The sequence below is a fragment of the Planctomicrobium aquicomposti genome, assembly GCF_051466325.1.
Lineage (GTDB): Bacteria > Planctomycetota > Planctomycetia > Planctomycetales > Planctomycetaceae > Planctomicrobium.
On the sequence record NZ_CP195792.1, the window covers coordinates 403700 to 519042 of the forward strand.

Consider the following 115343-nt stretch of genomic DNA (forward strand, 5'->3'; position numbering starts at 1 on the left):
GTCGAGCGCGCAACGTCTCCCATTCTTCGTGACGTGAAGCGCGCACTCGCGTCGATTTCGACGTTCAAACTCAGCGTGGAGACGTAAAAATTTTGGTCGTTCCAAAAAAAAATCTGAGCAAGTTTGCAACGCCCTGCTCAGCAGCGCGCGGTTGCTGACATCATCTGTGAGGAGAGAGGTGATGTCGGTGTCGGATGTCGATCGGTTGGTTCATGCAGAGATTGAAACCGGCCTCGTGATGGGTCTCTCCATGTCCTGCGGAAGCTCGTTCTGCAGTGTCATTGAATGCGACTCATCTCGAGCTTTCGAGAACGCCCCCGATCGAAGCGAGGATCCGAAGAATGACACTTCATGCACTTCTTCCCGCATGCTATCACGACTGCCGGTTTCACTGAAACCGCATGTTTTCTGCGGTGAAATGAGTGTCGACGGTTGGGGTGCCGCTCACGAATTCAAGCCGCGTGCCGTCGACGTCAGCTGTCAACGAGCTCTGCTTTCGAAACCGCAGCAGAGCTCGACAACGTCAATCAGAAGATGACAATGCACCGCGCTCACTGACTTGTCGCGTGGCGAGCGCGTCGGCTGCGCAGCGGCGATGACAGAGACGGGCATCGTGTTTCAGTTGCCTGCAGAGACCGTGTTGAAATGAGCGCACTGACGCGCGCTGACGCGTGTCGAACTGACTCAAAAAGTCGATCGATGTGATTGAAACAGCGGAAATTTGGGTTGCATCTGTTAGTGGTTTTCGTACTATTTGCCGCAAGTTGTTGCTGGAGTTGAAACTGAGTGGGTCGACTCGAAATGAATCGCGAAACGCAGCCTTCAACATCAGCAAGCCGCTCACCACGGTTGGTGAAGTCGGAAAGGATTCGGCGTTTGCAGGCGTCTTCCATTTTGCCCGGTAGCATCGGAATGGCGTCGCAAGTGTGAGGGACTCTTGGAAGGAGGAGTTTCTAATGGCTAAGAAGAAAGCAACCAAGAAGGCAGTGAAGAAGGCAGCCCCCAAGAAGGCTGCAAAGAAGAAGGCTGCCAAGAAGAAGGCTACGAAGAAGAAGGCGTAACTCTCTCACGAGCGTTACCTTATTCTCAAGACGGGCGAGTCAGGAATTCCTGACCCGCCCGTTTGCTTTTAAGGGACCTCGCTTCGCTCGAATGGCTGCAGGCTCCGCGCAGAAGAAAAGCCCTGCGGCGGAAGCAGTCCATCACAGGGCCCGAGTCATTTTGATTCACCACGGACGAACGGCTAGAGCATCTTCGCCTTGGATCAACCCGTTCTCGTCACGCGGATTCTTCAGTTCACACGCCCGCTGCTCGGGCACAGGCAAGAGCAGCCTGCTCTATCGAATCAGAACGACCTTGGTTCCCAGCCGGACCAGCAGCTCATCCCCTTCTCCCTGCTGACTCAGCAAATCGTTCTCCGCCTTGGAGTTTTGCTGAATGATCGCAAAATATTCCGGCGAGAAACGCTGCACCACCTGATACTTCTCCCGGTCCTTGTCCAGATCGATCGATGCGGTTTCCGGCGTCATCAGCAGCTTGCCGCGGCGGTACATCGTCTGGGTTCCGACATGGAAGACCCGCGCCTTCGCTGGTGCCGGAGAAGCGTCCTGCTGGAACACGGCTCCCGGACGACGTGGCTGCGGGCCACCGCCGAGACCGGGGGGACTGAAGGCCCCATCCCCCGAGTAGGCCTGATTGGCCCCTTTGAACATCGACTTCATGCTCCGCTGCTCGAATCCGGACTGACCGCTCGCTTCATTGAGCTGGGTCGTGCTTTGAGTGGCCCGCGCCTGATTCGCCGTCGAAGCCATCTCGGGACGAACGTTGTCATCCGCCAGAAATGAGGTGTAAGGGGTTAGAATGCCGTGCTTTGTCGAGAGCTCGACCAGTTCCGCAATCAGCTCCGGGTTCCGGCCATTCAGATCGATCTCATCGATGATCTCACCAATGCGGCGGGTCGCCCACAGCTTCTCGATGAATGAATTTGTGCGATCCGCGCTGGTCCCTGCGAAGCTTCCTGTGAATTCGTAGTCGCGCGGTTCGCCGCTCACCTGTCCACGCAGGCGGATGCGGGTTTCCCCACTCTGTTTGTACCGTCCCACAACGACCAGTTGCTCTCCTGCGAACAGGTCGAGAGCCCCCGACGGATAGACGCGATTGACCGGCGACTCGGTTCCGGCGATTTCGAACCGCACCGTGGCGTCAGTCAGAATCGGGGAGCCGATCCGCTGAAAGACACGGGCCACAACCGCTTCCAGATCCTCATCCGGTCGGACATATTCCGAGATCCCACGGTTCTCGCGCGACAGCCGGTCGAGGAGCCGGCTGTTGACGTCGTAGCCCACGCCAAACACCAGCAGCCGGGCCCCGATCGTGTTCGCCTTGCGGACCGCTGCGGCGATCTGGCTTTCGTTGGTGACCGAAGCCGTCGGGACGCCATCGGTCAGAAAGAGCACGAAGTTGGGACGTTTGTCATCCTTCAGCTGCCCCAGGGCCTGCAGGGCGGCATCATGGATATTGGTCGAGCCTCCCGCGAAGAGCGACTCCACAAATCCTTCCGCTGCCTTGCGGGATTCCTCGTTGAAGGATTCCAGCTCCGGTCGGAAGGAGGTGACCTGGGCGTCGTAGGAGAGGATGTTGAAGAGGTCCCGTTCGCGCAGATTCCGCAGCACAAATTTGGCCGCCTCCCGCACCTGTTCGATTTTTTTGCCGGACATGCTACCCGATTTATCAATGACAAAACTGATCGTCTTCGACTGTGGCTCCGTCCGGGTCGCCTGCACATCGGGAGTTGCCAGCAGCAGAAAATAGCCGTGGTCTTCTCCCTGCGGATGGTACGTGAGCAGGGTCGCGTTCACCGTTCCGGAACGGGCATCGAAGAGCAACCGGAAATCCTCTTTCGGGACACTGTTCTGTTTTTCGTAGGTGATGACCGCCCGCTGTTCGCCGTCCCGTTTGATGTCGACAGGGTGGGTTGGACTGTAGATGTTTTTGAGCGGGGTCTGGCTGTCGAGTGTCAGTCGGAACTTCAGCTGCTCAATCGGCTTGGATGTGAATTTGGCGGTACTGAGCGGAAACAGAAAATCGGTCAGAGACTGATTGCGGCGCAGCAGTTGGCTGTAGTGAATGGTGACGGTCCGTTTTTCCCCCGCCGGAATCGGGAAAACGCTCGTCTGGAACATGCCTGTGCCGATCCATTCGAGGAGTGCGGGGTCCCGCTGGGAACGGACGATCGCTTCGTACCGTTCGCGGGCTTCGCTGGCCTTAAGCAGCTTTGCGGGGTACTCCTTGCCATTCACCATGAGGGTCAGCTGATCAATCGCGCCATCGTAAGGGAGCGGAAACACCAGCTGCGCTTCGATGGTCCCTTTGCCGGAATTCACGAAGGTCTGCGAGACCTGAACGCTGGCGACTTGCTCGCGGATGGCGGCGTCGACGGTCAGGCTCTCGATGTGATACGTCTGTTCGGGGGGACGCGGAACAGGTCGAGGGAGTGGGATGGGGTGATTTGGGAGAATCAGAATCGATTGTGCCCAGAGAGCGCCGGGGTTGAGCGCGAACACAAGCAGCGACCAGTACAGACCTTTCACAGGCAGACTCCTCGACAGAAGATCGAATGCCGGCATGGCGGCAGTCAGAAAGACAGATGCAGACGGGTGAACTCCACTGACAATGGACGGAGCCGAAACCGGTTCTGTTCCCGGAAAGGCCGGTGTCCAACGAAATTGAGGGGAAATACCGGACTCGATTTCTTCCCGTTTTTGCCCCTGCGGCGATCTGGAGCAGGGAGGGCCATCCTCCCTGTGCTTCGCTCCCCAATGCAGAATTGAAGTTTCCTGCAGTGCGGCGAGAACGGGGCAATCAATTTTCGAAGAACACGATTCCTGCGGACTTTGCGACGACTCCCCCCCTCTCGCTCTCGCGCGATTCGCAGGCTCAGAATTCGCGCCGGGAGCAGCCCGATCGAAACTCATCTGGCTCCGAATCTCCTTTGCCGGTACAAAACCGCCCCCATCCGAAGTTCCTTCCGTGGTTTTGACCCCGTGCTGACCCCTGTTCCCAGACTGATTCTGCCGGTCCTGCTGCTCTGCACCGCAGCCGGGAGTGGCTGTATCAACTCGACGAACACGATCATGCCTCGTCTTGGTTGTCAGCCCGCGGAATACCAGCGACGACAGGCCCAGGCCTTCGATCCGTTTCCGGATACCAAGATGGGCCCCGATGTCGGCTTTCGTCCGCTCGAGTTCCAGCAGCAGCGGCCCGAACCGATCCTTGCCAAGGACAACTTCGCCATCGGTTCGCTCAGTTCGCGGATGCGACTGGTTCCACAGACAGCTCCGCAGCCGGCTCCCACACTTGGTCCTTCTGCTCCGTTGCCCGCACCGACCGGATACCTCCCGCCGGGTCAGGCTTCACTACCGCCGCAGCATTACCCGGTCAGTCACGGTTATCCGCAGCAGCTCCCCCCCGCGGGAAGCCCCTACTACTCGGTCCCCGCTCAATACCCGGCGCCGGGCTATCCGGCGACTCGGTATCCTGCTGCTTCCTATCCCGCTGCACCGTATCCGGCAACGCAGTATCCGGCAACGCAGTATCCGTCGGCCCAGTTCCAGCCGATGCCCTACCGTTAGGGCCTTTTGACTTTAGATTGCCCGTCCTCATGCCGGATACGGTTCGATCGAAAATCAAAATGCTCTAGAATAGGTCCGGCGATGGAGGCTCTCCGTCGTTTGAAGACGGAGCTGACAGTGACGGCAGTTCCCCCTGAACGCCTGGCACTGCAACGCTCGACCAGCGACGGATTCGTGATGAAACTTCTCGTGTGCATCCCCACTCTGGACCGCTCGGGGGCGGAAAAACAGTTCGCACTCCTTGCCTCGCAACTCCCCCATGAGCAGTTTTCCGTCCGCGTTGTCGCGTTGACGCGCGGAGGCCCCTACGAAGAACTCCTGCACGAGCATGACGTTCCCGTCACCATTCTGAACAAACGCTGGCGGCTCGACCCGGCCACGATTCTCAAACTGCGGGAGATCATCCGAGAGTGGCAGCCGGACGTCCTGCTGTCCGGACTGTTCGCCGCCAACGCCACCACCCGGCTTGCCACTTGGGGAATGAAAGACCCTCCGCTGACCGTCATTTCGGAACGCTGTGTCGACTCCTGGAAGTCGGGCTGGCAAATGTGGCTCGACCGGAGACTGATCGGTCGCACCGATCAGCTGGTCGGCAATTCTCAAAGCGTGGCCGACTTTTATTCCGGACTCGGGTTCCCGCGAGACCGCATCACGGTGATTCCCAACGGCGTCGAAGTCCCTCCCGCTCCAACGATGTCGAAAGAGGAACTCTGTCGGCAGCTGCAATTACCCTCCGATGCGCAGCTGATCATGTACGTCGGTCGTCTGGCGCGGCAGAAGCGGATCCGGAATCTGCTCTGGGCGACACAGTTGCTCCGTCAGGTCAACGACCAGGCCTACTTCCTGCTGATCGGCGACGGCCCGGAGCGGGCGGAGCTGGAGTTGTATGCCGAAGATGTCGAGGCCCGCTCCCATGTCCGCTTTCTGGGACATCGCCCCGATGCCTCCTCGCTGCTGCATCACTGCGATGTGTTCTGGCTGGGAAGTGAATTCGAAGGGATGTCCAACAGCCTGATGGAAGCGATGGCCTGTGGTAAACCGGTCGTTGTCAGCGACATTCCTCCCAATCGCGAGCTGGTGACCCACGGCGAGCAGGGCTGGATCGCCAATCTGGGAGACAGCGTCGGCTTTTCGCAGTTCACGCTGCAGCTGCTGAATGACCCGCAGCTCGCCGACCAGATGGGCCAGTCGGGCCGGCAGCGGATGACATCGGAATTTTCGATCTCGCGGATGGTTGAACGCTATGCCGTGATGCTGCAACAGCTTCAGTCCGCGTCACGAGGACGGCTCTGAGGAATGTCCCGGGGGTGCCTTATTTCGAGAATCGGCCCCGATCGGTTTTAAACCTCGCAGTTGACGCGTTTTCCAGTCTCGCCTAGAACGCATGATTGCGGTTCCGGATGCAGGCGTTGCCATTCGTATCGGCGGCCATGCGGAACCTGAATTGAGTCTGTCGCGTCCTGCTGCCCAGGCAGTCTTCCCGACACGACACTGAATATCGAAGATTTTGATTTCCATGAACATTCTGCTCCCGGACGGAACTGTCAAAGAGTACCCCGCTGGCACCTCGGCTCTCGATATTGCACGCTCGATTGGCGAGCGGCTGGCCAACGCGACCATTGCCGCGGAAGTCGACGGACAGATCGTCGACGCCGTCCGTCCACTCGATGAAGCGTCCCCGGCCGATCCGATCCCCTTGCGGCTGCTGACCACCAAGGACGCCGCCGCTCTCGGCGTGCTGCGGCACTCCTGCGCCCACGTGATGGCCCGCGCGGTCATGCGACTGTTCGATGGTGTTGGTCTGGCATTCGGGCCGACCACCGGCAACGGGTACTACTACGATTTCGATCTGGCCACTCCGATCAGCGAAGAAGATTTCCCGCGCATCGAAGCGGAGATGGAAGCGATCGTGAAAGCGGGCGAGCCGTTCGAGCGGTTCTCGCTGAGCCGTGAGGAAGCGATCAAGTTTGTGGGTGAGCTGAATCAGGAACTGAAGACCGAACACATTCAGACCGGTCTGGCAGAGCATCCGACACTCAGCTTCTATCGGCAGGGAGAGTTCGTCGATCTGTGCCGGGGCCCCCACATTCCCGATGCCGGACGGATCAAGGCTTTCAAACTGCTCAGCGTCGCCGGCTCGTACTGGAAGGGGGACGCCAAAAACAAGCATCTGCAGCGACTGTACGGCACCGCGTTCTTCGACAAGAAGGACCTGCAGTCCTATCTCGATCAGGTGGAAGAGGCCAAACGCCGCGATCATCGCGTGCTCGGTAAACAGCACGGGTTGTTTACCATTACCAATGATGTCGGCCCCGGCCTTTGTCTCTGGCTGCCGAAAGGGGCCACGATTCGCGCCCTGCTCGAAGACTTCATCAAGCGGGAACTGCTGCGGCGGGGTTACCAGCCGGTCTATTCACCGCATATCGGCCGGGTCGAAATGTACGAGACCAGCGGCCATTTCCCCTACTACCGGGATTCGCAGTTCGCTCCGATCTTCAACCATCCGGCCGGTCAGCTGGTGGACTACTGGAAGCAGTCGCTGACCGGAAACGAGCTGTCTGAAAAGGCGGAAGCCGACTTTCTCGCTGCGGCGCAGGACATCGGTTGCCCGTTCCACGACTATCCCCGATCCAGCAACGACGACAAGGTTGCTTACCTGAACAAATGGGAAAAGCAACAGGAGCGGTATCTGCTCAAGCCAATGAACTGCCCGCACCACATTCAGATGTACAAGGCAGAGCCTCGCTCGTATCGTGATCTGCCGGTGCGGCTGGCCGAGTTCGGAACGGTTTACCGCTATGAACAGTCTGGCGAGCTGAACGGCATGCTCCGCGTGCGGGGCCTGACGCAGGACGATGCGCACCTCTTCTGCACTCCCGAGCAGGTGGAGCAGGAGTTCAAGGAGACCCTCGAACTGGTGAAGTTCGTGCTCTCCAGCGTCGGACTGGAAGACTATCGGGTCCAGCTGTCGCTGCGGGACCCGGCATCGGACAAGTATGTCGGTTCGACCGAACTGTGGGATCGTGCCGAGGGGACGCTGCGCAAGGTGCTGCAGGAATCAGGACTGAATTTCACGGAGCAGCCGGGGGACGCCGCGTTTTACGGACCCAAGGCGGACTTCATGGTCCGCGACGCCATCGGCCGGGAATGGCAGCTGGGAACCGTGCAGCTCGACTACAACTTGCCGGAACGGTTCAAGCTGGAATATGTCGGTGCGGACAACACTACCCACCGCCCCGTGATGATTCACCGGGCCCCGTTCGGGTCGATGGAACGCTTTGTCGGGATGCTGATCGAACACTTCGCAGCAGCCTTCCCCTTGTGGCTCGCTCCGGAACAGGTCCGCGTGCTCGGACTCAACGATGACATGCTGCCGTACTGCGAAGAGATCCAGCAGAAGTTTCGCGCAGCCGGTTTCCGGGTTTCGATCGATCGCCAGTCGGCCAACGTCAAGAAGAAGATCCGCGACGCGCAGCTGGACCTGATCCCCTATATGCTTGTCGTCGGAGCCAAGGATCGGGACCAGGGTGGTGTCTCGGTACGGGACCGGATCGATGGCGATCTCGGCTTCATGACGATCGACGCCGCGCTCAACAAGCTGGTGGCGGAGCGGGATGGACTGGTGATTCGCCAGGTCGTCAAGCGGACTTTCGGCGGGTTTGCCTCCGGCGGTGACGACGCTGGCAATGAGTACTGAGAGACTGGCCGCGAGCCAACAAAAAAAGCCCTCTGGCCACGAAGACCGGAGGGCTTTTTCTTTTGATGACAGATTCGGCTTACAGCCTGTCGAGTGAGAAGATTCCACTGAATCCGAACATGTTCAGGGCACCGTTCACAACAGCTTCGGTCGGCTTGAAGTTCAGCATGACAATGTCGTCCGGCTGAATGAGAATCCGCTCTTTCGGGTCCTCGACGGCTCGGGCCAGATCGACACGGATCGGCAGTTGGGAACCATCGGGCATCTTTCTCAGAATCAACACCCGGCTCGGCTTGATGATCCAGCCCGGGCCGCCGTTCGTCAAAGCGGCTCCCGATTGTCCCAGGGGACCGCCAACAGATCCGGTTACAAGAGCAATCGCTTCCACCACATCCAGGTCGCGGTCAACGGGGAGCGGGATCTGAGCCCCTCTCAGCAGTCCGCCGACATAGAACTGATCCTGATGGCGGGGGATGTAGACCACGTCGCCATCGTCGAGCACAACATCCTGCGGACGGAAGGGAAGCATCTCACAGGGATTCATGAACAGCGGAATCCGGATGACCGACGGGCCGCAGTTGGCGTCACGATCAGCGAGCATTTTCTGCAGCTCTTCGGCGTTGACGGCGGAGCGGCCTTTGACGGCACAGTTCCGCATCACCCAGATTTCGCGGGCAGCATCAGTGCCGGGCAAACCGCCCGTTACCGAGAGGGCATGCAGCACATCGTTTTCATACACCGGCAGGTCCAGCACCTGGGCTGAACCCCGGTGGATGTGATCCACCTGTCCGGGAGGGAGCATGACGACGGGTTCCGCCGGTGTGTCCTGACGCAGAATCACCACGCGTTTGACCCGGGGAATAATCAGCGAAACGGAGACCCGTTCACGACCAGGCTGCAACACCTGAATTTCGCGGTAGGCTTCACGAATTTTGTCGGAAACTTCGGCCAGTGTCAGACCATCGACGTCCAGCGCTCCCACCAGCGGCAATTCCAGGAGTCCTCCCGGTTTGACCGTCAAGGGCAGACCGGTCGTCGGAGCGACTGGAGTTCCATAGGGGGGGTAATAACGCTGCTGCAGCGACTGATACTGTTGCAGCACGGGCGTTTCATCGGTTTGTGAGGGGACCACCCCGAACACAAACACTGCCAGAGTGTCCCCGGCTCCCACGACGTGGGCTTCCGGTTTATCCTGCCCCAGCGAGGTAAACAGGATTGGGACCTGTCCTTCTTTGCAGGACGGGAAGAGACTCGGATCAAGCCGACTCGCCGGTACCGCGTGACAGGCTTTTGTGACGAAGTGGCAGCCTGAGGAGACGAGCGATGTGAACATCGCTCCGCAGAGGCTCCACAGTTTCAGCTGTTTCCAGCATGATTTCAGACACATGATAGACGTCCTTGTCCCGTAGATGATCGGTGATCGGGCCGAGGCGAAATTGCGACGTGGAAAACCAGTTTGCAGGACGGCAGACGCCGCCGAGAGCAGGTTGCTCTGTCCAGTGCCCGGGCAACACGATTTTCGCTCAGTAAAAAGCAGAACTCCGCGCGGCGAATAACGGGCTCAGCAAAACTCGGAAGGCATTATCTGTGGGAGAGTCCGACAGAGTTCTGCTGGGGAGTTTTTGTCTTCAGCGATTCCTGCGGCGGGAAATAGAATCCATCGGCAGGATTGTCAGGCTTCTTGTCCGTTGCCGGTGGCATCGGTGGAATCGGCAACCCGTCCGGATCGGTCATGGGCTCCGCTCCAGGAATCTGGTTGTCGACTTTGCCGGGTGTGACCGGAGTCGGGTTCTGTTGCAGATCGGGTGTGAATGTGGTCTCGGCTGGATCGAACGGCAGATAGGTCGGCAGTTCGCAGAGCGGAATCGGCTGGCAGCTCGGCGGATTCCACACATTGATATAGTGCGAGTTCGGCCGGAGAGAAGCCATCAGGGCCCCTTCCTCCCAGCCGCTGTACCATTCCAGGCGGCGGGTATCACACGGGTCGCCGACGATTCCGGGCTTCCAGTAATGATGCGGCGGCACCATCGGGGCTTTCCCGGTTCCCCCTGTCACGACATCCAGGTATCCCGCTTTCCAGCCGCGGGCAAAATCGCTCCCTGCATTCTCTTCCAGGCACGCTTTGTAGCGCCACCAGGCAATGTGTGTTTTGAGTTGCTGGGTATGTTCATAGTGCGAATCCTGAAACGTCGCACATCCCACTAATGATAGCACTGCACCGGTCAGCAGCCGCTGTAGGGACAGCCGGAGTGTCAGTCGTTGAGATGGCATTCACGGACTCCTCAGTAATCAAGGGATCTCGATCACTTCAATCGGTACGACCTTGAATTCGCAATTAACTCGCTCGATTCGGAGAACGTGTTTTTTGCTGTCATTTATGGGTGAATCGTTGCAGGTGGAATATCCGGCAGTCTCTTTGCAGCTTGCCTATTCTGTTGCTCAAGGATTGATCACCCCGAATGCTTTACTTCGCTCCAAGTTTTGACAGGCCAATAGGTTGGAACATGCTGGAATTGCCGTTCCCACGGCGGGCGGCGTGGTTCTCCGGCAGAAATCGCCTCGGCTCGGTTGGCGCTGCTCTGGTCTGCAACGGTTTGATTCGTGACGGCACAAGCGCGCCAGGTGGAAGAGCCGCCAGGATGCTCGTCTCTCGCAGAAGTGGTACGTCCGGCGGTGGCTCCACTTTGATCCGGAGAGTGGTCCGCGAACCGGACGCGACGAACCTGAGACCGTTTCACCGGACGGGCGGGCCTGCGGATCTTCCACGTTCCTTGAGTCGGAAGTTGTCAGGCGGGTAGCATGCAGTGAGTGCGAACGAGGAACTCTTCTCTACCAGACAGGGGGAACGCGATGCGATTTTCAGCCTTTGTCACCGCCACCATGCTTGGGATCGCGGGGATCGGAAGCGTGGGCGAAGCTGCCGACATGTACGGCATGAGCACCGGCCATCCTGACCTGCAGCAGATTGGCCCCATGGCGATGGGACCCGCGGGGATCCTGTTTATCGGAGATCCCAAGGGGGCGCAGATTTTCGCCGTAAAAACAGGCGATGAAAACGGGGCTGCGAAGACAGCAAAACTCGAATTGGAAGATGTGGCAGCCAGTCTGGCCGCCGTGTTGAATACCGATGCCAAGTCCATCTCGTTGCTTGAACTCGTGGTCAATCCGGAAACCGGCAACGCGTTTCTGGGTGTGGGGATCAAGAACCGGGCGCCTCGGATCGTCAAGCTGGATGGCGCAGGGAATCTGACAGAGCTGGTGCTGGACAACATTCCGTTTTCCCGCGCCGCCCTTCCGAATGCAGCGGAAGACAAAGAGGTGCAGGCCGGAAATCGCCGTCGCAATAATCGCGAAAGCTCCATCACCGATCTGGCGTTTGTCGAGGGACAGGTTCTCGTCTCGGGATTGAGCAGCGACAAAGCCGCTTCCAACGTCTGGTCTTTGGCATTTCCGTTTTCCAAGGTCGATCAGGGAACCAATCTCGAGATCTATCATGCGGCCCACGGCCGTTCCGAGGACTATGCTCCGATCCGGACCTTTGTCCCGTTCATCGTGGATGGTGAACCGAGTCTGCTCGCCGGCTTCGTCTGCACGCCACTGGTGAAATTCCCGTTGAAGCAGCTGAGCTCCAGCGACAGTTCCAAGGTGCGCGGGACGACGATCGCAGAACTCGGAAACCGCAACCAACCGCTCGACATGATCGCCTACAAAAAAGGGGACCAGAACTATCTGCTGCTGGCAAACAGTGCGCGGGGCGTGATGAAAGTGAGCGCTGAGAAAATCTCCGAGAACGCCGGACTCACGGAACCGGTTCCGGGAGGCGGCACTGCTGGCCAGCCGTTCGAGCAGATCACCGAACTGGAAGGAACCGTCCAGCTCGACAGTCTCGACGATCGACAGGCTGTCGTGGTGGTCAAGAAGGGGGACGAGCTGACGTTGAAAACCGTTCCGCTTCCTTAAACGGTACGGATCTTCAATGACAGTTGCTCACCGGGGAGAGCTTGGAGAATCCCCGGGAAACTCAGCATCTGCGATGTGGCCGCTCCCTCCGGAGCGGCTTTTTTTATGGATTTGGCAATCTGGGCAAGGGGCTGTTCGCCAAAGTCGCGCTGACAGGGTCGGACGAAGGTGCTATCACCCCAAAGAATTGGAACCGCAGAACATGTGTGGAGTGGCAGCTCCATGCAGCAGATTGATTGATCCTCAGCCGCTGGAGCCATTGTCAAATGGGTGTCCCCCTCTCCCAGATGTGGAGCGTCGCCTCCTATGTCTTGAAGCAGAAGCTCCGCGGCCGCAAGCGTTATCCGCTCGTCCTCATGCTCGAGCCGTTGTTCCGCTGCAACCTCGCCTGCGGAGGTTGTGGAAAGATCCAGTTTCCGGCTGCCATCCTGAAGCGACAGGTTTCCGTTGAAGATTGCCTGAAAGCGGTCGACGAGTGCGGCGCTCCCGTCGTCTCCATTCCGGGGGGAGAGCCGTTACTGCATCCCCAGATCGAACAGATCGTCGAGGGAATTACTGCCCGCGGCAAATACGTTTACCTCTGCACGAACGCCATTCTTCTCGAAAAACATCTGTCCCGCTTCAAGCCTTCCAAATATCTCTCGTTCTCGGTCCATCTGGATGGGCCCCGCGCTGACCACGATGCGGCGGTCTGCCGCGAAGGGGTGTACGATGTCGCCATCGCCGCCATCCGGACCGCGATCCAGAAAGGCTTCCGGGTCACGACCAATACGACAGTCTTCAACAACACTCAGCCCGAGCATCTGCACGAACTGTTCGACACATTGATGCAGATGGGGGTCGAGGGAATGATGATCTCACCCGGCTACCAGTACGAAAAGGCTCCCGATCAGGAGCACTTCCTCAATCGGCATCAGACCGTGCAGCTGTTCCGGCGGGTTCTCGGCAAGCAGAAGCGCTCGTGGAAATTCAATCAGTCGCCGCTGTTCATCGAGTTCCTGAAAGGGAACTGGCAACTCGAATGTACGCCGTGGGGGAATCCGACTTACAACCTCTTCGGCTGGCAGAAGCCCTGTTACCTGTTGCAGGAGGGCTATGCCAGCTCATTTGACGAGCTGATGAACACCACCGACTGGGAGGCCTATGGGCGGTCCAGCGGCAACGCCAAGTGTCAGGACTGCATGGTCCACTGCGGATATGAACCCTCCGCCGTCGACATGACATTCGGTTCACTCAAAGGGCTGGCGATGTCGGCCTGGAGAACGATTGCCGGTCCCAGTCGACACCGGGAGTCAGCCGACCTGCCGTTGCCGTCACCAGTTCCGGCTCCGCATTTCGTCACGCTGGAGACATCGCTTCGTTCCGAACGAGTTCCGGCGCTCAGCGAGTGCGTCGAGGTCTCCTGAGCCGTCCGTCGCGTTCTGCACTTATGGTGCGGCCTCGTCGTCGTTGCTGACAGGCTGTGGCACGGCAACGGGATTGGCTGTTGCGGGTTGAGCAGTCGCCAACGGTTGATACTCTGCACAGAGCGAACCAATCGGACCGCTGACCCGATGGACCAGATAAGATCCGGAGCGGAAGACCACCGGCTCGGAAAAGGGGAACTCTGACAGACGCTCGGCCGGAAAGCAGCGGGGCAACAATGTCTGCGGGTCTGTTTCATCCGCAATCGCTGCGGCAGACATTCCCGCTTCGCGCAGGCAGCTGACCACGAACTTCTGTGGCGACTGCTCGACCGCCTCCCGAATGGTTGCGAGCCGACTGGGAAAGAGACGGCAGAGGGCATCGAGAAAGACGTACCGGGTTGAGGGCTTGAGATTCAGCTCCGGATAGAGGTGTACCAGACCGACCTGGTAAGCGGTCAGTTCGCCGTCCTTGAGGTTCTGTTGCTTCAGAAACTCGAGAACCGGACCCAGCGTCTCCCAATCGGGGCGAGGTTCGTACTGCACCCGGGAACGCACTTCGAGTGTGGGACCTTCGCGCAGGCAGGCTCCCCAGGCGGTCAATCGTCGCAGCTGGAGCATGGGAGACATCATCAAGGCCAGTCCGGCGAACGCGACCAGGGCCAGTCGTCCCGTCGGCTGCAATCCGCGAGGCCAGACAATCAGAGCGGTCAGGGCGATCGCGAGGACCACACCCGGCATCTGCACATACGCAAAGGGATGCTGCAGCAGCACGATCTGCATCATCCATCCCACATAAAGGGCGCTCAGCAGGATTCGGGAGACCTCAAAACGCGTGAGGTCTCCGTTGAGAGCGTCACTCTCTTCGACCGGACGATGCGACCGCTGGCGCAAGCAACGTTGCAGGGTGAAGCCGACAACGCCGATCGCGATCACATGCAGCCAGCTGAACGGAAGAAAGCTCTCCCAGAGTGACGCATAGCGCTGCCAGCTTTTGCGGGCCTGCCCCGACTGCAGATATTCCGGATTCCACTCCAGCTGCATCTCCCAGAATGGTTCCCAGCAGTGATGGGCGACCATCCAGAGGCTGCCGATTCCACCGGCCAGCAGTCCGCCGCAGAAGACTCCGGCGAGATCCCGCAACGCGGGACGGTTCAGTCCGGTGATCCAGGCCGATGCCAGCAGCACGGACAACGCCGGAAATGCGATATGCGGCTTCAACCAGAAGGCGGTCCCCCACAACATTCCTTCTGCCAGCGAAGACCACCACGACCGTTGAGGAGCAGAGAGCAGCAGCTGTCGTCGGCGGACGGCAACCGCTGCCAGGCAGGGGAGCAGCATCCACAGGTCTCGCTGGCAATGACACCATTCCGATTGCGAAAAATGGAGTCCGAAAACTCCGAGAGCGATCAGGCCTGTCTTCGCCGTCCAGAATGACTCCTGACGCGCACGCGCCAAGTGCGAGATAAATCCGGCGATCGCGCAGACCATCAGCAGATCGAACGCCCGCAGGGTGACCCAGGACCATCCACCCACCTGCCGTACGAGCAGATGAATCCAGACAGCGCCGGGAAAGTTCGGTTCGATGAGATCCTGATACAGGATGCCCCCTTCCGAAGCGCAGCGGGCCTGCAGGTCATAAATGACGGCATCTGCGGTCAGGTGCTGGCAAAGAAACAACGGCACATTCAAGATCAACAGAGCGACCAGCGCGGTCCAGACGATCCAGTGAAAGAGCGGGGACCGATCATTGGCAGATGCAGGGATCATGAGGTTTGAGGCACTAGAGAAATGACGCGCGACGGACGTCATCACATTTTCTTCAGGATTCGAAGCAGTGATTTCGGCCTCAAGAGTGGGCGATTGTCGACTGGATTAAGAGTAGGTTCTGACTGCGGTGCGGCTTTCAATTGCTCAATCCGATTGTCTGAGCGGGGGCATGTTGATGTTTGTCAACTTGCAATCTCGTCACGACCGTCACCTTCCCTACAGCTTCTCCCGCGAGCGTTGCCAAATTGCAACCTGCTCGAATCCGCCCGACTTTTCTTGCGCCAGTGAGATAGATTGAGTTGGTGTTCCGGACTGTCTCCGGGCAGCTTGTAACCCGACCGTCGACAACAGATCCCCGACGCGATGGGTCGGGTCCGTCCTCCTCTTCAGGTCAGTTTCTACGATGCAGGTTGAACATCTCGAAGAACTGATCCGTCTGGAAGAATCGTATTGGTGGCACGTCGCCAAGCGCGAGCTGGTGGTGTCGCTGCTTGAGAAATATTGTCCCGCACCGGGCAAGCTGGTGGAGGGGGGCATTGGTTCCGCACGGAATCTCCTGACGTTTCGCGAAATGGGTTATGACGTTGAAGGCTTTGACGTCATGCCGGGAGCGGTGGAGGCGGCGGAACGCCGCGGACTCCCCGCGCGCCTGCACGATCTTTCGCAGCCCTGGCCGGTTCCTGAGAACTCGTTACGGGCGGTCGTCCTGCTGGATGTGATTGAGCATATCGAAGATCCGGTTGCGGTTCTCTCGCAGGTCCGACAGGCACTCGGCCCGGAGGGGAGTGTCATTGTGACGGTGCCGGCCTATCAATGGCTCTACGGGGACTGGGACGAAGCGCTCGGTCATTACCGTCGTTACACCTGCAGCCTGCTCAGGGAGCAGGCCACCCAGGCAGGACTGAAAATCAAACGTTTAACACACTGGAATGCCTTCACACTGCCGGCTGCGATGGCGGTGCGGAGCTGTCAGAAACTTTTTCCCGGTTCAGACCGCAAGCGGGCAGAGTTTCCACGAGTCGCTCCGTGGACGAACCGGTTATTGCGGGGATGTGCCGCTGTGGAGCGCTGGATGCTGAATCGCATGCCGGTCTGCTGTGGCCTGTCGGTAGTGGGAGTGCTACACAAATGATTGCAGCGCCTTCATCGAGCTTGGAACACCGTCGCCGGACTGACGTGATCATCTCGGTCGTGCTGCCGGTGTATAATGAGTCGGCGGTTCTGCTGGAACTTCATGAGCGCGTGGCAGGGGTCCTGAACTCCTGCGGCTGCCGCTTTGAAATCATCTTTGTCAACGATGGATCATGGGACGACAGCGACATGATCCTCGACACGCTGGCGATGCAAGTCCCCCATGTGCGGGTGGTGCATTTCTCGCGGAACTTCGGACATCAGGCGGCCGTGCAGGCGGGGATTTCGTACGCCCGGGGTGACGCCGTCATCATTATGGATTCCGACCTGCAGGATGATCCGCTGGCGATCTCGGACTTCATGGACATGTGGCGACAGGGTTTTGATGTCGTCTATGCCATCCGTTATGCCCGCAAGGAAAGCCCGGCCAAACGGTTTCTGTTCGATGCCTTTTATCGCGTGCTGAATAAAATCTCGCAGACTCCCATGCCGCAGCATGCCGGAAACTTCTGCCTGCTGGATCGCGTGGTAGTCAACGAGATTACCAAGCTGCCGGACCGGGATCGTTATTTCCCGGGCCTCCGCAGCTGGGTCGGTTTCCGTCAACTCGGAATCCCCGTGGAGCGCGGTCGCCGTTACGACGACAACCCCCGCGTTTCGATGCGGGGACTGTTTGCGCTCGCGAAGACCGCGATTTTTTCCTTCTCTGCGTTCCCGCTGACCGCTTTCTATGTCATTGCGTTTCTGTCGTTCGTCGCCTGTGTGGGGACAGTCGGTTTTTCACTGTATCACAAGCTGGTGACCGGACTGGCCATTCCCGGCTGGGCATCGCTCACAATTGTTTCTTCCCTGTTTGGTGCCCTGAACGCGATGGGAATTGGCATTCTCGGTGAGTATGCCATCCGCATCTATGATCAGGTGCGGGCTCGTCCCTCCTTCATCGTCGCCCGGGCTGTGAACTTCAATCGTGACGCAGTCGGCACGACGGAAGAGATGCTGTTGAACCTGCTTGCCGATCAATGGCGTGACCTGCCGGAAGATGCTCCCCAGCGGACCGAACTCGCTTCTCTCCGCAGCCGGGAAAGTTCGCTCGCTGATACCCACTGATGCGGTAGCCGCTCCACTTGGGAGGGCATCGCCAGTGAGCCGCCCGACCCGCACGTTCAGGTGGTGCGGGCGTTCATCGTTGGTGTTGTGTTATCGTCCGAAGCGAAAGATTGCGGTGTCGGTGTTGTTCCGCTTGAGTACCAGATCGAGCAGGATACGTGCGGCGATCACTCCGAACGAAATGCCGTTCCCCCCGAACCCCAGGGCGAACAGCGACGACGGGATCTCCGGACTGCGGCCGATGTAAGCCAGGCCGTCCCGGGTCTCGCCGAACGTTCCTCCCCAGGCATGCTCGATTTCAATCTCGGCGTGGGGTAGCAGCCGGGATAATCGCTCCTGAAGGCGAACTGCCTTGACGCCGATCCGGGCATCGCGCCTCATCGGGCTGCAGTAGGGGTCATCTTCTCCCCCCACAATCAGTCGGCCATCTGCGGTCTTTCGGAAGTAGAGGTACGGACGGGCGGTCTCCCAGTAGAGGGTTTCGTGCGGCCATGCGCCGGGGCTGAGCAATGGTTGGGTGGCAATCGCGTAAGTGCTTTTCAGATTGACGATTTTCTCCCTCAGCAATCCCGCTGCCTCGAAACCGGTGGCATGAATGACCTCCCGGGCGAAGATCATCGACGCCCGGTTCGTCGTCAGGGTGACACCGTGCTCCGTGGCATGGGTGCTGGTGATTTCAGTCCGGTCAAAAATGCGTGCTCCCCGCGTGCGTGCGTTGCTGAGCAGTCCATGCGCCAGACGATACGCATCACAGACAGCTGCCTCGTGTGACAGGATGGCGGCAGGCTGTTCGATTCCGAATCGCTCTCGCAGTTCATCCGCTGGCAGATACTCGACATCAATTCCACAGGCGTTGCGGGCGTCAAATTCCTTTCGGAGCGGTAGGAGGTCTTCCGGCCGGCTGGCGACATACAGGCTTTGCTGTCGCAGAAATCCACAGTCGACGGGAGACTCGTCCGCCAGTTGCTGCAAATCATGAACAGCGTTGACGCATAGCTGATAAGCCCGCCGCGCAGGCTGTTCACCGCGCATCATCATGAGATCATGCAGGTGAACATCAATCTCATACTGCAGCAGACCCGTCGTGGCGGAGGTGCTTCCCTGACCGACATCACGACGATCGACGACCACGACGTCGAGTCCCGCTTTGGAGAGCCGATCCGAGATCAGTGCCCCGGTAATTCCCGCACCGAGTACGACGACGTCGCAGCGGATGTCCTCATCCAGCGCGGGATAGGTGGCGATCAGCCCATTTTGCACCAGCCAGAATGGCTGCGGCGAAACAAGTTCCACGAGTTGACTCCGCTGGGGGCAACCTGCATGGCCCGAAACTAACGGAGCTCGTGCAGGGCGCCCATTGCAGTCCCCGCGCAGCAAACGTTACACGTAATGTCGTGCTCATTTTCGCGTGACGAGAACGGGTACATCAGCAGCGAACAAGATCTCGCAGCCGAGTTGCTCGAACCCCAGGACAGCTGCAAAGCAGAATCTATGCCAGAGACCGGCGGCGGGACGCTCCCCGTGTCAGTGTCTCTGTCCGCCTTCGAGCAGGCAGGGCTGCCGGGAGAGGACCGGACGATCGGGCGTTCCATTCATTCAGCGGTCCCAGGGGAGTTTCATGGTCGGCGGATTCACATAGCGCTGCATGCCAAACGTCAGCATCTCTCCCGCTCCCGGAGCCAGTTTTACCCGCAGCTGATTCCCGGACAGGGGCTGGCTGCCGCCAGCGTGCTGGACAGAGGAGAACTGGTGTTCGCCATAGCCGCCGGCCTGCACGATGAGTTCGCGAGGGTGGACCGGATTGGTATTCACGAGCGTGACCCGCACCGTCTCCGCTGTCAGTTGATCGACCAGCGCAGCCACATCCGCGGGAAGACCGGGTCGACGATCGACCGGATCGAAATAACGCAGACGGCAGTGCAACGCCGAAGCCTTCCGGGTGACATGAATTCCACCCAGCATGAGCTGGACCAAGGGCCCGACCCGTGCCGGGTTCGATCGCATCGGATTGTCCGCCAGTCGGGTGTCGGGAGTCGAGGTGTCCTGCCGGACCCGTTCCATGCGTTTGCGAACTTCATTAAATGAGTCCCTCAGTGCCTGCACCGGATACTCCGGATTCCTCCCTTCCAGAAAATCGAGCCACGCACTTTCACTGACGCGTGCCCTGTCTTCAGGCTTCATCGACAGGTAGTACATCTCCAGCGCATTTTTGTTGTAAGGTCCGGGAACCCAGGCATACCACCCCTGATCGTTGTACATCGTCGGCGTGCAGCTCACGCCATCGAAGAGTCGAGCCTGGGCGTTGATCGCAGCCTGCTGGTCGCGCCACACCTGCAGATAGCGGTCATTCCCGGTCAGCAGGTAGGCGTTCATGAAGCCGACGAACGAGCGGGATTGCCGATTCCGGTGATCAATCTCGCCGTTCTGGGGAATGACCTGTGAGAAGCTCCATCCGTAGACGCCGGCATACCACTTTCCTTCCGGTCCGCCGATCCGGCCATCGAGTCCGATCTTGGAAGGCATGATGCCGCCGTTGGCCTGCATCCTGTCGCACCAGGCATCGACATACTCCACAATCCAGTCCCGGTATTTGGGATCTCCGTTGATCATGAAGGCGTTGAGTGGCAGGCAGGTGGCGAGCAGGTTCAGCGGATGGTCACCGACGATATCGTTGTAATTCTGGAAATGTTCAACCATCTGCGCATAGCTGGTTTCGCCATGATGGAGTTGCAGCCGATGCTCGACTTCAACGGGATCGCCGGCCCAGTCCAAGCCGGTCGTCTCCCGCAGCAGCGGACCTCGGCTGCCGTTGAAAAGACTTCTGATGATCCTGTGCCGCGGGTCGTAATTGGGGGCCTGCGGATCTTCATTAAGATAGAAGCCTGCGAAGCGCTGGCTGCGCTGGTGATAGAGTCGGTTCGTCGGATCGGACAGCGCGTGCAGAATGAACACTCCCAGCCCTTCCGCATTATGCTGCCAGTCGAACTGGGTGATGAATTCCTTGTAGTACATGCCGTCGCGGGCTAGCGGTGTCTCGACGGTCTTCGCCAGCGTGTACTGCCGGAAGTGTCCTTCGAGCGCTTTGTTCGTCAGTTCGCGGATGCTGTGGTCTCCTCCCAGAGCGTGAAGAATGGGCCAGTCGTTGCAGTTTTCGATAGCGTCGTCCGGTCCATCGTCGCCCCCCCAGCGCTCCACACAGAGCAGAAACCCGCGCTCATCAAAATACCGGGCGAAGAACTCCTGGCAGGCTTCGGATTCTGCCTGCAGCAGAGCCCGCTCCAGCAATGCCCACTCGGGAGGAGGCATGGGCGCATCGATCTCGATTGGAGGTTCCCCCGCCCACAGGCAGTTCCCACACAGCAGCCAGCACAGTGCCAGGGAGAGCAGTCGGAACGTCCGGATGGACGGTGGAAGATCGGCGATGCCCCGATGGTTGTGAGGAGCAGCGGAGGCTGCAGTCTCATTCGGGGAGGGGAGCGGGGGCTGTGACGTGGGGGACGGTCGACGGTGGAATAAGCCAGCGCTGAAAGCAGACATTGTCACTCCCCGTCGACAGGCGGTCCTCGCCCGGAAGCATCTCTCAGAACCGCATCTGAAGTGTTATATATGATTCTGTCAACAGTTGGCTCACGCGAAATGTTTTCGCGCGGCGGATTTCGAGGGCCGGAAAGAGTGTCCCCGGCGGCGTGCATCAGATGAGAGAGTGCACGTCCCGTCGCGGCGTGCAGAGGGATCGGTTTCGCACCTCGCGAGACCAGATCAGGTCAATGCGACCACGTCACGCATCGCACTCAGACGCAACTGCCCGCAGGCGGCGTCGATGTCCGCCCCCTTCCGTTTGCGGACGGTCACATTCGTCCCCGCAGCCCGGAGGATCTCGACAAACTGCTGCGTGCGCGGATTTCCCGGAGCCTCCAGTGCGATTGTCGAAACTGAATTCATCGGGATCAGATTCACATGGGCGTTACGGTGGCGGAGCAACTGCCCCAGCTCGCGGGCATGCTGATCCTGATCATTCACTCCCGACAGCAACACGTATTCGTAAGTGACCCGCCGTCCGGTGGCAGTGAAGTAATCTTCCGCGGCTGTGAGAATTTCCTGCAGGCCGATATTCTTGTTCACCGGGACGATGCGCGTCCTCAGTTCATCATTGGGAGCGTGCAGCGAGATCGCCAGATTGAACTGCAGGTCGAGCTTGGCCAGCTCACGGATCTTGTCCGGCAGACCGACCGTCGAGACCGTGACCCGCCGTGCTCCCAGTCCCATTCCCCCCTTCTCGTTGAGAGTGAGGAGCGCAGGGATCAGTTGCCGCAGATTGGCCAGCGGCTCACCCATGCCCATCACCACGACATTGGTGATCCGTTCACTTTCCGGAAGAAGGCGATCGACACGGAGCAACTGTTCGAGAATTTCTCCTGTGGAAAGATTCCGTTTCACTCCCAGCAATCCGCTGGCGCAGAAGACGCAGCCCATCGCGCAGCCGACCTGGGTGCTGATACAGACCGTGCGGCGGTCGTCCTCGCGCATCAGTACGCATTCCGTCTGCTCGCCATCCCGATACTGCAGCAGCAGCTTTTCGGTTCCATCGCGCGAGACCTGATGCCGCACGACGTCACTGGCGAACAGGTCGAACTGGGCTGTCAGTTCGTTCCGCAAGGCCAGTGGGACATCATGCATCAGATCGTAGCTGGAGACCCGCTTGCCGAAGATCCAGCGGCGAATCTGATCAGCGCGGTAGCTGCCTCCCAGCGGAGTACACCACTCCGCGAGTTCATCACGCGAGAGGTCGGTTAACAATCGGCGGGAGGGGGCATCAGTAGACATTGCATCATTCTAACAAGTGGCCAGCAGAGGGCGAATCGACCCCGCCGAGACTGATGCAAAGTGACTCGTGCTTTATGCTGCATTTTCCCGTGGGGTGATCCCGGGCAATTCGATGCAGTTCGGCGCCTCTTCTTCGGGCAGTTCGTCGAGGAGTCTTTTTTCGAGGTCGACCAGATCCTGAAACTCCCGGCGAATGTATTCCCTCATTTTTTCATGAAACGGGGTTCCGTCGTCCGCAAACAGCGGGTCAAACTCGGGCGTCGGGATGATCATGAGGGGACCTTCGCAGGGGACGTTCGTCAGCCAGGAATGGGAGAGCGTGCAGAGGCCGGTTGAGACTTCCGGGCAGTCTTCCCGCGCTGATCCGTCAGAGTTGCGACGTGCAATTGCGAATTCTTAGAATCTGGCAAGAAACTCGCATCGCGGGAGCTGTCGGAGCGTTTACTCTTTCTGCAGATGAACAACGCTGCGGACAAGTTCTGTAAATCGGATGCGGAAGTGCCAGGAATGACGCAGTTAGGGCAGGTCACGCACATTGCTTCCCGCACGCTGCTGAAGGTTCGGCTCGGCGGGAAGCTGCACGCAATTCCGATCGAAGAGATTGAAGAGGTGCTGCCAGCGTTGCCCGTTGAGCCGATTGCTCAATCCTCCCCCTGGTTGAGGGGAGTGGTCTTTGTTCGGGGGCATCTGATTCCGGTCCTCGACGGTGTCCGGCGGCTCGGTTTTCCCGTGCAGCACCGCACGAACGATCCGCACATTGTCTGCCTCCGCTGGCAGAACCAGCTGCTCGGGCTGGAAGTCGAAGAGGCGCTCGATCTGATCGAGTTGCCCGAACATCCTGATCTGACGTCGGCCACGCTGGGCGTGGCAGACCGTTTTGTCAGTGGAGTCGTGGATCTCGAGGGAGAAATCATCCGCGTGCTGAATGTCCGCGAGCTTTCACCGGGCCACGATGTGGCTGAACTCGCGAAGGTAGGACACCCATGACAGTCGCCGCGGGAGAACGGAACGATCTGCCGACGGCCGGTGAATGGGACGCCCTGCGCGAGATCATGGAAGTTGAAACCGGCATGGATCTCGCCGAACCGCGTTTCGGCCGGCTGAAAAATGCGGTCCTGCGAGTGGCGGGGCAGCGGAACTTTGCCCGCCTCCTGGAGCAGCCTGCGGAGAAAGTCAAATTCCTCGAGCAGCTGACGACTGAGCTGACGGTGGGGGAATCGTTCTTTCTGCGGAACGAATATCATTTTCAGGCGCTGCGGGAAGAAGTTCTTCCGCGGATCCTCACCGAGAACGCCCAGAGACAGGATGTGCGCGTCTGGAGTGCGGGGTGTGCGACCGGCGAAGAACCCTATTCACTGGCGATTCTGCTCGACCAGCTGCTGTGTGAACGGCCCGGATGGCGGTACTCGATTCTGGGGACCGATCTCAACGTCCGTTTTCTGGAGCGAGCCCGCGAAGGGTTTTATCGTCCCTGGTCTTTTCGTCGAACCCGGGTTCACGACGACATCCGCTTCTTCCAGAAAAAGGGGGACGGCTACCAGCTTCACGAGCGAGTGCGGAAGCAGGTCCGATTTGCGTATCTGAATCTGGTCAAGGATGTCTTCCCCTCATTCCTGACCGGCACAGTGGGGCTCGATCTCATTCTCTTTCGCAACGTGGCCATCTATCTGAAGGCAGAGGTCACCGCAGCGATCCTGCAGCGGTTCTGTCAGGCCCTGCGTCCGGGAGGCTGGTTGCTGCTGGGAGAGACAGAAATCAATCTCGCCCCGACCGCCGGGTTCTCCGTCTACCGGTGTGCGAATTCAACGTTCCTTAAAAAACTGGATGATGGTTCACCTCAGGCGTTCGCGCCGACACCGATTGCGATTTCGACGCCGGTCATGGCTGATGTCGGCCAGTGGATTTCCGATTTCACATTCGCTGTCCCCAAGATTCCGCAATGGGTTCCGCTCCCCTATGTCGAGCGGACAGCCGCTGCGAGCAGCGGACTCAACACGCTGGCTGTGCTCCCTCCGGAGCCCCGTTTTCAACAGGCGTTACAAGAGGGAGACTTCGCCGCCGCCGTGCGGGGGTTGCTCTCGTTTGACGATGTCAGTGCCCGCTCCGTGGCCCGGCTGCTGCTGGTGCGAAAGCTGCTCGATCATGCACAGTGCGCCTTCGCCCGTGAACAACTGCAGCTCTGCCTGAAAGAAAATCCCTTGCTGCTGGAGGCACATCTGCTGCAGGCGAGCCTGTCCGAGGAAGAGGGGAAGACCGAGCGGGCTGTCGAAGCTTACCGCCGGGCTCTTTATCTGGATCGAAACTGCTGCATCGCCCACTTCCATCTGGCGCTCCTGCAGCGGGCGACCGGTGACTACGACGGTGCCGGGAAGAGTTATCAGACTGTTCTGAAATTGTGTGACAGTCAGGATGGTCATGCGATCGTCGAGTTCGGCGACGGCGTCTGTTACGGGCGTCTCCGCGAACTGGCCGTCACGCTGTTCGGAGAGGAGGCCGTATGACGACCGACAGCACCATCTGGGAACGGCTGCGCGACAAGCTGAACCGGCTGCACGACGAAATGGCTCTGGGGGCCACGCGACCGGAAGTCCTGAGCGACAAATTGTCGCGCCGGGCACAGGCGTTTCGTCAGCGCAGTCGGGAAACGGAAGACCACGGGGCCTTGCTTTCCGGTGTCGCATTCACACAAGGGAGCTCCCGTTATCTGCTTCCGGTTCAGAATGTCCGGGAAGTGGCTCCCCTGGAACAGATCAGCCCGGTCCCTGGGAGTCCGAAGTGGATTCGGGGAGTGGTGCAGTGCCGTGGCGAAATTCTGGCGCTGCTCGATCTCGGCCGTCTGTTTCAGGTGCCGGAAACAGGTCTGGCGGACCTGCATATGGGACTTGTCGTTCAGGCTGCCGACAGGGTGGTCGCGGTGGCCGCGACGACGATCGAAGATGTGATCAATGTTCCTTCCCGGCAGCTCGCGGCACCGCCGGAGTTTGGCGAGCGATTTCCTGCGAACTGGATTGCCGGCGTGTATCACGGCGACCGGCTGGTCCTGCGGATTGAAGAGATCCTGAGCGATGAACGACTGACGAACTGGATTGACGACTGACCGGCATGTATTCCGGGCCCTCATACGAATTGAACTGGTAGCATTATGCGTTGGACGATTGGAAGAAAACTGGGGTTCGGTTTTGGCAGCCTGCTGCTCCTGATGGGCATCAACAGCCTGATCATCTACAGGGCGCTGGATCGCATGAGTGATGCGGCAGAGGCCATGTCGAACGAGGCGGTCCCGGCCTTGCGGGCTTGCGACGACATGATGATCTCCCTGAACCGCGCCACATCCGCCACGCGGGGCTACCTCGTGCTCAGTGAAGATCCTTCTGCGGGAAGTTACTTCGAAACGGAGTTCACGACCGCCATCAACGATGTCGATGTCGCCCTGCAGGATCTGGAACGCTGCTATGGCCAATCCCAAGTGCCTGCGGAGCAGGCCAGGTTTGCCGAGATTCGTGAGGGAGTTCCTGTGTTTCAGGCCACCCAGACGGAACTCCGTGACGCTGCCCGCCGACTGGGAAAGGGAGCGGACCGCGATCTCACGGATGCGGTCTCAGTGATGCAGACGCGGTCGCTTCCTAAGGCCCAGGAAATCCGTGTGGCGGCCCGGGCTTTACGGGATCTGGCCAGTGAGCGCGTGACCGCTGAACGGGCTTTGCTCGACACCGCGGGGAAGGCAGCCCGCTGGACATTGTTGGTGACGGCGAGCCTGGGCATCGGAATCGGCTGTCTCGTGGCCTTCCTGCTCAGCCATCGAATTGTGCAGGCGACCCAGTCGCTGTTGGCGGGCGTGAAGGCGGTCGCCAGCGGAGATCTGACTCTGCGGGAGATCGCCACCAATTCCAAAGATGAGATCGGGGACCTCACTACCGGCTTCAATTCGATGGTGGCCTCGCTGCGCAGCATCCTTTCGGAAACCGCCTCGACGACTGGTGAGGTCGCCGTCGCCAGTCAGCAGATTGCCGCCGGAGCCCAGCAGCAACTGTCGAGTCTGAATCAGACCGCGTCGTCTTTGAACCAGATCACGACAACCGCCGAAGAATTCAAAGCGACGATGCAGGAATTCGCCGACCGGACCAAGGCGGTGCACGAGGCGGCTGACGAAACCGCGAAGCGGGCCAGTGAAGGTCGCGGCCTCACCCTGGAGTCGTCCAGCCGGATCGAGCAGGTCCGCGCCAACGCAGTGACCGCAGGCGAGAGCGTGCTGAATCTGGCAGATCAGATGCAGCGGATCGGTGAGATCACCGCTTCCGTCAACGAGATCGCCGAGCAGACGAAGCTGCTGGCGCTCAACGCTTCGATTGAAGCCGCCCGGGCCGGAGAAGAGGGACGAGGTTTCGCCGTGGTGGCGATGCAGGTCCGCGAACTGGCCAATCAGTCCAAGGAAGCGGCCGGAAGAATCGAAGGGCTGATTACACAGACGCAACGGTCCATGCACATCGTGGTGCAGAAAATTGAAGAGGGGGGACGGCTCTCCGATGACTCCCGGCAGATGGTGCAGCGGGTCAGTCACGCCTTTGAAGAAATTGTCCGTGCCATCGAGCAGACCCGCGAAGCGATGTCGCAGATCAATACCGGTGCCCGGCAGCAGGAACTCGGTTTGACCGAGCTGGTCGCCAGCATCACCGAAATTGACGGCGCTTCCAAGGAATCACTCGCAGCCGCTGAACAGACGCAAAAGTCGATTGTATCGATCGATCAGCGGATCCGGCTGCTGAATCACACGATTTCACGCTTCACGACCTGATCTCCGGGTCTGACGTCTATCCCGAACCGAGAGCCGATCCCCAGCGCCAGTGTGACAGAAATATGGTTGATCCCATCCTCCAGATCTTTCAGGAAGAAACCACCGAGCACATCCGTGCGCTCGAAAACGGTTTCCTCGATCTGGAATCGGCTCCCGATCTGGAAAGTCGACGGCTGCTGATTGATGGCCTGTTTCGACATGCGCACAGCCTGAAAGGGGACGCCCGGGTCATCGGGCTGGAAGAATTGCAGCAGGTCTCGCAGCGGCTGGAAGACCTCCTCGATGCACTCCGTCGGCAGCCCGCCAAGCTGACCTCTGTAGAGATTGACAGCGGCCTGAAGCAACTGGACGAGATACGACGGGCTTACCAAACCTGGACGCAGTCGCATGCCGCACCGTTCACCGAACGGCAACCCGATCCCTCCGGTGTGGTGCTCACTGCGGATCCGCCTCCTTCAACAGGAGACGCCGAGGAAATTTTCGCCGTTCGTGTTCCGTCCGACCGTCTGGATCGGATGCTGAACCTCGCGGGTGAGGCGAGAATCGCCCAGCGTTCCAGCAGTGCATCGGCAGGTCAGCTGAATGAACTGCAGCAACACCTCGATCAGCTCCGGCAGGAGGTCGCCGGTCCACCCTGCAAGACAATTGAAATGATTCTGGATGCGGTCCGACGCCTTGCCTCCGGATTGCGGAACTGCCATCTGCGTGAACAGCTGCTGGTAGAAGAACTCGAAAAAGATATCCAGCAGGCACGACTGCTGCCGCTGTCCCGACTCGCTGAATCGATGCGACGAGCGCTGCGGGATCTGGCGCAGACCTTGAACAAGCAGATCCGTTACGAGATTCAGGTCGGCTCGATTCTTCTCGACAAAGCCGTGATCGAAGCACTCAAGGCGCCGATGCTGCACCTGCTGCGCAATGCCTCGGATCATGGAATCGAGTCCGAAGCGGAGCGGATTGCCGCGGGAAAGCCGGCGGAAGGGACCATCGCCATTACGGCCCGGGAGCGGGGTGACACGGTTCAGATTCGGATTTCAGATGATGGTGGAGGACTCAACTTCGGCCGGATTCGCGAGCAGGTGCTCCTGCGCTCCGGGATGTCCCCGGACGAATTCGATGAACTCAACTGGCAGCAACAGGCAGCGCATCTCTTTCAGCCCGGCTTTACGACTGCACCGGTCGGAGCGGTCTCCGGTCGAGGAGTCGGACTGGATGTCGTCCGTGATACGTTGCAGCGTCTGCATGGCAAGGTAGAGCTGGAAGCGAGTTCCGCTGCAGGGACGACGTTTCTGCTGACGGTTCCCATCTCGATCTCCACAATGCGGATCGTCACGTTCTGGAACGGTGGGCATGCTTATGGCATCCCGAGCTCCAGTGTGATCCGGTCAGGACGGGTCCGGACTTCGGAGATTCGTGAACTGGAGGGTCAGCGGGTCGTGTTTCTGGAAGGAGGAGTTCCGGTTCGCTGGGTCGGCATGCGGGACTTTCTCGGAATTGCGGGGAACTCGCGGGCCCCTTCGCAGGAGTATGAGTCCTATTTGCTGATCCTGAGAGATGGTCAGCAGGTCGCCATCTCCGTTGATGAGCTGGATGAAGAGCGGGAGGTCCTGCTGAAGCCGTTAGGATTTCCTGTGACAGGCATGCCGGGGATCCTGGGGGGCACGATTCGTCCCGATGGTGCGGTGCAGGTGGTCCTCAATCTTGAGGACGTTCGTTTCCGGGGATTCGAAAGCCAGACGGTCCCGCGAGTCTCCCGCGAACAGATTCCACGGATTCTGGTGGTGGATGATTCTCCCACGACTCGCACCATTCTGCGCAACATTTTTTCGGCGGAAGGCTATCAGGTGGTCGTGGCCGCCGATGGCATGGATGCACTCGAAAAACTCCGTCGCAGCACCTTTCAACTGGTGGTCAGCGACTTTGAGATGCCACGTCTGAACGGAGTCGACCTGACCCGTCAGGTCAAGGCCCGATACGGTCTGCCGGTCATCCTGGTGACAGGCCGCGAGCGGGAAGAGTACCGCCGTGAAGGGCTTGAGGCGGGGGCGGACGCCTACGTCGTCAAATCCACATTCGAAGGGGCGGGGCTGCTGGAAGTTGTTCGACAATTTGTGTGAATCCGGTCCCATCGACCGTGAAAGTCGATTAAACTGCGAAAGCAAGTTTTTCCGCGACCTGAAAACCCGCAATGAGCGAGGTGGAGTATTTCGGCCTCGAGACCGACCCCTGTTTCTCCGATACTGCGTGTGCTTCTCGTCGATGACTCGGTCACACAACGGGAGATATTGCGTCGGTTACTCATCAGTCAGGGTGAGTTCACGGTGATTGCTGAAGCCCGAAACGGTCGTGAGGCCGTGGCCCTGGCCATCAAACATCGCCCTGATCTTGTGCTGATGGACCTGCACATGCCGGACATGGATGGGGTTGCGGCCACTCATGAAATCATGCGGCGGTCTCCGACCCCGATCGTCATCGCCAGTTCGAGCCTGAAGCGTCAGGATGTCGACGTCGGCCTGCAGGCACTTCGCGCCGGGGCCGTTTCAGTGATCGAAAAACCGGCCGGCCCGGTTCTGCTGCATCTCGAAAAAATTGCCCCTTCGCTGCGGACGGAGCTGCTCGCGGCGTCGAAGGCCCGCATCTCGCGCATCATTCTGTCGCCCGCTCCTCATCCGTTGCCGAAGGTCGGTGCCTATACCTCGATGTTCGACATCGATGTCGTCGGGATCTGCGCCTCGACCGGTGGTCCGCCGGTGCTGCTGGACCTGATCTCGCGGCTCCCTGAGAACTACCCCATCCCCATTCTGCTCGTGCAGCATATCGCGACCGCGTTTGTGGAAGGCTTTGCCCGCTGGCTCAAAGAACAGACCCGTCGGCCCGTGAACATTGCCATGCCCGGACAGCGACTGTTGCCGGGCATCTGGCTCTCCCCGGGGGGCAAACACCTGACACTGGGAGCGGACAACCGGATTCATCTTCCGGAAGGGCACCCTCAGGAACTGCACTGCCCCTCGGGCGATGCCCTGTTCCATTCTCTGGCGAAACATGCCGGCAAACGGAGTCTGGGGATACTGCTGACAGGCATGGGGAGCGATGGTGCCGATGGCCTGCTCGAAATCCGCGCAGCAGGGGGACGCACGATTGCCCAGAATGAAGCGACCAGTCTGATCTATGGAATGCCGAAGGTCGCTGCCGAACGGGGAGCGGTGGAACACCTCCTCACGCCGACAGAAATTCTGGCGACCCTGCTGGAGATCGGACAATCGAAAGCGGACGCTCTGGCTGCAGCTCCTCCTGAATAGACCGGAACCTGAAACCATGCAGAACTCGCGAGATCGACTTCCAGAATCATGAGTGAAATTCTTCTGATCGAAGACAGCCGCACCCAGGCGCTCACCTACCAGCGATTGCTGGAGCAGGCCGGGCATGAAGTGCGGCATGCCTCTTCCGCGGAGGAAGCGTTTCGATACTGCCTGGCGGAGACGCCCGATCTCGTCATTCTCGATCAGTTTCTGGGGGACAAGTCCGGACTGGAAATCTGCCGGCGACTGAAGACCGAACCCTCGCTGCAGATGATTCCTCTGCTGGTGCTTACCGGCAGTCAACGCGAAGATGATCATATTGCCGCGTTGGAAGCGGGGGCCGACGGGTTTCTGTCGAAAGACCATCCGCACCGGGAATTGCTGGCAGTCGTCGAAAGGCTGCTGCAGTCCGCTCTGCCCGCAGTGGAAGTTCAGGACGACCTGCGTGATCCCCGCATGCGCGGAACGCGGTTGCTGGCGATCGACGACAATCATGCGTTTCTGAAATCGCTGACCAGCCAACTCAGCCAGAACGGCTTTCAGGTCAGTACCGCGACCTCCGGACGCGAAGGGCTCGACCTGCTGGAACGGGACCACTTTCATGTGGCGGTCGTCGATGTCGTCATGCCGGACATGAATGGCTTTGAAGTCTGCCGGAAGGCCCGCCGCTGGGCGGAAGCGAATCAGCGGCCGCTCGGTCTGCTGATGCTCTCCGGGCAGGAAAACCGTGAAAATCTGCTCGAAGCGCTGAAGTCCGGAGCGGATGACTTCGTCAGTAAGCAGCAGGAAAACGATGTCATTCTGGCGCACATCACGTCGTTGGTGCGGCGGGTCAGGATGATGCGGCATGTCCAGAGTATGAATGCCCGCGCCCATGCGCAGGATCTGGCGCTGCGGGAGGCCGAGTGGCAGCGGCAGCAGGCTGAAGAACGGGCCCGCCACGCCGAACTGCGGGCCGCGCTGTTTGAAGAGCTGGAGAAGATCGCCAGCGAGTTGAAAGCGTCGAAAGACGAACTGGAAATCGCCAAGGAAATGGCCGAGGCAGCCAATTCCGCGAAGAGTGAGTTTCTGGCCAACATGAGCCACGAAATCCGCACGCCGATGAACGGGATCATTGGCATGCTCGAGCTGATGCTCAACTCGCGGCTTTCGGAACAGCAGAAAGACTATCTCGATATGGCCAAGCAGTCCGCGCAATCTCTGCTGCGGCTGCTGAATGACATTCTCGATTTCTCCAAGATCGAAGCGGGAAAACTGGAACTGGAACAAGCTCCGTTCAGCCTGCAGGAGTGTGTCGGCAAAAGCGTGCGCATGCTGGCCCTGCGCGCCGAAGAAAAAGGATTGCAGCTGAGCTGCCGGATCGCGCCCGGTGTCCCTGATCGATTGACGGGAGATGCGGGTCGGCTGCGCCAGGTGATTGTGAATCTGGTGGGCAACGCCATCAAGTTTACCTCCTCCGGCGGAGTGAAAGTCAACGTGGAAGCGGAGCCGGTCGGGGAGGGAATGCTCCTTGCCCGCTTCAGTGTCACCGACACCGGGATCGGAATTCCCGAACCGCACCGCCGCAAGGTTTTCGAAGCCTTTTCTCAGGCCGATGCCTCGACCACCCGTCGGTTCGGAGGAACCGGCCTCGGTCTGGCGATCTCCGCCCGGCTGGTGTCGATGATGCAGGGACAGATCTGGATTGACCAGCACGAAGGACCGGGAACGACCTTCCATTTTACATCGGAACTGGGAGTGATCCGGCAGGAGGATGAACTCCGCTTCGGGCAGCTGGAAGCGTTGCGGGGTTCGCGGGTGCTCATTGCGGTTCGCGATGCCGGACAACGGGAGATTCTCGAGGAACATCTCCGGTACTGGAAAGTGGAGCCGGTCCTGGCGGCGACGGCCAGTGACGCGATTCTGCAGATCCGGCTCTCACAGGAGATGGGGCAGCCGATTGAACACGCTGTGCTCGATGATCGTCTGGCGGATCAGCAGGGGTTATCGGTCTCGCAGATCCTCACGGCGTCCCGGACGGATCACAGACTCTCTGTGATCTCGCTCTCTTCCCGTCCCAGCGATTTCAGCCCGGAACAATTGAGGTCGCTGGGGATCAAACGGGTTCTTCATCAACCCGTCATGCCGGGAGAACTGCTGGACGCACTCCTGTTCATGCAGGGGCAAGCTCCGCAACCGGAGAAACCGGAACCGGAGGCCCCGCCTCCGATGGCTCCCCTGCGGATTCTGCTGGCGGAAGACAGCCCGATCAATCAGCGGGTCGCGGTCGGTTTTCTCGAGGCCTGGGGGCATGAAGTCGTCGTGGTCGATACCGGCTGGCGGGCGGTGATCAGCGCGGGGCGTGAAGCATTCGACGTGCTGCTGATGGACCTGCAGATGCCCGAAATGGGGGGACTCGAAGCGACCGCGGCCATCCGCAATCGCGAACAAGCCGCACAGACTCCCCCGCTGCCGATCATCGCCATGACAGCCGAAGCGATGAAAGGGGATCGGGAACGATGTCTGGATGCAGGGATGAACGCGTATATTTCCAAGCCGATTGATCCTGCACTGCTCTACGAAGTGCTGGCGGCGATCCCCCCCCGGGTACTCGCCGACGCTCCCCGGCAGACAGCGACCCCAAGTCCCGCGAGTCCGACTCCTCCGGCGGATTCGTCACTGATCCGCTGGCAGGTGATGTCGGACATGCTGGGAGGGGATGGATGCCTGATGGCCGACCTGAGCCAGCTGCTGTCCGAGCAGTGCCCCAGTCTGATGGCTGAGCTCAGCCAGGCGATCGAGTCGCAGGACTTCCCCCTGCTACACCGCAGTGCCCACACGCTGCGCAGCTCGGTCGGTTACTTCGGAATTCCCTCCCTGATCGACATGTGTCGGCAGCTGGAACAGATGGGAAGCGAACGACGGCTGGCAGGGGCACAGGCGGTCTGGCAGCAACTCGATGTGCTGATGCAACAGGTCATGGCCGAGCTTGTCGAGTTCCAGACATCTCCTCAAGAGGGCTGACACCGAGCCGGTCGCCCCTTCCCACGGCGACGCAGCCCGGTTTCTCCTTCAGCGCTTCCGGAATCAGGTCAGCGAATCCGCACCGGCCAGGATGTCGAGAACTTCCGTTTCGGTCGTTGCCCGGAGCAGCCGCTCGCGCGATTCTTCTGTCGCTGCGACCCGCGCCAGTTGTGCCAGCAGAGTCAGATGCACATCGAGCTGGTCGAGCGGTGTGACGAACAAGAAGACCAGGGGAACACAGCGGGCGGTTTCCGGTGAAAACAGCACCCCGTCTTCGGAACGGCCGAAGACCACCAGCGGTGCCGCCAGGTTGGCGACCCGGGCGTGCGGTGCGGCAATGCCGACTCCCAGATCGGTCGAACCCTGACCCTCGCGAGAGATGGCCAGTTCGGCGACATCCGTCCCCGCCGGTAGTCGCGACGGGGGAATGACCGCCGCCAGTTCGCGAATCACTTCCTCCGGGGTATGTCCCTGCAGATGCAGGACCACCCCACCCGCTTCCACGGCATCGTGCAGTGTCAGCACCCGTTCCTCATGCGGATATTCATCTTCAATCCGCCCCACGACCTGTTCCAGAATATCTTCCAGCGTGATGACGCCGACGGGAGCTCCGCGGTCTTCCACCATGCACAGCGTCACCCCTTCCACCTGCATCTGTTGCAACGTGGAGGCGATGTCGCTGTCGGGGCTGACTGCGCGCACCGGACGGACGAGATGAGTCCATTCGCCATCGGCAGCCCCTTCGGCGATCAGGTCTTTCGCCAACAGGTAGCCAATCACCTTGCCGGTGGTTGAATCGGTCACGGGCCAGCGGGAGAAGTGCTGCTCACCCACTTTGCGAAGCACATCCTGCCGGCCGTCGAGGGTGGAGAGTCGATGCACCCGCCGCCACGGCGCCATGACGTCGCGGACTTTCTGGGTATGAATGTTGGACATGTTCTCGAGAATCAGCTGCAGACGCAGATCGAGAACCTTGCGCTCGACCGCTTCACGATTCTCACCCGTTCCGGCGAGCACGAGCCGCGCCAGGGCGACTGCGGCTTCGGCTTCCTCGAAGACGGCGGCGGTAGCACCGGCATCTTCAAGCAGTTCCCGCTCGCTCAGGTAGTGGGCACGCACGAGAATCCGGGCGTCTTCATTGAGGTTTCGGGCGGCAGTGACCACCGGAATCCGTGAGGATGAATGCGGCAACGTCAGCACCAGGTGAGTGGCGTGCTTCATCCCCGCCTGTTCGAGAATGCCTTCGTGAGTCGCATCACCGAAAATGGCGGACTGTCCCTTCTCCTTCAGCTCGTTGATCGTGTTCATGTTCATGTCGATCACGACGGTCGACAGGCCGGCATCGGTCAGCAGGCGATGGACGGAGCGCCCCACCGGTCCGAAGCCGACGACGATGGCCAGCTTTTCGCCCCCGGTGATCTTCCAGGCGATCTCATGCTGCGATTCGATATTGAGTTGCTGTACCCGGCTTTCAGCACGGCCATTGACAATCTTCCAGAGCAGGGGATGACGTCGCAGCCAGTTTTCGATCGGCACCAGGCAGCGGAAAAGAATCGGATTCAGGGTGATCGAGATAATGGCCGACGCCACCAGCACGTTGTGTCCGTCGTCGGGCATCAGGTGATTCTTGCGTGCCAGATCCGAAAGGATGAATGAGAATTCCCCGATCTGGGCGAGTGCCAGTGCCACTGTCAACGCGGTTCGCACGGGATATCCCAGGACCGCGACAATCAGCAGTGCCGCCAGCGGCTTGATCAACAGGATGATCACCAGCGCGACAAAGATCATCAGCGGCTGCTGGATCAGAAAGGCGGGGTCAAAGACCATCCCCACCGAGACGAAGAACATCACCGCAAAGGCATCACGCATTGGCAAGGCGTCTGCAGCCGCCTGATGGCTCACTGGAGACTGAGCCACGACCATGCCGGCCAGAAACGCTCCCAGTGCCATCGAGGCTCCGAAGAAGTAGTACGAACCGGCTGCAATCGCCACGGAGAAAACGAGCACCGTCAGGGTGAACAGTTCTCGGGACCGCAGACGAGCCACCTGCACCAGCACCCACGGCACGACCCGCGCTCCACCGACCATGACGATGAGGACAAGGATTCCCAGCTTGAGAAACGCCATTCCCAGTGGGATCCACAGTCCCTGCGAAGCCGCCTCCGGCACTGTCGGATCGGTTCCGAGAACCGGAATCAGCACCAGCACGATCACGGTCAGAATGTCCTCGACCAGCAGCCAGCCGACCGCCACGTGCCCCTGCGGGGAGTTCATGACGTCGGCATCCATCAGGACCCGCATCAGCACGACGGTACTGGCGACTGCCATCGCCATGCCGATGACAATGCTCGCCGTGTGGGGCAGCCCCATCGCAGTAAAGGCGAACAGCCCGCAGAGGGTGGCCACGGCACTTTGCCCCAGTGCCCCGGGGATCGCGACCCATTTGACCGCCAGCAGATCCTTCAGATGGAAGTGCAGACCGACCCCGAACATCAGCAGAATCACCCCGATTTCTGCCAGCTGATGGGCGATATCGAGGTCGGCTTTAATGAACGGTGTGTGAGGGCCGACCGCAATCCCGGCCAGCAGATAGCCGACGATCGGGGACAGGCCGAACTTCTGGGTCAGAAGTCCCAGCACCCATGCGGCCGTAAAGCCGCACGCCACAGTTGTAATTAGTGGCAGATCATCCATTCCCGTGCCCGAAGCCAAAGAGAAAAACCACGGGAAATGATGCATGCCCAACCTCGACAATCCATGTACAGAAAGTGCAGAAACTTCGGAGCGACCGTGCCCGAAAGTGGCCTGGGCGAAGAGCGAAAATCAATGCTGACTTCCGCAACCCGGACGAACCACGGTGCATAATAGCCCTTGTGACAGGACGACAAGACATCCGCCCCGGTGTTCACCGATTTTTTTGACAATTGGAAAGGACTTTGGAAAGGTGAAGTCTTTCCTGTCAGGCGGGGGACTCATTTCGTCGCGCCATCGGCTCAATGCTGTGAGCTTCAGGAGGATCCCTGGGGGAAGGGGGCTTGCGGTTGTGTGCCGAGTCGGGGTGGTCACTTCGTCAGCCGGTGCGTGCGGCCGCGCCGATGAAAGGGCAGAGGTGACATCTGACACTATTTCGAGGTGTCAGCCGTGTTGTTCCCCTCCCCGTTCCGGACAATCCAGCCATGCCAGTCCGCTTCGATCTGCTTGAGCGATGCCGATGCCAGCCGGGAGGAGAGGGCGGCGTCACAGCCATTTCGCTGGATGCGTTCGACCAGTTCCAGAATGTCGTTCTCCGGAATTCCCCGTTCGTGAATGAGGTAGTCCACGAACGACCCGGACTGTGCGTAGAGCAATTCCGATTGCAATCGGTCGGCGGGAAACCGGCTCAAGGTGAGCAGGCTGCGCAGTGAACAGGTCCGTCCCCGTTGTACTTCCCGGCAGAGGCTTTGTTGCAGCTGCTGGTGCCGGGCGGGGGGCTCCGACAGAAGGGCGATCCCCTCATCTACCCAGCGGGGAATGCGTGACTGGCAGAAGCGATCGGCGAGAACAACGTGGGTCAGCTCGTGCTGGAGAATCGCTTCACACCGTTCTTTGTCATCGGTTCGGAGTTTGATTCCCCGCAGCCAGACCCGACCATCGCCGACATCGAGGTCCGCGAAGCCCCACTGTTCCGGGTCATGACCGGTTCGCTGACGAAATTCGCTCGCTGTGGAGCAGAGGTCGACCTCGCATTTCGGGTTCCAGGAGTGGCTCGCGGTTTTTCCCAGCCAGCGTAATTGCAGTTCGGCCCGGGTTTCTTCGCAGAGGCGAGCGATCGCCGGCAGATCAGGGGGAGCGTTCCGGTATCGAAGGCGGAAGTTGCTGGATTCGGCCACCGTCAGGCTGCCTGAGCGGGAGTATTTCAGGCAGTGGCAGACGGAGCCGTCGCAACAGGTCCGGTCAGCCCCTCGCGTCGTGACCGCCATCGGGGCGCTGAAACAGGTTGTCAGAACGAGAAAAACAGGCAGAACAGTGCGGCAGAAAGACATGGGACCTCGCGAGCTGAATTCCGAACGTGCCCCGCAATTCGGCTGCTACGCAAAGTCAATTCCCGTGTCGTTTTCTGGAGTGTTGTGTGTTTGTTAAGCTATTGTGTGGTAATGTGTTGTGTGTTTTGTGCAGGTTCTGGGCTGCCGTCGGATTGCCTCTTGGAATGGCTGCTTTGCCCACGAGGCGCGCAGGCCGACTTTCATGATTTTGTTGCGGATGAAGTGGATTCCGGGACCCGGGAAATCGATCGAAGATGCCGAATTTGCAGATCCCCGAGAACCGATTCTGCGTATAGATTGAGAAGAGAGAAGAAAGCTTTGATTTAAGAGAGTCGACACGTTGAGCGGGGAGAGGTGTTTCTCTCTCTCTGGAAACTGCGAATTGATGCGTCCGGTGAATCCTTTACAGGTCCTGTTGTCGCTGCTGACGATACTCGCGATCCTCCTTCCGGGATCGCTGGTCTCGGCGGTCACCGGTCCGCATTTGCAAGGTACATCCGCGGCAGAATCCGCTCCGTTTGAAAACAGCTCTTCCGAGTCTGAGGAAAACAGTCCGATAGAGCCGATCGGTTCCCACTCTCGACGTCTGCAGGCGGATGAAGCGATCCGCCGCGGCGGTCTTCGATGCGCATCCGGACCGCGGCGGACCGGGCATCAGCAGGCACAACGTGGCGCCTTGGCTCCCGCTTCACCGCACCGGCCTGAAGTTCAGGCTGAGCTGACGATTGCCCCTGCGTTGCGTCTGGCGCTGCAGCAGGTCTTCCTGCTCTAACCATCATCCTTCGTGGTTTCCGACGCGCTGTCTCACTTCATCGTGGCGCACCGCTGGACTCGGCTATTCCGGGATCGCGGGAGATTGGAGAGTGAAATTCGTTCCCCGCACAGGCTGGGGACAATTTCCGACCGCTGCTGAATTCAGCGGAAACGGGCCAGGAATCCGGCGCTCGTAAATTCTTTGTCCGGGTCCGCTGATTCGCAGCTTCAAGACTTTGATTTCGGGCGGAATCGATTCGGGGAAGCGTTCACCCCGGACTCGACTGCTCTGAGGAGTCCGGCGCAGTCGCGCGCTCAAACAGCGGCTGCCCGGTCAGACTGAAAAGGTGTCACCATGTTAACTCTTTCGTTTCGAACACTGACGTGTGCTGTGGCTCTGGGTGTGACGAGCTGGCTGACAACCGCGACTGCAGAAGCTGGAGGCCGGGTGTGGTATCGCTGTCCTCCCGGATATCGGGTTGTGACTCCGTCCGCTCCGACTGGCGGAACGTACACCCAATCCGGAAGCCGGCAGCGTTATCAGAGCGGATATCAGGGAGATGTCGAAGCGGCCCCCGCCCCGCAGCGGTCCCAGTACCGGGCCGGTTCCAGCAGCAGTTCTTCCACCCGGCGGTACGACCCGGTCCGCGAAATGCGGAAGTCGTTGGGCCGCCCGTTCTAGAGCAGGTGGCTCTTTCCCGCCCCGCGCAGCAAACGCTTCGTTTGATGAATTGCTGATGTCCGCGGGGCTAGAACGGGTCCATCGAAAGCCAGGCTGCTCCCGGAGAGAGGAATCGTCGCGCGCAGGGGGAGTGCGTGTCTCAACTGGTGAGGGCGTAATTCTGCGCGGAGAAACCGGATGGATCGATCTGAAAGGCCCTCAGGCGATTTACTGAAGCGGCAGACAGATCGGTCTCTCAATTCAAAGCAGCCGACGGGAACTTCCCCTCGGCTGCTCTTTTTTTGCATGTGGCCAAGTCCTCTGTCCGCAGATCACCACTGTGAACTTGAGGGAACAACCATCAGGCTGCAGGGGCTTGGGCCACACTTCGCAGCCGCCAAGGAGGAGGAACAGATTGAGAGATTGATTGCACGGAGACACGTGGTAGGATCAACCCGGCAATACTTCACTGAGGTCGGGCAGGGTGAGAGAACATCTTGCAGGGCAGAATCTCATTTCTGACGCGGCTGCTCTGGGGGATCTTCGCGGGAGTTTTTCTGCTGCATCTGGCAATCGTTCTGGGGACGGCAGTCAATGTGCCCATCGGCGATGAGTGGGAGGCATTCAATCCCCACGCGCTGAGCGTAGAGTTCCCGGCAGGCTGGATTCTGCAGCCACATAACGAGCACCAGATCATCCCGACCAAGCTGTTGATCTGGCTCCAGTACCGCCTGAACCGCTGGAACATCAATACGAGTATCGGGCTCAACTTTCTGATGTTTGGCGGGCTGCTGATGGTGCTGTTCCGGCTGGCGCGCTGGCAGGACCCAACACTGCCGGAGCCGGTGTTGCTGTGCTGCCTGATTCTGCAGCTCTCGGGAAAGAACTCTGAAAATCACACCTGGGGTTTTCAGTCGCAGTTTCATCTCGTCCTGATTCAATTCCTGCTGGCGGTTCGCATTCTGTTTACAGATGCCGTCAGCTGGCGGACCCTCGGTCTGTCAGCGGTCTTGTTGTTTTCGATGTGTTTCACGTTCAGTTGCGGCGTTCCTTTTGCGATCACGCTCGCGGGGTGCTTCACCCTTTATCAGGTCAGCCGGATCGTTCGCGGCTCTCCCGAGAACGGGGAGCCCCTGAAACGGAGGGGACGAGCTGCGGGGGAGACCATGCTGATCGTCGGAACAGCCGTCGTGGCCTCCCTGATCTGGGGCGCCAACTATCAGCAGCCGCACAACCATCCAGCCGCTGCTCTCCCCCATCAGTGGGAGTTCTGGAGGTTCTGGGCCAGTCTGGTGTCGCTCGGATTCGGTTATCAGCGAATCAATGGTGCGCTGGATCTGGCGTTGCTCGTCCTGACGCTGGCGCCGCTCATCATCAGGGGGCTGCAGGCGCGACGTGGACGACCCTGGGATGTGCGCGACTGGTCCGTGATGGCGTCGATCCTGGGAATTCTGGCAGCGCTGGCAAGCGTCTCGGCGGGCCGGGCCCCCTTTGGGATCGCGTATTCCAAGGCCTCGCGGTACACCGAGATCGCGAGTCTACTGCTGCCGCTGGTCGCTGTCGCCTGGAGCAGGGCACTCCAGAGCCACTCCCGTTGGCGGACGCTTCCACTGGCTGCAGTCGTTGGACTGGCGGCACTCGGGTTTCTGAACGATTGGCGGCTGGTCCGGACTTACAAGTCCATCGCCGACCAGCGACGGCAAGGAGTGGAGTGCATTCGCCAGCAGGTGCAGACGGGAGGGCCGATCGTCTGCAAAGAGGTCTATCCTGGCGACCTGACCGAGCGAGTCCATCGCGCAGTGGAGTTGAAAGTCTCGCCCGCGGGGCTCTGGACCCCGGCTGCGGACGCAACAGACATGCGTCCACAGCCCGAGGCCGAGTTGCGGTAGTCGTCCAGCAAGGGGACAAATTACAGGGTGTTCGGGTCAATTCCCGGAACGGCGAAGTGCCGGGCAAACTCGGCAACTTCACCCTGCACGCGTGCCAGCAGGGCCGCATCTTCAGGAGCTTTGAACACCTGCAGAATCCAGGCGCCGACCTTCTTCATTTCGTCCTGTTTCATCCCACGGGTGGTCAGCGCGGCAGTTCCGATGCGGATTCCGCTCGGATCCAGCGGCTTGCGCTGATCGAACGGAATCATGTTCTTGTTCACGGTGATGCCCGCCTTGTCGAGCGCTGCCTCGCCGATCTTCCCGGTCAAACCGACGGATGTGACATCGCACAGCATCAGGTGGTTGTCGGTTCCACCGCTGGCGAGACGAACACCGCCGGCCATCAGTGTTTCGGACAGGGTCCGGGCATTGGCCACGACCTGCCGGGCGTACTCCTGGAAGGAGGGCTGCAGGGCTTCGTGGAAGCAGACCGCCTTGGCGGCGATGACGTGCATCAGCGGCCCTCCCTGCAGTCCCGGAAAGACGGTCTTGTCGAGGTTCTTCGCGTATTCTTCGCGACAGAGCACAAAGCCCGAGCGGGGACCACGCAGCGTCTTGTGAGAGGTCGACGAGACGAAATCGGCCACGGGAACCGGATTGTTGTGCACGCCGCCAGCCACCAGACCCGCGTAGTGGGCCATATCGACGAACAGCTTGGCTCCGTACTCGCGGGCGATGTCGGCGAACTTCGCGTGATCGACTTCACGGGGATAGGCACTTGCTCCCGCGACGATTAGCTTCGGGCGATGTTCCTTGGCCAGCGCAGCCACCTGATCGAAGTTGATGCGGTTATCATCTTCCCGCACGCCATAATGAATGAACTGATACAGCTGGCCCGAGAAATTCAGATTCATGCCGTGCGTCAGGTGCCCGCCGTGGGCGAGGTCCATCGCCAGCACTTTGTCACCCGGCTGCAGCAGGGACATGTAGACCGCCATGTTCGCCTGTGAACCGGCGTGCGGCTGCACGTTGGCGTGTTCGGCTCCGAACAGCTGTTTGACACGGTCGCGGGCCAGTGACTCGACAACGTCGACGTACTCACAGCCGCCGTAGTAACGACGACCGGGGTAACCTTCGGCATATTTGTTGGTCAGAACGGTGCCCGCCGCTTCCTGGATGGCAGCGCTGGTGTAGTTCTCGGAGGCGATCAGCTCCAGACCTTCGACCTGGCGTCGGCGCTCGTGTTGAATGGCATCCCAGAGATGCGGGTCAGAAGCGGACAGTGCGGACACAGCAGACATCAAGAATCTCCCGGATTGAAGCAAAAGCACAGCATATCAGAGCTGTCACAGGACGCGAGTCTCCCCGACCGGTTTCCAGTACGGGCCTGACTCTGTAAATCGTTCGTGTTGAATGGGAGCAGGTTGCTCTTTCCGGTCCCCGCGCAGCAAGCGTTTCCTGTGGTGAAATGCTCATTTCCGTGGGGCGAGAACGGGGACATCAGCAGCGAAGAGGCTCGAGGGCTCTTTTGGACTGGCCACATCGAGTGGGCCGTTTTCTCCGGCGACGCACGCTGTGCGGGCGCAGGAAAAACCTGCTCTATCGCTGGTAGATCGGCAGGTAACCTTTGTCCAGCTGCAGAATCGTGAGGTTCATGGAGGTGACGTAGATGTTGCCGATCTGGTTATCCGCCCATGAACCGTCCGCCCCCTGAGACGAGAGGATCACCTGTCGCAGCTCCCGCAAGTATTTCTCCCACAGCTCGGTGTCCCGGTACATCACCTGTGCATAATAAAAATGCAGGTAATGCCAGTGCCCGAAGCCGTTGGATTTGATCCCTCCCCCCTGCGGCCAGACGTTCTTCTTGCAGAAATCCAGCATCAGCCGCACGTCATCCGAGTCACCATAATCCCCGGCGCTGAACATGGCGGCCACAGCCGCAGCGGTGATCGCCGGTCGGGCTCCTCCGCCACGAATGCTGTACTGCACGCCCCCATCTTCGGTGAGGCAGTCGTGGATGTACTTCTTGGCGCGGTCAATAATCTCCCGCGGGACGACGATTCCCGCGTTCCGGCAGGCCCGCAGTGCCTGCACCTGTGTGATACAGGTGGAGCCTTCGTCGAAGTCATTGCCGTCGAGTGCGGAAATGTAACCCCAGCCCCCTCGGGTGGTCTGCGCCTCGCCGCTGAAGCGGACGGCCCGTTCGAGGACCTGCCGGATCTGGCGGCGGCGCTCGGCATCTTCTTCTTCCCCGAACACCTGGGAAAGAAACAGCATGGAAAATCCATGCCCGTAGGTGTAGTGAAAGTCGTCCGGGTAGCCGATCAGGCCATTCGGTTGCGCGGCATCGAGCACGAAATTGACGGCCCGACTGACGTTTTTGGAGTATTTGCCGCGGGTGGTCGTCGAGCCTTCTGCAAGCAGGGAGATCCCTGCAAGTGCGGTCATGGCGACCTTGTACTGTCCGCCATTCGCTTCCCACGAGCCCTGCCGACGCTGTTCGCGGGCGAGGTATTCCAGTCCGCGCGCCAGCGCACGCTCGGTTTGCGGGTCGATGGTCCTGTCAGCGGACAGCAAACCGCGAACAGGGAGAAGCAGACCACCGGCTGCGAGTCCTGTGGTGATCAGCCAACTGCGCCGGTTGGAATTAGCCATTTCGGCTCCGCAGGGGTTCGGGATCGAGCATCCTGAATCTGGATCGACTCCCCCCGACAGATGCCGGAGCATTTCGCCGTGGAAACTCTGGCTGCGTCATCGTCAGGGAGTAATCTGCTCAGTGTTGCCGTGGAACCGCAGCACAGAATCAACAACTCTTTTCAGGCTGCTGCTTCTGTGTCGGCGGTTCCCGGACGAACATTGACCCATTCTACCCGATGGGGAGTGCCTCATGGCAAGGAACTGCTCAGCGAGCTGTCGCGAGGCCAGCACCCAGCTTCTCGGCGGTCCGCTGGACCAGCCGCTGCAGCAGTTGGATGGACTGGACCGCTTCCTCCCTGGTCATCGTCAGCGGCGGGCTGACCCGCAGCACTTTGCCGGAAAGGGCACCCAGCAGGTGAATTCCGTCGCCACCCGGTTCACCGAGGTAGCATTCCCGTACGATTTCTGCAGCGACTTCGTTGGCGGTCTTGCCGCCGGCGGCCTGGCATTCGACGCCGAACACCATGCCTTCGCCGCGGACCTTGGCGACGATGCCGGTGTCTTTGAGCGCCAGCAGGGCCGGCACGAACAGGGCGTTGAGTTCGGCGGTATTCTTCAGCACCGGGGTGGATTCAAATTCGTCCAGAGTGGCCACGACCGAGGCACAGGCGAGCGGATTGGCGCTCCAGGTGTCGGAGGTTTCCCCGTACCGCATCTGTGCCAGAACGTCGGCGCGGCCGACAGCGGCACTGACCGGAATTCCGTTGCCCAGACCTTTTCCCAGGCAGACGAAGTCCGGTTCGATCCCATAGGCTTCGAAGGCGTACATCTTGCCGGTGCGGCCGAAGTTGGCCTGCACTTCATCGAAGATCAGCAGGATATCGTGCTGACGGCACCACTGTTCCAGCAGTTTGTGATATTCCTTCGGGGGGTGATAGCTGCCCCCGCCGCCGAGGTAAGGCTCGGTGATCAGGCAGCAGATCTTGGAACCGAATTCGTTCCAGAGGTCATCCAGTTCCTTCTGGTAGACAGACGGGTCAAACTTTTCGCTTGGAGCGCTGATGTCATCGCATTCCCGCATCGGGAAGCTGATGAATTTCACACGGGGATCGCGGTTTTTGTCCGACTCACTGCCGGTGACCGCTTCGGCGAGCCCCTTTTTCCCGTGGAAACCGTAGCGGGTGGCGATAATCAGATTCCGGTTCGGATCGCGACCCAGGCAGGCCCAGAGGGCCTTTTGAACCGCTTCAGATCCCGAAGCCGACCAGACCACCTGCTGCAGCCGTTTGCCGGCCGGGGTGGCCTGCAGGCTGGCGCACAGTCGCTCGACCGCCCTGGCTTCGATATCGGTCATCGCGTTGTAGGCGGTCAGCGGAGAGGCCCGGAAATAGTCACTTCCGGACTGTCCGCCGGGAGCGGCGATCGTTTGATCCCAACCCATGAACTGGAACAGGCGGTTGGTCCAGCGGCGAGGATTGTGTCCCAGATTGGCGACCAGCACCCCTGAGGTGAAGTCGTACAGCCGTCGTCCCTCATCCGTCCAGTGGAAGACACCTTCCGAGCTGCGGATCACAGCCTGGCTGGGGGTGAACGTCCGCAAGGAGAGCGGTTCCTTGGCGGTCAGAACAGCCCGAGTCGCATTGGACTGCTGTTCATTAGGAAATTCGATCGGCTGCAGCATGGTCACAAGTCCTGGGAAATCCGGAGACAGTTGAAAACGAAAGCTTTGGACACTTCCCGCCAATGCAAGTTCAACGGAAAATGACGAGTGAAGTTCTTTTGATATTAGCCGGGAACGCTGAGGATTCCCTATCAAAAGTCATGGATTGGGCTGATTGGTGCGGGACAGTCCGGAAATGTGCCGCGGCAGCCTGTCCACGCGAGAATAGCAACTCAAGTTATCGGAATGAACTGGCGAAATTCCCCTCCCGGATTTGGGTGAAAATGGAATCGGGAATGGTTGATGGGTTCAGGGGAGCTGTGCCGGTCGCAGCGGTATTCCGGTCTCTGATTGTTCTTCTGGCCGGCTGGTCCGTTTCTGTCGATCATTCGGGATGCATCTCGTGTGCGCCCTGTTCCGGGGGCCGGGGGATCTGTCAGCTTGGAGCCTGTTGAGCGTCGGTTTTCCGGTCCTGGTCACACGGCAGACAGGCATCCCTGATGCGGAGCGCTGCGGGACAGGAGCGGGAGAGAGCGAAGTGCTCTCGGGGAAGTAGTTTTCTGTGTTTGGGGACATTCTCTCGCATCGCGGAAAAGGCAGAGATCAGTGGCGCTGAAAGCCCGTCAGAAACTCGGTAAGTACCGCATCGAAAAGCGGCTCAGCGAAGGTGGTTATGCCACCGTCTATCGGGCTTTTGACACGATCGAAGGGGTGCATGTGGCCCTGAAAATTCCCCGCGATCATACGATGACGGAAGAATCCCTGAAGAGCTTCCGTCGTGAGGTCCGTCTGGCGGCCCGGCTGGAGCATCCTAATATTCTCCCTCTGAAAGATGCGTCGGTGATCGACAATCACTTTGTCATCACATTTCCGCTGGGGGAAAAGACGCTGGCGGACCGGCTGAGCAAACGGCTGTCGGTCCGGACCGCACTGTCGTTCTCGACGCAGCTGCTCGAAGCACTCGCCTATGCCCATGAGCAGCGGATTGTCCACTGCGACGTGAAGCCCGAGAACATGGTCCTGTTCCCCGGCGAGCGGTTGCGACTGGGAGACTTCGGGATTGCCAAGTTCGCCATCAAGACCCTGCAAGGTTCCGGGACCGGAACGGTGGGCTATATGGCTCCCGAGCAGGCCATGGGAAAACCGTCGCTGCGGTCCGATGTTTTTTCTGCGGGATTGATCATGTATCGCATGTTCACGGGCGAGTGGCCCGAGTGGCCCTATGCCTGGCCGCCACCGGGAATCCGGAAGCTCCGGGCCCGGATGCACCCCGACTTCATTGCATTTTTGAAGAAATCGATCGATGCTGATCCTCGACGCAGGTTCACCAGTGGTGAACAAATGCGCAATGCGTTCCAGCGATTGAAGCCGAGAGTCCTGATCCATGCCGAAAGACGCCGCAGCCGAACTGCCTGATGCGGCACTCTCTGAGACGCAGGAGTTCGAGGTTCCCGCCGAGCTGCTCGAGCGAGGGAACGCGCTGCGGGAGCTGAACCGATTCTTCGAGCCGCTCCCCGAAGTCTCGCAGCAGACACTTGGCACCGGCACCGCTGCATGGCTGACGAGTCGCAGTCCCGGCAAGGCATCTCTTAACGAAGACGCCGTCGCCGTCCTGCCGATCAACCAGAATCGGGGGCTGTTGTTTGTCGCGGACGGGCTGGGAGGCCATCGGGGGGGGCGCGAGGCCTCGCGGCAACTGCTGCAGGCGCTGAAGAAGGCGACCCGTCGGATGGTCACCGGGCCCGTCTCCGCGCCGCTGGTGATCAGTCGGGTGGTTCCGATTCCAACCGTCACGCCCCTGCCCGCCGGCGAGGTCGACAGCCGAGCCATCATCCTCGATCAGATCGAACGGGTGAACCGCCGACTGATCCGCTCGCGGACCAGCGGCGCCTCGACGCTGGCACTGGTCGAGTTTCACGGCGCGCGCGTGCGGACGTATCACATCGGCGATTCCGAAGTGCTGATCGTCAGTCGGCAGGGGCGCGTCAAATACGCGACGGTCTCTCATTCACCGGTCGGCTATGCCTATGAAGCCGGCTTGCTGACGGAAGAGGACGCGTTGCTGCATCCAGACCGCCATCTGGTGTCGAATGTCGTCGGCAGCGAATCGATGTCGGTGCAGATCGGTCCGTGGGTGACACTCTCTCCCTGCGATACGGTGCTGCTGGGATCGGATGGTTTGTTCGACAATCTTCGTCAGGCGGAGATCATTGAATACATCCGCAAGGGGAAGCTGCCCGAGAGCGTCCGTCAGCTGGCGGAGCGGGCACGCAAACGGATGACATTCCCGGCTCCCGATCGTCCCAGCAAACCGGATGACCTGACGATCCTCGCTTATCGTCCCATGCCCGAAGCCCGCCGTTCGGCGACTGAGCGTGTTGCCAAATCGCAACCTGCCTCCTGAGTCGACGACGTCCGGCCGGAGCCCCTGACCGGGCAGCCTCTTCGGGAAACTTCCTTGGATGCTCGCGTGACACGGAGCGGTTCCCTCGGTTAGGATGCGTCTCATCGGACGGAGTCTGATGTTTCCACGGAGGGTTTCTTTCCATGTCTCAAGAGATCTACCACCCTGGGCTCAAAGGGGTGATCGCAGGTGAGACAGAAATCTGCCGCCTCGATGGGGGCATTCAATATCGGGGATTCTGTCTCCACGATCTGGCGGAAGGGGCGAACTTCCTGGAAGTTGCCCATCTTCTGCTGTTTGACGAACTTCCCAGTGAAGAGCAGTTTGCCGACTTTCTCAGCGTGATCATCGAGGAACAGCAGCTTCCTTCGGTCATCACCGAACTTTACGAGCAGATTCCGGTTCATAATCCGCCGCTGGAAGTGCTGCGGGCAGGGATCAGTCTGCTGAACCTGTATGATCCGCAGCCGCATGAAAGCCTGCTGCTGTGTGGCCATGCCCAGACCGTGCGGTTGCTGGCGCGAGTGCCGCTGCTGATCGGAGCCTGGCACCGCATTCGACAGGGACTGCCCCTGCTGTTCCCGCGCGGCGATTTGAGCTACATCGCCAACGTCTACTATGTCATCACCGGCCATACTCCCAGTTCCCTGTATGAACGGGCGCTGGACGTGGCCTTCACCGTGGCGGCCGAACACGAATTCAATCCCTCAAGCTATGTGGCGCGGATCGTCGGCTCAGTGCGGGCCAATCAGTACAGCCCCATTCTCGCAGCGCTCGATACCTTTATCGGGGCAGCTCACGGGGGAGGCGATGATCGTCCGCTCGACATCTTGCAGGAAGTCGGCTCTCCCGATGCAGCAGAAGAATGGGTGCAACGGCAACCGGTCGGTCAGCCGATTCCCGGATTCGGTCATCCGGTCTATCAGGACTATGACTCCCGGGCGGCCATTCTCGATCTGGAGTGTGAACGTCTGGCGAAAGCCTGTGGCCGCACCGATCTGGAAGAACTGGCTGACGCCATTGAGCGGGCGGTCTGGACCCAGCGCCGACTCCCTCCCAATGTGGACTGGCCACTCGCCCGGTTGTTGAGCTATCTCGAACTTGATCGCGATCTGTTCCGTCCGCTGTTCGCCGCTTCGCGAATCGTCGGCTGGAGCGCCCATGCGGTCGAGCAGGGAGAAACGAACGACGTGATTCGCCCACGGGCCCGCTATCGCGGCGCGGAAGACTGTCACTTCGAACCGCTCCGCTTTCGCGCTGACTGAGTCATCGCCGTTGCCGTCTGTTTCCTGCCGGTCGGCAATGAGAAGGTGTGGCGACGCTGATTCCTCTCCCTTTCGGGTGTTCAGTCGGTGCCCAAGCTGAAATAATGGGGCGCTTCGGAGTGGGCTGAGTGATCGCTGTCCGGTTTTCACCGGATGGAGGAAAGTCCGGGCTCCGCAGGACACGGTGGTGGATAACGTCCACCGTCCGCGAGGACAGGGAAAGTGCCACAGAAAACAAACCGCCGATGGCCGGACTGCCTGCAGACCGGCACAGGTAAGGGTGAAACGGTGCGGTAAGAGCGCACCGCGGATCTGGCGACAGATCTGGCAGGGTAAACCCCACCGGGAGCAAGACCAAGCAGGGAGAACTCTCTTCGGAGAGACGGAGCGGTCCGTTCCGTTTGACTTCCGGGTCGGTCGCATCGAGGCGCTGAAGCAATTCGCGTCCCAGAGAAATGATCACTCTCGACAGAACCCGGCTTACAGGCCCACTCCGGATTTTTCATTCACCTTCGACAGACCCAGCGGTGCCCACCACTCTTGTCAGGCGGGCCGGTTCCGCAGCTGCTGCACCGCCAGTTCGAACGCGGTTCCCCGCTGTTCATAGTTCATGAACGGGGCCGGGCTCGCGCAGCCGGGCGACAACAGTACCACATCCCCCGGAGTCGACAGCTCCCACGCCTGCTCAACGGCCGCCTCCAATGTCGCGGCGCTGCGGATTGTCAGCGCAGGGTGCCGACGGCACAACTTCTCCAGCGCCGGTGCCGTCTCCCCCATCAACACGACCGACTTGGCTCTCTTCGCGATCTCTGCTGCAAACAGGCCGAGGTCGACCCCTTTATCTTTTCCTCCTGCCAGCAGCACGACAGGTTCCTCAAAGGCCTGGAGCGCGGCGATGGCGGACTCGGGAGTCGTCGCTTTGGAATCGTTGACGAATTGCCGTCCCTGTACCGTGGCGATGGTTGTCAGACGATGCGGGAGCTGCGTGAAATCATTCAGACCCGCGAGCCCCGACGAAACGATTTGTTTCGCCTGCCTCTGCACAAGTTCATACACGCCCATGCCTGCTGCCAGTGCGGCCGCGACGTTCATCAGCTGGTAAGGGGCCCGCAGCACCGGAGGAAATTGCTCCCGGGGAATCCACAGCTCATCGGTGGCTGTGCTGCGAAGGGTCAGTCCATCGTCCCGAACGGTCACGCCGGGTAAGGTCGATGGAGCCGTGCGGCCGAACCACATCATACGCGCGGCCGTCGGCCAGTGGCGGACGTCGGGATCGTCGGCATTGAGGACCGCAACGTCGTTCGGGATCTGCCAGCGGCAGATCGTTTGTTTGGCCTGGCGATAGTCGCCGAGCGAACCGTGCCAGTCGAGGTGGTTGGGGTACAGATTGGTCACCAGCGAAAGTTTCGGCCGGGGCTGTAGCTCCTGCAGCGATGCGAGTTGAAAGCTGCTGAGTTCCAGGACAATCCACTCCGTCGGGTGAATTTCGACGACCTCCGGCAGCAGACTGATGCCAATGTTCCCCCCGAGTCGCCCCGGGAGTCCGGCTGCGCGCAGGACGTGAGCGAGCAGTGTGGATGTGGTCGATTTGCCGACCGTGCCGGTCACCGCTGCGATGGGGGCGGGACACCGTTCCCAGAACAACCTGATTTCGCTGGTGAGGGGGACGCCTGCTGTGCGCGCCAGCTCCAGAAATCGATTCCCTGCCGGTCGAACCGCCGGGTTGACGACGAGCAGATCGGTTTCGGTGAAGTCCTGTTCGCGATGCTCACCCAGCACCAGCTGGTGCAGTGCGGAGCGGTCCAACCGACTGAGGGGTTCGTTCAGATCGGCTGCGGGACGCTGATCGGTGAGGGTGACGAGCGCCCCTTGCTGCAAGAGATACTGCACGACACCGAGTCCGCCGCCGAACTGTCCCAGTCCCATCACGGTGACACGTTGACCGGACAGGTCGTGGCTGGCTGGCATCGGGGACTCGTGCAAGGACCTGTTTCGCGTCAGGCGGCAGGGAGACTACTCCAGCGGCAGCGACACCGGTCCGTTTTCTTTTGCGCTCAGATGAACGGCTTCGAGGAACTCCATGTATTTCACACCGGTCTCGAAGGTGGTGAGTGTGACCGGCCGCTCGCCACGGATAGCGGCGATGAAATCTTCTTCGACCTGCCAGCGTCCCTTGTCGTCCGCGGGGAGTTCGAGACGTTTCAGTTCTTTGTCTTCGGCCCGACCGTACGTGACGATCTCTTCGCCGTTCACAAAGTGAATCTTGATCGTCCCCCGGCTGCCGTACAGGTGGAGCTGCAGGCCGGGACCAAAGAGAATGACACCGCTGATGTGATAAATCGCCCGGCCGCCGTTTTCGAGTTCGGCCAGGATTTGCACGCTGTCGGGAACTGCGGTGCTGACAAAACGGCTTTCACCGGGAAGTGGTCGGGTCGGCTCAAAGATTTCGGTCTGGGCGAAAACCTGAACGGGTGCCGGTGCCCAACGCATGAGCGTTTCCTGCAGGATGCCGAGCCGCAGGATATTATTCCCCGAGATCTCGATGTCCTGCCGCCAGTGCAGCGGCTGGCTGTAATCCCAGAACATGTCATCGGCTCCGAGCACAACCACCTCCCGCAGATCGCCGAGGAAGTAGCTGCGGACCAGATGATCGACAGCCGGTCCGCATTCGAGTCCGTACGGGCTGGGGACGAGCTGTGTTACCAGTTTGGGATGGGCCTTGGCGGCGGCCAGCATGGTGCGGGCCTCTGCCAGATTGCGAGACATCCGTGATTCGCAGAGCACATGTTTTCCTGCTGCCAAGGCGGCACAGGTGATTTCGCAGTGCAGGTTGGGGCCGGTGCCGATGACGATGGCATCGATCTCCGGGTCGGCGACAAGGTCCTGCCACTTCGCATAGGTGCGGGGGATTCCCTGTTCTTTGGCCACGGTCTGTGTCGATTGCTCGGAGCTGTTCACCACCCCGACGATATCGACCCCCGCGATTCGACGTAATCCGGGGATATGCCGGAATTTGGCAATCGCTCCGGCTCCGATGATTCCAACACGAATAGCTTGCGACATCTCAAATCTCGTCAATGGGAGCGACTGGAACTGGGAGAGCGGCTACCCTCCAAGTCTTTCCGGCAACCCGTTCTCCTTCCAGAAGATACGGAGAGGGGCAGGCCTGCTGTTGAGGAAGGGGCTCTCTGCGACGGATCGTACTGAATCGCCAAGTTTTCAGCGAGTCGGCAGAGGAGGACGTGGGGGGAACTTGAGTTCGATTTGCCACATCGATGGTCGGTCGCGTTGATTGGGGGGCAGAACTTCGAACAACCGGGCCAGCTTGACGGATCAGCAGGTGTTGCTTTGTTTTTCCTGAGCAGAGGGCGGTTTTTTCCGCCGGAAAGGGGCGGGATGAAGGTAGTTTTCCCTCGGATCTGAAATTAAAATCCCCGCCTGAGCATGGGGGTTCATCGCGACCTGTCACTTCAAGTTTGCCGGCTGCAGCGCGTCCAGTGGCGTCCCTGTCCGGCTCATTCCCCGAGGAATCAATGTCACGGTCTTTTATCTTTACGAGTGAATCTGTCAGCAGCGGCCATCCGGACAAGGTGTCCGATCAGGTTTCCGATGCAGTGCTCGATGCACTGCTCGCACAGGACCCCATGTCCCGCTGTGCCTGCGAAACACTGTGCACCACCGACTTCGTGACCCTCGCCGGAGAAATCACTTCGAAGGCGAACGTCGATTACGAAAAGATCGCCCGCCAAGCCATTCGTGAGATCGGTTATGTCAGCGACGACATCGGCTTCAACGCCGACACCTGTGAAGTGCTGATCAAGCTGCACCAGCAGAGCCCGGACATCGCGATGGGTGTCGATGCCGACGGCGCGGGTGACCAGGGTCTGATGTTCGGATACGCCTGTAACCAGACTCCGGAACTGATGCCGCTGCCGATCGCACTGTCGCACCGGATTCTCAACTACCTGACCAAGCTGCGTGACAGCAAGGATGTGGATTGGCTGCGGCCCGACAGCAAGAGCCAGGTGTCGGTGAAGTATGTCGACGGCAAGCCGACCGAGATCACCGCGGTTGTGCTCTCGACACAGCACCACGAAAAGGTGAATCAGCAGGAAATTCGTGACTATGTGCTCAACAAGGTGCTGCCGGAGACGGTTCCGGCCGAACTGCTGACCAAGGCAACCCAGTACCATGTGAACCCGACCGGCAAGTTCGTGGTCGGTGGTCCTCACGGTGACACCGGTCTGACCGGTCGCAAGATCATTGTCGATACCTACGGCGGTTGGGGCCGTCACGGCGGTGGGGCGTTCAGCGGTAAGGATGCGACCAAGGTCGACCGCTCGGCGGCTTACGTCGCCCGCTATGTGGCGAAGAACGTCGTCGCTGCCGGACTGGCCGACGCCTGCGAAGTGCAGCTGGCTTACGCGATCGGCGTGGCTGAACCGGTGAGCATTCACATCGAAACCAACGGCACCGCCAAGGTTCCGGAATCGAAGATCGAAGCGGCTGTCCGGGAAGTCTTCCCGCTGACTCCGAAGGGAATCATCGAGCATCTGCAGCTCCGTCGGCCGATCTTCAAGAAGACCGCGAGCGGCGGACACTTCGGACGCAACGAGCCCGAGTTCAGCTGGGAAAAGACCGACAAGGTCGAGGCCCTGAAGAGCGCCATCAAGTAATTGCACGACCTCAGTTGATAAATTGAGAGAGAAGCCGCACACTAAATATAATTGTGCGGCTTTTTTATTTGTCTTTCGGATTCAGGGGGTCAGCCGATGTTCCAGCCTTCGCGTCGTCAATTTCTGAAGTCCTCGGCAGCACTGACCGCAGCTGTTGCGTTCTCTGCGCCGACCACTCTGCTGGCCGCAGGGCCGGCTGCTTCCGCACACTCCAACAAGGGGAAGATCTTCAAGTCCAATAAGGGGGGGAAGATCGGCAAGACCCGCGCGGAGATGGTGAAAAAGCTGCGTGAACACAAGGAGCTGGGCTTCGACGGCCTGGAAGGAGAAAGCCCGGGCATCGACATGGCGGAACTGGTCGAGGCCATCAAAGAGGCGGAATTTCCAGTCCACGGCCTGGTCGACAGTGTGCATTGGACACAGCGGGTGTCGGACCCCGATCCGAAGGTGCGTGAAATCGGTCGCGCTGCACTGGAGCAGGCATTGCTCGATGCGAAACAGGTCGGTGCGACATCCGTCCTGCTGGTCCCCGGCAAAGTGACCGGTCCGGAAGAAACCCACGATGACGTCTGGAAGCGTTCGATCGTCGAAATCCGGAAGGTGCTCCCGGTCGCTGAGCAGCAGCAGATCAAGATCCTCATTGAGAATGTCTGGAACGGCTTCTGCGAAACGCCGGAGCAATACCGCGACTACATTGATGAGATCAATCATCCGCTGGTCGGTGCCTACTTCGATATCGGCAACGTGCGTCGGTTCGGCAAGCCCGAAGAGTGGATCGTGATCCTCGGCCCGCGCATCGGCAAGCTGGACGTCAAGGACTGGAGCCGCAAGCAGTATGAAAGTGGCAAGTCCGGATTCTGCCGACTCGGTGAAGGGGATGTCGACTGGCCGGCCGTGCGAGCGGCACTGAAACAGATCGGCTATACCGGCTGGGCCACACGTGAAGGTCGGGAAGACAAGTCGCTGGCCGACACCGCCGAGCTGATGAACCAGCTGCTCGATCTGTAAGGGGAACCGTCCGGCCGCTGGTGCAATCTCAGGAGAACCGCCATCCGATCTGTCACAGCTTGAGATTGCGCAGCCGGAGGGCGTTGAAGACTACGGACACTGAGCTGAGGCTCATGGCAGCGGCCGCCAGCATCGGGTTCAGCAGCCAGCCGAGCAGCGGATACAGCACACCCGCTGCCACGGGAACGCCGACGCTGTTGTAGACGAAGGCAAAGAACAGGTTCTGCCGGATGTTGCGCAGCGTGGCCCGGCTGAGTCGCACCGAGCGCTCCACCCCTTTCAGATCGCCGTGCAACAGCACGACATCGGCGCTTTCGATGGCGATCTCGGTCCCCGTTCCCATCGCGATGCCGACATCCGCAGCTGCCAGCGCGGGGGCATCATTGACGCCGTCCCCCGCCATCGCCACCTTTCTTCCGAGCTGACGGAAGCGGTCGACCTCCTGCTGCTTCTCTGCAGGCGTCACCCCCGCTTTAACGGATTCGATCCCCAGTTCACGGGCAATCGCCTGAGCGGTCACTTCGCTGTCCCCCGTCAGCATGACCAGTTCCAGTCCCAGTTGCTTCAGTGACTCGACAGTCTCTTTCGCCCGGGGGCGAAGCCGATCACTGATGCCGATGAGCGCTGCCGGTCGGTCATTCACGCTCACGGCCAGCACCGTGCAGCCTGCCTGCTGGAGCTGCTGTGATTCCTGAACGGTTGCAGCATTCAATTCCCCCGCGATGAAACCAGGCTTCCCGACGGCGATTCGTTCGTTGAAGACCGTCCCCCGGACACCTTGACCCGTCAACGATTCAAAGCCCTCCACGTCCGGAAACGAAATGTTCCGCTCGCGGGCTCCCTGCACGATCGCCGTGGCGAGCGGATGTTCGCTGTGCTGTTCGAGTGCTCCGGCCCGCTGCAGAATGGCGGTTTCGTCCCATTCGCCCAGCGGCACGATGCGCGTGAGGGCCGGCTTCCCCTCGGTCAGGGTGCCGGTCTTGTCGACCACCAGCAAATCGACCGCAGCGAGCCGTTCGAGCGCTTCCGCATTCTTGATCAGCACGCCCGCACCAGCCCCCCGGCCGATGCCGACCATAATCGACATCGGAGTCGCCAGTCCAAGAGCACAGGGGCAGGCAATAATCAGCACGGCGACCGAGTTCACAAAGGCATACGCCAGTCGTGAATCTGCCGGACCCCAGAGAGCCCAGGCGATGAACGTCAGCACCGCACAGAACAGCACCGCGGGAACAAACCAGCCGGAGACCAGATCGGCAATCCGCTGAATCGGGGCGCGGCTCCGCTGGGCTTCGCCGACCAGTTGGGCCATTCTCGCAAGCGTCGTTTCTTCACCCACCTGTGTCGCTTCGAAGTCGAAGGCTCCCGTCTGGTTGACGGTGCCGGCGATGACCGAATCTCCGGGCCGCTTGTCGACCGGGACTGATTCACCCGTCAACATCGATTCATCGAGACTGCTTTCTCCTCGAACGATCACGCCATCGACCGGCACGCGGGCTCCCGGAACGACCCGCAGCACATTGCCGACCTGCACCTGCTCCGCCGGAATCTCTTCCACACCCTCTGGCGTCACCAATCGAGCCAGCGTCGGCGCCAGCGATAACAGTTTTTCAATTGCTCCGCCGGTCTGCTGCCGCGCACGGGCCTCCAGATACTGCCCGACCAGCACGAGCAGGGTGATCATCGCCGCCGCCTCGAAGTAAAGCGGCAACTGTCCGTGCGCATGGAACGAATGCGGGATCGCTCCAGGAAACAGCAGCACCGCGACGCTGAAGAGGTAGGCCGCCGCTGTCCCCAGACTAATGAGGGTGAACATATTGAACTGCAACGTGCGCAGCGACCTCGCCCCGCGGACGAAGAAGGACCAGCCCCCCCAGAGAACCGCCGGAGTGGCCAACAGCAGCTGCAGCCAGCCCGAGAGTGTGGGAGAGATCCAGCGCTCCAACGGCAGGCCAATCATCGGGCCCATTGCCAGCAGGAAAACGGGGACCGTGCAGAGGAAGGTTCCCCATAGCCGTAGCCGCAGCGCGGCGAGTTCATGATCCTCAGCGGGCGGACCGCTCCGAGCGCGTGGTTCGAGGTCCATGCCGCAAAGAGGACAGGCCCCCGGATGGTCCTGTTCGATCTCAGGGTGCATGGGACAGGTGTAAACCGTCTGTCGTGCGGGTCGCGCTGGATTGCGTTCCAGCGGCATGCCGCAACGGGGACAGTCGGCCGGATGGTCGCTGCCGACTTCCGGACACATCGGGCAGATGTAAGCGGCTTTCGAAGTGGTCGAAGCAGCAGCGGGAGAGTGACCGGCGTGACCGTGACAACAGCTCGATTGGGGCGCACTTCCCAGCTGCACGAGGCCGGGATCATGCGCAGGGGAGTTGGAAACTCCTGTCAGGAACTTCTGGCGGCACCCCTCACTGCAGAAGTACGCTTTAACGCCGTCACGCACCGCGGAACGGGCGGTGTCGGTGTCGACGGTCATACCGCAAATCGGATCAATGGCTTTCATCGGCCGTCCACGTCTGGATCAGGAGTTTCCTCCCTATCATACGCGGACGGTTCAGCCGAGAGCCGGTTGTCGGCCTGATTCTCACATGTCGGATCTGTCATTCCCTGCAGGACACTTTACAAGTGGCTTTGTGCAGGGAACGAGCTGTCGGAACGTCGCCGGTTGGCCGGGTCAGGCAGCTGCCGAGCCCCGATTGCCGGTCGGCAACTGGTGACGGGCAGTCAGCAGGTGGATGGCGGCTGTCAGGCCGTGCAGGGCATCGTCGAATTTCTGCGTTTCGTGAATGACCCGCAGGTTCGAAGTGAGTGTCGACTGGAGTTCGCGGAGCTGGCCTTCGCCCCGGGCGATACTGTTGAGGCTGTGCAGCAGTTCGCTGAAGTCGTCCCGGAGGGCAATCGCCTTTCCGAGTGTCGACTGGACGTGGTCGAGAAACTTCGCGTGTCGGCCGTCGGTGAGGCTGAGAATCTGGTTGAGACGTTCTTCCCGGGCCACGTCAAACGCTTCATGCCGCTGGCTGAGGGAGACCAGTGCCTCGTTCCACTGTTTCAGTTCATGCTGCTGGCGGGAATCGAATCGTTCGAGGATGGACTGGACCGCCTGTCCCCAGACGTCGCTGAGGCCTTGAATCTGAGCCGAAATTGACTGCATCGCATCATCATTCGCCGACTTGAGAATCGACAGAAATGGGGTCAGGTTGGCATCTTTGGCTTCGAACCGGTGCAGCAGTTCCCGATCGACCAGCTTGTCAATCGACTGCACGATCCGGCGTTCAACACGTTCGCAGATGAACAGGGCGAACATGGTGAACATGGCAGCGGTGAGAGCGGTGGTGGTGGTATTGAACGCCTGCCCCATTTCCCCCACGACCATCGAGAGCCGGTCATCAAGCTCATCGAAGGAGATGCCGCTTAATGCGGTGCCGAAGTGGACCACGGTTCCCAGAAAGCCGAGCACGGGGGTGACGCCGATCACGAATCGCATCAGCGTATAGCTGGCGTGAGTCGTGTCTTCATCCTGTTCAGCGAGGTATTGCAGGTGTTCGCGATAGTCGCTGGCGGAGTCCTTTTCCACCACGTATTCCAGAGCACGTGTCAGTCGTTTGCCGATGCGGGAGTTCTGCTGCGCGGGGGTCCGCTGACGGATCGACTCCAGCAGTTCCCTGGCCCGGGAGACCGGTTCGCGTCCATTTCGTTGGGGCAGCCAGTCGAGCCGCAGGGCCAGCATCTCGCGGGGAAACTTCGCAAACTTCACGAGAATGTCCATCACACCCCAGATGAAGAGGCCGACGATGACATATTCGACAAAATGCTGTGTGGTGTAGCGGTGGAGAATCGTTCCCTGAAAGGCCGGCTGGTGCAGTGTGACGTAGAAAATGATCGTCAGCACAATGCTGGTCAGCAGGACCGGGTCGACGGGGCCCGTCAAACGGCTTTTGCGAGGGGAGGACGTCACGGGGAAACCTCATTGAGGGGAGTGTCGCGACTGGAGCTGGACGCAACCTGGCAGCGGGCGCACGGTGATTCTGCCCGGAACTGCCGTTGGGGGATGGCTGTATATGTCAGAATGAGACATCGACACAAGATGAGGTTGCCATACGGCGCAGTTCGAAGGACCGGAGCGGCAAAAATCCCCCATCCCCTCGGGAAACGTCGGGATCGTGTCCGTTCCGGCACCCGTCGGGTCGGTCCTTCGCGGAGCCTTCCCACGAGATCGCGCGGGGCTCCTTCGGCGTGACAGACTCTTATTGCCCATGCGGCTGCTGCAGCCGTTCCATCACCTGATCAATTGTGAAGGAGGAGGGTCGCTGCGCCGGCGGAAACTCCTGGAACGTCTGCAGGAACTTGCCGACATATTCCTGTGCGGGCATCAGCAGGTAGACGTTGCTCAGCAGCCAGTCGTAATAGGTGTTGCTGGTCACATCGGCCCGTTCATAGGGGTCCTGCCGGAGATTGAACAGCTTCGGGACCCGCAGCGGGGTGAACGGCTCCGCCCAGACCCGCAATGTTCCGGGAGCCCGCTGCTCCATGAAGACCACTTTCCAGCTGTCGTACCGGAGCGCGACCAGCTGACCATCGTCGTTGAAATAAAAGATTTCGTGACGGGGGCTGTGGGGCGACTGTCCCGTCAGGTACGGGAGCTGGTTATAGCCGTCGAGATGGACCTTGAATTTCTTGTCACCCAGGGCGAGCCCCTGCCGCAGTGTGTCTTTGATGGTGTCATCCCCGGCAGCGGCCAGAATGGTCGGGAACCAGTCGAGGCCGCTGACAATGTCATTGGAGACGCTGCCGGCTTTGATCTTTCCCGGCCAGCGAATGAGACACGGGACCCGAAACGCTCCTTCCCAGTTGGTGTTCTTCTCGGAACGGAACGGGGTGGTGGCTCCATCCGGCCAGGTGTTGGCGTGTGGGCCGTTGTCGGTGGTGTAAAGCACAATTGTGTTGTCGGCGATGCCGAGCTGATCGAGCTTGTCGAGCAACTGGCCGACATGCCCATCATGTTCGATCATTCCCTGCTGGTATTCGCTGCGCGAGTTGATTCCCGGCGGGCTGAGATGTTCTTTCTTGACGTGTGTGCGAAAGTGCATGCGGGTGGCGTTCCACCAGCAGAAGAAAGGTTGTTTGGCTGCGGCCTTCCGATCGAGATAGTCCAGCGCGGCGGTCGTTTCGTCGTCGATCACTTCCATCCGCTCGCGGGTGAGCGGACCGGTATCTTCGATCGACTGGGTGCCATCGGGATTGGCTTTGCATTTCAGGACCCCCCTTGGTCCGAATCGCTTGCGGAAGGCCGAGTCCTGCGGGTAGTACTGCGCTTCGGGCTCTTCTTCCGCATTCAGGTGATAGAGATTCCCGAAGAACTCGTCGAAACCGTGCATGGTCGGCAGATATTCATCGCGGTCTCCCAGATGGTTCTTACCAAACTGCCCCGTGGCATAACCTCGCCCCTTCAGCGCCTGGGCGATTGTAATGTCGCGGGCCTGCAGACCGACGGCAGCGTGGGGCAGACCCACTTTGGAAAGGCCGGTCCGCAACGTGCATTGACCGGTGATGAACGTCGACCGACCGGCGGTGCAGCTCTGTTCCGCGTAGTAATCGGTGAACAGCATTCCCTGCCGGGCGATCCGATCGATGTGGGGTGTCTGGTAACCCATCACGCCGAAGGAATAGGCGCTGATGTTCGTCTGGCCGATGTCGTCACCGAAGAGGATGAGGAAGTTCGGTTGCTCACCCCATTGGGCTGGCTGCTGGGCCTGCAGCGAGGGAACAGGGGTGCCTGCGCAGAGTGCCGCCACCACGAAGAACCCGATGACGATACGAGACACTCGAAACATGAATCGTCTCCCGCTCGAGAGAATGCCCAGTCACGGCCGCAGATCAATGGTGCGAGCCCGCGCGGGGATCATATCAGAACTCGCTGGAGTGTGTGACCGGTGGGGCTTCTCACCTTGAGCTTGGGGGGGGGCGGGGCCGTTCGTCGCGGCAGGTTGATCGAAATGCCCGTAATTGGCGCAGACCAGGAAGAGCCCGTGCGCGGGGGCAGTTCCTCCGGCGATGGAACGGTCCTGAGCCTGCAGCACTCGTTCGATATCGGCGGCGGTCCAGGTCCCTCGGCCGACGTTCACCAGCGTGCCGGTGATGGTCCGCACCATGTTGTACAGAAAGCCGTCCGCCTCAATTTCCAGGCAGAGAAACGGTTGCTCTGCGGTCGAGTGGGCCTGCTTCGACAGGGGTTGGCCAGTAAACAGCTGCCAGGGGGCACAGGACTGAAAAGTCAGGTCGAGGACGGTGCGGACGCTGCTCGCCTTGTTGGGCCAATGAGACTCAAAGCTCCGGAAGTCATGGGTCCCCAGCAGGCAGCGTGAGGCGGCCTGCATGGCCTCGAGATTGAGAGGCTGACCGATGCGCCAGCTGTAGCGGCGGGCGAACGGATCGGCCACCAGACGATTATAGATGACGTACCGGTAGCGCTTTGACACGGCAGAAAAGGTGGCGTGAAATTCGTCAGGAACAAGATCGGATTCTAGAATGACAATGTCTTCCGGCAGCAGGGCCTGCAGTGCGGGTCGCCATTTGTGCGGAGGAATCGGAAACGGCGTGTGGAAGTTCGCGACCTGCCCGAGAGCGTGGACTCCGGCATCTGTGCGGCCGGTAGAATAGACATTGACCTTTTCGCCGGTCACCTTCAGCAGCGCTTCTTCGATCAGCCCTTGAATCGTGGGACGATTGGGCTGAATCTGCCAGCCGGAATAGTTCGTTCCATCGTAGGTCAGTCGCAGGCGGATATTCGGCATTCGATTGTGTTTGTGCTCTGATGCGGTTTCCTTCACAATACCCGCGCGGGCAGGCCGCTGAGTAACGGCAAGGATATGAGACTCTTCGCTGGAAACAACGGAGAGAGAGTAGAATGACAGAGAAACACAAGCGGATTCTGATTACTGGTGTCAGTGCGGGGATCGGACTGGGGCTCGCGCGCGAGTGCCTGGCCCAGGGATGGGAAGTGTACGGCACGGCTCGACATGCCCCCGATCTGGGGAAGAACGAGCGGTTCCACTTCGTTCCGTGTGATCTCAGCAAGGACAAGGAGATTCCCGCAGCCTTCCGCAAGTTGCTGCAGAACGTCCCTCAACTGGACCTGGCTGTGCTCAATGCCGGCGTGCTCGGGCCTTTTGGCGACCTGAGAGAGCAGTCACTCGAAGACATGCAGCGGGTGATGCAGGTGAATGTCTGGGCGAATAAAACGATTCTGGATGTCCTGTTCGATCTTCCTTTGAAGATTGAGCAGGTTGTCGGCATGTCGTCCGGAACGTCGGTGAGCGGGAATCGGGGCTGGGGGGGATACGGGATCTCCAAGGCAGCGCTCAATATGCTGCTTCTGCTGTCTTCCAAAGAACATCCGGAGACCCATTTCACCGCTCTGGCGCCGGGGCTGGTCGACACCGCGATGCAGGATCAGCTCTGTTCGGAACAGGGAGACCCCCGCTACACGGTTCTGGAACGGATCAAGGCCCGTCGGGGAACGGCTGAGATGCCCGATGCCGATGAATTCGCGCCGAGACTGCTGAAGATCATGGTGCAACTGCCTCAGTTGCTGAGGTCAGGCAGTTATCAGGATGTGCGGATGCCGCCACTCGCAGATCTGTAGGACCGCCACGTCACGCCACAGCGAAGAGCGAACGCACTGTACGCGTCGGCCCGACAGGCAGCGATCTGAGGGGGGCAGCGGGCTGGGGACAGGGGCACGGGCGAATCGCGCGAAACGATCCGGCACAAGTTGCCGGTCGGCGCGTAGAATTTCTGTCCAGGCGCACTGTCGGTGCGACGTTTGCTGAAAGTGCACTTGGCGAGAGGCAGCGCATCGGTTACCGGTCAGCCGGTTTCAAGATTGCGCTTCCATCGCGAGCCCTGTTTTCAAAACTGTGTCTCGATCGCACAAGGAGCCGTGCCGATGTCTCAGGTCCTGACCGGGAATGATCAGCTTCGCAATCTGTTCTGTGCCCTCACGGAGCAGACCTTTCAGGTCGAACTGGGTGTCGCGGACCCGCCGCTGATCGACTATCTGTCGAATCTGCTCGTGCGGTTCATCCGGGTCGATGCGATCTTCAAGCTCCGCGATATCGTCGGCCGCCGACTGGAAGAAGTGGCCGTAATGCTGATGGAAGCCGAACGCTGCGAAGACCATCCTCGACGCGAATTTCACCGGCACATCGGTGACTTCACGCTGTTCTGGACCGGCGTCTATCCCGAAGCGCTGACCCGCCTCAAAGGCTTCGACAGGAAAGACGCGATGATCGACTACCAGCAGCAGGGAAAACGCTCTTACTACATTGCCAGTACCATGGAGCATTCCCCTGCCGCTCCCGATTCCTCTGTTCTGCGGCGGCTGAGTCATGAGTTTGAACTCTGCTCCGACGGTCTCCGCAGGGTGCGTCAGGAATGGGAACGACTGCCCGCATTGGGGGCAGACCGGGCGTGAATCGTCGGCGGGCCGGCCGTGGGGGTGAGGGCCGCGACGGTTGTGGGGATTGTCTGTCCGGCGGAATCTGCCGGTTCAACGAATTCTCTCGCTCCCGGTGGAATGCTCGTGAAAGGCATCAATTTGGGCCGATAAGTCACGTCGCAGGAGACTCTGGAACAGGAGGGAGCCATCACAACGATTCGTGGTTGTTGAGGTGCTCTGTGCTGAACGGGAACTGTCCGCTCGACCTGACTGCTGAATTCCGTCTGCGGCGCTGGGCTCGCCTGCATCATGTCCCGGTCGTCGAACGGGATGGCAATTGGCATCCCGTGATTCTCAACGAGATGCTGTTGCGGGACTTCGAACTGGAAGAACTTCGCGCGCCCGAGAGTTCGGACCGGATCGTGCCGCTGGAAGACCATGCTGCCGCTGGGCAGGAATCGTCCCGTTCCATTCGCATCGATGGTGCGCAGAGGCGACCGCACAGCCACCAGCAGCCCGCTTCCCAGACGCGAAGCGAATTTTACTTTGCGTGAAGCAGTCGTTCTTTCACGGCAAACGCCGTGTTGGGGGATCGACAGCTCTCATGCTCCCGTGGGAAGTCGTCAGAGCCCGACGTGTCAGTGCGGGTTTGATTTTGACGTCTCTCACGCCGTCATCCTCAACCCGGGTGGCGTTTCTCGTTTCGACACTCTTGTCGAAATCGAGTGGGAAGCTTTACAGGTTGCCCGCCTGGACGGGGACCGGAGGCAACTCGCGATACGTGGTGCTGATCGTCTGAAAGCCGATGGATCGATACAGCTCGACCGCCGGCTTGTTTTCGGCGGTGACATCGAGATAGACCCGCCACAGGCCGTAACTGCGAAAGCCGGACAGCGCTTTCAGGACCAGCGCCCGTCCCAGACCAAAGCCCCGATGCTCGGGAATGATGCCGACATTCTGAATGGAACCAAGAGTCGTACTGTGCGTGAGCCCCTGAATTGTTCCGCAGGGAAGGTGTTCGGCGAATTCATTGGCGATGAATTCGATCAGCCATGTCGCCTGCGGCAGAAACCCGGGATGTTGAGAAATCCCGTGCATCAACTCCCGGCAACCTTCGAATGTTCCCAGCGAGGCGAACATCCGCGTATCCATCTCATGCTGGAAACTGCGACTTTTCACATCGGCGTGAGGAGAGAGGAGCAGTGGGTTCCAGGCGCGCCAGCAATAACCGGCCGGGAGTTCAGCCCGGGGGATTGTCGTCCGGCGGAAATCGATCTCCATCCGGTATCGCTTGAAATAACGGGGTAGCATCGCCATTTCACTGCTGGGGCTGGCTGGCAGTGCGCTGTCTGGCCAACCGGATTTTTCGCCTGTTTCCAGTCTAACTCACGCGGCAACGAGTTCAAATCCTTTTGAGGTTTTCCCCGCAACGAGAACCTTTCCCGGGGCGTGTGGTTTCGTGCAATGCAGACATCCTCGGGGCGAGGAGGGGACAACCAGAGATCCCAATGCTCTATGTTCCGATTGTCGAATGCGACGGGACAGGAACGGGACGATAGATCTGCTCGACCAGACCGTTTTTGGCAACGATCCCCAGCACCGCCTGTTCTTTCAGGACCAGTCCGTAAGAAGCGTCTTCCGCCTGTAACCGGTACAACGCTTCCAGCTTGCTCGTCTGGGTGTTGAACACAGGCATCGGGTAGATCCGCGGACTGGCTGCCGTCGACAGGGAGAGTTCGGCCACCAGTGCGTAACCGTACCAGGCGTTCTCTTTTCCCGCCCGGTGCACAGCGACCGCGGAGACGCCGAACTTCCGGGCGAAGTTCAGCATCTCGGTGCGGGTGGTGTTGTCGGCGATTCCAAGAATCCGGTTGGCGGGGATCATGCTGGCACTGACCAATTGCGGCGCCAGCTGCAGCAGTCCGTTGGCCAGACGGCTCTGGGTGTCGTTCAGCACACCTTCATTCGTACCGTGCAGAACCAACTGGAGAAACCGGTTTCGTCCCAGCAGCAATTCCGAAGGTCGCTGGCTTTGGCCGGACAGCTTCTCCAGCAGTCGGGTCAGCATCACCAGCGGCCAGGTGATCGGGAACAGCAGGCGATAGCACCAGCGGAACCAGGGGTACTCTCTTTTCAGCCGGGAATAGGGGGTCAGGTAATACAGGTTCTTCGGGAGCAGATCGCCGAACAGGAAGATGACCGGAGCCGCTCCCAGCGTCGCCAGCACTTCGACCGAATCACTCGACTTGCCGACGAGCTGTTCCATGCCGGAGCCGATGGCGGCGCTGCAGATGTAATGGGCGATGTTATTTCCCACGAGGCAGGTCGCCACGAAATAGCCGGGCCGCTGCGCAAACCACAGCAGCCCCTGCGCAGCCGGGTCACCCGCGCGGGAGTCGATGCTCAGACGCGGGATGCTGAGCCGGTAGAACCCTGTTTCAGAGCCACTGAGAAACGCCGACCAGCGCAGGGCGATCGCGAAGACCACCAGGGGCGTCAGCCACAGCATCCATTCCGGCACGGCGTTGCTCTCAATCGGCTGTCGTCAACGAGAGGAAAGATGCCTGTCGATTTCATAAGTCTGACAGACGTCTCGACCTCGCTCGGGAACTATCCGTGTGATTTGAAGGCCCGCTGCAGTTCTTCGAGCGACGTGAGCCCTTCGGCAGCCAGCCGGATTCCGTCGGACTGGAAGGACTGCATTTTTTCTGCGCGGGCCTGTGCCCGCAGGGCCTTGGGGTCCGCTCCGGCGAGAATGACTTTCTGCATCCCTTCGGTCATCTCGATCACTTCCATCAGGCCGGTCCGCCCCCGATAACCGGTGCCGCCGCAGGCATCGCAAATCACCGGTTCGCCCGGCTTCTTCCCCTCTTCCTCTTCATCCGGTCGGGGAGGGTGGTAGAGGACCTTCGTTTCCGGAGGAAGGCCGACTTTCGCCAACAGCTTCGGGTTCGGTCGATAGGCGCGGCGACACTTCTTGCACAGCAGCCGGACCAGCATCTGGCTCAAGGCCAGCTTCACGTTGTCGGCAATGGCCTGCGGATCTCCGGAATACTGCACGAGCCGATACAGCCCTTCCGCGGCATCGCGGGCGGTGACCTCGGCAATGACGCTGATCGACGGTGTGAACTCCAGAACGGTCTTGACGTTCTCGGGTTTGTTCAGCGGATCAACATACAGCACATCGGCATCTTCACGGACGGCCCGGCGCATGGTCTGCGCCAGGTCATCCCCTTCGTTCCATTTGAACGACGTGATGTGCGAGAGCTCACGTTCCTCCAGCTGCAGGAGCGAATAGATCGAATACAGATACGCATCGGTGGAACGGACCGTGGCAATCGTGGCGGTGGTCAAGCCGGAGTACGGGGGGCCGGCCACGATCACCAGTCCCTGCTTCCGGGAGGTGACTTCGCGGATCTTGTCGATCAGGGCATCGGGAAAGCCGAGCTCGCGCGGGCTATCGAGTTTGATCTTCGTATTCCGCGCGCGAATGAGCAGGCGTTCGACCCCTTCGACCGGCTGCGTGTTGATCCGGATCTCGTAGGGAATGTCGTCGTAGCTGGCATTGATGCCGCCGACCTGCGGCTTGTTCCGGACTTTGATATCGAGTCCTGCCAGCAGCTTCAGCACTTGTGTGATGGCCAGAGCCATCTGCGCCGGCATCCGTTCACCAGGGGAAGAGACTCCGTCAACAAACAGAGTGGCTCCCGCCACTTTGCCCTTCGTGTCGAGGCGAATCATCTCGGCCCGCCGCGCCAGCGCCTGGGAAATCAGACGCTTGGCAGGGACCAGTCCGGCCTGCACCAGTTTGGCATTGGCTCCCAGATCGGGAGTCACACCGTTCAAAGCTCCCTGAAACTGGACGAAGTCGAGTTCTTCTTCCTCGTCGTCCTGCTTTTCGACTTTCGCTGCCTTTTTGCCGAAACCGAAGATCACCGTTCCAGACTCCGCTGAGCTAAGAGGGGAGACAGGGGGCCACGAGTTTTTCTCGCCTGTCTCTGATTCGTTAATTCTGACACGCGTTCCGGCAAATGCCTAGTCTGTCTCCCGTCCCCTCGCGGCGGAGGAGACGGGACTCGGGCGAATGCCCCCCGGCGTGACCGTTCTGACCGGTGCGACCGGGCGGGCCGGGGGAGAACAGGCTCTCACTGTTTGCGTGCGAAGATCTCGGTCAGGAAGATCTTCATCTGCTCCCATGACCGGTGGTCGGCGTCCTGATTGTATTTGATATTGGGAATGTTGTGCTTGTCCGCGCCCGGGTTGGTGAATCCGTGACGCGTGCCGCCGTAGACGATCACCTGGAAATCGGCACCCGCTTTTTCCAGTCGGGCTTCGAAGGCGTCGATCCGTGCGGGGGGAATGAACTCGTCGGTGTAGCCGTGGCAGAGAAGAACGCTGGCGGCAATTTTGGTCCCCTCTTCGGGAAGGACCGGATCGCCGTGAAAGCTGACAACCCCCTTCACCGGAGCGCCTCCATACGCCAGCTGCAAGACGGTCGAGCCTCCAAAGCAATAGCCGATGGCCGCCAGCCGCTCCGGGTCCACTGTTGCATGTCCCTTCAGGACATCGAGTCCCGCCAATGCCCGGGCCCGCCATTCCTGTACGTTGTTGCGGGTCTGGGTGGCCCATTGACCGGCCTCCTGCGGATGTGTGGTCGACTTCCCGGCTCCGTACATGTCGAGGGCGAAAGCGGTGTAGCCGAGTGCTGCCAGCTGATCTGCACGGCTGCGGGCGTAATCATTCAGACCCCACCATTCGTGAACCACCAGCACGCCGGGGCGGGGGCCCTGAATCGAATCGTCCCAGGCGAGATAGCCTTTGAGCTCAGTTCCCGCATGCTGGTAGGTGACTTCCTGATGTTGAACGGCAGCACTGACAGCTGAGTTCATGGCAGCTGCTCCAAACAGAAGGCCCAGCAGAGGGAACCAGGACAATTTCATGGGATGGCTTTCTCAAGTTCAGTTCACGGGGCGTGAAGTCACCCCAACTCAGAGAGTGAGCTGCAGTGGCTGCGAAGGGTGAGGAAAGTGGTCGGCGACGGCGATAGTCTGGCGACGCAGATTCCGCTTCCTCTCCGAGCGTATCATGCGGATCGAATGCGTCAATTCGATCAGGGCGGTTGCAAAGTCGCCGCGTGGTTGCCCCGTGACAGGTCCTGATCGTGTGTCGACAGGCCCCCGCAGCCCTGATCGCGCGGGGGCTTTTCCGGTCTGGACGAGTCAGTTGCCGGCCGGGCCGGAGTCTTTTTTGGGTTTCCGAGGGAGCCCGCGCCAGTCTGATGCGATATGATGGATCGAACCCGATTTCAGGAAGTCCGGCTTCCTGACAGAACGCGGGATCGAATGCAGGAGGAGTAGAACTTGAGGATCGTCTGCCAACTTGCAGTTTGGACTCTGCTGCTCTGTACCACGGTGGAGGCTGGACCTCCGGTCACGTTGACGCTCCTGGATGGAGCCTCGCGCACGGGTGACCTCGAGAAGCTAAGCCCTGATTCTCTCACGCTGGTCGTGGAAGGTGTGGAACAGTCGGTTCCGCTGGATCAGGTGATGGAACTCGATTTCGGTCATGCCGAGAAGCCCCTGGACGGCATCACCACCGGTCTCGTGGATCTCTCCCAGATTCAATCGACTGAGTTCCAGACCGATGGAACCACGGTGACTCTAAGTGCTCCGGGACTGGGGGAACTGTCACTCCCATTGCGACAACTGACCGATGTTCGACTGAAGCCGCTCGATGACAAAATCGCTGCCAGCTGGAAAGAGCTGCGAGCCCGTAACACTCGCGATGATCTACTGGTCTTTCAGAAGGGGGATGTCCTCGACTATGCCGCCGGGTCGATTGCCCGTGTGACCGCAGAAAATGTCGTGCTGCTCGCGCGCGGGAGAGAGTTGTCTGCTCCCCGCGAGCGGGTCTTCGGAGTGGTGTTTGCGTCACGCGGAGCACCGGCCGCAACGGGCAAGGTGCAGCTGCACACGGTGCAGAAGTCTGTGCTGGCGATCACGACCGCGTCGCTTTCGGGGAATGATCTCTCGGTTCAGTCCACGCTGGGGGAACTGAAAATCCCTCTCGATGAAGTCAAATCAATCGACTACGGAGGGGGCCGAATCAAGTTTCTCGCCGACCTGCCCTTTGATTCCACGGAGTCGAAAGCGCCGGGGGCGGATCAATCGGTCGTGTGGTTCGTCGCCCGGAACTCACCCGCCGGAAGCGGGGGACGGCTGCCGTTGCTGATCGGAAAACAGGAATATCGCCGCGGACTCTGGCTGCATTCCGGTGCTGTTTTGCGGTTCCGTTTGAATCGTGAGTTTACCCGGCTGAAGTGCCAGGCCGGGTTTGAGCGAACGCATGTCGTTCAGATGCCCCGGTTCGAGCCGCGCGTTCGTCTGGTTCTGCAGGGAGACGGCAAAGAGCTGTGGTCGAAGGAATTTCTCTGGAGCGATTCGCCTGTTCCGCTGGATGTCGACCTGACGAACGTGCGGGAACTGCTGATCCGTGTGGAGTCCCTGGGGCCGCATGAGGGAGTGCTGGAACATTTCGCACTTGGTGACGCTCAGGTGATTCAATGATCCACGGTCCATCGATCAAAACCACAAGGCCGAGGGAGACCTGCACTCTGGGACTGGGGTTCGTCTTGGGACTGCTGGTTGCCAGCGCGCCGGTCAGTGCCGCGGTAGAGGTTCCCGCAGCAGTTCGGGCTGCGGAGAATGCCCGCATCGCGGTGATGGAGCGAGTTGCTCCGACGGTGGTCGCTATTTTCGCTGCTGGGGGCGAAGGGGGGGGATCGGGTGTCCTGATCGACGCCGATGGCTATTGCGTCACCAATTTTCACGTTGTGATGGGGCAGGGGCCATTCCTCAAGTGCGGATTGAACGACGGCAACATCTACGATTCCGTGCTGGTCGGGATCGACCCGACCGGAGATGTGGCGGTCATCAAGCTGTTGGGTCGGACCGACTTCCCGTTTGCGACGCTCGGTGACAGTGATGCGGTCCGGGCGGGGGATTCCTCCTTTGCGATGGGGAATCCGTTTCTGCTGGCCAATGACTTCCAACCCACGGTGACCGCGGGGATGGTGAGCGGCGTGCATCGCTATCAGTTCCCGGCGGGAACGTTTCTCGAATACACCGACTGCCTGCAGGTCGATGCATCGATCAATCCCGGAAACTCGGGGGGGCCATTATTCAACGCACAGGGAGAGGTCATCGGCATCAACGGACGAATCTCGGTGGAGAAGCGGGGCAAACTCAACGTCGGTGCCGGTTACGCGATCTCGATCAATCAGGTGCTGAATTTTCTCGATCAGCTGAAGAGCGGCCGGGTCGTCGACCATGCCACTCTCGGTGCCACGGTGAGTGCCACCGCTGAAGGGACTGTAGAAATTGCCCGGATCATGGAAAATTCGGAAGCGTACCGCCGGGGTCTGCGCAGGGGAGATGAACTGGTTTCGTTTGCCGGTCGGCCCATCCGCAGCGTCAATCAGTTTAAAAACATTCTGGGGATCTATCCGCAAGGATGGACAATTCCCCTGTCCTATCGTCGCGATGGGCAGCGGCACGATATTCATGTCCGGCTGATGGCATTGCATCGCCGTTCGGAGTTGTTGCAGGGAGAAGATCTCGACGATCGCCCCCCTCCCCCCGGGCCAGAGCCGGAGAAGCAGAAACCCCATGCCGGACCGAAAGTGCAGATTCCTGAACAGTACAAGCATCTGTACGAAGAACGTCGCGGCTACGCGAACTATGCCTTCAACGCGCAGCACCAGCAGCGGCTGCTCAAACTTTTCGGTGACTGGGGAGACTACAGCGGTCGACCGCAAGGCTGGGCGATTGTCGGCACCGTCAACAATTCACCGGCGGAGTTCCGGTTGCAGCCGGATGCTCTCGCGGCCAAAGTCGGCTCCAACCTCTCGTTGCAGAATCCGGCGAAGGAACTGGAAGACCTGCCCGCCAACACGGGCGGGCTGCTGGTGGCCATGGAACAGTTCCGCCACCTGCTGCAGGACCGGGATGATTACTTCACGGAGCTTTATTATCTGGGGAGTGAACCGCTCGACGGAAGCGGTGAGCGGGTCGATGTGCTCGTGACGACCAAAGGGCTTGTCCGGTCGTGCTGGTACTTCCGTCAGCAGACGGGTGAATTGCTCGGCTTTGATACCCTGCTGGAAGAAGACCGGGATCCCTGTCAGGTTCGGTTCTCCGGCATTGCAAAACTCGACAGTCTGACGTTCCCGACCCGCTGGTCGATCCGGCATGCGGATCAGACCTGGGGGGAACTGCAGATCCAGCGTGTGCAGTTCTACACACCGGCGACGGGGGGAGCCTCCGCACCATGAACAGGCGAAGAACACCATCAGGTCGTAGGCTCTGCTGGCTGGCCTTTCTCGGCTGTCTGCTCGTCAACGTGACCTCTGCGCGGGCGGATTCCATCCATCAGACCATCGACACTGTGCAGCAGCGGATGGTCAAACTGTACGGAGCGGGGGGGCTCAAGAATCTGGCCGGCTACGGCACCGGGTTTCTAGTCACTCCACAGGGACATATCGTCACCGCCTGGAGCCATCTGCTTGACACCGAGGCCGTCACGGTCGTGCTGCATGATGGTCGGCGTGTTTACGGAAAAGTGATCGGCACCGATTTTCGCAAAGATCTTGCGGTGCTGAAGATCGAAGGGGAGCAGCTCCCCTGTTTTGATCTGACCCAGACAGGAAGCGTTGGGCCGGGGGCAGCGGTGCTGGCCTTCAGCAACATGTTCCGGGTGGCCGTTGGTGATGAGCCGGTGACGGTCACGCACGGTGTGGTTTCCGCACGGACCGAGTTGTCTGCCCGCCGCGGACGTTATGAAGTTCCGTACTCGGGGCCGATCTATGTGCTCGACGCGGTGACGAACAATCCCGGGGCCGCCGGTGGAGTGCTCACAACCTACGACGGCCGACTGCTGGCGATGCTTGGACGCGAAGTCAAAAGTGACCAGACCAATACCTGGCTGAACTATGCCGTGCCGATTGACGAATTGCGATTGACGGTCGAAGACATCATCGCGGGACGTTTCCAGCGGACCGACCCGTTGACCGAGGGGGACCAGCACCGCGAGAAGAAATACTCGCTGCTGGACTTCGGAGTCGTTCTCGTTCCCGATGTCGTGCAACGGACTCCCGCCTATATTGAAACCGTGGTCGCCGACTCGGAAGCCGCCAGAGCGGGTCTGAAGCCCGACGATCTGATCGTGTTCGCCAATGGAGAACTGGTGAATTCGATTCAATCTCTGGATGGAGTTCTGCAGCGAATGATGGCGGGGGATGACCTGCAACTGATCGTGCGCAGAGACAATGCTCTGGTCTCCGTGACGTTTCGCGTTCCGAAAAAGCCCTGAAGCCGCTGAGGTCGCATGTCTGCTGATTTTTGTTTCTCTGTTGCCACACGGATCGGGAAGGGCGCCGGTTCCGGTATTGCTCCTGCGGCGGGCCATCGGATCGCATCAGCCGTTCCGGCGCACGCAGGTCGATGGCTGCTGGTCGGGCTGATGTGCTGGAGTCTGACCGCCTCGGCCATCGCGGCGGAAGACATCATCGCACTGGAGCAGCTGGCGATTCAGCAGGCTGTCGCTGCGGCCGACCCTTCGGTCGTCCGGATCGAAACCGTCGGCGGGGTCGATCTCGTCGGGGATTTGCTGACAGCGACCGGACCGACAACCGGAGTCATCATTCGGGCTGATGGCTACATCCTGACCAGCCAGTTCAACTTTGTATCACGTCCTTCGTCGATTCTGGTGACGCTGTCGGATGGACGCCGGTTCGCTGCCCAGCTTGTCGCGTCCGACAACTCACGGATGCTGACCCTGTTGAAGATTGATGCCGGAGACCTGACCCCCATTGAGGCTGTTCCTGCCGCGGAGATACGGGTCGGGCAACGGGCCATCGCTCTGGGGCGGGTCTTTGATGAGAAGTTTCCGAACCTGTCGGTCGGCATCGTGAGCGCCCTGCAGCGGATCTCCGGCCGGGCACTCCAGACCGATGCCAAGACATCTCCCATTAACTATGGGGGTCCGTTGATCGATCTGACCGGACGCTGTCTGGGAATTGTGGTTCCCCTCTCTCCGCAGGAAAGTGGCGAGACCGCCGGCGTCGAGTGGTATGACAGCGGTATCGGTTTCGCCGTGCCGCTGAGTGACATGGAACCGGTTCTCGCGCGGCTGCTCGCGGGAGAAACCCTGTTTCGGGGGTTGCTGGGAGTCAGCTTTGAAGATCAGGGAGCGATCAGCGGAGCTGCGAAAGTGATTCGGGTCTTTCCCGATTCCCCGGCCGACAAAGCGGGACTGAAAGTCGATGACGTGATTGTCGCCGTGAACGGCCAACCGGTCCGCAAGCTGAATGACCTCAAACAGGTTGTCGGACGCAAATATGCCAAAGATGAGATCACGCTCCGCGTGCAGCGCGGTGATCAGAACGTTGAGGCGGTCCTGACGTTGGCCGCCGAAATTCAGCCTTATCAGTTTCCGTATCTGGGACTTCTCGCCGAGAGAATGACCGGTGCAGAACAGGGGCCCGTGGCGATCCGCGCCGTGCTGGCCGATTCCCCCGCTGAGAAAGCCGGGATTCAGGCGGGTGACCGGATTCAGAAAGTCGGCAAAGAGGAGGTCCGTACCCGACAGGAGCTGGCGGCTCTCATTCGTCGGCAGCGTCCGGAAACTCCGGTGTCGCTGACGATCCAGCGTGGCGGCGAAGCCCGGGAAGTCGATGCGACACTCGGCACGTTGTCCGAGCTTCTTCCTGAGGAATTCGAACGACAGCTGCTGCGAAGACCGGATCAGGAAGTGACCGCCGCTGTCGGTCGGCTGAACGAGCGGTTGCCGAATGACGGACTCAGCTTCTGGGCCTACGTCCCCGAGAATTACCGCGACGACCGGGAGTGGGGAGTTCTGGTCTGGTTGCATCCGGCCGGCGATACACTGGAAGCAGAAACCCTGCGGGCCTGGACGGACATCTGTCGGGACCGGGGCCTGATTCTCGTCGGCCCCCGCTCGGGGGACATCGGCGGCTGGACTCCGGATCAGGAAGATGCCGTGAAAGGAGTGGTCGAATGGCTGGGTGAACGCTATCGGCTGGACCCCGCGCGGCTGATCGTGATGGGGCGGGAAGACTCGGGGATTTTTGCCTCCCGACTTGCCTTCAAGTACCGCGACCTCGTCCGTGGGCTGATCGTTATTCAGGCGCCGCTGCGCAGCCTGCCTCCCGACAACGCTCCCGAGTTTCCGCTGCAGGTGGTCTTCGCCAGTGCTGTCGATTCGCCGCAGCGGGAAATCATTGACCAGTCGGCCAATGTTTTGCGTGAGCGGAAATTTCCCACGCTGCAGCTTCCCTGGTCGGCCCCGGACAACAACGGCTTCCCTTCAGAGACCGTTGACCGGCTGGCGGTCTGGCTGGATCTGCTCGACCGGATCTGATGGCGTTTGAGATTTGAACGCATCCGCTGCATCACTCTCGGGGAGAGCCTCGGATGGCTGTTTCCCTGGCGAACTGAAGTGGCGGTGCTCAGTCGCGGTACTCAGTCCCGGAACGAACGCATCCTGGGAAGCGGTGTCCTGGCCGCAGTGGTTTGGCCGTCAGGGTCTTTCAGCGCGGTCGCCTCTCCGACGTCTGTGCGATATAACGTGTGATGTTATGGAACTTGATGATCAGGTCTGTTACTGCTTCCACGTCAGCCAGCGGAAAATTCTGAACTTTCTGCGGGTGCGCAAGCCGCAGCGAGCCAGTCAGATCAGTGAATGCGGAGGAGCGGGGACCGGCTGTGGGTGGTGTGTTCCCTATCTGAAGAAGTTTTTTAAGCAGTCCCAGCAGGCATCAGTGGTGGGCGAGGAAACGATCACGGCGGCCGAGTACGAGCGGCAGCGCGCCGCATACATTCTCGCCGGAAAAGGGACGCCCCCCAGCGGAAGTGCAGGCATCAATGCGGAAAGTCGACATGAGTCCGAATAAGGTGGGGTTTATTGGTGCCGGCAAGATGGCGACCGCTCTGGGCCGAGGCTTGATTCAGTCCGGCTTCGCCCGCAAGGAAGACGTGATCGGCAGTGATCCTGTCGCTGCCGCCCGCGACAACTTTGCGGAGTGGACGGGAGCGGCCACGACAACCACAAACCGCGAAGTGCTCGAACAGGCACAGATCATCTTTCTCGCGGTGAAGCCGCAGGGGATGTTGCCGCTGCTGGACGAAGTGGCCGGCGCAGTGAACCCCCGGCATCTGTTCGTGTCGATCGCTGCCGGGATCCCCTTGGCGACGATCGAAGCGCGACTCGGTAGCAGCCGGGTGATTCGCGTGATGCCGAACACTCCCTGTCTGGTGGGTGCCGGGGCCTCAGGTTTCTCTCGCGGACGACATGCGACTGCAGAAGATGCGGAACTCGTTTCCCAGATGCTCTCCACCGTCGGCATCGCTTTCGAAGTGGCAGAGTCGCTGCTGGATGCCGTGACCGGTCTTTCGGGAAGCGGCCCGGCCTACGTCTTTGAGCTGATCGAAGCTCTCAGTGATGGGGGTGTGCTGATGGGGCTTCCCCGCGTGACAGCGACAAAACTGGCCGCGCAGACACTGTTGGGGGCGGCCCGAATGGTGCTGGAGACCGGGGAACATCCGGGACAGCTCAAAGACGCCGTGACGAGCCCCGGTGGAACGACGATTGCCGGACTGGAAGTCATGGAAGCGGCAGGAGTCCGGGGAACGTTGATGAAAACGATTCGGGCTGCGACCGAGCGTTCCCGCGAACTGGGCCGGGGCTAAGGGGCGACGGCTTTCACAACGTCGGCTCCCGGTGGCTGTGCTGCGGGGCGGCAACAGTCGATGCGCGCGCGCCCGGGCTCTGGGTCGCGGTGAACGAGCGCTTCCGACCTGACCTCACGGTCGCCGATCAGGGACGCGGGGCAGACCTCACGGTTCCCTTCGCCCCTGTTTTTCGTGCAATCAGATGGGCATGGCTGGACGGGCACACGATTCGCACGAGGTCCCGGGCGGATTTCAAGCGGGACGTTTCTACAGCAAAAGGGAGTTTTTCATGTCGGCAGCACAAACGGGGATGCGAAGCGGATTTGAGAATGCACAGGCTGATCGTCACGGAGAAGGATGGGTCGCGCGCACGATCGAAGATCAGACAGCGCAGCTACCTTCCGACCTGTTTCTCTGGGCAGCACTCGGATCGATCGGAGGATCATTATTCCTGAAGTTTTCCGGAAGGAATCATGATGCCCTCTTCGTCGGGCAGTGGGCTCCCACGTTCTTAATCCTGGGCCTTTACAACAAATTGGTGAAAGTCGCAGGGTCGGATCAGAACCATCCCTGACAGAGAACGCGCGGCAGCCGGAGCAGGGAGGCTCTGGCGTCGCCTGCTTTTGTCTCATCATCTCGACCACCTGTCGGTAGGATTTCACCGCGGGTCGTGGGCGTTACAATAAGCCCATGAATCCTGTGGCCATGTCCCTGAATGCCCATCTCCCGGCCTTGCTGGCGGCTGCGCCGGAAGGATGGTGGCAGCCTTGGGACACTGCCATCGTCCTGGCTGCGGCCGTCACGGCGATGTCGTGTACGTTGCCGGGAGTCTGGTTGGTTCTCCGCCAGCAGAGCATGATGGGAGACGCTCTCAGCCATACGGCCCTGCCGGGAGTGGTGCTGGCGTTCCTTCTTTCGTATGCAGCGCAGTCCGCGGGATGGATTTCGAGCGAGACCCGGCAGGCGCTGGAACCGTTCATTTTGATTGCGGGGGCTGTCCTGATCGGCATGGCCACCGCGCTGCTGACCGAACTGGTGCAGAAGCTCGGGCGGGTCGAGGGGAGCGCGGCGCTGGGCGTGGTCTTTACGTCGCTGTTTGCACTCGGCCTGCTGTTGATCCGTCTCAAGGCCGATGACATTCATCTCGATGCCGATTGTGTGCTGTTCGGGCAGCTGGAACTGGCGGTGTTCGAGACCGTCCCGCTGTTGGGCATACAAATTCCAATGGCTGTGCTGACCAATGGGGGGCTCCTGCTGGTCAATCTGGTGCTGTTGTTGCTGTTCTATAAGGAGCTGCGGCTGACGGCGTTTGATCCCGAATTTGCCACGGCACAGGGGATCCGTTCCAGTCTCGTCAATTATCTGCTGATGGGGATCACTGCCGCGACGGTCGTCATGGCCTTTGAATCGGTCGGCAGCATCCTGGTTGTTGCCTTGTTGATTGTCCCGACCGCTTGTGCCCTGCTCCTGAGCGATCGACTCTCGGTCATCATTCCGCTCAGCCTGGCGATTGCCGCCTGCAGTGCCTTCGTGGGACGCGTGCTCGCCAAGTCGGTTCCCGAGTTCCTGTTCTCCCGATTGGGTTTTCCTCACGTGAAGGATGCGGGGACTTCGGGAATGGTGGCGGTCGCCTGCGGCCTGTTTTTCGTCGCGGCGTTTCTGTTCTCGCCGGGGAATGGTCTGATCGGGCGGTGGCGAGGGAGGTTGATGCTCACGCTGAAAATGGCCGCCGATGATGTGCTGGCGACGCTGTATCGCTTCGAGGAAAAGTCACGTCCGCAACACGTTCCCCCGGAACAGGTGCGAAAGGAGACCGCCTGGATTGGGCCCCTGCACTGGAAAGTCGCCCTGTGGGATCTGCAGCGGAAAGGACTGATTACGACGGTCGGCGGCCTGCATCTGACTCCATCGGGCAGTGAACAGGCGGCCCAGCTCGTCCGCTCGCATCGGCTGTGGGAAAGTTACATGCAGAAGCACTTCGATCTGCCCGATGACCATCTGCATGAGTCTGCCCACTTCGTCGAGCATTTTCTGGATCAGGATCTCCGCTCGCAGCTGGATGAGGAACTCGATTCCCCGCAGCTGGACCCGCATGGAAAGTCGATTCCCGAGCCCCCAGCGCCGGGCCCGGTTTGATTCGGCGTGGGGGGGGGCGGGCCAGTGTTCCTGCAACCCGAACCCCTGTCTGTCGGGCCGGTCTCTTCACGCGGATGAGGACTTGGCCTGCCCCCGTGGAAGCAGATGCTTTACGATGCCATTGCGGCGCTGGCGAAATGCCTGTTCCGGATTGGCAGGAACGGGGAGTCACCTCGTGAGGCGCGCTGCCACGGCAGGCCGTCCAGCACGCAAATCCGGCCAACACATTTCCTGCCGCGACTTCAGGCCCGTTGTCCGATTGTTGATCACGAACCCGCTCGAAACATGACCAAACTGCATTACCAGCCCCGCCGCCGCTATCTGGCCCGCTTCCATCCCAAGCGGATTCCACATGTGTTCACCGACGTGCTGGTGATCGGCGCGGGGATCGCCGGAGTTCGTGCCGCGCTGGAAGTCGATCCCCGTCTGCGGGCCATTATCGTCACCAAAGATGGGATCAATCTTTCCAACAGCGCCTGGGCACAGGGGGGGATCGCCGGAGCGCTCGATCCGACCGATGCGGTGCAGAATCATGTTGACGATACACTGATTGCCGGAGCGGGACTCTGTAATGAACAGGTGGTGCGGAATGTGGTCCAGGCGGCGCCGCAGCTGATTCGCGAACTGGTCTCGTTTGGCGCCAAGTTCGATCGCAAAGATGGCCGCATCGCGCTGACGACTGAGGGGGGACACAGTCACGCCCGCGTGGCTCACGCGCTCGGCGATGCGACCGGAAAAGAAATTATGCGGGCGCTGATTGAAACCGTCCGCGGTGCGAACTGGATTGATCTCTGGGAGAAGACCTTCACAATCGACCTGCTGACAGATCAGGGGACCTGCAAAGGGGCACTGGTCTGGAATCCGCACCACGGACGGACATTTGTCTGGGCCAAGCAGACGATCCTCTGCACCGGTGGAGCAGGCCGTGTGTATCGCGAGACGACAAATCCCGATATCGCCACCGCCGATGGTCACGCCATCGCGTACCGTGCGGGCGCCGAGCTGCGCGACATGGAGATGATGCAGTTTCATCCGACGGTGCTGTACATCGCCGGGAGTAGTCGGCATCTGGTTTCGGAAGCGGTGCGGGGTGAAGGAGGGAAGCTGGTTGATGTGAATGGCTATGCCTTCATGCAGGATTACGACCCCCGAGGAGAGCTGGCTCCGCGCGACATCGTCAGCCGCGCGATTACCGATCAAATGGAAAAGACCAGGCATTCCTGTGTGTATCTCGATCTGACGTCGGTTCCCCCCAATCATGTGGCCGAGCGTTTTCCGCACATCAGCCAGACCTGCCGTGAATTCGGCCTCGACCTCGCGCGTGACCGCATTCCGGTTCGCCCCGGCGCCCATTACATGGTGGGCGGTCTGACCATCGATCTGGCAGGACAGACCACGCTCCCGGGGTTGTGGGCGGCTGGTGAAGTGACCTCCAGCGGCCTGCATGGGGCTAATCGGCTCGCTTCCAACAGTCTGCTGGAAGGACTGTATTACGGGATTCGAGCGGGGGAAGGTGCCTCGAATCTGGCACTGTCGATTCCCGATCAGTTTCAGGTCCCCTCCATCGAGTCGGAGTGGGCCGGAGAAGTGGCCGATGCCGACGAGCTGAATCTCACCGACCTGTACAATTCACTGAGTGCCATCATGTGGCGGAATGTCGGGATTCGTCGCGATGAAGAGGGGCTGCGGGCTGCGGAGCAACAGGTCGATTTCTGGGATCGTTATGTCTCATTACGGGAGTTTCATTCAGTCGCCGGTTGGGAGCTGCAGAACATGCTGCTGGTGGCCCGGCTGATGATCGAGTCGGCCCGGGCCCGTCGAGAAAGTCGGGGGGTTCACTTCCGCAGTGACTATCCAGCGCCTGACCCGACTCTGGCGGAGCATGTCACCATCACTTCGTGAGGGAATGCATCCGCAGTCTGTTTCCGCCCGGCATGTGATGGTTCTTACCAGAGTTCGTTCGGACCATTGGGGACGCGAATGAGTGCCGTCGCCTGCGTGGCGATCCGCTCTCCCGGTCGAGCGCGGATTTCGCTCGTGATCTCCGCAAACTCGGTCGCCGAAGCAAACGTCCGCAGCCGGTGTTCCAGATCGTCGGGAATTCCGAGCGTCTGCCCGTACCACGCCGCGAACTTGCGAAACAGGAAGCAGCTGTACTCACCGTGCTGTTCGAACATGAACCGAAAGTGATCTTCCAGAAACTGAACTTTCTCGGCGAATGCAGGTGCTGTCTCCGGACGGCCGAGTGTCAGGCTCTGCAGTCGGGCAAAGATCCACGGATCGAGTAACGCTCCTCTCCCGAGTGCGACCGCCTGACAGCCGGTGCTCTGCCGCATGTGCAGGGCATCTGCAGGCGTGCGGACATCACCATTGCCGATAATGGGGATCTGCGAGACCGCAGCGACAACCTGTCCGATGCCGTCGAGGCTCACCCTGCCATGAAACCCCTGCTGCCGGGTCCGTCCATGAATCGTGATGGCAGCGACACCGAGCTGTTCAAATTCCCGTGCGAGGGCCGGTGCGGTGATGTTCTGCGAGTCCCAGCCGAGCCGCATTTTGACCGTCACCGGGATCGAAACAGCCCGCACCAGATCTTCAACGATGCTGCAGGCCCCGCCTGTGTCGCACATCAACCGTGCTCCTCCACCGGAGCCGTTGACCTTCGCCATCGGACAGCCCATGTTGAGATCGATTCCAGCGAACCCCTGGTCCTCCAGCCACTGCGCAGCGGCAATCAGATCAGCCTTGATGCCTGAGAAAATCTGAATCGACAGCGGGGTGTCGTCCGGCGACGTAGCGATCAGCTCCAGCGACTTGGGCCGTTGTGCGCGGAGCAGAGTTGCCTGGACGAGATCTGTTGTGGCCAGCCCTAGCCCGCCGAGTTGCCGGATGGCGCGCCGAAACGCCAGCTGTGTGTATCCCGCCAGTGGAGCCAGGAAGTAGCGGGAGGGCATTCGCCGGTTCCCGATCGTCAGGGGCTCCTCAGCCAGAGCAGGGGGGACGACAGTCGTCATGGGGCGGACTTTGCACTCCGTTGAGCTGTCCCGGCAGCCGGTTCCCAGACTCGCATCGATTTGACCACCCGGACCTGGTGGCCGGCTCCGAGTGTCTCGTACAGCTGCTTGGTCCATTCATATTCTTTCGGCATCTGGCCGATGAATGTGATGGGCCGGGGATACGCCAGCGCCAGATTGTGCGGCAGGTCCCCCGTCCGCAATACTCCCAGAAACTGCGCCGCTTCGGGGTTGGTATGCGTGACCGGCGGATTCGCGAGCACGATCTCCTCAATGGATTGATCGAGCAACGCCGCGTAGATGGCCAGCGGAGCAGTCGCTCCATCTCCATAGACCGCGACGGAGCCGACGCCGGGCTCCCTCCGCAGGATTTCAATTCCCCCGAGCAGGTCGCAGACCTGCCGTTCGGCGAGGGTTTCTCCGAAGAGCGGATAGGTGCGCTGAATCGTCCAGAACAATCCGGGGCCGACGGATGAGGCACCGGTGTTGCGCACCTCGACCACGCCGGTGATGACCTTTGCATCCAGTTGCGGACGGGAGGCTTTGCCTCCACTGGTGGTGGAGCGGTCTTCAGGCTGCGCAGCCAGGGCCAGCGCCGGGAGCGGTTGGGAACTGATCTCGGCAGAACGGGTGGTTCTCACTGCCACCGGAAGAGCATCGCTCCCGTGAAACCAGTGGGTTCCGTAGCGGACGTCGACAGGGAGTGCCCGTCCATCGTCCCGCGACTCATCCAGGAGGGGCCGACTGTCGCTCACCGTTTCCCGAAAGGTGGTCTCCTTCAGCCGCTGGAGAGTCTCGTCCCGATAGTGGATCCACTCAGCCTCGGTGGTGATTGTCGGCAGGGGAGCTTCCGCCAGCAGTCGCTTGTCGACTTCGATGATCCGACCGGTAGGCGAGGAATCCTTGAAGACTTGCAGCTCTGCGATCGGCTCCACCAGTTCGGTGACGTCATCGGTCACCGGCGCGGGGTCGTCTTTCAGGTGAGTGTTGAACCACGTAAAGATCGCCTGCCGCAGTTTGGGGGTGTATCCGTGCGGCGTCGCATCCTCGACGAGATCGAACTGTTCCGGCTTTCCCAGTGCGGCATACTGTCTGCGAATTCTCTGCGCGACATCCCGGTAGCCCGCCGGCCGCCAGAGAATGTCATCTGATCCGGAAGCGATCAGCAGGGCACGGGGAGCGATCAGCGAGCCGATGTCGGGCCAACACCAGCGGTAATAGTTGTTCCAGAAGGCGCAGTCGCAGTGGTTGTCGATGCTCCGATCCGCGACGACCTGCGCAATGCTTCCTGACTGGCAGACGGGGACGACGACCTTCACCCGGACGTCCGCTGCTCCCAGGCACCATGAGATGACTCCGCCGCCGCTGTTGCCCGTGACACCAAAGCGGGTAGCGTCCACGTCCGGCCGGGTTTCCAGATAGTCCAGTGCCCGCATCGCGTTCCAGACTTCAGCACCGGCGGGGGTATAGCCTCGGCTGTGCCAGTCCCAGCGGCCTTGGCGATAGGTCCCGTGATGCTCCCCTTTCGACTCACCCAGCTGGATCGGATCCAGAATCAGCGAGACATAACCGTGCTGGGCAAACCAGCGGGGATGCTTTTGATAGATGGGACTCGCCTTGCCGTACGCGTGCCCGCAGAGATAGAGCACTGCCGGCAGAGGTTTTTCGACAACGGTCGGCCGGTACAGGTTTCCGTAGACGTACACACCCGGCAGAGATTCGAAGGCCAGCTTCTCGATGACATAGCCGTCACGCTGCAGAATGTCGGTGACCTGCACGTTCAACGGAGTCCGCGGTGGAAGCGGAGAGAGTCCCAGCATCTCGCGCCATTGTTTCCGTCGCGTTTCGACACTGGCGGTCCACTCCTCCGGTGACAGAGGAACGGCGAGTGCGCTGCTGGAGATGGCTTTGGCCCGCTGGCGTGCGGAACCGTAGAGCGAGATCCAGTCTTCCCCCTGACTGACGATCGGGACCGTCAGCAGGCAGGCCAGCAGAGACAGGCAGGGGATGAGTCGCATCGTGTCGATCCAGCGAGAATTTTGGGGAGATCATCAGGGGAGTTCCCCTCACTATAATTCACGGCTAATCACTGTCGCCATTGGCCTGTCTCCATTCGGGTTGAAATCCGGCAGGTTATCGCTCTTTGTGCGCTGCGCCGCATTATTTTTGCGGAAATTGGCAACTTGCCGGTGACCCGAACGACGAGGAATTCTATCCTTGCCGTGGCTGTGTTGCCTGATTTTTCGAGCTGTGTCCTCGACGCAGGACAGACATTTAAGGAATGCGATGAAAGCGCTTGTCAAAGCTCAGTCCCAGCCGGGATTGTGGCTGGAAGATGTTCCGGAACCGACGGTAGGCATCAATGATGTGCTGATCCGTGTTGAAAAAACCGGCATCTGTGGGACCGACCTGCACATCTATAACTGGGATGCCTGGGCGCAGAAGACGATTCCCGTCCCGATGGTGGTGGGGCATGAATTCGTCGGTGAGATCATCGAGGTCGGCTCGAACGTCCACGACTTCTACCCCGGAGAAATTGTCAGCGGAGAGGGTCACGTGGTCTGCGGCCATTGCCGGAACTGTCTGGCGGGCCGACGGCACCTTTGTGCCAAGACGGAAGGGATCGGAGTCAACCGCACCGGAGCGTTTGCAGAATACATTTCAATCCCCCAGACCAACGTCTGGCACCACGCACCGGGAATCGATCGCGAGGTCGCCTCGATCTTCGATCCCTTCGGCAATGCGGTGCATACGGCGCTGTCGTTCGACCTGCTGGGGGAAGACGTGCTGATTACCGGTGCCGGGCCGATTGGCTGCATGGCGACCGCTGTCTGCCAGTATGCCGGGGCGCGCTATGTGGTGGTGACGGACGTCAACCCGTGGCGACTGGATCTGGCGAAAAAGATGGGGGCCACGCGGGTGGTCGATGTTCGTCACGAAAAGCTGGCTGACGTGCAGCGTGAACTGGGCATGAAGGAAGGGTTCGACGTCGGGCTGGAAATGTCCGGGAACGCGACTGCCTTTCAGGAGATGCTGGCCAACATGGCACACGGTGGGAAGATCTCGATGCTGGGGATTCCCCCCGGCGCGATTGCCATCGACTGGAACACCGTGATCTTCAATATGTTGACGATCAAGGGAATCTACGGCCGGGAGATGTACGAAACCTGGTACAAGATGACCGTGATGCTGCAGGGAGGGCTGGATATCAAGTCGGTGATTACCCACCGCTATCCGGCTGCCGAGTTCGAGAAAGGGTTTGCCGTGATGAATTCGGGTCAGTCCGGAAAGGTGATTCTCGACTGGACCACTTTCTAACGGGACCCGCTAGAGCAGGTTGCTCTTTCCAGTGCCCCCCCAGCAGGCGTTTCGTGTGATGAAATGCTCAGGTCCGCGTGGCAAGAAGGGGTAGATCAAAAAACAAAAATGCCCTAACGGGACCTGCTTTAGCCCTTCTGCACAGCCCACCAGACCTGCCAGTCACGCTCGTTATAGCCGAGATTTTTTCCGGTCAGCGTCTGCAGCGCGGTGAGCACCGGCTCGTTTCGCACTTCGACCCGCACGGAGACCAGCTTGGTGCGCACAGGAATGTGCGGGTCCGTGGTGACGGTATACCCGTAGGGGAGTTGGCCGGCGCGGGCCAGCGCTGCGACATCATAGGGAATGCTGCCGGAGACCAGTCCCGGGTTGATCATCCGAGTCTGGCCATTCACCGTGCCGATGGAGATGGGGTTCGAGTCGGGCACTTCCATCTGCAAGGTGTGCGCGGTCACCAGCGCGCCGATCAGCGGAGAGACCGCCTGCCGGTCACCGATCTGACTGAGCACCAGTGCTGCCCGGCAGACGACCGGATTCGATTCGTGCCGCAGCGCCTTCACCAGAAACGGGAGCGCAAACGGATAGTCCTCGCGGGTGAGCGTCTCGGCCGCTGCCCGTCGAACCGATTCATCGGAATCAAACAGGCAACGGTCGACCAACGGCGGAATCGGTGTTCGTCCGCTGATTTCACCCAGCGTGCGAATGTAAAGCAGCCGGACATTCCGATCGGCGTGATCTGCCATGGCCGACGTCATCGCCGCGACCGCGGAGGGATCACGAATCTGCTGCAGCTCGCTCAGTCCTTCGGAACGTTTCCCCGGATGGTTGCCGGTAGCCCAACCCAACCAGAGCCGGACTTTCGGATACCAGACCAGCTCGGCACTCCGCTGTTGATCGGTTTTTTCGATGTGGTCGAATTCCTGCCGTGTGATCCACTTCCCTTTGTGCTTCACGTAGCCCCGTTCCGTCATCAGATCGTCGCGGGTCAGCCAGCGGCCGAAGTGTTTTTCGTAACCGAGACTGCGTCGGGCTTCCGCGTGGTCGCTGTCGAGATCCAAAACGGCTTCGAGCTGTTCTTTTCTTTCGGCGGTCAGATGCTGCGTGCGGCACCACTCGGCGAGCTCGAGATGCGCTTCGATCGTGTTTTCGATCTGTCGTGAGCGGGTGATGTAATCCTCGACCACAGGAGTCCGGCGCTTCACGAACTCCACGGTGCTGCGGTCGACGGTGATAATGGCTCCGGAGCGGGTCTTCAGGGAGACCGGTCCGCTTTGCGACTCGGTGGAGACCAGTTCACCGCGGATTTCGCCCCCCGACTTCAGGCGGGCGACATCTCCGCGGGCTTGACCGGGAAACGCGAACGCAACAGCCAGCAGGCCCAGTTGCCAGATCCGGGGAAAGATTTTGAACGCGTGCATCGACAACCACCGCCAGGAACAACCGCTGATTTTACTGGTGAAGTGCAGTGAATTCCACAAATTCATCTGTCCCGGAGGACTGAATTCGGGAGTTCACGCGCAGTCGATGTCACTGCAGATCTGGGGGGACTCTTGCGCAGGATCGGCGGGTTCTCGCAGAAACTTGAGCAGAACCAAAACAGGTCCGGTCAGGGGGCCGGACGCTCCGCCAGCTTCTTTAAATACTCTTCCACGGCCTGACGATAGTGAGCCGGGAACTGCTGATCGAGCATGTTTTTGGCTGCTTCGCGTTCCTTGGGAGGCAGGTCCCCCCAGCGGTCCTTGTGTCCCAGCTCTTTCTTCTCGGTTTCCCCCTTGCCGCGCACTCCCCCCAGGTAGGACTGGTTGGCCGGATTTGAAGGGGCATCCCCGGCTGCGCCGGCTCCCCCGCCGCTGGAATTCTGTTGCTGCTGCTGATCTTCCATCTTCTTGATCAGCTCATCGAGCGTGGCGATGATGCGGGCTTCAACATCCAGCAGCCCTTCGTCCGCCTGATTGAGATTCAGGCGATTCTCGGCATCCTTCATCTGCCGCGCGACTTCTCCCAGCGTTTTTTCTTTCAACTCGTTCAGGTCCCGCTGCATCAGCTCTCCCAGCTGCCGATAACGCAGGGGAACCTTCTCGGTCTGATTGAGAAGCAACGTCAGCGAGCCGAGCCCCTCTTTCTTCAGCAGCAGGTGGTGTTCGCACACAGCGCGATGAAACAGACAGCCGGCCGGATCGACCACGTAGCGCAGTTCGATCTCCTGAAAGATCTCGTTCGCTTCGGAATAGGCGTTCAGCAGGGTGAGGTGCCGGGCCAGGAAATAGCGGGCGTTGTTGATCAGCAGCGGTTCATGATGCGCACGGGCCGCATCGTTCAGTTGCACATGCAGCAGATCCGGGCTGAAACTCCAGGAGCGGCAGGCCTCCACCAGATTCCGCACATCCTCATCGGCGATGTAATAAGTGCGGAGCAACGCGTCGAACAATTCATCGGCGCGGGGCGGTTCCTCGAACGTCCACAGCGGAGCGATGGCATCGGGAATGGGGGAATGATTGAGGCGCCGCTGCTCAAGCCAGCGATCAATCTCGGACCGCAATTCCTGCGGAGCGGGTGGAGCAAACACCTGATCGGCCACGCTGGCTGCCCGGGTGGAGACCGGACAGACGAAGAGGGCAGCCAGGATGATCCTGAAAATTGATCGTTGAAGTCGACTCAGCATTTACTTGTTCCTGCCGACGGAAAGGTCGTAGGTTGCTTCCTTCAATCTGCGCTGCCGTCGTACCAGATCTTGAAGAAGTTCAATCTGGGCAGGATCGGTGGCTGTCTTTCCTTCAATTTCTGTGCCAATTTCGGCGCTGAGTCGGTTCACCTGCGACTGCAGCGAGCGAATCAGCTTGAGTTCCGCCAGTTGTCCGACCAGTGAGGGGTCATCGGGCTGGCCCTGCTGTTGCTGTTGCGATTTGTCGTTCTGCTTTTGCTGTTCGTTCTTTTCCAGCTCTTTCCTGAGGGCGGTGATCATTTCCTCTAATGTTTCAACGATGAGCCGCTCCACGAGTTGTGTCGTTTTGCCGGTGTCCTGTGACAGTAAACGGGAACCGACCACCCTCATATTCCGGTGCATTTGTTCGACCGCCTCTGGAAAGGCGACCGACGACCCCTCTTCCTTGAGCAGGCTGAGGGTTTTCTCTGCCTCTAAACTGTTGTCGTCCTGTTCCTTGCGAATATTATCGGTCTGCGATGCGTAGTTCTGTTGAGGGCGATCCGCCGCCGGAATGGAATCGAGACGAACTGTCTCGGAATTCACTCGCAGCTGCCGTTTCAACATGTTCTGAAAACGGGCTTCCAGCAGCGTCAGGTACGATTCTTTTTCATCTTCTCGCAGTTGTCGCAAAATTTCTTCCAGCCGAGCCTTCATCTGTTCCAGCTTGGCGACTGCTTCATCCTGTTCCTCAGCGGCCTTCTGGCGGTCCTCTTTTTCGAGTTCGTCGATCGCCTGCTGCATTTCCCGGCGGGCCTGCTCCAATTCTTCGCGGCCCGGGGTTCTTTGGGAATCCTGGGGAGGCTGAGATTTCTGCTGCTCACCCGGTTGAGGCTTTCCCTGCTGCTGTGGGGGGGACTTCTTCTCGCCCTGTCCCTGCGGCTCGGAGGGTTCTCCCGGCATCGGGGAGGAGGGGGAGGGGTGCCCCTGGCTGTCTGAAGGGGAAGGGGACTGGTTTTTCGCCGGTTTCTCGCCTGACTTCTGCTCTTCCGGCTTTCCCGATTTGTCAGAAGGCTGCTGGTCTGCACCTTGTTTGGAGTCGGAACCTGTTTTGGGTTCGGGAGTTTTGTCGGATTTGTCGTCTGGTTGTTTCGACTCGCGGTCATTTTCCGGAGCACGGTCCTGTCGGCGCTCCTCATCCTGCCTATCGATTTTCTCGCCCAGTTTTCCCGTATCTTCCGCGAGCTTCTGCTGGGCCTGCTTCAGCTGATCCGCCGGTTTTCCTCGCTGGGTTTCCGCCCGGACTTCCTTCTGGCGGCTGATCAGCCGACCATTTTCCTTGAGCAGTTCCTGCAGTCGGGCGATGTCGCTGGCGATCCGGTCCCGTTCATCCAGACTCTGGAGCAGCTTCAGCAGTCCTTCCATCCGGGCGAGCAATTCCTGCTGCCGGTCGACGGCGGGACCATATTGGGGGCGTCTCCCCCCCTGCTCCGGATTGCCGGAACGAAGGAGTTCGGAAATCGCCTGCATTTCGGCGAGGACATTTGCTTCCTGACTCTGGCTGCGGGCCCGGTACAGGAGGTCGGCCCGCTCCGGGTCTTTGCGTCGGGCCTGTTCCGCCACATCAAACAGCGATTTTTCGAACCGCTCGTAATCCCGCATCAGCTGTTGCTGGCGAGAGGAAAGTTCTCCCTCGGCAGGCTTTGCAGGGAGAGCAACCGGGTCGGCGGCCACAGCGGGGGCGCTCCGTCCAACCCCGAGAGCGAGAGCCCAGAGAGCCAGTGCACAAACCGAACAGCGGAAATGAGATCCGCGAAAAAACATGGTTGCGGCCTCGCATCGGCCTCCCGACGGAGTGGTGCCGTCCGGAAGCTGGCTGAAGGGAATCGAGTCGCCTGCACTGACCTTCAGGATAGTCTCTTTCGTCCGCAAGGTCATGATGATTTTTCTTTCCGCCGCTGCCCTCACGAGTTGCCGTTGCTGGCACCTCACTTTAAAGGCGTAAAAAAGTTCTCTTCAATACGTTGTTCTTCGGTCTGTTCGAGCAGTTTTTTCTGGGCTTCGATCATCTTTTGCAGGTTCTGAATCACTTCATTGTAGGACCCACGCTGTTTCATTTCGTTCAGAATGGCATCCATCCGCCCAAGGAGTTCGTCGAGTGCCGGATTCAGCTCCTCGGCCAGAGGGGCGGTTCCGCTCCCCCGGTCCACCGCCAGGCGAAACGCGCCGAAGCGCCGGTCGACGTCGAGGAACGGTCCGGAATTCAGCAGAGCGAGCGGCTCAATCACCCGACGATCGATCCGCTCCAGCAGTTCTGCCGTTTCCACCCGGTTATTGACCATCTCCTCCCGCAGGTCCTTGAATGAAACTTCGATCGAACGGGATTCGGTATGGCTCTTTCGGACCTGATGCAGTCCCCGGTCCCCGAAGGCCGCGATCAACGGAGCACTCGAAGCACCCGATCGTTGTCCGGCGTCGAAGGCCTGAATGTGGGGGAGCGTGGTGTTGAGCAGCTTCTTCAGATCGGCCAGCTCTTCGCGGATCTGTTCAAACCGCTGACGGAGTGTCACCTCGCGATCGTTGAGCCGGCCGAGCAGTTCTTCTTTCGGGATGATCTTGAAGGTGAACAGCTCTCCGTGGGATTCGTGCGGACCGTTGAGGTGATCACCATCCCGGGCGGAAACGGACAGCGTGAGGGTCTGTCCATCTTCCAGTTTCAGAGGGATCAGGTTGAAGCGTTCCACCGGACTTTCAGCATTCTGTCGGAGAACAAACTGCTTCTGGCCCGCGGGGGGATTGGTGAGTGGCAGCCGTTCTTCCTCTGTTGCCTGCTCGATGCGGTAATTGAACCACGCGTCGACGACACCGTAGTCGTCGGTCAGCTGTCCTTCGATGGGAATGCTCGCCATCCGGGTGATGGCGGTGCCGATTCCGGTGCGGCGGGTATCGACCACGGGAGGCTGGTCGACAATTCCGTTGACAGTCAGTGCGGCCGGTTCGGGGCTGTAAATCTCGTCGCTGTCTTCCAGAAAGATCTGCAGTGATGTATCGGGGGGGAGCGGGATCGGCAGGGCATTTTCCGGCGTCACGGCGGCCAGTTGTTCCACGGCTTTCGCCGTGAGATGGAACGGAACACGGATACCCTGCCCACCCTCGGTCAGTTGCCGGCCCGACGTCTCGGTCAGTTCGAGAACATGCGACGACTGCTGCTGCGGGTCGATGAGAGTCAGGCGGGGGCGAGCCGGTTCACCGCCGGTTGTCGTCGAGGGGAACTCGAAGGAGAGCTCGAACCGCTCGGAGCGGAGATGCACCCGTCGCAGCGGCTTGTTGGCCTTGGCCAGCAGCGAGAAATTCGTCTCGAGCGGCAGAGAAACCTGTGTGCCGACCACCGGCAGAAGACGATCTTCCAGTCCATCCAGGCCGGTATAGCTGGGGTAGTCGCAGGCGAGTTCGATGCGATCGATCCGGGGAGGATCAACCACCTCGACGCGAAACGGAATCCGATTGATGTAGTCGCCGCCGCGAATCCAGAGGTCATGATCGTCGACGACCCGGCTGAGGGTGTGCTGGAAGAGACCGCTGTTGGTGCGGGACATCGTGACCCGTCCCCGTTGATGTCCCCGTCCCGCATGACTGATGAACTGCAGCGACACGCGATCCGGCTCGACAGCGTCAGGGGCGGAACTGACCTGCAGCTGCAGATCACTTCCCCGTGGATGCCGATAAACTCCGGCATCGTTGAAACTGCGAATCCGCTCGCCCGGCTGGGCAACGACTTTCAGTTCGAGCGCATTGCGGCGGAACGGCTCCCAGTAATTGTCCTGTCGCAGCACATAGGCGTTGTACCAGCGTTCCATTCCCTGAACGTGCGTCAGCCCCAGCGCGAGAACAGAGGCGAGCAGCAGGCCGGCAAAGATCAGGGTCCGCTGCAGCGGCGCCGGGTTAAATGTCTGACGCAGCGGCAGCGAGCCGAGTTGCGAAACCGCCTCATCGGTCGTCCGTCGCAGCATGGAAGCCTGAATGTCGGAGCCGGACGGTCGCGACAATTCGACTGCGGTGATGAGTCGATCGTTCAACTCGGGGAATCGTCGTTCCAGAGCCAGTGCCAGGTCGGTGGGGCGCATCCGCCGAAACAGACGGAACACAAGCCAGGTGAGACATCCGCCGACCAGCAGCAGGGTCATCCCGATTACGGTCAGCAAGCGAAACCAGCGGGGGAGCTCCAACTGGCTGAACTCGAAGTACACGAGGTCGACACCGTAGGAGAGCCAGAACAGCAGACATGCGAGCGCCAGCGTGGCGGCGGTCCCTTCGATGAGGATGTACCGCCGGATCCACCAGCGCAGCTGGCTGAGAACACGTCGAATCTCGGGGCGGGGGGCGGTCACGTGCGTCGCTTTCTCTGCGGGAACAGTCCTGTTTCTTCCGTCAGGCAAGTTTCAAGAGTTTGCGAATCAGCCATTCCACCGAGAGCAGGGCTCCCAGCAGATACATCAGCCAGCGACGGTCCCACAATTCGCGGATCTGCTGGTCGATCATCACACGTTCTCCCCGGTTGGGGAGGAGCTGCGGAATGACCGAGGCGGCCTGGGCGATTGGCACGTAGGCGCCTCCGGTCCCGGTGGTGAGACGTTCGAGCAGCGCGGCATCCTGCACCAGCGAAGCGGCCTCCTGCCGGGGAAGCTGGACATCGATTTCATTGACGACCCGTTCCGCCGATTCGGGAACCGGGAATTCGAGTCGATATCGACCCGGAACGAGCGGTCGAAACTCACCCACAAATTCGGCGGGACGAATCGGATCACGCAGCAACTGGGGTCCGGGGACCATCGGAACGCCGCCGGGACCGTAAACGTCGATGCGGACCGTATCGGTGACGAGTGGCTGAAACTGCGGAGTCAGCGCCCGCAGCCGCAACGCAATCGATTGTCCGAGCATGAACTCGCGGCCATCGAGGATGAACATGCTCCGCTGCTGGCCCCGTTTGGAGCGCCCTTCCGCGGCTTTGCGAACCATCTTGATCCAGAAGCGATCGAGGTAGCTTTGGTTGATCGCCCGCAGCCGCCACATTTCCGGGCTGCCCAGATAGAGGACCTGTCCCTGTCCGTAACGTTGACCGGCGAGGACGATCGGCTGCCCTCCTGCTCCGCGTGAGAGTGGATCGGAGAACTCGGCGTAAATGGTGGTGCCCGCTTTGGCACCCATCGTCGGATAGGTGCGGAAGATACCGGCGAACTGTTCCCAGGCGGTCTGGTCCCCGGTCTCTTCGAGCTTCAGAAATTCGGCGGAATCCCCCTCCTGCGTGAAGATCAACGGGAAGGGGGTCTGCGACGCTTCCTGTGCTGCCAGTCCCAGTCCGACCGCTTCCAGCCGAACCGGATACAGTTTGCGGATCGGCTCCAGTTCCGGCTTGGAGACCAGTGTCGGGGTGAAGACGTCTCCCGCGATCGTCAGCAGTCCTCCCCCTTCGTTGGACACCCAGTTGACGATCAGCTCCAGCTGCTCGGGCGTGAGGAGCGACCAGTCCGCGTCAAACGCGAGCAACACATCGTAGTCGTAGAGTTCTTCGGGGCTTTCCGGAAAGCGGAAGAGGAGCTTGTTGGCTTCCTGACTGATGCCGACATTGCCGGACTGCAGCCAGACATCGACCTGCATCGAAGGATGTCGGTAGAGCGAGGTGTGCGCGAAGTGGTAATCACGCATCGGCCCTCCCGCCATGACCAGCACACGGAGCGGGCGATCGAACAGATTGACTGCCCGACTGAGCTGGTTGTCGTCATCCCGCGTTTCCAGTCCCTCGGGGAGTCGGGCGCGGACGGTGTATTCGTATTGGCCCGGATCGGAGGGCTTGAGATGGAAAGTGATTTCCCGGGGAGCCCCGTCTTCCCCCAGTGTTTCATCCTGTGAGTAGACGACCGTCGGTTCCGGGTCGTTGGGGCCCTGCTGCAGCAGGTCGACGCGGAAGGTTTTGCCGATCAGGCTCTGACCGCGGATGATCGCGGAGAGATCGAATTCATCCCCCTTCTGGACATCGGTGGGGGCAATAATACGGACCACTTCCAGATTGACCGGTTGTTCCGTGCTCCCCACGCCGACCGTCACCAGCTTGACCCCCTGGGCGCCGGCCCGTTCACGGGGATGGGTGATATCGCGCCCGGCGTTCGAGGCTCCATCCGAAAAGATCACGACCCCCGACAGCGTGGGGGATTTCGTCTCGACCAGCAGGTTGTCGAGTGAATCGCCCAGCCGGGTGACGACCCCCGACGGAGTGAGCAGCTTTTTCCAGTCAATCGTCGTAGCCGGATCATCAGCGGCAGTGACGGCCGGTTCCGCTGCGGCGCTGTCTTGCGGGGAATAGGTACTCGGAAGGCGGACGGCCAGTTCGCTCAGGCTGGAGTCGAAGGTATAGACATCCACGACATGATCGGCGCGGAGCCGATTCAGCAAGTCAGACTTTTCAAGCACCTCACGCACCGCGTCGGCCCGGCTGGTGCCGATCCCTCCCGGTGTCTGCCGGGGATCGGTCTGTGGCTGCTGCATCGACTGCGAGGTGTCAACCAGCAGGATCACGCGCGAGTCGCGATACGCATCGGTCTGGGTCCGCTCGTGCGGGTTCAGCGCGATGATCAGTGCCACGGCGATGACCGCCAGTCGGAGGGCCGCCAGTCCCAGCGACCAGCGCAGAGAGGTTTGCCTCGCATCGCGCCGGGCAAACCAGAGGGTGCTGGCCCCCGCCAGGAGCAGCAGCAGAATCGGAATCCAGTCCCACCAGGTGAACGGCCATTCCCACTCCCGCGAAGAGGAGACGACGTCGCTGCTGATCTGGGCCAGAAAGTGCGGAAGCACGTTGCGTCAATCGGATGGAAGGCCGGAGCTCCCCCGATGACTGCACTTGCGGGGAGTGTTCAGATTGTCGGGGGTTGGAGTGCGGCAATCAAGACCAGAGGCCCGGGTCACAGGGGAACACGTTGATTTTGGGGGGACAGCGGTGCTCTCTGCGGATGTCCCACTGCGACGCTCCCTCTGCGGGGGGCTCTCGAAGGTCCGCCACCGGCCCGGCGGGATTTTGTTTCCCCCGGCCGCATCGCAGACTTCCCGCGTTCCCCGGCAGTCTGTCTACTGCTGTCAGCTTCGGTCGGCAGATGCTGATTCTGCTGGCTCTGAGAGCCAACGTCCGGTCCTGCAGTGAATGGAAAGTCGCTGAACTCCCATGCCATCCTCCGATCGATACTCCCGTCGCCGTGGACAGCTTCGCAAGCTCTTGAAATCCCAGCAGCTGGACGCCCTGCTGGTGACCGGGGAGGCCAATGTCACCTGGTTGACCGGCTTCACCGGTGATAGTACATGGCTGCTGCTGACGTTGGATGACGCGGTGCTGCTCAGTGATTTCCGGTTTGTCACGCAACTGGCGGAAGAAAGTCCGGATGTGGAGGCTGTGATCCGGACCTCTGCCCAGTCGCTGGCGGTCGTCTGGGGAGAACAGGTCCAGCGCGGAAAGCTGGAGCGGGTCGGCTTCGAAAGCCATCTGGTGACCGTCGAGTCGATCGAGCAGCTGGCGGCGAATTGTCAGAAATGTGAACTGTTTCCAGCCAGTCGACTGGTGGAAAGCCTGCGAGCGGTTAAAGACTCCGAGGAAATTGCCGAGCTGCGAACAGCGATCCGGTTTGCGGAGCGGGGATTTGAGTCTCTGAAGGCGACGCTGACCAAAGGGAAGACCGAGTCCCAGGTGGCGGCCGAGCTGGAATTCGCGTTGCGTCAGTTTGGGGCTGATGGCCTCAGTTTCCCGGCGATTGTCGCGGTTGGTGACCGGGCGGCCCTCCCGCATTACCGGGCGGGGAAGAATCTGATTTCCGCTTCGCCGATTTTGCTGGTCGACTGGGGGGCGAAGGGCCCGGGGGGATATCGCTCGGATCTCACCCGAACACTACTGACCGGCAAAGGGGACCGGAAGTTTGAAAAGGTCTATCGGACGGTGTTGCAGGCTCAGCTGGAGGCGATTGCCGCGATTCGCCCCGGAATTGAGTGTCGTGAGGTGGATGAAGTCGCTCGGAAAGTCATTCGCGAGGCGGGATTCGGGAAATATTTCGACCACGGTCTGGGACATGGGATCGGGCTGGATGTCCATGAGTTTCCCCGCCTTTCGCGGGGGAGTACGACCGTGTTGAGACCGGGAATGGTTGTCACGGTGGAACCCGGCATCTATCTTCCGGGCTGGGGGGGAGTTCGGATCGAGGACGATGTCCTGGTGACGCGCCAGGGCTGCGAGGTGTTGTCCACGCTTCCGAAGGACTGGAATTCGGTCCATGTCGATTGTTGAAAGTGTCGACACTATTCCACCCGATTCCATGCGTGTTGCGAAAACCAGGCGGTGCAAGAATCCGCAAATCATGATGGCGGCAATGGCTTCGTGACCGACACAGATCGGTAGTCAGTCGACTTCGTGCGAATCAGCCCAGGAAGAAATGATGGCGCGAGAAACCAAGACGAACAGCGGTTCGTTTGATATTGATGGCCTTCGTCAGTTGCTGGAACTGATGGAGAAGTACGACGTTCGTGAGTTCAAGGTGAGCCAGGACGAAGCCAGCTATGTCCTGCGTCGTGGACCTCAGCAGGTGCTGGCCTCGGCGGCGCAGTATGCCGCGCCGCAGTTCGCCGCGCCGGCCCCGACTCCCGCATCGGCGGCGGCTCCGGCAGCAGCAGCCCCGGCCACCCCGGCGGCGGCCCCTTCCAGTGATGACAATCTGTTGAAGGTCAAAAGTCCGACTGTCGGAACGTTTTACTCTGCTCCGGCTCCCGGCGAACCTGCGTTCGTGAAAGTGGGAGACGTGGTCAAGCCGGATACGGTGGTCTGCATTGTCGAAGCGATGAAGATGTTCAACCAGATCCCCGCCGGATTGTCCGGGACGGTTGTCCGGATTCTGCTGAACGACGGCGACACGGTGGAGTTCGGTCAGCCGCTCGTGTTGGTGAAGCCCAACTGATCCTGCCGCGGGCGCCCTCTGGTTCGTGAGCGGACCGGGCTCGCTCGCGGAAGACAGGACTTTCCATTTCAAGGACCGATCAGCCCCCGACGGACACCATGTTTCAACGGATTTTGATTGCCAACCGCGGTGAGATCGCCCTGCGAGTGATCCGCGCCTGCAAGGAGATGGGGATCGAGACGGTCGCTGTTTTCAGCGAGGCCGATCGCGGAGCCCATTACCTCAGCCTGGCAAATGAGGCGTATTGCATTGGTCCTGCTCCTGCTTCAGAAAGTTATCTGAAGATCGAGCACATCATTGCCGCTGCGGAACTGGGCAATGTGCAGGCGATTCATCCCGGCTACGGATTTTTGTCCGAGAACGCCGACTTCGCCGAACAGTGCCGCGACTGCCGCATCGAGTTTATCGGCCCCCCGCACGAGGCGATGGCCAAACTGGGTGACAAGGTCGCAGCCCGCAAGATTGCCCTGGAAGCCAAAGTACCGGTCGTTCCCGGAAGCCCCGGATTGATCGAAAGCGAAGAGGAAGCGGTCAAACTGGCTGCGGAGATCGGCTATCCCGTGCTGATCAAGGCGACCGCCGGGGGAGGAGGAAAGGGGATTCGTCCCGCCTTCAACGAAATCAACCTCCGCTCCGAGCTGAAAGCCGCCGCCGCCGAAGCCGAAAAGGCGTTCAAAAATGGCGGCGTGTACATCGAAAAGTACATCGAGAAGCCGCGGCATGTCGAAGTGCAGATCATCGCCGACCAGCATGGCAATGTCGTCCACCTGTGGGAACGGGATTGCACCATGCAGCGGAAGCACCAGAAGCTGATCGAAGAGAGCCCCGCCTGCAATCTGCCGCAGTCGGTCCGGGAAGACATCTGCAAAGCCGCTGTCCGCCTGGTGAAGACGGCCGGTTACTACAACGCGGGAACCTGCGAGTTTCTCGTCGACAAGAACAACCAGTTCTACTTCATCGAGGTGAATGCCCGCATTCAGGTGGAACACCCGGTGACGGAACAGGTGACCGGCATCGATCTGATCAAGGAACAGATCCGTGTCGCCGCCGGAGAGCCACTGAGCTTCAAGCAGCGGAACATCCCGTGTCACGGCTCGTCGATCGAAATCCGGATCAATGCCGAAGATCCGGACAACGGGTTTCGCGGCAGCCCGGGGACAATTTCCCGCCTGCGTCTGCCGGGGGGGAATGGTGTTCGTCTCGACACGCATGTGTACGAGGGATACCGCATCAGCCCCTATTACGATTCGATGATCGGCAAACTGATCGTGCACAAGCCGACGCGGGAAGAGGCCATTGCCTGCCTGCGGCGGGCTCTGGATGAAATGGTGGTGGAAGGGGACGGGATTCGGACTACGATTCCTCTGATCCGGAAGATCCTGGACCACACAACCTTCATCAATGCTGACGGCGACACCAGCTTCGTTGAACGAACTTGGTATCCGCGCTGAAGCCGCAGCGTCAGGCTGCGATTGCGGGGCGGAGCGAGCCCCATCTACCATAGCGGCGTTCCGCCTCGTACGCCGCGACCGGATCTCGTGTTGTTAAAGGAACCACGGAACTGTGCATTTGGATTTGGCAGATGCGTGACGGCAGCCGACAGGTCACAGCCTGACCTGTTGCCGGGTCCGGGTCGGGTGCGGTTTCGCCGGGCGGTTGCCCGCAACAGTGCCTGACCGACTGTCGCAGGGAGTGTTCAGCAGGCCCGGTTTGCAGTGCGGTGGGCCGCTGCGAAATTCGCCAGAGGCAATGTCGTTCCGCGTTCAATTTATCCCAACTTGTTTTTGAATTTGGAGTGCAACCATGCGTGTCGCCTGTCTGACTGGCGGTGGAGATTGTCCTGGATTGAATGCTGTGATCCGGGGTCTGGTGCGAACCATCGCCAATCATGGCGGTGAAACTCTCGGTCTGCTGGAAGGCTGGCGGGGAGCGATCCAGGGGAACTACATCAAGCTCGATCCGATGGCCACCGACGAGATCCTCCCGCAGGGGGGAACGATTCTCGGTTCTTCCCGGACCAACCCGTACAAAAATGAATCGCAGGTCAAGCAGATCGTGGAGACCTTCCACAATCTGAAGCTGGATGCCCTCGTGGCTATCGGTGGTGATGACACCCTGGGTGTCGCCAGCAAGCTGTACAACGACTATAAGCTGCCGACGATCGGTTGTCCGAAGACCATCGACAACGACCTCAGCAGCACCGACTTCACCTTCGGTTTCGACACCTGCCTGAACACCGTGATGGATGCGGTCGACAAGCTCCGCACGACTGCCGAATCCCATCGCCGGGTGATGGTGGTGGAAGTGATGGGCCGCCACGCCGGATGGATTACCTGTTTCTCGGGGATCGCCTGCTCGGCGGACGCGATTCTGATTCCGGAGCAGGAATGCGACCTGGACGCCGTTTGCGAGTTGCTGAAGAAGCGTCGCGCTGCCGGCAAGAAATACGGCATGGTGCTCGTCAGCGAAGGGGCCAAGCTCAAGGGGCAGGACTTCATCACCAAGGATGCGGAAGTCGACGACTTCGGCCACATCAAGCTGGGCGGAATCGGAACCCGTGTCGCCAAGATCATCGAGAAGCAGACCGGAATTGAAACCCGTGACGTCACGCTGGGGCACCTGCAGCGCGGCGGCTCACCGAGCGCCTATGACCGCGTGCTGGGAACCCGCTTGGGGATTCACGCCGGCCGCCTGGCAATCAAGAAGGACTTCGGCAAGATGGTCGCACTGCGAGGACTGCACATTGTGGCTGTCCCGCTGGCAGAAGCGGTCGGGACCATGCGGACCCTGTATCCCGAGTTCATGGACGAAGCGGGCGAGTTCCTGAAGTAAATCTTCGGGCTGTGGCGACGACAGTCGTCCGGTTGTTTCGCCCGCAGAATGACTATGACACTTTTGAATTGATGACGGCCCCGTCTGCCCCCGGCAGCGGGGCTGTTTTTATTCACGAGACGCTGAGCGGAGCTGTTCGCCGATCGACGAGCAGAATCACCGGCCTGACAGGCTTGCGAACGGCAGGTTGGACACGGCTCGGGCGTTTCTTGCAGACAGCTGAACCGCGACGCTTGACAAGGATTCGGTCGACGGACGTAATGCAGCTGGTAACGCGTTTCTCATCCCGTCAGGAGAGGTTGCATGTATTCGACGAAGAACGACTTGTCCAAGGCTGTGCGCCAGAAGTCAATTGAGTTGCTGAATGCCCGGCTGGCGGATTGCATTGATCTGCAGACCCAGTGCAAGCAGGCCCACTGGAATGTGAAAGGACCGAGCTTCATCGCTTTGCATGAACTCTTCGACAAGATCAACGAGGACGTTGAAGAATACGTCGACGAGATTGCTGAACGGGCCGTCCAGCTGGGAGGAGTGGCCGAAGGGACAGCGCGGATGGTCGCCAAGAAGTCGACATTGAAAGAGTACCCGGCAGCCAAGGATGGAATGGCGCATGTCGACGCGTTGTCCTCCGCGCTGGCGGCGTTCGGGAAGGTGGCAAGGAAAGCGATTGATCAGGCAGATGAGCTGGGGGACAAGGACACGTCGGATCTCTTCACCGGAGTGTCGCGCGGCATCGACAAGTGGCTGTGGTTTGTGGAAGCCCATCAGCAGGCCGAGCAGTAATCGCTGGCTGAGTTGTCGAGCAGTCTGAATGACAAGTTCGCCCGTGGTGTTCAACGACATCACGGGCTTATTCATTGTGAGGGGTTGAGAACACACTCAACACACTATGGCGAGTGGATTGGTGCTACTTTGAGGAAGCCGAGCGCTGCGGCATGGCGCTTCAACAAGACGAGTGGGAAGCGGGTGGCTGTTGAAAGAGGGCCGTCAAAAAATAAAGCCCGGCCGGGAGGGCAATCACCGGCCGGGCAGCTCTTCGACCTGCCGGGACGGTCGGGCTAAACCATCAACCGGCGATCTGCCGCAATCGAGGGCTAGGCGATTGCGGTACGTTCAGCATACCGGTCCCCTGCAGCAATGCAAGAGCAATGCGCATGCGACAGAAAAAGATCGTTGAGAATGTCAGTGTGTGTTCTGGTGGCGCTGTACCATCCGGAAACCTCAACACATGTTGCCATATTGAAACAGATCTTCATTCTGCGTCAACTCTGATGTGTCAGCATTTTTTTGCACGCTCAACTTGATGCAGTGAGGCGAGTGATTCGACTCACTGTCGACGTATGAGACGTTGAACTGCAACACTTGCTCAACGTGGTGCATCAGGAACGTGCAGCCTGATGTCAGGATTCACGCGAGGCGAAGACCAGCTCGATTTTTTGTTCTTCTTTGAGAATTTCCGATCGAACTTTGATCGTGTCGCGGACTGAGGGGACCGCTGCCCCCGGGACTCGGATCAACAGCTCCGCAGTTCCATCAATGACCGGGATCGGACGCCCGGTTCGCGCTGCGACGAGTTCACCGCGCGTATTGAAGAAGTAAGCGTCTTCGGGAATCTTCTGGAAGTAACGGTCGGTGCCGGTCACATCGCCGCTGAAGTCAGAAAGGTTCACCGATCGGCGTTCGCGGGGGACGCGAATGCGAATCACGATGTGATAGTCCTGGTGCACCTGGGGAGCAGATCCCGGCTGGGCATGAATAATCTTGCCTTTCAGATCTTTGCTGATGATCGGCCAGGCCCAGACGGAAAAGTTACCCGCCCGGACGGCATTTTTCGGTTCGGCGATGCGGATGCCGCCGACTCCCAGGCCGCCGACCCCATCGCCGTTCCCCGCCCCGTCGCCCTCTCCTTCACCACCCGCACCGCCTGTGCCCCCGACGATGCTGTTGGAAAACAGGTCCAGCTCCGGGACAGACTGACTGACGAGTGCATCAAACATTGTGTTGGGGCGATCTTCCTGCGGAACCTCAGCCGGCGGGACAATGAGATCGGTTGAAACAGGACCGTCAAAATGGACTTCCCGAAACTCATCTCCACCCAGAATGGAAGTAACGCTCTCCCGCTTCGACAGCGTCGAGTAGACAGGAATCGCCAGCACCCCCAGCAGAATGAGGTGGACGAGCAGCGAACTCCCCCACGACATCCCTTCCGGGCTACTGAGGTGTTGCTTGAGGCGTTGCCACAACACGGCTCCCTTCGAGGGGAGACGGGGAGGGAGCTGAGGTTTGCCGACACTCTGACTGGCGTCGACGGCAGTTCGACGGCGAGGAACAGCAGGTGGACCTGGTGATGCCATGCAGCCCAGCGATGTTCTTCAACAAAGTTCAGTCGGATCGAATGATGTGATCCCCGATTGAAGTCGAGGCATCCCCAGCCGTCATTATCTCCAGTCAGGAGCAGAACGACAATCGCGCATCCCGGAGTCGGGCAGATTTGTTCTGGATCACTCTCCCTTCTGACGAGCGGGGGGGAACCATCAGCCTCTTCACGCCTGATGTTGTGCGGGGAGCCGTGCCATGCGCGCACGAACAGTATCGGCCGGCGGAACTCGTTCGCTCGCAGTTGGATGGGACCTGGTGCACAAAACGGAAGAAAACCGGAAGATCTACCGGCCGATCCGAAAAAAGAGACGCCCCGGTCCCCGGCGGGCCAGAGCGTCTCATGCGGTAAGCGGCAGGAAAGTCACGGAAGGGAAACGAGTTACGTTCCCGCATGGTGATTGTCCAGCTGACTTCAGGAGGAGGACTTTTGCTCCCCGGCGGCCGGAGCAGCAGGAGCTGCCTGTCCCTCCGCAGGCGGTGCGTCGCCGGCAGGTTTCCCCTCAGTCGCTGGAGTTGCCGGCTTTTCTTCTGGCTTAGTCTTATCTCCATCCGCGGCAGGAGTCCCCTTCTTGTCATCGGTTGCGGGGCCTTCGGCCGGTTTGGCGGGGGCGATCTCCTCTTTCTCCGTCGCAGCAGCAGCCGGGGCAGCGGGAGCTGTGTCCGCAGCGGGAGCCTCCTTCATCGGCTCGACCGGAGTCGCTGCTGCCGGTTCCGCTGCAGGAGCAGTCTGTCCGGGGAGCATCAGACCCTGAAACGGATCGCCACCGGCGGCATTGGGATCGATGGTTTTGGCGGGAGCAGCCTTCTCGATCAGTTCGCTCCGCTTCAACTTCAGGCGATCAAATGCGTCTTCCGAGATGACGTAGTACCAGTCCGCGAAACGTCGATTCAGCTCGGCGACACGTTCCTGGCCCGCTTTGACCTTCTCGTCGTAATCCTTCTTCTTCAGCTCATAGACTTCCTGCTCTTCCTGATAGTTCTTCAGGGCGGCTTCGTATTCGGCTTTGGGATCGGGCTTGGCGGCCTCTGCCGGCTTGGTCTCTTTCGACTCCGATGAATCGGCAGGCTGAGTCTCTCCGTCGGCTTTCTGTTCGGTCTTCGCGTTGTCGTCGGAGACCGGTTCCGTCTTTGGAGCTTCCGTGGCGGCGGGCGGTTCGGGTTTCGTCGGGGCGACGGGGGTCGGTCCCAGCAGTTCCTGTTCGAAGTGAACGGTGACCATCAGATAACGGCTGTTCGTCTTCTTGTCAGCGTTTTCTTCCTCGGGCTTGTCAGCATCTTTCGGGGAGTCCGTTGACTTTGTTTGATCGGCCGGGTCTTTGTCGGTCGGCTTTTCTCCTTTGGATTCCTCCGCGGGTTTTGCGGCGCCGACTTCGATATCCATTTCCGATCCGGAAAACTCTTCACCGAATCGCAATGAGTAGAAGACCCCTTCTTTGGTGCCGACGCTCACTTCCCCTTCGTTCGAAATCAGCTCGCCACGCGGTCCGATGAAGAAGCCCTTTTCCTGCAGCTCCCGCTCTGTGAAGACGTCGATGGCCTGAGCCCCTTCACCTTTCAGGACGTTGATAAACGCGGGTGGCTTTGGTCGGACGCCGACGATCTGCAGGTCGTCGAGTCCCCCCAGCAGGTTGTTCACTTCGGTTGTTTTGACCTTGTCTTCTGCGAGATTCAGCCCTTCCATCTCCCAGTCGGCGTTGGCCGAGGCGCGGGTCAGGCGAATCGTTTCGCCAGCCACCACTCGACCCTTGGCTTCATCTACATAGCTGTGGTTGATATCGATTTCGATGATGGAACTGCGGCTGACGTCGAGGACGTCTTTCTTGATCCAGTCTCCGAACTTGGTAGAGACCTGAAAGTTCCCCAGATCGGCGGTGTAGAAGCGGTCTTCATCCGCACGACGAACGTAGTATTCGTGCTCTTTCCCTTCGACTTTTTTGCCGACGATGAAATCGACGAGCGGCTCATCCCCTTTCGTCAGGGTGATGCGGTCGCCGCGGCCCTCCACGCCGGATGCCTTCTGATCCAGCGGATCGATGAGGTTGTACCGCTTGTGTGCGGTAGCGGACCGTTCAACGAGTGCTTGCCGATTGACACCGATCATCGATGCCGCCACTTTGGAGAGGCGATCCTGTCCATCTGCCGGATAGCCGTGATGCGACGGAATCCGCCAGAGCCCGTTCTTGAACTCGACGTTGAAGAGATCGGTCTTGCCGGTCTCTTTGTTGTAGGCGGCGACCCGGAGCGAGGTGGCTTCATTCGGATCGGTGAACTTCGGATAGAACTGCTCGCCGACATCGGAAAAGTCATCCAGACTGGCGGGCTGATTTGAAAAGTGCATTCCGGCTGCGATCCCGACGGACGCCATGGCCGCCACGAGAAAGAGCATTGTTTTTGTATTTTGATTCATGAGTGAACCTCGTGAAAATTCGATCGGCACGGGCAGCCCAGCGACTTCTTTCGTCACGGGGCTGCCGGCGGAGTTGTCAAAGGGATTAACGTAACCGGTCGCGGGAGATTCCCTGTCGCTCGTTCAGCAGTCGTGAAACAATCACCGCGATTCCCAGGAGAATGGCCGGCAAGGGGGGAATGAACACGGCCCAGCGCCAGATCGAGCGTTCAATCCGGCGGATTTCCTGTTCGGTTTCGTTTTTGACTTTGCGGACTTTCTCGTCTTTCTCGCGGTTGATTTCCTTTTCCCGCTGCACCAGCTTGCGGTTTTCCGCCTCGGTGGCATTCTGCAGACGGGCCTGCAGCGTACCGGCATCGACATTCCCCTTCTGCATTTCCTGGCGGAGATCCTTGATCACCGTCTGCAGGCGGGCTTTGGCCTCTTCGACTTCCTTGTCAGCCGCTTCCACAGCGGAGTTGACCTCTTTGCTGAGCCGGCTTTCGTAAACCTTCGTGCGGCGTTCCAGCTCCGTCAGGGTACGATGCTTGGCGCGACGATTGCGCAATTCAATGAACCGTTCATCACCGGAGAGGTAATCGACACAGTTCAGCACGAACAGCACGTTGTCGATCTTCAGGTCGAGCAGTTGTTGTTGCCAGACCTCGAACATCACATCGTTGACCAGGTCGGCATCGGCCACGAAGACCGCTTTCACCTTCTTCTTGTCCGACTTGCCTTCGATCAGTGCCGAGATGATGTAGGACTCGTCTGTCAGCTTTCGCTGCAGCGTTTCGAAGTTGTACTGCCGGCCGCCGAAAAATCCGGGCTGCGTGACGCGGTCCCAGTCGTTCAGGCCGCTGCTCCCCTTGCGGGATTTCAGCAGCCAGGTGACGTTGACGTCTTCATCGCGACCGGTGATCGCTCCCGGGGCAAAGCAGATCAGTTCCTGCAAACCGGCGGTGATCGGCTGGTTCGGGTTAATGTTCTCGCGGGAGTCGAGGAAGATCAGCTCCTTGGGGAACATCGAAAACCGGGGATGTGGATTGAACGCATCGAACAGGCTCTTGCGGACATCCCAGCGAATCCCGAGTGCTTCGGTCAGTGATGTGGCCCGGCCGCCATCCGCCTTCGGTTCACTCTGTTGTTGCTGAAACGGCATCATCCCTCCGCCGGGGCTGGGCTTTGGTTCCAGCGGGGCCATCGAAATTCCGGAGGCATTCCGGTTCGATCCCCAGACCGGAGCCGGGTCGTCGAAGATGAGGGCCGGCTTGCCGGCGCTGACATACTCCACCAGATGTTCCATCTGCGGCTGGGTCAGCGACGAAGGCATGATCGCAATCAGCACGTCCATTTCGGACGTAATCGGGCTGTCGGGAGAGACCTCTTTGACTTCGTACTGCTTTTCAAGTTCCTGAACGATTTGCCACTTGGGCAATTGCCGGAAGGACTGCATGTCCATTCCGCCGAACGCCTGAGCATCGGTCTTGAGGATGCCGACCACGCGGCGCTGGGCTTGTGAAACGGTTCCCAGCGAACGTGTCAGCTCGTACTCAATCGGCGTCCCGCGGTCGAAGAACGGAATCGTTACCGTGTCGAAACCGCTGGTCATGACGACGCCCAGATACACGTCTGACACGGAGGTCCGTCCCTGCGACTGGCTTTGCAGTTGGCGCGGTTCAATGCCGAGTGACTCCGCCTGCTCCGCAGCCTGGCTGTGAGGTTCGACGTCGACGACCCGCAGCTGAATCCGCTTGCCGCCGTGGTCATCGTATTCGTACAGCTTGTCGAGCAGTTCCTTGCGGATCGGAACGTATTCCTGCGGAACGTCAGGCGAGACGAACGCCTGAATGGTGACCGGTTTGTCATCCGGAATCTTCCGGATGATTTCGATCGTCGTGTTGGAAAGTGTGTGCAGCCGCTCGCTGGTGCTGTCGATGTTGCCGCCGGCGACGGCGAAGCTGTACGTCAGGCAGAGCAGAGCGATCCCCAGGCAGGCGACCCGCAGCAGGTATTGCCCGGTCATGTTGCCGGCGTTGCGGCCTCCCGCCCAGTGGCGGCGACCGATCATGACGGCGTTCAGGTACAGAAAGAACGCCGTCAGCCCAATGAAGTAAAACAGTCCGCTGTAGGTCACGAGGCCGGAGGTGAAGCCTTTCAGATGACCTGCCACGCTGAGCGGTTCCGTAATGCCCAGCGTCTCCTTCAGGAAGCGGTCAACGCCGGGAATCCGGTCGATGAACACGGGAATGGCACAGATCGCGGTCCCGAGGACAAACGCGACCGTGGCGCTGCTCGTCAGCACGGAGGCGAACATCCCGACCGACAGCAGTGCAGCTCCCGCCAGCCAGTATCCAAAGTACGTGGTGCAGATCAGCCCCAGATCGGGGCTTCCCAGCCGCAACAGCACAAAAACGTGCGTGATGGAGAAGGCCAGAGCAATGGTATAGACCGCCAGCACCGCCAGGTATTTTCCCAGCAGCACTTCGAAGTCTGTCGCCGGCAGCGTGAACAGAAGTTCGTCGGTCCCGAGTTTGCGCTCGTCGGACCAGGCGGTCATGGTGATGGCCGGAATGATAAACAGCAGCAGCAGCGGAAAGCTTTCGCTGAGCCGGTCGAGGTTGGCCAGATTGTTGGCGAAGAACTGGTCGTCGAACGCGAGGAACGCCCCGGCGACGACGAAGACGACGATAAACAGGTAACCGAGAATGCCGGAGAAATAGCTCGCAACATTCCGTTTGAAAACGGCAAGAACAACGTGGCTGCGCATAGTTGTGATGTCGTATGAAAGTTGGTGGGGTGTTCGGGTTTGCTGTGGAGGGAGGGGGGCTCCCGCCGGGAGGGGAGGGCGGGGCTATGCCGCTCCGCCAGTCAACTTTCGGAACTGGGCTTCGATATCCTGCGCGGGTCCCCGCATCTCTTCGACACTGCCGTCGAGCACGATGCGGCCGCGATTGATCAGAATCACACGGCTGCAGACTGCCTCCACTTCCGTCAGGATGTGGGTGGAAAGCAGAATCGTTTTCGACTGCCCCAGTTCCAGAATCAGGTCGCGAACCTGGAAGGTCTGGTTCGGGTCGAGTCCGCTGGTCGGTTCGTCGAGAATCAGCACCTTGGGATCATGCAGCAGCGCCTGAGCCATGCCGACCCGCTGGCGATATCCGCGCGACAGCTTGCCGATCTGTTTGTTCCAGACGTCGGCCAGTGAGCACTTCTTCGCCACGTAGTCGAGCCGCTCCGACAGGCGGCTGCGCGACAGGCCGCGTGCTTCGCCTAGGTATTTGAGAATCCCCTGCGGGGTCATTTCGTTGTAGAGCGGTCCGTTCTCGGGAAGATAACCGATCAATTCGCTGGCCTTGAGGCGGTCGGTCGACATGTCGAAGCCGCCGATTCGCGCAATGCCCTCACTGGGAGAGAGGAATCCGGTCAGCAGTTTCATCGTCGTTGATTTTCCGGCGCCGTTGGGACCGAGAAACGCGGCCACCTGTCCCATCGGCACGGTAAATGTCACGTCTTTCGTGGCGATAAAGGGTCCGTAATATTTGCTCAGCCCCTGGGCTTCGATCATCGGGGCCTGTCCTGGACGCTGCGACATCGGTGTGAATCTTCCTCCTTCCCGGCATGACCTTCATGCGGATCTCAGCGTGTGAAATATCATCGTGTGGCGCACTGTCCGGGCAGGCTTTCCCGGGCCGGATTTGGTTTTCAGGCCGTTCCACCTGAACCGGCAGAAGATGTTGCCGTCAGACTGGAAGAGTCTCCTCCGGCGACAACATTTCAGCTCCAGGTGCCCCGGCTGAAGACTCTGGGGGCTCTTCGGCCTGCTGGCAGCATAGGGCCGCCTCGCCACCTTGTGATAATGAAAATTTTTTTCGGTTCATGCGTCAAGTCAAGCTGACGGTTCAACGCACGCTGCTTACCCTCGCTCGGCAGACCGATTTTTGCAAGCCTCCCCACGCGGATTCGTCGAGATCACGACACGCTGCACGCAAATTTCCAAGAGGCGATCTGGCGCCGGTCTGAAGCGGAAGTCGCAGGGATCGAGAGGATGAAGCCGAAACGAGGCGCGGGCCCTTGTCGCTGAGGGTGGGGAGCGTCGCTCAGCGTGAATAGACAGCACGGAGCCGCTGGAGAATCGCCTGTTCCAGATCGGGATCGCGTCCCAGCGGGACCCACGTGGAGGGGGTCGTCTGGCCGACGACGGCGTCGAGGTCCCGTTCCAGCGGCGTACTCTCGGAGAACGTCGCGCCGCCGCGGGAGTTGCCCGCGATCCCGGGAAGGTCTTCGACCTCTTTGTAAGCTGTGACGCTGACGAGATAGCCGTTGTACTGGTCGTTGGGCTGCAGGCTGACCTGCACAATGCGGCGAATTGACTGCAACGTCGATTCCAGCCGGTTCTCGCAGCCGACCGAATCCCAGTGCCATGGTTCCAGGAGACTGGCGCCGGTCTTGGGGACCGTTTCGATCACGCGTCCCAGCCGGTTCTCGACTGCGATCTCGAAGTTGAAGTCATGCAGCACATCAATAGCCCGTTCCCAGACGATTTCCTCATTGGAAGTCGAAACCAGCAACGGGTTCGAAACCATTGGGAGGGCGTTCCGCGATCCCCTGCCCGGAAGAGCGCATCCGAGCGCAGCGCAAATCAGGAGTGCAGCGAGGATCCGTAAGGAAGACACGGGAAGGGTAACGCTGAGGTTGAGACGGGGCGGGGGGAAGGGTGGGGGAGTGTCTCAGGAAAGTCGAAACACTGCAAGATCAGCGTAAGATGTGTTGTGTGAGTGTGTTGCGTTGTTTTGGCGGTGGCGTCATTTGACGGTGGAGCCGAGTTGGCCGTTCAGACCCTTCTCGGGAGCCTTGCCCCCGAGCGCCCGGACGATGGTCGTGACGTTGTGGTCGAGCATCCCCACGTAGGTCCCTTCGTAGGTGTCGGGCTGGCCCATCGAGTCGGAGTAGAGGGTTCCTCCTTCACGGACTTCCCAACCTTTGTGGCGGGCCCCTTCCATGACTGCTTTGAGATTGGCGGAATTGACGGTCGCTTCCACGAACAGCGCCGGCACCTTCTTTTCGACGAGAAAGTCGACCAGATTCTGGATGTCCTTGACCCCTGCTTCGGAGTCGGTGGTGATCCCCTGCACCGAGCGTTCTTCGATGTCGTAAGCCCGGGAGAAATAGCCGAAGGCATCGTGAGCGGTCACCAGATAACGGCTCTCCTTCGGAATACTGGCGATGGCTGTGCGGGCGTAATTGTCGAGTCCCTGCAGCGTTTCACCATACGCTTTGGCGTTGGCCGCGAACTCGGCAGCGAGCTGCGGTTCCTTTTCGGACAACACACTCACCACGTGATCCAGGCATTTCGCCCACGTTCCCGCATCGTTCCAGACATGCGGGTCCGGGTGGCCTTCGAATTCCGCAGGAAAGCGCAGGGACTCTTGCGGCAGCTTCGCCGTGACCGCCTCGACCACCTTGCCGTTGGATTTGGCTTTTTCAAATGCAGTCTGCATCCGGCCTTCCAGCATCAATCCGGAGTAGAACACCAGATCCGCTTTCAGCAGCTCTCCCATATCCTGAGCAGTGGGTCGGTAGAGATGAGGATCGACCCCTTCCCCCATCAGGCTGGTGACCTGGGCGTGAGAGCCTGCCACATGGCTAACCAGATCTTTGACCATGGCGGTCGTGGTGACGATCTTCAGGGGGGGAGAGGCGGACGGAGTTGACTCCGCCGGAGGCGTTGAGCGGGGACAACCACACAAAAACAGACAGAGCAGCCCCAACAGCCCCGGAAAACGCAGCACGGCCCTTCTCCTCTTTCCATCAGCAACCGGACATGGAACGCGGGTCCGCATGCGGTATTGCCTCATCTTCAAGCGTTGTCGGAGAATACAGCGGACCGGGGCTGATCGTCAAACACCGGGAACGCTCTGTCTCGGAAAGAAAATGCCCGGGAATCGCCGGAAGAGATTCTTTCCCCAAGCTCCGACTTTCATTAGAATTGCGGCTTGGTAACCCCTGTGCAGATATCTGCTGATCAAGGCTGTGGCGCGACGTATGGACTCACTCGATATCCCGACTGGGCGAATTCTGATCGCCGATGACAACGAACAGAACCGTGAACTGCTCGAAGCCTATCTCAGCGACGAGGGACACGAGATCCTGATGGCGGCCGATGGTCAGCAGACCGTCGATGTCGCCCTGCGTGAACTCCCGGATCTGGTTCTGCTCGACATCATGATGCCCAAGCTGAGCGGTTACGAAGTCTGTGCCCAGCTGAAAAGTCATGAGCAAACGCGTCGCATTCCGGTGCTGATGGTGACGGCGCTGAAGGAAATGGGGGACATCGAGAAGGCTGTGGAAGCCGGCGCCGATGACTTCCTGACCAAGCCAGTCCATCGGCTGGAACTGAAAACCCGCGTCCGGTCGCTGCTGCGGGTCCGGCACCTGATGAATGAACGGGACCGGCTGCTGGCGTATGTCGCTGAAGTCGATTCGGCCAATTCGCGTTAAGCTCAGGGGCCCGGTCGTTCCCCTCTCTCCCGCCCCCGAGAGTCTCCCATTGTGTTGTCGAGCCCGTGGCGGCTCTTCGACTGTCGAAGTTTCCATTTTGCCGTCCGGATCGCGTTCTCCACCCGCTGCTGAATGGAGTGGGCTGGACGTCTGCGGTGCGATCCCCCGGCGTTATTTCTCTGAAGTCAATCACTATGTCTGCCACCGCAGCCCCGACCGGAATTGTTACGCTTCGTCCCCGCAAGGCACTCCCGTTCTTCAGCAGACATCCCTGGGTCTTCACCGGGGCGATTGGAAAAGTCTCCGGCATGCCGGATGTCGGTGAAGAAGTCATCGTGCGGACCCATGAAGGACAGTTCATCGCCAAGGGATTGTTCAATCCCAACAGCAATATCCGCGTTCGTCTTTACACGTGGGATGAAGCCCAGCCGCTGGATGCCACGTTCTGGCAGCAGCGGGTGGAATCGGCGATTCGCTGGCGGCAAAAGCTGTTCGCTCATGATCCCGCACTGCAGGCCTGTCGGCTGGTCTTCAGTGAGTCGGATGGCCTGTCCGGTCTGGTTCTCGATCGCTTCGGAGACTGGATTGTGGCCCAGTTCACGAGTGCTGCGCTGGCGAAATTTCGCGATGTCATTCTGGATGCGGTGCAGAATCTCCTGCAGCCCGCGGGCATCTGGCTGCGGACGGAACGGGGGATCAAGGAACAGGAAGGGCTCGATATCGAAGATGGTCTGTTGCGGGGGAATGCTCCCCCGTCCGCTCAGATCATTGAAGAGAACGACCTGAAGTTCGAAGTCGACCTGCAGGCGGGTCAGAAGACTGGATTCTATTTCGACCAGCGCGAAAACCGGGCCCTGATGGCGAAGTACGCTCGCGGGGGACGGACCCTCGACGTCTGCTGCTACTCCGGCGCCTTTGCTCTCGCGGCGGCCAAAGCGGGAAATCCGGATGTCGTGGCGGTCGACTCGTCGCAGTCAGCGCTGGAGCTGGCGCAGCGGAATGCAGAGCTGAACGGCCTGACCGGTCGAATCACCTGGCAATGCGAAGACGGCTTTGACTTTCTGGAGGCTCAGGCGGCAGCGGGAGAGAAGTATCAGACGATCGTGCTCGATCCCCCCAAGCTGGCCCGGACCCGCAGCGGTCTGGAGCGGGCACTCAAAGCCTATGTGCGGATGAATCGGCTGGCGATGCAGGTTCTGGAGCCGGATGGAATTCTGATCACCTGCAGCTGCTCCGGGCATGTTTCCCGGGAAGATTTTGAACAGGTCATCGCGCGGGCGAGTCTCGATGCCGGTCGCCGGGTGCAGATTCTCGAACAGCGGGGACAGGCGGTCGATCACCCCGTCTCCGCCTACTGCCTGGAAACCTCGTATTTGAAGTGCTTTGTTTGCCGCGTGCTCTGAGTGGTCTATGTTGGAATAGAGCGGTTATTTCCGTTTTGCCCCTTGGCGTGGGGCATTTGCGACAGGCCGCTGCTCCGTTTTGAGGAGTCACGAGGGGGGATTGATGGACAATTCCCCTTCCGGAACATGATAATTGAGAATTCCCGGTTCCGCCTGGCAGGCACGCGCCATCCCGGTTGGCTGAACTCTAGAACGTTGAAACTGGATTGAAGAAGATGAGTGACAAGCGCAATCTGTTTAACAAAATCTGGGATCTGCACACGGTCGGCACGCTCCCGTCGGGACAGACACAGCTGTTTATTGGTCTCCATCTGATTCATGAAGTGACCAGTCCGCAGGCGTTTGAAATGCTGCGGGACCGGAACCTGACGGTCATGCATCCGGAACGGACCCTGGCGACCGTCGATCACATTGTGCCGACCGACATTCAGGCCCGTCCGTTTCAGGATGGTCTGGCCGAAGAGATGATGTCGGCGATCGAAAAGAACTGCCGCGAGTTCGGCATCACACTGCTGGATCTCAAAGACAATCGGCAGGGCATTGTCCATGCCGTCGGTCCCGAGCAGGGGTTGACGCAGCCCGGCCTGACGATCGCCTGCGGCGACAGCCACACCTCCACGCACGGCGCGTTCGGGACGATCGCTTTCGGGATTGGCACCTCGCAGGTCGCCTTTGTGCTGGCGACGCAGACACTGGCCATGAACCGACCCAAAGTTCGCCGCGTGGTGGTGAACGGGCAGCTGGCTCCCGGCGTTTTCGCCAAAGACGTGGCGCTCTACATCATCCGCAAGCTCGGAGTGAAGGGGGGCATCGGTTACGCGTATGAGTTTGCCGGTGAAGTGTTCGACCGGATGTCGATGGAAGAACGCATGACCGTCTGCAACATGAGCATCGAAGGGGGAGCACGCTGCGGCTACTGCAACCCGGACCAGACCACCATCGATTACCTGCGGGGTCGTCCGTTCGCGCCACAGGGGGCCGACTTCGAGAAGGCGAGCAAGTGGTGGCTGACGCTCGCTTCCGCTCCCGATGCCCAGTGGGATGATGAAGTCATCTTCGATGCCGCCGACATCGAACCGACCGTGACCTGGGGAATCAATCCCGGCCAGTCCGTCGGCATTGGCGAGAACATTCCCGCCGTCGATGAGTTCCCCAGCGATGAACAGGCTGGCGTCAAAGAAGCTCTGGAATTCATGGAGCTCTCGGCAGGTCAGTCCATGAATGGCGTGAAGATTGACGTGGCGTTCATCGGCTCCTGTACGAACGGTCGCATCTCCGATCTGCGGGAAGCGGCCGAGATCGCCCGTGGTCGGCATGTCGCCCCGGGCGTGAAGGCGCTGGTCGTCCCCGGTTCGCAGCTGATCGCCAAGCAGGCGGTCTCGGAAGGTCTCGACAAGATCTTCACGGAAGCCGGCTTCGAATGGCGGCAGGCCGGCTGCTCGATGTGTCTGGCGATGAACCCGGACAAGCTCAAGGGACGCGAGATCTGTGCCTCGTCATCGAACCGGAACTTCAAGGGTCGGCAGGGGAGTCCGATGGGACGAACCCTGCTGATGAGCCCCGCGATGGTGGCCGCCGCCGCGATTGAAGGTCATGTGACCGACGTTCGTGATCACCACGCAGCTCTGGTCTAAGCAGGTTGCTCTGTCCAGTCCCCGCGCAGCCGTCGGTTCGTCTGATGAAGGCTGACATCCGCGTGGTGATGACGAGGCAAACAAGAGTCAAAATGCATTGAGCAGACGTGCTGCACATTGATCGACGGGAGCCCGGGACAATTTCCGGGCTCTTTTCGTTTTCATGCCAGCGCTCGTCCCTTGAGAGTGGTGGAAGGGGCCCGCAAGACAAGTCGCGACTGAGCCCACGGACCCTTCGCGCCAGCTCGGTCTGAGCCCCTGTCGCTTATCGTTCCGGAGTTTTGCTCACCATGGAGTTGGCCAGCAGCTGCATCCCGATGATTCCCGGGATGAACAGCATTGGCGTGTAGCGCCAGGGAGCGGCTTTCATATCCACCGGGATGCCCGGAAGAAAACTTGCGATGAACCAGGCCGCGAAGGGCAAGAGTCCGATCAGGGCGAGCGCGCCGCACCCGGCGGCCAGCGTCCAACGGGGATATCCCGCCTCACAACGCAAAATGGCTGACGAGGGAAGGAGCAGCAGGCCGAGGTTGACTGTTCCCCAGATCAGCAGCAACCGCATTCCGGGGTCTGTCTCGAGGAGAAAGGTGGAGGTGAGCAGCAGCAGAATCAGGCCGAACACGCTCCCGACGAAAATGGCGTTGAGGCGTTCAAGCTTCGACAGCGTGATCCGGCCCAGGCGGTCGGTCAACAGCAACAGATCCAGCAGCGGGCTCCCCAGCCAGCTGACCAGTACAAAGGCGCCATACAGCAGCAGAAGTGGAATCACCACCGGGGCGATCGCGGGATACGTTTTGGCCAAGGCCGCGAGCAGACGCTGCAGCACGTAGGCCCCGATAATAATCCCCGTCTGTGTTCGCGGAGAGAGCCGCGCCATCATGAAGAAGTAGCGGAGCAGCACCCGATAGATGATGTTTTTGGATTTGAGTGCTTCGACAACTCCCTGCTTCGCCCAGTCGGAATTGGGATCGAGACGCAGCGATTCCTTGAAGTGCTCCAGCGCGGCATCCCGCTGGCCCGCTTCCAGCAAAGCCCAGCCCTGATTGGCGTGCGTCAGGGCATCTTCCGGATCGCGGGCCAGAGCCGCTCCCAAAGTCTGTCCCGCTTCCGCCCGCCGTCCGAGCTTGGTCAACGCCAGTGCTCGGAGATTATTGCAGGTCACATCATGCGGATCGATCTCCAGTCCTTTGTTGCTGGCGTCGAGAGCCCCTTGCCAGTCCGAGGCTTCGATCCGGAGTTCCGCCCGCTGACTCCAGGCCTGTTCGGAGAAAGGATCGAGTTCAAGAGCCCGATCGACGATCTGGGCCGCCGCTTTGAATTTTCTCCGTTCAATCAATACGGCGCCGAGCGCCCGGCAGGAAAGGGCGTCATCGGGATCGAGTCCGATGGCTGTGCGGGCTTCGGATTCCGCGTCGTCGTACCGCTTCTGCGCGAGCAGCGCATAGGCCAGCAGGCTGTGGTACGTGGCGTTCTGGCTGTCGCTGGCCAGGGCGCGACGCAATTCCCCTTCCGCCATCTGGAAACGGCCCTGAGTCAGCAGCAGATGTGCCCGGCGAATCGTGTCGTTCATTGGATCTTCAGATAGCGGAGGATGTCGTCGTAGAGCCCACTCTGATTGGAATACAGAGCATAGTTGCGTGCGCTGGCGAACCAGTCGCGAGTTGAGGGTTTGACCGCCTTCACGGCTGCCAGCAGGTCTTTGGTGCTGATCGGCTGCGGGACGCCGGCGCGCAGCGCTTCCTGCAGCTTGCCTTCAATGGCGACGTCGACCACTGCCTTCAGGTCGGCACCGGAAAAGCCCTCGGTTTTCTTTGCCAGCTGAACAAAGTCCGGGCGGTCCAGCGGTTTGTTGAGGCAGAGGATCCGCAGGATTTCCGCCCGTGAATCCTGATCGGGAGGGGGAACAAAGATGATCCGGTCGAACCGGCCAGGTCGTCGAAAGGCTCCGTCCAGCTGCCAGGGGGCATTGGTGGCTGCGAGCACAAGCACCCCGTCGTTCTGCGACTCGATTCCATCCAATTCAGCGAGGAACTGATTGACGAGTTGCCGTCCGCCGCTGTGTTTCATGTCGGACCGGCTGCTGCCCAGTGCGTCCACTTCATCGAAGAACAGGACGCACGGTTTCGCGCGGCGGGCCTGCTCGAAGAGCTCGTGCAGGTTCTTTTCACTGTTGCCGATGAACATGTCGAGCACATCGTTGATGCCGATCGACAAAAACGCGGACTTGATCTCCCCCGCAGTGGCACGGGCCAGATGGGTTTTGCCGCAACCGGGAGGACCGTACAGCAGAATCCCACCGCCGATCGTCTTGCCGTAGGCGGCATACAACTGCGGATGTTGCAGGGGATGAATAATCTT

The 115343-nt window shown here is 60.1% G+C and carries 82 protein-coding genes and 1 other RNA gene (2 of these 83 running past the window's edge); 45 read left to right on the forward strand and 38 right to left on the reverse strand.

The annotated features are described in order from the left end of the window. Positions 1-37, forward strand: partial view of a hypothetical protein gene (locus tag SH664x_RS01535; protein WP_437204427.1) — the end only. The gene continues 143 nt to the left of window position 1, outside the view; the window shows 37 of its 180 coding nt (coding positions 144-180); its start codon lies beyond the left edge, outside the window; it ends in the stop codon at positions 35-37. Positions 38-1337: 1300 nt separating this feature from the next. Here SH664x_RS01535 and SH664x_RS01540 read toward each other — a convergent pair. Beyond that, entirely contained in the window at positions 1338-3590 is a 2253-nt protein-coding gene (locus SH664x_RS01540; protein WP_437204429.1) for a VIT domain-containing protein, read from the reverse strand. A gap of 453 nt (positions 3591-4043) precedes the next feature. On the opposite strand from SH664x_RS01540, the gene SH664x_RS01545 reads away from it, so the two are divergent. From SH664x_RS01545 to thrS, 3 genes are all read left to right on the forward strand, one after another. Further along, positions 4044-4631, forward strand: a complete 588-nt coding sequence (locus SH664x_RS01545) for a hypothetical protein (RefSeq protein WP_437204431.1) — start codon at positions 4044-4046, stop codon at positions 4629-4631. 177 nt (positions 4632-4808) lie between these two features. Further along, positions 4809-5924, forward strand: coding sequence for a glycosyltransferase (locus SH664x_RS01550; RefSeq protein ID WP_437204433.1), 1116 nt, complete (start codon positions 4809-4811; stop codon positions 5922-5924). Positions 5925-6147: 223 nt separating this feature from the next. Then, positions 6148-8328, forward strand: coding sequence for a threonine--tRNA ligase (gene thrS, locus SH664x_RS01555; RefSeq protein WP_437204434.1), 2181 nt, complete (start codon positions 6148-6150; stop codon positions 8326-8328). A 79-nt stretch (positions 8329-8407) separates the two neighbouring features. On the opposite strand, the gene SH664x_RS01560 is transcribed toward thrS, so the two are convergent. After that, positions 8408-9715, reverse strand: a complete 1308-nt coding sequence (locus tag SH664x_RS01560; RefSeq protein WP_437204435.1) for a polysaccharide biosynthesis/export family protein — start codon at positions 9713-9715, stop codon at positions 8408-8410. Positions 9716-9909: 194 nt separating this feature from the next. Beyond that, positions 9910-10599: a hypothetical protein gene (locus SH664x_RS01565; RefSeq protein WP_437204437.1), complete on the reverse strand. Its 690-nt coding sequence runs from the start codon at positions 10597-10599 to the stop codon at positions 9910-9912. Positions 10600-11178: 579 nt separating this feature from the next. On the opposite strand from SH664x_RS01565, the gene SH664x_RS01570 reads away from it, so the two are divergent. Both SH664x_RS01570 and hpnH read left to right on the forward strand, forming a co-directional pair. After that, a complete protein-coding gene (locus SH664x_RS01570) occupies positions 11179-12288 on the forward strand; it encodes a hypothetical protein (RefSeq protein WP_437204438.1) in 1110 nt (369 codons plus the stop codon). Between the two features lie 266 nt (positions 12289-12554). Next, the gene (hpnH, locus tag SH664x_RS01575) at positions 12555-13694 is read left to right on the forward strand and encodes an adenosyl-hopene transferase HpnH (protein WP_437204440.1); all 1140 of its coding nucleotides are present in this window, start codon (positions 12555-12557) and stop codon (positions 13692-13694) included. Between the two features lie 21 nt (positions 13695-13715). Here hpnH and SH664x_RS01580 read toward each other — a convergent pair whose 3' ends face one another. Beyond that, positions 13716-15461 carry a hypothetical protein gene (locus SH664x_RS01580; RefSeq protein WP_437204442.1) on the reverse strand — a complete coding sequence of 582 codons (1746 nt, stop codon included), beginning with the start codon at positions 15459-15461 and terminating at the stop codon, positions 13716-13718. A gap of 403 nt (positions 15462-15864) precedes the next feature. Here SH664x_RS01580 and SH664x_RS01585 point away from each other — a divergent pair, with 403 nt between their 5' ends. Together SH664x_RS01585 and SH664x_RS01590 are read left to right on the forward strand one after the other, a co-directional pair. Continuing rightward, positions 15865-16593: a class I SAM-dependent methyltransferase gene (locus SH664x_RS01585; RefSeq protein ID WP_437204444.1), complete on the forward strand. Its 729-nt coding sequence runs from the start codon at positions 15865-15867 to the stop codon at positions 16591-16593. Continuing rightward, on the forward strand, positions 16590-17699 hold the full coding sequence (locus tag SH664x_RS01590; RefSeq protein WP_437204445.1) for a glycosyltransferase family 2 protein: 1110 nt from the start codon (positions 16590-16592) through the stop codon (positions 17697-17699). The genes SH664x_RS01585 and SH664x_RS01590 overlap by 4 nt, the downstream gene beginning before the upstream one ends. A gap of 90 nt (positions 17700-17789) precedes the next feature. Here the strand turns inward: SH664x_RS01590 and SH664x_RS01595 are convergent, their stop codons facing one another. From SH664x_RS01595 to SH664x_RS01610, 4 genes are all read right to left on the reverse strand, one after another. Beyond that, positions 17790-18992, reverse strand: a complete 1203-nt coding sequence (locus SH664x_RS01595; protein WP_437204446.1) for an NAD(P)/FAD-dependent oxidoreductase — start codon at positions 18990-18992, stop codon at positions 17790-17792. 303 nt (positions 18993-19295) lie between these two features. Next, a complete protein-coding gene (locus tag SH664x_RS01600) occupies positions 19296-21236 on the reverse strand; it encodes a hypothetical protein (RefSeq protein WP_437204448.1) in 1941 nt (646 codons plus the stop codon). Positions 21237-21458: 222 nt separating this feature from the next. Next, positions 21459-22523, reverse strand: a complete 1065-nt coding sequence (rlmN, locus tag SH664x_RS01605) for a 23S rRNA (adenine(2503)-C(2))-methyltransferase RlmN (protein ID WP_437204450.1) — start codon at positions 22521-22523, stop codon at positions 21459-21461. A gap of 72 nt (positions 22524-22595) precedes the next feature. Next, on the reverse strand, positions 22596-22796 hold the full coding sequence (locus tag SH664x_RS01610) for a hypothetical protein (RefSeq protein WP_437204452.1): 201 nt from the start codon (positions 22794-22796) through the stop codon (positions 22596-22598). A gap of 234 nt (positions 22797-23030) precedes the next feature. Here SH664x_RS01610 and SH664x_RS01615 point away from each other — a divergent pair, with 234 nt between their 5' ends. The 7 genes from SH664x_RS01615 (at position 23031) to SH664x_RS01645 (ending at position 33617) form a co-directional block, all read left to right on the forward strand. Next, positions 23031-23510: a chemotaxis protein CheW gene (locus SH664x_RS01615; RefSeq protein WP_437204454.1), complete on the forward strand. Its 480-nt coding sequence runs from the start codon at positions 23031-23033 to the stop codon at positions 23508-23510. Then, positions 23507-25024 carry a CheR family methyltransferase gene (locus SH664x_RS01620; RefSeq protein WP_437204455.1) on the forward strand — a complete coding sequence of 506 codons (1518 nt, stop codon included), beginning with the start codon at positions 23507-23509 and terminating at the stop codon, positions 25022-25024. Before SH664x_RS01615 ends, SH664x_RS01620 begins: the two co-directional genes overlap by 4 nt. Beyond that, positions 25021-25620, forward strand: coding sequence for a chemotaxis protein CheW (locus tag SH664x_RS01625; protein WP_437204457.1), 600 nt, complete (start codon positions 25021-25023; stop codon positions 25618-25620). The genes SH664x_RS01620 and SH664x_RS01625 overlap by 4 nt, the downstream gene beginning before the upstream one ends. A gap of 45 nt (positions 25621-25665) precedes the next feature. Further along, the gene (locus SH664x_RS01630) at positions 25666-27315 is read left to right on the forward strand and encodes a methyl-accepting chemotaxis protein (RefSeq protein ID WP_437204458.1); all 1650 of its coding nucleotides are present in this window, start codon (positions 25666-25668) and stop codon (positions 27313-27315) included. Positions 27316-27377: 62 nt separating this feature from the next. Beyond that, on the forward strand, positions 27378-29432 hold the full coding sequence (locus SH664x_RS01635; protein ID WP_437204460.1) for a hybrid sensor histidine kinase/response regulator: 2055 nt from the start codon (positions 27378-27380) through the stop codon (positions 29430-29432). Positions 29433-29561: 129 nt separating this feature from the next. Beyond that, a complete protein-coding gene (gene cheB / locus SH664x_RS01640; RefSeq protein ID WP_437204461.1) occupies positions 29562-30614 on the forward strand; it encodes a chemotaxis-specific protein-glutamate methyltransferase CheB in 1053 nt (350 codons plus the stop codon). A gap of 48 nt (positions 30615-30662) precedes the next feature. Then, positions 30663-33617, forward strand: coding sequence for a response regulator (locus SH664x_RS01645; protein WP_437204462.1), 2955 nt, complete (start codon positions 30663-30665; stop codon positions 33615-33617). A 63-nt stretch (positions 33618-33680) separates the two neighbouring features. On the opposite strand, the gene SH664x_RS01650 is transcribed toward SH664x_RS01645, so the two are convergent. Together SH664x_RS01650 and SH664x_RS01655 are read right to left on the reverse strand one after the other, a co-directional pair. Further along, the gene (locus SH664x_RS01650; protein WP_437204464.1) at positions 33681-36356 is read right to left on the reverse strand and encodes a cation:proton antiporter domain-containing protein; all 2676 of its coding nucleotides are present in this window, start codon (positions 36354-36356) and stop codon (positions 33681-33683) included. A gap of 383 nt (positions 36357-36739) precedes the next feature. Next, a complete protein-coding gene (locus SH664x_RS01655; protein WP_437204466.1) occupies positions 36740-37639 on the reverse strand; it encodes a peptidase MA family metallohydrolase in 900 nt (299 codons plus the stop codon). 394 nt (positions 37640-38033) lie between these two features. Between SH664x_RS01655 and SH664x_RS01660 the strand changes: the two genes are divergently transcribed. The 3 genes from SH664x_RS01660 to SH664x_RS01670 all read left to right on the forward strand — a co-directional run bounded on the left by SH664x_RS01660 (position 38034) and on the right by SH664x_RS01670 (position 40942). Continuing rightward, positions 38034-38411, forward strand: coding sequence for a hypothetical protein (locus SH664x_RS01660; RefSeq protein ID WP_437204468.1), 378 nt, complete (start codon positions 38034-38036; stop codon positions 38409-38411). Between the two features lie 336 nt (positions 38412-38747). Continuing rightward, the gene (locus tag SH664x_RS01665) at positions 38748-39074 is read left to right on the forward strand and encodes a hypothetical protein (protein ID WP_437204470.1); all 327 of its coding nucleotides are present in this window, start codon (positions 38748-38750) and stop codon (positions 39072-39074) included. 476 nt (positions 39075-39550) lie between these two features. Continuing rightward, complete coding sequence (locus SH664x_RS01670; RefSeq protein WP_437204471.1) at positions 39551-40942, forward strand: hypothetical protein; 1392 nt, start codon at positions 39551-39553, stop codon at positions 40940-40942. 20 nt (positions 40943-40962) lie between these two features. Here the strand turns inward: SH664x_RS01670 and glyA are convergent, their stop codons facing one another. The 3 genes from glyA to SH664x_RS01685 form a co-directional block, all read right to left on the reverse strand. Further along, positions 40963-42216, reverse strand: coding sequence for a serine hydroxymethyltransferase (gene glyA, locus SH664x_RS01675; RefSeq protein ID WP_437207282.1), 1254 nt, complete (start codon positions 42214-42216; stop codon positions 40963-40965). 307 nt (positions 42217-42523) lie between these two features. Beyond that, on the reverse strand, positions 42524-43579 hold the full coding sequence (locus SH664x_RS01680; protein WP_437204473.1) for a prenyltransferase/squalene oxidase repeat-containing protein: 1056 nt from the start codon (positions 43577-43579) through the stop codon (positions 42524-42526). A 247-nt stretch (positions 43580-43826) separates the two neighbouring features. Then, positions 43827-45242 carry an aspartate aminotransferase family protein gene (locus SH664x_RS01685; protein WP_437204475.1) on the reverse strand — a complete coding sequence of 472 codons (1416 nt, stop codon included), beginning with the start codon at positions 45240-45242 and terminating at the stop codon, positions 43827-43829. Between the two features lie 585 nt (positions 45243-45827). Here SH664x_RS01685 and SH664x_RS01690 point away from each other — a divergent pair. The 4 genes from SH664x_RS01690 (at position 45828) to rnpB (ending at position 49389) form a co-directional block, all read left to right on the forward strand. Beyond that, positions 45828-46637: a serine/threonine-protein kinase gene (locus SH664x_RS01690; protein ID WP_437204477.1), complete on the forward strand. Its 810-nt coding sequence runs from the start codon at positions 45828-45830 to the stop codon at positions 46635-46637. Continuing rightward, entirely contained in the window at positions 46606-47625 is a 1020-nt protein-coding gene (locus SH664x_RS01695; protein ID WP_437204479.1) for a PP2C family protein-serine/threonine phosphatase, read from the forward strand. The genes SH664x_RS01690 and SH664x_RS01695 overlap by 32 nt, the downstream gene beginning before the upstream one ends. 143 nt (positions 47626-47768) lie before the next feature. Further along, a complete protein-coding gene (locus SH664x_RS01700) occupies positions 47769-48890 on the forward strand; it encodes a citrate/2-methylcitrate synthase (RefSeq protein WP_437204480.1) in 1122 nt (373 codons plus the stop codon). 116 nt (positions 48891-49006) lie between these two features. Continuing rightward, positions 49007-49389: RNase P RNA component class A (rnpB, locus tag SH664x_RS01705), an RNA gene on the forward strand. Positions 49390-49433: 44 nt separating this feature from the next. On the opposite strand, the gene murD is transcribed toward rnpB, so the two are convergent. Together murD and SH664x_RS01715 are read right to left on the reverse strand one after the other, a co-directional pair. Continuing rightward, positions 49434-50858: a UDP-N-acetylmuramoyl-L-alanine--D-glutamate ligase gene (gene murD / locus SH664x_RS01710; protein ID WP_437204482.1), complete on the reverse strand. Its 1425-nt coding sequence runs from the start codon at positions 50856-50858 to the stop codon at positions 49434-49436. Positions 50859-50903: 45 nt separating this feature from the next. After that, positions 50904-51953, reverse strand: coding sequence for a Gfo/Idh/MocA family protein (locus SH664x_RS01715; protein ID WP_437204484.1), 1050 nt, complete (start codon positions 51951-51953; stop codon positions 50904-50906). A 470-nt stretch (positions 51954-52423) separates the two neighbouring features. Here SH664x_RS01715 and metK point away from each other — a divergent pair, with 470 nt between their 5' ends. Beyond that, positions 52424-53566, forward strand: a complete 1143-nt coding sequence (gene metK, locus SH664x_RS01720; RefSeq protein ID WP_437204486.1) for a methionine adenosyltransferase — start codon at positions 52424-52426, stop codon at positions 53564-53566. Positions 53567-53662: 96 nt separating this feature from the next. Continuing rightward, complete coding sequence (locus SH664x_RS01725) at positions 53663-54574, forward strand: TIM barrel protein (RefSeq protein WP_437204487.1); 912 nt, start codon at positions 53663-53665, stop codon at positions 54572-54574. Positions 54575-54626: 52 nt separating this feature from the next. On the opposite strand, the gene SH664x_RS01730 is transcribed toward SH664x_RS01725, so the two are convergent. The 4 genes from SH664x_RS01730 to truA all read right to left on the reverse strand — a co-directional run bounded on the left by SH664x_RS01730 (position 54627) and on the right by truA (position 61365). Further along, positions 54627-57077 carry a heavy metal translocating P-type ATPase gene (locus tag SH664x_RS01730; protein WP_437204489.1) on the reverse strand — a complete coding sequence of 817 codons (2451 nt, stop codon included), beginning with the start codon at positions 57075-57077 and terminating at the stop codon, positions 54627-54629. Positions 57078-57248: 171 nt separating this feature from the next. After that, a complete protein-coding gene (locus SH664x_RS01735) occupies positions 57249-58529 on the reverse strand; it encodes a MotA/TolQ/ExbB proton channel family protein (RefSeq protein ID WP_437204491.1) in 1281 nt (426 codons plus the stop codon). A 289-nt stretch (positions 58530-58818) separates the two neighbouring features. Next, positions 58819-60405, reverse strand: a complete 1587-nt coding sequence (locus SH664x_RS01740) for an arylsulfatase (RefSeq protein WP_437204493.1) — start codon at positions 60403-60405, stop codon at positions 58819-58821. 30 nt (positions 60406-60435) lie between these two features. Beyond that, positions 60436-61365: a tRNA pseudouridine(38-40) synthase TruA gene (gene truA, locus SH664x_RS01745; protein ID WP_437204495.1), complete on the reverse strand. Its 930-nt coding sequence runs from the start codon at positions 61363-61365 to the stop codon at positions 60436-60438. A gap of 113 nt (positions 61366-61478) precedes the next feature. On the opposite strand from truA, the gene SH664x_RS01750 reads away from it, so the two are divergent. The 3 genes from SH664x_RS01750 (at position 61479) to SH664x_RS01760 (ending at position 63565) form a co-directional block, all read left to right on the forward strand. Beyond that, a complete protein-coding gene (locus tag SH664x_RS01750) occupies positions 61479-62216 on the forward strand; it encodes an SDR family NAD(P)-dependent oxidoreductase (RefSeq protein ID WP_437204496.1) in 738 nt (245 codons plus the stop codon). Positions 62217-62519: 303 nt separating this feature from the next. After that, positions 62520-63047: a hypothetical protein gene (locus tag SH664x_RS01755; protein ID WP_437204497.1), complete on the forward strand. Its 528-nt coding sequence runs from the start codon at positions 62520-62522 to the stop codon at positions 63045-63047. A 188-nt stretch (positions 63048-63235) separates the two neighbouring features. Continuing rightward, positions 63236-63565 (forward strand): hypothetical protein, encoded by a 330-nt coding sequence (locus SH664x_RS01760; protein ID WP_437204498.1) that lies wholly within the window; start codon positions 63236-63238, stop codon positions 63563-63565. A 181-nt stretch (positions 63566-63746) separates the two neighbouring features. On the opposite strand, the gene SH664x_RS01765 is transcribed toward SH664x_RS01760, so the two are convergent. The 4 genes from SH664x_RS01765 to SH664x_RS01780 form a co-directional block, all read right to left on the reverse strand. Beyond that, positions 63747-64328, reverse strand: a complete 582-nt coding sequence (locus tag SH664x_RS01765) for a GNAT family N-acetyltransferase (RefSeq protein WP_437204500.1) — start codon at positions 64326-64328, stop codon at positions 63747-63749. Between the two features lie 196 nt (positions 64329-64524). Next, positions 64525-65520: a CNNM domain-containing protein gene (locus SH664x_RS01770; protein WP_437204502.1), complete on the reverse strand. Its 996-nt coding sequence runs from the start codon at positions 65518-65520 to the stop codon at positions 64525-64527. Positions 65521-65621: 101 nt separating this feature from the next. Next, positions 65622-66947, reverse strand: a complete 1326-nt coding sequence (locus tag SH664x_RS01775; protein WP_437204504.1) for an ATPase, T2SS/T4P/T4SS family — start codon at positions 66945-66947, stop codon at positions 65622-65624. Between the two features lie 209 nt (positions 66948-67156). Continuing rightward, a complete protein-coding gene (locus tag SH664x_RS01780) occupies positions 67157-67900 on the reverse strand; it encodes a dienelactone hydrolase family protein (RefSeq protein WP_437204506.1) in 744 nt (247 codons plus the stop codon). A gap of 471 nt (positions 67901-68371) precedes the next feature. On the opposite strand from SH664x_RS01780, the gene SH664x_RS01785 reads away from it, so the two are divergent. The 9 genes from SH664x_RS01785 (at position 68372) to nadB (ending at position 79798) form a co-directional block, all read left to right on the forward strand. Then, on the forward strand, positions 68372-69577 hold the full coding sequence (locus tag SH664x_RS01785; RefSeq protein WP_437204508.1) for an NPCBM/NEW2 domain-containing protein: 1206 nt from the start codon (positions 68372-68374) through the stop codon (positions 69575-69577). Then, entirely contained in the window at positions 69574-71343 is a 1770-nt protein-coding gene (locus SH664x_RS01790; RefSeq protein WP_437204510.1) for a S1C family serine protease, read from the forward strand. Before SH664x_RS01785 ends, SH664x_RS01790 begins: the two co-directional genes overlap by 4 nt. Next, entirely contained in the window at positions 71340-72380 is a 1041-nt protein-coding gene (locus tag SH664x_RS01795) for a S1C family serine protease (protein ID WP_437204512.1), read from the forward strand. Before SH664x_RS01790 ends, SH664x_RS01795 begins: the two co-directional genes overlap by 4 nt. Positions 72381-72395: 15 nt before the next feature. Further along, positions 72396-74450: a PDZ domain-containing protein gene (locus SH664x_RS01800; protein WP_437204514.1), complete on the forward strand. Its 2055-nt coding sequence runs from the start codon at positions 72396-72398 to the stop codon at positions 74448-74450. Between the two features lie 217 nt (positions 74451-74667). Further along, on the forward strand, positions 74668-74982 hold the full coding sequence (locus tag SH664x_RS01805) for a (2Fe-2S)-binding protein (protein ID WP_437204516.1): 315 nt from the start codon (positions 74668-74670) through the stop codon (positions 74980-74982). Then, positions 74969-75778, forward strand: a complete 810-nt coding sequence (proC, locus tag SH664x_RS01810; RefSeq protein ID WP_437204518.1) for a pyrroline-5-carboxylate reductase — start codon at positions 74969-74971, stop codon at positions 75776-75778. Before SH664x_RS01805 ends, proC begins: the two co-directional genes overlap by 14 nt. Before the next feature lie 292 nt (positions 75779-76070). Continuing rightward, positions 76071-76334 (forward strand): hypothetical protein, encoded by a 264-nt coding sequence (locus SH664x_RS01815; protein WP_437207168.1) that lies wholly within the window; start codon positions 76071-76073, stop codon positions 76332-76334. 131 nt (positions 76335-76465) lie between these two features. Continuing rightward, positions 76466-77896, forward strand: a complete 1431-nt coding sequence (locus SH664x_RS01820; protein WP_437204520.1) for a metal ABC transporter permease — start codon at positions 76466-76468, stop codon at positions 77894-77896. A 285-nt stretch (positions 77897-78181) separates the two neighbouring features. Continuing rightward, positions 78182-79798, forward strand: a complete 1617-nt coding sequence (gene nadB, locus SH664x_RS01825; protein ID WP_437204522.1) for an L-aspartate oxidase — start codon at positions 78182-78184, stop codon at positions 79796-79798. 44 nt (positions 79799-79842) lie between these two features. Here the strand turns inward: nadB and SH664x_RS01830 are convergent, their stop codons facing one another. After that, complete coding sequence (locus SH664x_RS01830) at positions 79843-80910, reverse strand: tRNA dihydrouridine synthase (RefSeq protein WP_437204523.1); 1068 nt, start codon at positions 80908-80910, stop codon at positions 79843-79845. Further along, positions 80907-82928 (reverse strand): alpha/beta hydrolase family protein, encoded by a 2022-nt coding sequence (locus SH664x_RS01835; protein ID WP_437204525.1) that lies wholly within the window; start codon positions 82926-82928, stop codon positions 80907-80909. Before SH664x_RS01835 ends, SH664x_RS01830 begins: the two co-directional genes overlap by 4 nt. Positions 82929-83196: 268 nt before the next feature. Between SH664x_RS01835 and tdh the strand changes: the two genes are divergently transcribed. Beyond that, positions 83197-84228, forward strand: coding sequence for an L-threonine 3-dehydrogenase (gene tdh / locus SH664x_RS01840; protein WP_437204527.1), 1032 nt, complete (start codon positions 83197-83199; stop codon positions 84226-84228). A gap of 128 nt (positions 84229-84356) precedes the next feature. Here the strand turns inward: tdh and SH664x_RS01845 are convergent, their stop codons facing one another. The 5 genes from SH664x_RS01845 to SH664x_RS01865 form a co-directional block, all read right to left on the reverse strand. Continuing rightward, positions 84357-85646: a HEAT repeat domain-containing protein gene (locus SH664x_RS01845; protein WP_437204529.1), complete on the reverse strand. Its 1290-nt coding sequence runs from the start codon at positions 85644-85646 to the stop codon at positions 84357-84359. Between the two features lie 188 nt (positions 85647-85834). Further along, a complete protein-coding gene (locus tag SH664x_RS01850) occupies positions 85835-86890 on the reverse strand; it encodes a hypothetical protein (RefSeq protein ID WP_437204531.1) in 1056 nt (351 codons plus the stop codon). Then, positions 86891-88807 carry a hypothetical protein gene (locus SH664x_RS01855; RefSeq protein ID WP_437204533.1) on the reverse strand — a complete coding sequence of 639 codons (1917 nt, stop codon included), beginning with the start codon at positions 88805-88807 and terminating at the stop codon, positions 86891-86893. A gap of 50 nt (positions 88808-88857) precedes the next feature. Beyond that, positions 88858-91257, reverse strand: a complete 2400-nt coding sequence (locus SH664x_RS01860) for a hypothetical protein (protein WP_437204535.1) — start codon at positions 91255-91257, stop codon at positions 88858-88860. 40 nt (positions 91258-91297) lie between these two features. Next, entirely contained in the window at positions 91298-93715 is a 2418-nt protein-coding gene (locus tag SH664x_RS01865; protein ID WP_437204537.1) for a hypothetical protein, read from the reverse strand. A 364-nt stretch (positions 93716-94079) separates the two neighbouring features. Between SH664x_RS01865 and SH664x_RS01870 the strand changes: the two genes are divergently transcribed. The 5 genes from SH664x_RS01870 (at position 94080) to dps (ending at position 99465) form a co-directional block, all read left to right on the forward strand. Beyond that, positions 94080-95186 (forward strand): M24 family metallopeptidase, encoded by a 1107-nt coding sequence (locus SH664x_RS01870; RefSeq protein WP_437204538.1) that lies wholly within the window; start codon positions 94080-94082, stop codon positions 95184-95186. A 145-nt stretch (positions 95187-95331) separates the two neighbouring features. Further along, the gene (gene accB, locus SH664x_RS01875) at positions 95332-95850 is read left to right on the forward strand and encodes an acetyl-CoA carboxylase biotin carboxyl carrier protein (protein WP_437204540.1); all 519 of its coding nucleotides are present in this window, start codon (positions 95332-95334) and stop codon (positions 95848-95850) included. 98 nt (positions 95851-95948) lie between these two features. Then, the gene (gene accC / locus SH664x_RS01880) at positions 95949-97301 is read left to right on the forward strand and encodes an acetyl-CoA carboxylase biotin carboxylase subunit (protein ID WP_437204542.1); all 1353 of its coding nucleotides are present in this window, start codon (positions 95949-95951) and stop codon (positions 97299-97301) included. Positions 97302-97653: 352 nt separating this feature from the next. Continuing rightward, positions 97654-98682: a 6-phosphofructokinase gene (locus SH664x_RS01885; protein WP_437204544.1), complete on the forward strand. Its 1029-nt coding sequence runs from the start codon at positions 97654-97656 to the stop codon at positions 98680-98682. 303 nt (positions 98683-98985) lie between these two features. Next, on the forward strand, positions 98986-99465 hold the full coding sequence (gene dps / locus SH664x_RS01890) for a DNA starvation/stationary phase protection protein Dps (protein WP_437204546.1): 480 nt from the start codon (positions 98986-98988) through the stop codon (positions 99463-99465). 617 nt (positions 99466-100082) lie between these two features. Here the strand turns inward: dps and SH664x_RS01895 are convergent. The 6 genes from SH664x_RS01895 to SH664x_RS01920 form a co-directional block, all read right to left on the reverse strand. Further along, entirely contained in the window at positions 100083-101036 is a 954-nt protein-coding gene (locus tag SH664x_RS01895; protein ID WP_437204547.1) for a hypothetical protein, read from the reverse strand. Positions 101037-101473: 437 nt separating this feature from the next. Then, the gene (locus tag SH664x_RS01900; protein ID WP_437204549.1) at positions 101474-103468 is read right to left on the reverse strand and encodes a DUF4340 domain-containing protein; all 1995 of its coding nucleotides are present in this window, start codon (positions 103466-103468) and stop codon (positions 101474-101476) included. Between the two features lie 85 nt (positions 103469-103553). Continuing rightward, a complete protein-coding gene (locus tag SH664x_RS01905) occupies positions 103554-106217 on the reverse strand; it encodes a Gldg family protein (protein WP_437204551.1) in 2664 nt (887 codons plus the stop codon). An 84-nt stretch (positions 106218-106301) separates the two neighbouring features. Next, a complete protein-coding gene (locus SH664x_RS01910) occupies positions 106302-107042 on the reverse strand; it encodes an ABC transporter ATP-binding protein (RefSeq protein WP_437204553.1) in 741 nt (246 codons plus the stop codon). 505 nt (positions 107043-107547) lie between these two features. Beyond that, positions 107548-108033 (reverse strand): hypothetical protein, encoded by a 486-nt coding sequence (locus tag SH664x_RS01915; RefSeq protein WP_437204555.1) that lies wholly within the window; start codon positions 108031-108033, stop codon positions 107548-107550. 219 nt (positions 108034-108252) lie between these two features. Then, positions 108253-109239 (reverse strand): metal ABC transporter solute-binding protein, Zn/Mn family, encoded by a 987-nt coding sequence (locus tag SH664x_RS01920; RefSeq protein ID WP_437204557.1) that lies wholly within the window; start codon positions 109237-109239, stop codon positions 108253-108255. Between the two features lie 253 nt (positions 109240-109492). Between SH664x_RS01920 and SH664x_RS01925 the strand changes: the two genes are divergently transcribed. The 3 genes from SH664x_RS01925 (at position 109493) to leuC (ending at position 112985) form a co-directional block, all read left to right on the forward strand. Further along, complete coding sequence (locus tag SH664x_RS01925) at positions 109493-109948, forward strand: response regulator (protein ID WP_437207170.1); 456 nt, start codon at positions 109493-109495, stop codon at positions 109946-109948. Positions 109949-110142: 194 nt separating this feature from the next. Next, on the forward strand, positions 110143-111351 hold the full coding sequence (locus SH664x_RS01930; protein WP_437204559.1) for a class I SAM-dependent rRNA methyltransferase: 1209 nt from the start codon (positions 110143-110145) through the stop codon (positions 111349-111351). Between the two features lie 215 nt (positions 111352-111566). Further along, positions 111567-112985, forward strand: a complete 1419-nt coding sequence (leuC, locus tag SH664x_RS01935) for a 3-isopropylmalate dehydratase large subunit (RefSeq protein ID WP_437204561.1) — start codon at positions 111567-111569, stop codon at positions 112983-112985. Positions 112986-113250: 265 nt separating this feature from the next. Here the strand turns inward: leuC and SH664x_RS01940 are convergent, their stop codons facing one another. Both SH664x_RS01940 and SH664x_RS01945 read right to left on the reverse strand, forming a co-directional pair. After that, complete coding sequence (locus tag SH664x_RS01940; protein ID WP_437204563.1) at positions 113251-114555, reverse strand: tetratricopeptide repeat protein; 1305 nt, start codon at positions 114553-114555, stop codon at positions 113251-113253. Then, on the reverse strand, positions 114552-115343 hold the 3' portion of the coding sequence (locus tag SH664x_RS01945) for an AAA family ATPase (protein ID WP_437204565.1). The gene runs 561 nt beyond the window's last position; 792 of the gene's 1353 nt are visible here — the last part of the coding sequence; the start codon falls outside the window, past its right edge — the gene reads right to left on this strand; it ends in the stop codon at positions 114552-114554. The genes SH664x_RS01940 and SH664x_RS01945 overlap by 4 nt, the downstream gene beginning before the upstream one ends.

Coding starts and splice junctions, on each gene's coding strand:
- SH664x_RS01910 (WP_437204553.1), bottom strand. CDS start 107,042: ATGTCGCAGCGTCCAGGACAGGCCCCGATGATCGAAGCCCAGGGGCTG.
- nadB (WP_437204522.1), top strand. CDS start 78,182: ATGACCAAACTGCATTACCAGCCCCGCCGCCGCTATCTGGCCCGCTTC.
- hpnH (WP_437204440.1), top strand. CDS start 12,555: ATGGGTGTCCCCCTCTCCCAGATGTGGAGCGTCGCCTCCTATGTCTTG.
- SH664x_RS01900 (WP_437204549.1), bottom strand. CDS start 103,468: ATGAATCAAAATACAAAAACAATGCTCTTTCTCGTGGCGGCCATGGCG.
- SH664x_RS01685 (WP_437204475.1), bottom strand. CDS start 45,242: ATGCTGCAGCCGATCGAATTTCCTAATGAACAGCAGTCCAATGCGACT.
- SH664x_RS01635 (WP_437204460.1), top strand. CDS start 27,378: ATGGTTGATCCCATCCTCCAGATCTTTCAGGAAGAAACCACCGAGCAC.
- accC (WP_437204542.1), top strand. CDS start 95,949: ATGTTTCAACGGATTTTGATTGCCAACCGCGGTGAGATCGCCCTGCGA.
- SH664x_RS01855 (WP_437204533.1), bottom strand. CDS start 88,807: ATGACCTTGCGGACGAAAGAGACTATCCTGAAGGTCAGTGCAGGCGAC.
- SH664x_RS01740 (WP_437204493.1), bottom strand. CDS start 60,405: ATGTTTCGAGTGTCTCGTATCGTCATCGGGTTCTTCGTGGTGGCGGCA.
- SH664x_RS01765 (WP_437204500.1), bottom strand. CDS start 64,328: ATGGCGATGCTACCCCGTTATTTCAAGCGATACCGGATGGAGATCGAT.
- SH664x_RS01565 (WP_437204437.1), bottom strand. CDS start 10,599: ATGCCATCTCAACGACTGACACTCCGGCTGTCCCTACAGCGGCTGCTG.
- SH664x_RS01655 (WP_437204466.1), bottom strand. CDS start 37,639: ATGTCTTTCTGCCGCACTGTTCTGCCTGTTTTTCTCGTTCTGACAACC.
- SH664x_RS01915 (WP_437204555.1), bottom strand. CDS start 108,033: ATGGTTTCGAACCCGTTGCTGGTTTCGACTTCCAATGAGGAAATCGTC.
- SH664x_RS01815 (WP_437207168.1), top strand. CDS start 76,071: ATGCGAAGCGGATTTGAGAATGCACAGGCTGATCGTCACGGAGAAGGA.
- SH664x_RS01750 (WP_437204496.1), top strand. CDS start 61,479: ATGACAGAGAAACACAAGCGGATTCTGATTACTGGTGTCAGTGCGGGG.
- leuC (WP_437204561.1), top strand. CDS start 111,567: ATGAGTGACAAGCGCAATCTGTTTAACAAAATCTGGGATCTGCACACG.
- SH664x_RS01850 (WP_437204531.1), bottom strand. CDS start 86,890: ATGCTGAGTCGACTTCAACGATCAATTTTCAGGATCATCCTGGCTGCC.
- SH664x_RS01830 (WP_437204523.1), bottom strand. CDS start 80,910: ATGACGACTGTCGTCCCCCCTGCTCTGGCTGAGGAGCCCCTGACGATC.
- SH664x_RS01905 (WP_437204551.1), bottom strand. CDS start 106,217: ATGCGCAGCCACGTTGTTCTTGCCGTTTTCAAACGGAATGTTGCGAGC.
- SH664x_RS01805 (WP_437204516.1), top strand. CDS start 74,668: ATGGAACTTGATGATCAGGTCTGTTACTGCTTCCACGTCAGCCAGCGG.
- SH664x_RS01845 (WP_437204529.1), bottom strand. CDS start 85,646: ATGCACGCGTTCAAAATCTTTCCCCGGATCTGGCAACTGGGCCTGCTG.
- SH664x_RS01645 (WP_437204462.1), top strand. CDS start 30,663: ATGAGTGAAATTCTTCTGATCGAAGACAGCCGCACCCAGGCGCTCACC.
- SH664x_RS01730 (WP_437204489.1), bottom strand. CDS start 57,077: ATGAAAGCCATTGATCCGATTTGCGGTATGACCGTCGACACCGACACC.
- SH664x_RS01725 (WP_437204487.1), top strand. CDS start 53,663: ATGTTCCAGCCTTCGCGTCGTCAATTTCTGAAGTCCTCGGCAGCACTG.
- SH664x_RS01580 (WP_437204442.1), bottom strand. CDS start 15,461: ATGATCCCTGCATCTGCCAATGATCGGTCCCCGCTCTTTCACTGGATC.
- SH664x_RS01600 (WP_437204448.1), bottom strand. CDS start 21,236: ATGTCTGCTTTCAGCGCTGGCTTATTCCACCGTCGACCGTCCCCCACG.
- SH664x_RS01625 (WP_437204457.1), top strand. CDS start 25,021: ATGACGACCGACAGCACCATCTGGGAACGGCTGCGCGACAAGCTGAAC.
- SH664x_RS01885 (WP_437204544.1), top strand. CDS start 97,654: ATGCGTGTCGCCTGTCTGACTGGCGGTGGAGATTGTCCTGGATTGAAT.
- SH664x_RS01895 (WP_437204547.1), bottom strand. CDS start 101,036: ATGGCATCACCAGGTCCACCTGCTGTTCCTCGCCGTCGAACTGCCGTC.
- thrS (WP_437204434.1), top strand. CDS start 6,148: ATGAACATTCTGCTCCCGGACGGAACTGTCAAAGAGTACCCCGCTGGC.
- tdh (WP_437204527.1), top strand. CDS start 83,197: ATGAAAGCGCTTGTCAAAGCTCAGTCCCAGCCGGGATTGTGGCTGGAA.
- SH664x_RS01700 (WP_437204480.1), top strand. CDS start 47,769: ATGTCTCAAGAGATCTACCACCCTGGGCTCAAAGGGGTGATCGCAGGT.
- SH664x_RS01550 (WP_437204433.1), top strand. CDS start 4,809: ATGAAACTTCTCGTGTGCATCCCCACTCTGGACCGCTCGGGGGCGGAA.
- SH664x_RS01610 (WP_437204452.1), bottom strand. CDS start 22,796: ATGATCATCCCGACGCCCGAGTTTGACCCGCTGTTTGCGGACGACGGA.
- SH664x_RS01570 (WP_437204438.1), top strand. CDS start 11,179: ATGCGATTTTCAGCCTTTGTCACCGCCACCATGCTTGGGATCGCGGGG.
- SH664x_RS01940 (WP_437204563.1), bottom strand. CDS start 114,555: ATGAACGACACGATTCGCCGGGCACATCTGCTGCTGACTCAGGGCCGT.
- SH664x_RS01800 (WP_437204514.1), top strand. CDS start 72,396: ATGTCTGCTGATTTTTGTTTCTCTGTTGCCACACGGATCGGGAAGGGC.
- SH664x_RS01790 (WP_437204510.1), top strand. CDS start 69,574: ATGATCCACGGTCCATCGATCAAAACCACAAGGCCGAGGGAGACCTGC.
- dps (WP_437204546.1), top strand. CDS start 98,986: ATGTATTCGACGAAGAACGACTTGTCCAAGGCTGTGCGCCAGAAGTCA.
- SH664x_RS01780 (WP_437204506.1), bottom strand. CDS start 67,900: ATGAACTCAGCTGTCAGTGCTGCCGTTCAACATCAGGAAGTCACCTAC.
- accB (WP_437204540.1), top strand. CDS start 95,332: ATGATGGCGCGAGAAACCAAGACGAACAGCGGTTCGTTTGATATTGAT.
- SH664x_RS01820 (WP_437204520.1), top strand. CDS start 76,466: ATGTCCCTGAATGCCCATCTCCCGGCCTTGCTGGCGGCTGCGCCGGAA.
- SH664x_RS01620 (WP_437204455.1), top strand. CDS start 23,507: ATGACAGTCGCCGCGGGAGAACGGAACGATCTGCCGACGGCCGGTGAA.
- SH664x_RS01870 (WP_437204538.1), top strand. CDS start 94,080: ATGCCATCCTCCGATCGATACTCCCGTCGCCGTGGACAGCTTCGCAAG.
- SH664x_RS01560 (WP_437204435.1), bottom strand. CDS start 9,715: ATGTGTCTGAAATCATGCTGGAAACAGCTGAAACTGTGGAGCCTCTGC.
- SH664x_RS01755 (WP_437204497.1), top strand. CDS start 62,520: ATGTCTCAGGTCCTGACCGGGAATGATCAGCTTCGCAATCTGTTCTGT.
- SH664x_RS01650 (WP_437204464.1), bottom strand. CDS start 36,356: ATGCATCATTTCCCGTGGTTTTTCTCTTTGGCTTCGGGCACGGGAATG.
- SH664x_RS01930 (WP_437204559.1), top strand. CDS start 110,143: ATGTCTGCCACCGCAGCCCCGACCGGAATTGTTACGCTTCGTCCCCGC.
- SH664x_RS01795 (WP_437204512.1), top strand. CDS start 71,340: ATGAACAGGCGAAGAACACCATCAGGTCGTAGGCTCTGCTGGCTGGCC.
- SH664x_RS01630 (WP_437204458.1), top strand. CDS start 25,666: ATGCGTTGGACGATTGGAAGAAAACTGGGGTTCGGTTTTGGCAGCCTG.
- SH664x_RS01615 (WP_437204454.1), top strand. CDS start 23,031: ATGACGCAGTTAGGGCAGGTCACGCACATTGCTTCCCGCACGCTGCTG.
- SH664x_RS01665 (WP_437204470.1), top strand. CDS start 38,748: ATGTTAACTCTTTCGTTTCGAACACTGACGTGTGCTGTGGCTCTGGGT.
- proC (WP_437204518.1), top strand. CDS start 74,969: ATGAGTCCGAATAAGGTGGGGTTTATTGGTGCCGGCAAGATGGCGACC.
- SH664x_RS01770 (WP_437204502.1), bottom strand. CDS start 65,520: ATGCTGTGGCTGACGCCCCTGGTGGTCTTCGCGATCGCCCTGCGCTGG.
- rlmN (WP_437204450.1), bottom strand. CDS start 22,523: ATGTCTACTGATGCCCCCTCCCGCCGATTGTTAACCGACCTCTCGCGT.
- SH664x_RS01835 (WP_437204525.1), bottom strand. CDS start 82,928: ATGCGACTCATCCCCTGCCTGTCTCTGCTGGCCTGCCTGCTGACGGTC.
- murD (WP_437204482.1), bottom strand. CDS start 50,858: ATGCCAGCCAGCCACGACCTGTCCGGTCAACGTGTCACCGTGATGGGA.
- SH664x_RS01925 (WP_437207170.1), top strand. CDS start 109,493: ATGGACTCACTCGATATCCCGACTGGGCGAATTCTGATCGCCGATGAC.
- SH664x_RS01585 (WP_437204444.1), top strand. CDS start 15,865: ATGCAGGTTGAACATCTCGAAGAACTGATCCGTCTGGAAGAATCGTAT.
- SH664x_RS01715 (WP_437204484.1), bottom strand. CDS start 51,953: ATGTCGCAAGCTATTCGTGTTGGAATCATCGGAGCCGGAGCGATTGCC.
- SH664x_RS01590 (WP_437204445.1), top strand. CDS start 16,590: ATGATTGCAGCGCCTTCATCGAGCTTGGAACACCGTCGCCGGACTGAC.
- truA (WP_437204495.1), bottom strand. CDS start 61,365: ATGCCGAATATCCGCCTGCGACTGACCTACGATGGAACGAACTATTCC.
- SH664x_RS01680 (WP_437204473.1), bottom strand. CDS start 43,579: ATGGCTAATTCCAACCGGCGCAGTTGGCTGATCACCACAGGACTCGCA.
- metK (WP_437204486.1), top strand. CDS start 52,424: ATGTCACGGTCTTTTATCTTTACGAGTGAATCTGTCAGCAGCGGCCAT.
- SH664x_RS01695 (WP_437204479.1), top strand. CDS start 46,606: ATGCCGAAAGACGCCGCAGCCGAACTGCCTGATGCGGCACTCTCTGAG.